General features: G+C 39.5%; 109 protein-coding genes, 17 tRNA genes, 1 rRNA gene, 1 other RNA gene, 5 pseudogenes and 1 riboswitch (2 of these 134 cut by a window edge). Of the genes and pseudogenes, 90 read left to right on the forward strand and 43 right to left on the reverse strand.

The window, feature by feature from the left end; translation table 11 throughout:
* From hflX to V1500_RS10595, 9 genes are all read left to right on the forward strand, one after another.
* A protein-coding gene (gene hflX / locus V1500_RS10555) for a GTPase HflX (RefSeq protein ID WP_409305516.1) crosses the window boundary here: on the forward strand, positions 1-971 show its 3' portion. Its footprint begins 286 nt before the window's first position; the window shows 971 of its 1,257 coding nt (coding positions 287-1,257); its start codon lies off the left edge, out of view; its stop codon occupies positions 969-971.
* Between the two features lie 50 nt (positions 972-1,021).
* A complete protein-coding gene (locus tag V1500_RS10560; RefSeq protein ID WP_409305967.1) occupies positions 1,022-2,254 on the forward strand; it encodes an aminotransferase class I/II-fold pyridoxal phosphate-dependent enzyme in 1,233 nt (410 codons plus the stop codon).
* 274 nt (positions 2,255-2,528) lie between these two features.
* Positions 2,529-2,933, forward strand: a complete 405-nt coding sequence (locus tag V1500_RS10565) for a MerR family transcriptional regulator (protein WP_409305517.1) — start codon at positions 2,529-2,531, stop codon at positions 2,931-2,933.
* A 42-nt stretch (positions 2,934-2,975) separates the two neighbouring features.
* Positions 2,976-4,310: a type I glutamate--ammonia ligase gene (gene glnA / locus V1500_RS10570; protein WP_409305518.1), complete on the forward strand. Its 1,335-nt coding sequence runs from the start codon at positions 2,976-2,978 to the stop codon at positions 4,308-4,310.
* A 533-nt stretch (positions 4,311-4,843) separates the two neighbouring features.
* The gene (locus tag V1500_RS10575) at positions 4,844-5,884 is read left to right on the forward strand and encodes a hypothetical protein (protein ID WP_409305519.1); all 1,041 of its coding nucleotides are present in this window, start codon (positions 4,844-4,846) and stop codon (positions 5,882-5,884) included.
* Positions 5,885-5,979: 95 nt separating this feature from the next.
* Positions 5,980-6,176, forward strand: a non-coding RNA gene (gene ssrS, locus V1500_RS10580) — 6S RNA.
* 443 nt (positions 6,177-6,619) lie between these two features.
* On the forward strand, positions 6,620-6,772 hold the full coding sequence (locus V1500_RS10585) for a hypothetical protein (RefSeq protein WP_409305520.1): 153 nt from the start codon (positions 6,620-6,622) through the stop codon (positions 6,770-6,772).
* Positions 6,765-7,592, forward strand: coding sequence for a prohibitin family protein (locus V1500_RS10590; protein ID WP_409305521.1), 828 nt, complete (start codon positions 6,765-6,767; stop codon positions 7,590-7,592). The genes V1500_RS10585 and V1500_RS10590 overlap by 8 nt, the downstream gene beginning before the upstream one ends.
* A gap of 295 nt (positions 7,593-7,887) precedes the next feature.
* Positions 7,888-8,025 carry a hypothetical protein gene (locus V1500_RS10595; protein WP_409305522.1) on the forward strand — a complete coding sequence of 46 codons (138 nt, stop codon included), beginning with the start codon at positions 7,888-7,890 and terminating at the stop codon, positions 8,023-8,025.
* Positions 8,026-8,172: 147 nt separating this feature from the next.
* On the opposite strand, the gene V1500_RS10600 is transcribed toward V1500_RS10595, so the two are convergent.
* From V1500_RS10600 to V1500_RS10615, 4 genes are all read right to left on the reverse strand, one after another.
* Positions 8,173-8,700, reverse strand: a complete 528-nt coding sequence (locus tag V1500_RS10600) for a YndM family protein (protein ID WP_409305523.1) — start codon at positions 8,698-8,700, stop codon at positions 8,173-8,175.
* A 188-nt stretch (positions 8,701-8,888) separates the two neighbouring features.
* Positions 8,889-9,272 carry a hypothetical protein gene (locus V1500_RS10605; RefSeq protein ID WP_409305524.1) on the reverse strand — a complete coding sequence of 128 codons (384 nt, stop codon included), beginning with the start codon at positions 9,270-9,272 and terminating at the stop codon, positions 8,889-8,891.
* A gap of 62 nt (positions 9,273-9,334) precedes the next feature.
* On the reverse strand, positions 9,335-9,715 hold the full coding sequence (locus V1500_RS10610; RefSeq protein WP_409305525.1) for a hypothetical protein: 381 nt from the start codon (positions 9,713-9,715) through the stop codon (positions 9,335-9,337).
* 668 nt (positions 9,716-10,383) lie between these two features.
* A complete protein-coding gene (locus tag V1500_RS10615) occupies positions 10,384-10,527 on the reverse strand; it encodes a YjcZ family sporulation protein (RefSeq protein WP_409305526.1) in 144 nt (47 codons plus the stop codon).
* Positions 10,528-10,798: 271 nt separating this feature from the next.
* Between V1500_RS10615 and V1500_RS10620 the strand changes: the two genes are divergently transcribed.
* Positions 10,799-12,412, forward strand: a complete 1,614-nt coding sequence (locus V1500_RS10620) for a triple tyrosine motif-containing protein (protein WP_409305527.1) — start codon at positions 10,799-10,801, stop codon at positions 12,410-12,412.
* Positions 12,413-12,522: 110 nt separating this feature from the next.
* On the opposite strand, the gene V1500_RS10625 is transcribed toward V1500_RS10620, so the two are convergent.
* On the reverse strand, positions 12,523-13,338 hold the full coding sequence (locus V1500_RS10625) for an exonuclease domain-containing protein (protein ID WP_409305528.1): 816 nt from the start codon (positions 13,336-13,338) through the stop codon (positions 12,523-12,525).
* 288 nt (positions 13,339-13,626) lie between these two features.
* On the opposite strand from V1500_RS10625, the gene V1500_RS10630 reads away from it, so the two are divergent.
* Positions 13,627-14,343: a hypothetical protein gene (locus V1500_RS10630; protein ID WP_409305529.1), complete on the forward strand. Its 717-nt coding sequence runs from the start codon at positions 13,627-13,629 to the stop codon at positions 14,341-14,343.
* Positions 14,344-14,397: 54 nt separating this feature from the next.
* Here the strand turns inward: V1500_RS10630 and V1500_RS10635 are convergent, their stop codons facing one another.
* On the reverse strand, positions 14,398-14,748 hold the full coding sequence (locus V1500_RS10635) for a hypothetical protein (protein WP_409305530.1): 351 nt from the start codon (positions 14,746-14,748) through the stop codon (positions 14,398-14,400).
* Between the two features lie 171 nt (positions 14,749-14,919).
* On the reverse strand, positions 14,920-15,309 hold the full coding sequence (locus tag V1500_RS10640) for a DUF2512 family protein (protein WP_409305531.1): 390 nt from the start codon (positions 15,307-15,309) through the stop codon (positions 14,920-14,922).
* Between the two features lie 180 nt (positions 15,310-15,489).
* Between V1500_RS10640 and V1500_RS10645 the strand changes: the two genes are divergently transcribed.
* The 8 genes from V1500_RS10645 (at position 15,490) to V1500_RS10680 (ending at position 22,477) form a co-directional block, all read left to right on the forward strand.
* Positions 15,490-15,702 (forward strand): hypothetical protein, encoded by a 213-nt coding sequence (locus tag V1500_RS10645; protein ID WP_409305532.1) that lies wholly within the window; start codon positions 15,490-15,492, stop codon positions 15,700-15,702.
* A gap of 511 nt (positions 15,703-16,213) precedes the next feature.
* A complete protein-coding gene (locus V1500_RS10650; protein ID WP_409305533.1) occupies positions 16,214-17,074 on the forward strand; it encodes an MBL fold metallo-hydrolase in 861 nt (286 codons plus the stop codon).
* Between the two features lie 157 nt (positions 17,075-17,231).
* Entirely contained in the window at positions 17,232-18,755 is a 1,524-nt protein-coding gene (locus V1500_RS10655; RefSeq protein ID WP_409305534.1) for a class I adenylate-forming enzyme family protein, read from the forward strand.
* 125 nt (positions 18,756-18,880) lie between these two features.
* Positions 18,881-20,059: an acyl-CoA dehydrogenase family protein gene (locus V1500_RS10660; RefSeq protein ID WP_409305535.1), complete on the forward strand. Its 1,179-nt coding sequence runs from the start codon at positions 18,881-18,883 to the stop codon at positions 20,057-20,059.
* A gap of 42 nt (positions 20,060-20,101) precedes the next feature.
* Positions 20,102-20,866, forward strand: coding sequence for a 3-oxoacyl-ACP reductase FabG (fabG, locus tag V1500_RS10665; protein WP_409305536.1), 765 nt, complete (start codon positions 20,102-20,104; stop codon positions 20,864-20,866).
* Positions 20,867-20,886: 20 nt separating this feature from the next.
* The gene (locus V1500_RS10670) at positions 20,887-21,339 is read left to right on the forward strand and encodes a MaoC family dehydratase N-terminal domain-containing protein (RefSeq protein WP_409305537.1); all 453 of its coding nucleotides are present in this window, start codon (positions 20,887-20,889) and stop codon (positions 21,337-21,339) included.
* Complete coding sequence (locus V1500_RS10675; RefSeq protein ID WP_409305538.1) at positions 21,336-21,740, forward strand: MaoC/PaaZ C-terminal domain-containing protein; 405 nt, start codon at positions 21,336-21,338, stop codon at positions 21,738-21,740. Before V1500_RS10670 ends, V1500_RS10675 begins: the two co-directional genes overlap by 4 nt.
* Positions 21,741-22,333: 593 nt before the next feature.
* Positions 22,334-22,477 (forward strand): hypothetical protein, encoded by a 144-nt coding sequence (locus tag V1500_RS10680; RefSeq protein WP_409305539.1) that lies wholly within the window; start codon positions 22,334-22,336, stop codon positions 22,475-22,477.
* Positions 22,478-22,734: 257 nt separating this feature from the next.
* Here the strand turns inward: V1500_RS10680 and V1500_RS10685 are convergent.
* Positions 22,735-22,808: transfer RNA gene (locus V1500_RS10685), tRNA-Arg, on the reverse strand.
* Positions 22,809-23,587: 779 nt separating this feature from the next.
* Positions 23,588-24,211, reverse strand: a complete 624-nt coding sequence (lexA, locus tag V1500_RS10690) for a transcriptional repressor LexA (protein WP_409305540.1) — start codon at positions 24,209-24,211, stop codon at positions 23,588-23,590.
* Positions 24,212-24,373: 162 nt separating this feature from the next.
* Between lexA and V1500_RS10695 the strand changes: the two genes are divergently transcribed.
* The 10 genes and pseudogenes from V1500_RS10695 (at position 24,374) to V1500_RS10740 (ending at position 32,949) form a co-directional block, all read left to right on the forward strand.
* The gene (locus tag V1500_RS10695) at positions 24,374-24,685 is read left to right on the forward strand and encodes a LysM peptidoglycan-binding domain-containing protein (protein WP_409305541.1); all 312 of its coding nucleotides are present in this window, start codon (positions 24,374-24,376) and stop codon (positions 24,683-24,685) included.
* 13 nt (positions 24,686-24,698) lie between these two features.
* The gene (locus V1500_RS10700) at positions 24,699-25,355 is read left to right on the forward strand and encodes a recombinase family protein (protein ID WP_409305542.1); all 657 of its coding nucleotides are present in this window, start codon (positions 24,699-24,701) and stop codon (positions 25,353-25,355) included.
* 65 nt (positions 25,356-25,420) lie between these two features.
* A complete protein-coding gene (locus tag V1500_RS10705) occupies positions 25,421-25,657 on the forward strand; it encodes a DUF896 domain-containing protein (protein WP_409305543.1) in 237 nt (78 codons plus the stop codon).
* Between the two features lie 195 nt (positions 25,658-25,852).
* A complete protein-coding gene (gene tkt, locus V1500_RS10710; protein WP_409305544.1) occupies positions 25,853-27,859 on the forward strand; it encodes a transketolase in 2,007 nt (668 codons plus the stop codon).
* Positions 27,860-28,062: 203 nt separating this feature from the next.
* Entirely contained in the window at positions 28,063-28,503 is a 441-nt protein-coding gene (gene sirA / locus V1500_RS10715) for a sporulation inhibitor of replication protein SirA (RefSeq protein WP_409305545.1), read from the forward strand.
* A gap of 83 nt (positions 28,504-28,586) precedes the next feature.
* Positions 28,587-28,802, forward strand: a complete 216-nt coding sequence (locus V1500_RS10720; RefSeq protein ID WP_409305546.1) for a YneF family protein — start codon at positions 28,587-28,589, stop codon at positions 28,800-28,802.
* A 1,102-nt stretch (positions 28,803-29,904) separates the two neighbouring features.
* The gene (locus V1500_RS10725; protein WP_409305547.1) at positions 29,905-31,062 is read left to right on the forward strand and encodes an acyltransferase family protein; all 1,158 of its coding nucleotides are present in this window, start codon (positions 29,905-29,907) and stop codon (positions 31,060-31,062) included.
* A gap of 201 nt (positions 31,063-31,263) precedes the next feature.
* On the forward strand, positions 31,264-31,482 hold the full coding sequence (locus V1500_RS10730) for a hypothetical protein (protein ID WP_409305548.1): 219 nt from the start codon (positions 31,264-31,266) through the stop codon (positions 31,480-31,482).
* A gap of 432 nt (positions 31,483-31,914) precedes the next feature.
* Positions 31,915-32,249, forward strand: a pseudogene (locus tag V1500_RS10735) (IS1595 family transposase); the annotation flags it as partial.
* Between the two features lie 226 nt (positions 32,250-32,475).
* A complete protein-coding gene (locus V1500_RS10740) occupies positions 32,476-32,949 on the forward strand; it encodes a DinB family protein (protein WP_409305549.1) in 474 nt (157 codons plus the stop codon).
* 672 nt (positions 32,950-33,621) lie between these two features.
* Here V1500_RS10740 and V1500_RS10745 read toward each other — a convergent pair.
* On the reverse strand, positions 33,622-33,795 hold the full coding sequence (locus tag V1500_RS10745; RefSeq protein ID WP_409305550.1) for a Spo0E family sporulation regulatory protein-aspartic acid phosphatase: 174 nt from the start codon (positions 33,793-33,795) through the stop codon (positions 33,622-33,624).
* A 281-nt stretch (positions 33,796-34,076) separates the two neighbouring features.
* Between V1500_RS10745 and V1500_RS10750 the strand changes: the two genes are divergently transcribed.
* The 6 genes from V1500_RS10750 to V1500_RS10775 all read left to right on the forward strand — a co-directional run bounded on the left by V1500_RS10750 (position 34,077) and on the right by V1500_RS10775 (position 38,248).
* The gene (locus V1500_RS10750; protein ID WP_409305551.1) at positions 34,077-34,784 is read left to right on the forward strand and encodes a cytochrome c biogenesis CcdA family protein; all 708 of its coding nucleotides are present in this window, start codon (positions 34,077-34,079) and stop codon (positions 34,782-34,784) included.
* A gap of 153 nt (positions 34,785-34,937) precedes the next feature.
* Positions 34,938-35,297, forward strand: a complete 360-nt coding sequence (locus tag V1500_RS10755) for a response regulator (protein WP_409305552.1) — start codon at positions 34,938-34,940, stop codon at positions 35,295-35,297.
* A 107-nt stretch (positions 35,298-35,404) separates the two neighbouring features.
* The gene (locus tag V1500_RS10760; protein ID WP_409305553.1) at positions 35,405-35,872 is read left to right on the forward strand and encodes a CcdC family protein; all 468 of its coding nucleotides are present in this window, start codon (positions 35,405-35,407) and stop codon (positions 35,870-35,872) included.
* A gap of 208 nt (positions 35,873-36,080) precedes the next feature.
* Complete coding sequence (locus V1500_RS10765; RefSeq protein WP_409305554.1) at positions 36,081-36,707, forward strand: hypothetical protein; 627 nt, start codon at positions 36,081-36,083, stop codon at positions 36,705-36,707.
* A 256-nt stretch (positions 36,708-36,963) separates the two neighbouring features.
* A complete protein-coding gene (locus V1500_RS10770; protein WP_409305555.1) occupies positions 36,964-37,398 on the forward strand; it encodes a peptidylprolyl isomerase in 435 nt (144 codons plus the stop codon).
* A 346-nt stretch (positions 37,399-37,744) separates the two neighbouring features.
* Positions 37,745-38,248 carry a hypothetical protein gene (locus V1500_RS10775; protein WP_409305556.1) on the forward strand — a complete coding sequence of 168 codons (504 nt, stop codon included), beginning with the start codon at positions 37,745-37,747 and terminating at the stop codon, positions 38,246-38,248.
* A 66-nt stretch (positions 38,249-38,314) separates the two neighbouring features.
* Here the strand turns inward: V1500_RS10775 and V1500_RS10780 are convergent, their stop codons facing one another.
* The 17 genes from V1500_RS10780 to V1500_RS10860 form a co-directional block, all read right to left on the reverse strand.
* On the reverse strand, positions 38,315-38,470 hold the full coding sequence (locus tag V1500_RS10780) for a hypothetical protein (RefSeq protein ID WP_409305557.1): 156 nt from the start codon (positions 38,468-38,470) through the stop codon (positions 38,315-38,317).
* Between the two features lie 330 nt (positions 38,471-38,800).
* A tRNA-Glu gene (locus V1500_RS10785) sits at positions 38,801-38,872 on the reverse strand.
* A 2-nt stretch (positions 38,873-38,874) separates the two neighbouring features.
* Positions 38,875-38,949, reverse strand: a tRNA-Asn gene (locus V1500_RS10790).
* Positions 38,950-38,969: 20 nt separating this feature from the next.
* Positions 38,970-39,046, reverse strand: a tRNA-Ile gene (locus V1500_RS10795).
* Positions 39,047-39,049: 3 nt separating this feature from the next.
* A tRNA-Gly gene (locus V1500_RS10800) sits at positions 39,050-39,123 on the reverse strand.
* A 1-nt stretch (position 39,124) separates the two neighbouring features.
* A tRNA-His gene (locus V1500_RS10805) sits at positions 39,125-39,200 on the reverse strand.
* A gap of 17 nt (positions 39,201-39,217) precedes the next feature.
* Positions 39,218-39,302 (reverse strand) — tRNA-Tyr (locus V1500_RS10810).
* A gap of 17 nt (positions 39,303-39,319) precedes the next feature.
* A tRNA-Asp gene (locus tag V1500_RS10815) sits at positions 39,320-39,395 on the reverse strand.
* A 3-nt stretch (positions 39,396-39,398) separates the two neighbouring features.
* Positions 39,399-39,472 (reverse strand) — tRNA-Met (locus tag V1500_RS10820).
* A 314-nt stretch (positions 39,473-39,786) separates the two neighbouring features.
* Positions 39,787-39,879, reverse strand: a tRNA-Ser gene (locus tag V1500_RS10825).
* 7 nt (positions 39,880-39,886) lie between these two features.
* A tRNA-Ile gene (locus V1500_RS10830) sits at positions 39,887-39,963 on the reverse strand.
* Positions 39,964-40,116: 153 nt separating this feature from the next.
* Positions 40,117-40,193 (reverse strand) — tRNA-Met (locus tag V1500_RS10835).
* 23 nt (positions 40,194-40,216) lie between these two features.
* Positions 40,217-40,292 (reverse strand) — tRNA-Ala (locus V1500_RS10840).
* Between the two features lie 50 nt (positions 40,293-40,342).
* A tRNA-Pro gene (locus V1500_RS10845) sits at positions 40,343-40,419 on the reverse strand.
* A gap of 6 nt (positions 40,420-40,425) precedes the next feature.
* Positions 40,426-40,502: transfer RNA gene (locus tag V1500_RS10850), tRNA-Arg, on the reverse strand.
* A gap of 264 nt (positions 40,503-40,766) precedes the next feature.
* Positions 40,767-40,842, reverse strand: a tRNA-Val gene (locus tag V1500_RS10855).
* Between the two features lie 298 nt (positions 40,843-41,140).
* Positions 41,141-41,956, reverse strand: coding sequence for an STAS domain-containing protein (locus V1500_RS10860; protein WP_409305558.1), 816 nt, complete (start codon positions 41,954-41,956; stop codon positions 41,141-41,143).
* 322 nt (positions 41,957-42,278) lie between these two features.
* Between V1500_RS10860 and V1500_RS10865 the strand changes: the two genes are divergently transcribed.
* A complete protein-coding gene (locus tag V1500_RS10865; protein ID WP_409305559.1) occupies positions 42,279-43,133 on the forward strand; it encodes an STAS domain-containing protein in 855 nt (284 codons plus the stop codon).
* A gap of 57 nt (positions 43,134-43,190) precedes the next feature.
* On the opposite strand, the gene V1500_RS10870 is transcribed toward V1500_RS10865, so the two are convergent.
* Entirely contained in the window at positions 43,191-43,949 is a 759-nt protein-coding gene (locus V1500_RS10870) for an RsbR, positive regulator of sigma-B (protein WP_409305560.1), read from the reverse strand.
* Positions 43,950-44,315: 366 nt separating this feature from the next.
* Here V1500_RS10870 and V1500_RS10875 point away from each other — a divergent pair, with 366 nt between their 5' ends.
* The 6 genes from V1500_RS10875 (at position 44,316) to V1500_RS10900 (ending at position 49,587) form a co-directional block, all read left to right on the forward strand.
* Positions 44,316-45,548 (forward strand): MFS transporter, encoded by a 1,233-nt coding sequence (locus V1500_RS10875; protein WP_409305561.1) that lies wholly within the window; start codon positions 44,316-44,318, stop codon positions 45,546-45,548.
* A 276-nt stretch (positions 45,549-45,824) separates the two neighbouring features.
* On the forward strand, positions 45,825-46,847 hold the full coding sequence (locus V1500_RS10880) for an amidohydrolase family protein (protein ID WP_409305562.1): 1,023 nt from the start codon (positions 45,825-45,827) through the stop codon (positions 46,845-46,847).
* A 56-nt stretch (positions 46,848-46,903) separates the two neighbouring features.
* Positions 46,904-47,617: an iron-sulfur cluster assembly protein gene (locus V1500_RS10885; RefSeq protein WP_409305563.1), complete on the forward strand. Its 714-nt coding sequence runs from the start codon at positions 46,904-46,906 to the stop codon at positions 47,615-47,617.
* Between the two features lie 63 nt (positions 47,618-47,680).
* Positions 47,681-48,256 carry a DJ-1/PfpI family protein gene (locus V1500_RS10890; protein ID WP_409305564.1) on the forward strand — a complete coding sequence of 192 codons (576 nt, stop codon included), beginning with the start codon at positions 47,681-47,683 and terminating at the stop codon, positions 48,254-48,256.
* Between the two features lie 305 nt (positions 48,257-48,561).
* The gene (locus V1500_RS10895; protein WP_409305565.1) at positions 48,562-49,209 is read left to right on the forward strand and encodes a DsbA family protein; all 648 of its coding nucleotides are present in this window, start codon (positions 48,562-48,564) and stop codon (positions 49,207-49,209) included.
* Positions 49,210-49,401: 192 nt separating this feature from the next.
* Positions 49,402-49,587, forward strand: coding sequence for a thioredoxin family protein (locus V1500_RS10900; protein ID WP_409305566.1), 186 nt, complete (start codon positions 49,402-49,404; stop codon positions 49,585-49,587).
* A 407-nt stretch (positions 49,588-49,994) separates the two neighbouring features.
* Here the strand turns inward: V1500_RS10900 and V1500_RS10905 are convergent, their stop codons facing one another.
* Positions 49,995-50,558, reverse strand: coding sequence for an FAD-dependent oxidoreductase (locus V1500_RS10905; RefSeq protein WP_409305567.1), 564 nt, complete (start codon positions 50,556-50,558; stop codon positions 49,995-49,997).
* Positions 50,559-50,764: 206 nt separating this feature from the next.
* On the opposite strand from V1500_RS10905, the gene V1500_RS10910 reads away from it, so the two are divergent.
* Both V1500_RS10910 and V1500_RS10915 read left to right on the forward strand, forming a co-directional pair.
* On the forward strand, positions 50,765-51,454 hold the full coding sequence (locus V1500_RS10910) for a uracil-DNA glycosylase family protein (RefSeq protein ID WP_409305568.1): 690 nt from the start codon (positions 50,765-50,767) through the stop codon (positions 51,452-51,454).
* Positions 51,455-51,891: 437 nt separating this feature from the next.
* Positions 51,892-52,893, forward strand: coding sequence for an LLM class flavin-dependent oxidoreductase (locus V1500_RS10915; protein WP_409305569.1), 1,002 nt, complete (start codon positions 51,892-51,894; stop codon positions 52,891-52,893).
* Between the two features lie 366 nt (positions 52,894-53,259).
* On the opposite strand, the gene V1500_RS10920 is transcribed toward V1500_RS10915, so the two are convergent.
* The gene (locus tag V1500_RS10920) at positions 53,260-53,694 is read right to left on the reverse strand and encodes an Rrf2 family transcriptional regulator (protein WP_409305570.1); all 435 of its coding nucleotides are present in this window, start codon (positions 53,692-53,694) and stop codon (positions 53,260-53,262) included.
* 205 nt (positions 53,695-53,899) lie between these two features.
* Between V1500_RS10920 and V1500_RS10925 the strand changes: the two genes are divergently transcribed.
* Positions 53,900-54,769, forward strand: coding sequence for an SDR family oxidoreductase (locus V1500_RS10925; protein WP_409305571.1), 870 nt, complete (start codon positions 53,900-53,902; stop codon positions 54,767-54,769).
* Positions 54,770-55,141: 372 nt separating this feature from the next.
* Positions 55,142-56,068 carry a ketopantoate reductase family protein gene (locus V1500_RS10930; RefSeq protein WP_409305572.1) on the forward strand — a complete coding sequence of 309 codons (927 nt, stop codon included), beginning with the start codon at positions 55,142-55,144 and terminating at the stop codon, positions 56,066-56,068.
* A 297-nt stretch (positions 56,069-56,365) separates the two neighbouring features.
* On the opposite strand, the gene V1500_RS10935 is transcribed toward V1500_RS10930, so the two are convergent.
* Positions 56,366-56,515 carry a hypothetical protein gene (locus V1500_RS10935; RefSeq protein WP_409305573.1) on the reverse strand — a complete coding sequence of 50 codons (150 nt, stop codon included), beginning with the start codon at positions 56,513-56,515 and terminating at the stop codon, positions 56,366-56,368.
* Positions 56,516-57,010: 495 nt separating this feature from the next.
* On the opposite strand from V1500_RS10935, the gene V1500_RS10940 reads away from it, so the two are divergent.
* The 4 genes from V1500_RS10940 to V1500_RS10955 all read left to right on the forward strand — a co-directional run bounded on the left by V1500_RS10940 (position 57,011) and on the right by V1500_RS10955 (position 59,739).
* A complete protein-coding gene (locus tag V1500_RS10940; RefSeq protein ID WP_409305574.1) occupies positions 57,011-57,202 on the forward strand; it encodes an NUDIX hydrolase in 192 nt (63 codons plus the stop codon).
* 59 nt (positions 57,203-57,261) lie between these two features.
* Complete coding sequence (locus tag V1500_RS10945) at positions 57,262-57,471, forward strand: hypothetical protein (RefSeq protein ID WP_409305575.1); 210 nt, start codon at positions 57,262-57,264, stop codon at positions 57,469-57,471.
* 303 nt (positions 57,472-57,774) lie between these two features.
* Positions 57,775-58,533 (forward strand): SDR family oxidoreductase, encoded by a 759-nt coding sequence (locus V1500_RS10950; RefSeq protein WP_409305576.1) that lies wholly within the window; start codon positions 57,775-57,777, stop codon positions 58,531-58,533.
* 831 nt (positions 58,534-59,364) lie between these two features.
* Complete coding sequence (locus V1500_RS10955) at positions 59,365-59,739, forward strand: DUF4440 domain-containing protein (RefSeq protein WP_409305577.1); 375 nt, start codon at positions 59,365-59,367, stop codon at positions 59,737-59,739.
* A 143-nt stretch (positions 59,740-59,882) separates the two neighbouring features.
* On the opposite strand, the gene V1500_RS10960 is transcribed toward V1500_RS10955, so the two are convergent.
* Positions 59,883-60,611, reverse strand: coding sequence for a hypothetical protein (locus V1500_RS10960; protein WP_409305578.1), 729 nt, complete (start codon positions 60,609-60,611; stop codon positions 59,883-59,885).
* Between the two features lie 1,039 nt (positions 60,612-61,650).
* On the opposite strand from V1500_RS10960, the gene V1500_RS10965 reads away from it, so the two are divergent.
* A complete protein-coding gene (locus tag V1500_RS10965; protein ID WP_409305579.1) occupies positions 61,651-62,208 on the forward strand; it encodes a cysteine hydrolase family protein in 558 nt (185 codons plus the stop codon).
* Between the two features lie 296 nt (positions 62,209-62,504).
* Here V1500_RS10965 and V1500_RS10970 read toward each other — a convergent pair whose 3' ends face one another.
* Positions 62,505-63,278: an SDR family NAD(P)-dependent oxidoreductase gene (locus tag V1500_RS10970; protein WP_409305580.1), complete on the reverse strand. Its 774-nt coding sequence runs from the start codon at positions 63,276-63,278 to the stop codon at positions 62,505-62,507.
* An 837-nt stretch (positions 63,279-64,115) separates the two neighbouring features.
* Here V1500_RS10970 and V1500_RS10975 point away from each other — a divergent pair.
* The 11 genes and pseudogenes from V1500_RS10975 (at position 64,116) to V1500_RS11025 (ending at position 70,037) form a co-directional block, all read left to right on the forward strand.
* A pseudogene (locus V1500_RS10975) lies at positions 64,116-64,504 on the forward strand (DUF302 domain-containing protein).
* Between the two features lie 399 nt (positions 64,505-64,903).
* On the forward strand, positions 64,904-65,110 hold the full coding sequence (locus V1500_RS10980) for a hypothetical protein (RefSeq protein WP_409305581.1): 207 nt from the start codon (positions 64,904-64,906) through the stop codon (positions 65,108-65,110).
* Between the two features lie 24 nt (positions 65,111-65,134).
* Entirely contained in the window at positions 65,135-65,395 is a 261-nt protein-coding gene (locus tag V1500_RS10985; protein ID WP_409305582.1) for a metal-sensitive transcriptional regulator, read from the forward strand.
* 128 nt (positions 65,396-65,523) lie between these two features.
* Positions 65,524-65,751, forward strand: coding sequence for a sulfurtransferase TusA family protein (locus tag V1500_RS10990; RefSeq protein WP_409305583.1), 228 nt, complete (start codon positions 65,524-65,526; stop codon positions 65,749-65,751).
* A gap of 48 nt (positions 65,752-65,799) precedes the next feature.
* Positions 65,800-66,285, forward strand: coding sequence for a DsrE/DsrF/DrsH-like family protein (locus V1500_RS10995; RefSeq protein ID WP_409305584.1), 486 nt, complete (start codon positions 65,800-65,802; stop codon positions 66,283-66,285).
* A 44-nt stretch (positions 66,286-66,329) separates the two neighbouring features.
* A complete protein-coding gene (locus tag V1500_RS11000; RefSeq protein WP_409305585.1) occupies positions 66,330-66,689 on the forward strand; it encodes a rhodanese-like domain-containing protein in 360 nt (119 codons plus the stop codon).
* 23 nt (positions 66,690-66,712) lie between these two features.
* Entirely contained in the window at positions 66,713-67,009 is a 297-nt protein-coding gene (locus V1500_RS11005) for a rhodanese-like domain-containing protein (protein WP_409305586.1), read from the forward strand.
* 53 nt (positions 67,010-67,062) lie between these two features.
* Positions 67,063-67,638 (forward strand): sulfurtransferase TusA family protein, encoded by a 576-nt coding sequence (locus tag V1500_RS11010; RefSeq protein ID WP_409305587.1) that lies wholly within the window; start codon positions 67,063-67,065, stop codon positions 67,636-67,638.
* Positions 67,639-67,813: 175 nt separating this feature from the next.
* Positions 67,814-68,941 carry an MBL fold metallo-hydrolase gene (locus V1500_RS11015; RefSeq protein WP_409305588.1) on the forward strand — a complete coding sequence of 376 codons (1,128 nt, stop codon included), beginning with the start codon at positions 67,814-67,816 and terminating at the stop codon, positions 68,939-68,941.
* Between the two features lie 45 nt (positions 68,942-68,986).
* Positions 68,987-69,214: a sulfurtransferase TusA family protein gene (locus V1500_RS11020; RefSeq protein ID WP_409305589.1), complete on the forward strand. Its 228-nt coding sequence runs from the start codon at positions 68,987-68,989 to the stop codon at positions 69,212-69,214.
* A 52-nt stretch (positions 69,215-69,266) separates the two neighbouring features.
* Entirely contained in the window at positions 69,267-70,037 is a 771-nt protein-coding gene (locus V1500_RS11025) for a sulfite exporter TauE/SafE family protein (protein ID WP_409305590.1), read from the forward strand.
* A 96-nt stretch (positions 70,038-70,133) separates the two neighbouring features.
* On the opposite strand, the pseudogene V1500_RS11030 reads toward V1500_RS11025, so the two are convergent.
* Both V1500_RS11030 and V1500_RS11035 read right to left on the reverse strand, forming a co-directional pair.
* Positions 70,134-70,423, reverse strand: a pseudogene (locus V1500_RS11030) (transposase); the annotation flags it as partial.
* A gap of 45 nt (positions 70,424-70,468) precedes the next feature.
* Positions 70,469-70,615 (reverse strand): annotated as a pseudogene (locus V1500_RS11035) (SMI1/KNR4 family protein); the annotation flags it as partial.
* Between the two features lie 791 nt (positions 70,616-71,406).
* Between V1500_RS11035 and V1500_RS11040 the strand changes: the two are divergent.
* The 3 genes from V1500_RS11040 (at position 71,407) to V1500_RS11050 (ending at position 75,208) form a co-directional block, all read left to right on the forward strand.
* Positions 71,407-72,495, forward strand: coding sequence for a GGDEF domain-containing protein (locus V1500_RS11040; protein ID WP_409305591.1), 1,089 nt, complete (start codon positions 71,407-71,409; stop codon positions 72,493-72,495).
* Between the two features lie 903 nt (positions 72,496-73,398).
* Positions 73,399-73,477, forward strand: a riboswitch (glycine riboswitch).
* A gap of 87 nt (positions 73,478-73,564) precedes the next feature.
* On the forward strand, positions 73,565-73,837 hold the full coding sequence (locus tag V1500_RS11045) for an ACT domain-containing protein (protein ID WP_409305592.1): 273 nt from the start codon (positions 73,565-73,567) through the stop codon (positions 73,835-73,837).
* A gap of 9 nt (positions 73,838-73,846) precedes the next feature.
* A complete protein-coding gene (locus V1500_RS11050; RefSeq protein WP_409305593.1) occupies positions 73,847-75,208 on the forward strand; it encodes a PFL family protein in 1,362 nt (453 codons plus the stop codon).
* Between the two features lie 244 nt (positions 75,209-75,452).
* On the opposite strand, the gene V1500_RS11055 is transcribed toward V1500_RS11050, so the two are convergent.
* Positions 75,453-76,169 carry a DUF5131 family protein gene (locus tag V1500_RS11055; protein WP_409305594.1) on the reverse strand — a complete coding sequence of 239 codons (717 nt, stop codon included), beginning with the start codon at positions 76,167-76,169 and terminating at the stop codon, positions 75,453-75,455.
* 1,777 nt (positions 76,170-77,946) lie between these two features.
* Here V1500_RS11055 and V1500_RS11060 point away from each other — a divergent pair.
* The 20 genes from V1500_RS11060 to V1500_RS11155 all read left to right on the forward strand — a co-directional run bounded on the left by V1500_RS11060 (position 77,947) and on the right by V1500_RS11155 (position 101,576).
* Positions 77,947-78,648 (forward strand): hypothetical protein, encoded by a 702-nt coding sequence (locus V1500_RS11060; protein WP_409305595.1) that lies wholly within the window; start codon positions 77,947-77,949, stop codon positions 78,646-78,648.
* Between the two features lie 689 nt (positions 78,649-79,337).
* Complete coding sequence (locus V1500_RS11065; RefSeq protein WP_409305596.1) at positions 79,338-79,790, forward strand: chemotaxis protein CheX; 453 nt, start codon at positions 79,338-79,340, stop codon at positions 79,788-79,790.
* A 327-nt stretch (positions 79,791-80,117) separates the two neighbouring features.
* The gene (locus tag V1500_RS11070; RefSeq protein WP_409305597.1) at positions 80,118-80,309 is read left to right on the forward strand and encodes a hypothetical protein; all 192 of its coding nucleotides are present in this window, start codon (positions 80,118-80,120) and stop codon (positions 80,307-80,309) included.
* A 725-nt stretch (positions 80,310-81,034) separates the two neighbouring features.
* A complete protein-coding gene (locus V1500_RS11075; RefSeq protein WP_409305598.1) occupies positions 81,035-81,805 on the forward strand; it encodes a helix-turn-helix domain-containing protein in 771 nt (256 codons plus the stop codon).
* Positions 81,806-81,823: 18 nt separating this feature from the next.
* A complete protein-coding gene (locus tag V1500_RS11080) occupies positions 81,824-83,011 on the forward strand; it encodes an XdhC family protein (protein ID WP_409305599.1) in 1,188 nt (395 codons plus the stop codon).
* A gap of 3 nt (positions 83,012-83,014) precedes the next feature.
* Positions 83,015-85,429: a xanthine dehydrogenase family protein molybdopterin-binding subunit gene (locus V1500_RS11085; protein WP_409305600.1), complete on the forward strand. Its 2,415-nt coding sequence runs from the start codon at positions 83,015-83,017 to the stop codon at positions 85,427-85,429.
* A 16-nt stretch (positions 85,430-85,445) separates the two neighbouring features.
* On the forward strand, positions 85,446-85,901 hold the full coding sequence (locus V1500_RS11090) for an SRPBCC family protein (RefSeq protein WP_409305601.1): 456 nt from the start codon (positions 85,446-85,448) through the stop codon (positions 85,899-85,901).
* 20 nt (positions 85,902-85,921) lie between these two features.
* The gene (locus V1500_RS11095; RefSeq protein ID WP_409305602.1) at positions 85,922-86,791 is read left to right on the forward strand and encodes an FAD binding domain-containing protein; all 870 of its coding nucleotides are present in this window, start codon (positions 85,922-85,924) and stop codon (positions 86,789-86,791) included.
* 5 nt (positions 86,792-86,796) lie between these two features.
* Positions 86,797-87,279, forward strand: a complete 483-nt coding sequence (locus V1500_RS11100) for a (2Fe-2S)-binding protein (RefSeq protein WP_409305603.1) — start codon at positions 86,797-86,799, stop codon at positions 87,277-87,279.
* Positions 87,280-87,294: 15 nt separating this feature from the next.
* The gene (locus V1500_RS11105) at positions 87,295-88,854 is read left to right on the forward strand and encodes an AMP-binding protein (protein ID WP_409305604.1); all 1,560 of its coding nucleotides are present in this window, start codon (positions 87,295-87,297) and stop codon (positions 88,852-88,854) included.
* 19 nt (positions 88,855-88,873) lie between these two features.
* Positions 88,874-89,662 carry an enoyl-CoA hydratase/isomerase family protein gene (locus V1500_RS11110; protein WP_409305605.1) on the forward strand — a complete coding sequence of 263 codons (789 nt, stop codon included), beginning with the start codon at positions 88,874-88,876 and terminating at the stop codon, positions 89,660-89,662.
* A gap of 136 nt (positions 89,663-89,798) precedes the next feature.
* Positions 89,799-91,142 (forward strand): MFS transporter, encoded by a 1,344-nt coding sequence (locus tag V1500_RS11115; protein WP_409305606.1) that lies wholly within the window; start codon positions 89,799-89,801, stop codon positions 91,140-91,142.
* 68 nt (positions 91,143-91,210) lie between these two features.
* A complete protein-coding gene (locus V1500_RS11120; RefSeq protein ID WP_409305607.1) occupies positions 91,211-92,677 on the forward strand; it encodes an aldehyde dehydrogenase family protein in 1,467 nt (488 codons plus the stop codon).
* A gap of 16 nt (positions 92,678-92,693) precedes the next feature.
* Positions 92,694-93,872, forward strand: coding sequence for an iron-containing alcohol dehydrogenase family protein (locus V1500_RS11125; protein WP_409305608.1), 1,179 nt, complete (start codon positions 92,694-92,696; stop codon positions 93,870-93,872).
* A gap of 19 nt (positions 93,873-93,891) precedes the next feature.
* Positions 93,892-94,722 (forward strand): R2-like ligand-binding oxidase, encoded by an 831-nt coding sequence (locus tag V1500_RS11130; protein WP_409305609.1) that lies wholly within the window; start codon positions 93,892-93,894, stop codon positions 94,720-94,722.
* An 11-nt stretch (positions 94,723-94,733) separates the two neighbouring features.
* A complete protein-coding gene (locus V1500_RS11135) occupies positions 94,734-96,125 on the forward strand; it encodes a UbiD family decarboxylase (protein ID WP_409305610.1) in 1,392 nt (463 codons plus the stop codon).
* Between the two features lie 24 nt (positions 96,126-96,149).
* Positions 96,150-96,710 (forward strand): UbiX family flavin prenyltransferase, encoded by a 561-nt coding sequence (locus tag V1500_RS11140; protein WP_409305611.1) that lies wholly within the window; start codon positions 96,150-96,152, stop codon positions 96,708-96,710.
* Positions 96,711-96,872: 162 nt separating this feature from the next.
* Positions 96,873-97,967 (forward strand): NAD(P)-dependent alcohol dehydrogenase, encoded by a 1,095-nt coding sequence (locus tag V1500_RS11145; protein WP_409305968.1) that lies wholly within the window; start codon positions 96,873-96,875, stop codon positions 97,965-97,967.
* Positions 97,968-97,985: 18 nt separating this feature from the next.
* Positions 97,986-99,458 carry an aldehyde dehydrogenase family protein gene (locus tag V1500_RS11150; RefSeq protein WP_409305612.1) on the forward strand — a complete coding sequence of 491 codons (1,473 nt, stop codon included), beginning with the start codon at positions 97,986-97,988 and terminating at the stop codon, positions 99,456-99,458.
* A 615-nt stretch (positions 99,459-100,073) separates the two neighbouring features.
* Positions 100,074-101,576, forward strand: coding sequence for a malate:quinone oxidoreductase (locus V1500_RS11155; protein ID WP_409305613.1), 1,503 nt, complete (start codon positions 100,074-100,076; stop codon positions 101,574-101,576).
* Positions 101,577-101,849: 273 nt separating this feature from the next.
* Here V1500_RS11155 and V1500_RS11160 read toward each other — a convergent pair whose 3' ends face one another.
* Complete coding sequence (locus V1500_RS11160) at positions 101,850-101,954, reverse strand: YjcZ family sporulation protein (RefSeq protein ID WP_409305614.1); 105 nt, start codon at positions 101,952-101,954, stop codon at positions 101,850-101,852.
* A gap of 679 nt (positions 101,955-102,633) precedes the next feature.
* On the opposite strand from V1500_RS11160, the gene V1500_RS11165 reads away from it, so the two are divergent.
* A complete protein-coding gene (locus V1500_RS11165; protein ID WP_409305615.1) occupies positions 102,634-102,735 on the forward strand; it encodes a YjcZ family sporulation protein in 102 nt (33 codons plus the stop codon).
* A 61-nt stretch (positions 102,736-102,796) separates the two neighbouring features.
* On the opposite strand, the gene V1500_RS11170 is transcribed toward V1500_RS11165, so the two are convergent.
* On the reverse strand, positions 102,797-102,934 hold the full coding sequence (locus V1500_RS11170; protein WP_409305616.1) for a YjcZ family sporulation protein: 138 nt from the start codon (positions 102,932-102,934) through the stop codon (positions 102,797-102,799).
* A 210-nt stretch (positions 102,935-103,144) separates the two neighbouring features.
* A complete protein-coding gene (locus V1500_RS11175) occupies positions 103,145-103,249 on the reverse strand; it encodes a YjcZ family sporulation protein (RefSeq protein ID WP_409305617.1) in 105 nt (34 codons plus the stop codon).
* A 685-nt stretch (positions 103,250-103,934) separates the two neighbouring features.
* On the opposite strand from V1500_RS11175, the gene V1500_RS11180 reads away from it, so the two are divergent.
* The gene (locus tag V1500_RS11180; protein ID WP_409305618.1) at positions 103,935-104,981 is read left to right on the forward strand and encodes an aldose epimerase family protein; all 1,047 of its coding nucleotides are present in this window, start codon (positions 103,935-103,937) and stop codon (positions 104,979-104,981) included.
* 553 nt (positions 104,982-105,534) lie between these two features.
* Here the strand turns inward: V1500_RS11180 and V1500_RS11185 are convergent.
* Positions 105,535-105,618: transfer RNA gene (locus V1500_RS11185), tRNA-Leu, on the reverse strand.
* 599 nt (positions 105,619-106,217) lie between these two features.
* Between V1500_RS11185 and V1500_RS11190 the strand changes: the two genes are divergently transcribed.
* Positions 106,218-107,384, forward strand: coding sequence for an iron-containing alcohol dehydrogenase (locus V1500_RS11190; RefSeq protein ID WP_409305619.1), 1,167 nt, complete (start codon positions 106,218-106,220; stop codon positions 107,382-107,384).
* Between the two features lie 577 nt (positions 107,385-107,961).
* Here V1500_RS11190 and V1500_RS11195 read toward each other — a convergent pair.
* The 3 genes and pseudogenes from V1500_RS11195 to V1500_RS11205 form a co-directional block, all read right to left on the reverse strand.
* Positions 107,962-108,129: a hypothetical protein gene (locus V1500_RS11195; protein WP_409305620.1), complete on the reverse strand. Its 168-nt coding sequence runs from the start codon at positions 108,127-108,129 to the stop codon at positions 107,962-107,964.
* Positions 108,130-108,273: 144 nt separating this feature from the next.
* Positions 108,274-108,600: pseudogene (locus tag V1500_RS11200) on the reverse strand (L,D-transpeptidase).
* 656 nt (positions 108,601-109,256) lie between these two features.
* Positions 109,257-109,865 carry a trimeric intracellular cation channel family protein gene (locus tag V1500_RS11205; protein WP_409305621.1) on the reverse strand — a complete coding sequence of 203 codons (609 nt, stop codon included), beginning with the start codon at positions 109,863-109,865 and terminating at the stop codon, positions 109,257-109,259.
* Positions 109,866-110,242: 377 nt separating this feature from the next.
* On the opposite strand from V1500_RS11205, the gene V1500_RS11210 reads away from it, so the two are divergent.
* On the forward strand, positions 110,243-110,503 hold the full coding sequence (locus V1500_RS11210; RefSeq protein ID WP_409305622.1) for a hypothetical protein: 261 nt from the start codon (positions 110,243-110,245) through the stop codon (positions 110,501-110,503).
* Between the two features lie 2,370 nt (positions 110,504-112,873).
* Positions 112,874-113,800: ribosomal RNA gene (locus V1500_RS11215) — 16S ribosomal RNA — on the forward strand (it continues 623 nt past the right edge of the window).

Genomic DNA, 113,800 nt, shown 5'->3' on the forward strand with positions numbered 1-113,800 from the left:
ATTTAAAAGCCCGGGTCATTGACAGAACACAGCTGATATTGGACATTTTCGCACAGCGTGCACGCTCTAAGGAAGGAAAGCTGCAAGTAGAGCTTGCACAGCTTCAATATATGCTGCCAAGGCTCATTGGACAGGGTACGGCCCTTTCACGCCTTGGAGGAGGAATTGGTACCAGAGGTCCTGGTGAGACGAAGCTAGAAAGCGACCGTCGCCACATTCGCAGGCGGATTGACGATATAAAGGAACAGCTGGACGTAGTTGTTAAGCACAGGGAAAGATACAGGGAAAGAAGGAAACGGAATAAGGCATACCAGGTTGCGCTTGTTGGTTATACAAATGCAGGGAAATCTTCCCTTTTCAACCGGCTGACTGAAGCTTCTTCATTCGAAGAAAACTTGCTGTTTGCTACTCTCGACCCTTTGACGAGGAAAATGGTACTCCCAAGTGGATTTACAGTTTTGCTGACTGATACAGTAGGCTTTATCCAAGACCTGCCTACAACTCTTGTAGCAGCTTTCCGTTCGACCCTGGAAGAGGTGCAGGAAGCGGATCTTTTGCTTCATGTCGTAGATTCGTCAAACGAAGATTATTTTAACCATGAAAAAACGGTGCATGATTTGCTGGCCGATTTAGAGGTTAGCCAAATTCCAGAGCTGACTCTTTATAATAAGAAAGATATCCGGCATCCAGACTTCGTTCCGTCCTCAAAAGAAAAGTCTCTTATCATTTCCGCTTATGATGAACAAGACCTCAAATCGGTTCTTGCGCTGATTGAAGAAAAAGTAATATTAGAAATGGAGCATTACCATGTGTTCGTGCCTTCCAGTGAAGGGAAGCTGCTCTCACAGCTTAAAAACGAGACGATCCTTCGTTCGCTTCAATTTGACGAAGAAAAAGAGCAATATGAATGTGCTGGATATATCTTGAAAGATATTCCGCTTACAGGGCAACTCGAGAAATTTGCAAAATAAAGGAGAACAAGATGTACGAGCAGTTGAAACACGGGGCCAGATTACAGAATATGGCCAATCAGGTAGAGGAAATCATTTCTCCTCTTCATAAGAAGGTAAATGAAAGAATGGAAGCAAACCAGTATCGTGTGTTAAAAAGCTTCCAAAAATATCGAGTCAGCGATTCACACTTCATACCGTCGACAGGTTATGGATATGATGATGCAGGGCGGGACACACTTGAATTGATTTATGCTGATGTATTCGGAGGGGAAGCGGGTCTTGTCAGGCCGCAGATTATTTCAGGAACTCACGCCATTTCCATTTCTTTGTTTGGTATTTTGCGCCCAGGAGATGAACTATTATATATTACGGGCAAACCCTATGACACCCTGGAAGAGATAGTGGGCATCAGAGGATCAGGTGTCGGATCACTGAAAGAATTTGATATCGGCTATGATGCTGTCCCGCTTTCAAAGGACGGGCAAGTAGACTATGAGGCAATAAGGCGCGCAATGAACCCGAAGACAAAGATGATTGGAATACAGCGTTCGAAGGGCTATGCTACAAGACCATCATTTACAATCTCAGAAATTGAACAAATGATCTCTTTCGTAAAAGGAATCAACCCGGAAGTGATCGTATTCGTTGACAACTGTTACGGTGAGTTCGTGGAAGACAAAGAACCTTGCCATGTCGGAGCGGATTTAATAGCAGGATCCCTTATCAAGAATCCCGGAGGGGGCCTCGCTAAAACAGGCGGATACATAGTGGGGAAAAAACAATATGTGGAAGCCTGTTCCTATCGGTTGACGTCTCCTGGAATAGGTGCTGAGGCAGGTGCGTCCCTATACAGCCTGCAGGAAATGTATCAGGGCTTCTTTCTTGCTCCCCATGTCGTAGGACAGGCATTGAAGGGTGCGATATTTACCTCTGCCTTTCTGGAAAAGCTGGGTATGAACACATATCCAAGGTGGGATGCAAAACGTACAGACCTGATTCAGTCCGTGCAATTCGACGACCGGGATAAGATGGTTGCCTTCTGCCAGGCCATTCAATTTGCCTCACCGGTCAATTCCCATGTAACGCCTTATCCCAGTTATATGCCTGGGTACGAGGATGATGTCATTATGGCAGCAGGAACCTTCATCCAGGGAGCAAGTATCGAACTAACAGCGGATGGTCCTGCGCGTCCTCCTTTTGTAGCTTATGTACAGGGCGGTTTAACATACTCCCATGTCAAAATCGCTGTGCTGGGCGCGGTAGATTCTTTGGTAGATAAAAATCTAATTAATTTAGATTGAATGATGGCGGCTGCGGGAGCAGCTGCCTCTTTTCCGTTATCAAAGTATAAAATCTTCGTATTTTAAGCATAACAACAACTGTCAAGCTTATAATGAACTCGTCTATAGCCGGTGTTTCATTCAAAAGGGAACTGAGAAATCTTATATTCCTCCGCTTTTGGATGTGAAATAATAAATTTTTATTTTTATGTAAGAAAACTTAACATATGTTTGACAAGAAACATAACATGTTATATATTTAACTCAAGAAATTAATCAAAGGAGGAAGCTGCCAATGAGCAGCAATAATATTAGACGGTCGATGCCTCTTTTTTCTATAGGGATAGTGATGCAGCTGACTGAACTGTCTGCACGCCAAATCAGATACTATGAAGAGCATCAGCTTATAATTCCTCAACGAACAGAAGGAAACCGGCGTCTATTTTCGTTAAACGATATAGACAGGCTGCTGGAAATCAAGGAACTAATTGAACAGGGCGTAAATCTTGCCGGAATAAAAAAGATCTTTTCAGTCAAGCAAGAGGCTGAGCCTCAAAGGGAATCTGCAAATCAGGCGGAACAAGAGAAAAAGCGTGAGTTAACTGACGAACAATTGAGAAAGCTGCTTAGGAATGAATTGATCCATGGCGGCAGAAACAGAACATTTCGTCAGGGTGATATGTCACGATTTTTCCATTAAAAAATATAAAAGTATTGATGTATACGGGAGGAATTATTCATTATGGCTAAGTACACTCGCGAAGACATTACGCGCATGGCTAAGGAGGAAAATGTTAAATATATCCGCCTTCAGTTCACTGACATTCTTGGAACAATCAAGAACGTAGAAATCCCTGTAAGCCAGTTAGGAAAGGCTCTGGATAACAAAATGATGTTTGATGGTTCTTCTATCGAAGGTTTTGTCCGTATCGAAGAATCCGATATGTACTTGTATCCAGACTTAAATACATGGGTAATCTTCCCTTGGACATCCGAGAAAGGTAAAGTGGCACGACTAATCTGTGATATTTACAATACAGATGGAACTCCATTTGAGGGAGACCCACGAGCAAATCTTAAGCGGATTTTGGAAGAAGCGAAAGAATTAGGCTTCACGAATTTCAATCTTGGGCCTGAACCGGAATTTTTCTTATTCAAGCTGGATGAGAAGGGTGAACCTACTCTCGAGCTTAATGACAGGGGAGGTTACTTCGACCTCGCACCAACCGACCTTGGCGAGAACTGCCGTCGCGATATCGTACTAGAGCTGGAAGAGATGGGATTTGAAATCGAAGCCTCCCACCACGAAGTCGCACCTGGACAACATGAAATTGATTTCAAATATGCAGATGCTATAACAGCTTGCGATAATATCCAGACATTCAAACTGGTTGTAAAAACAATTGCGCGCAAGCACGGATTGCATGCTACCTTTATGCCAAAGCCATTGTTTGGCGTAAACGGATCTGGAATGCACTGTAACGTATCTCTATTCAGAGGCAGTGAAAATGCATTTTACGATACGGAAGGCAAGCAGGAGCTAAGTGAAACAGCTGAACAATTCATTGCTGGAATCCTTAAGCATGCCCCAAGCTTCACTGCTATTACAAATCCGACAGTTAACTCTTACAAGCGTCTTGTACCTGGCTATGAAGCACCTTGCTATGTTGCATGGTCAGCTAAGAACCGAAGCCCATTGATCCGTATCCCAGCTTCACGCGGAGTAAGCACACGTGTAGAAGTTAGAAGCGTTGACCCTGCAGCTAACCCTTATTTGGCACTTGCAGTACTTTTGAAGGCTGGTTTGGACGGAATCAAGAACAAGTTGACACCACCGGCTCCAGTAGACCGAAATATCTATGTAATGAGCAAAGAAGAGCGTGAAGAAGTAGGTATCATTGATCTGCCGCCAACGCTTGCTGCTGCGCTTGATAAATTGCAATCTGACGAAGTGATTAAGTCAGCACTTGGGCCACACTTGTTAGAACATTTTATAGAAGCAAAGGAAATCGAGTGGGATATGTTCCGCACACAAGTTCACCCTTGGGAACGCGAGCAGTATATGACCATGTATTAATTAATAAGACCCTTGGCGCTCTAGCGTCAAGGGTTTTTTCTTGTGACTTTCATATAAATAATGTTGAATCCTATAAAGACTCCCCGTAAATACGCCGATTTAATTATTTGGTTGTGGTAATAGAATGCCATTGGGATTCTTCAGCGTGAAAATGACACAACGGGCACAAAACATGTCTCTTAGAAACGTTGATTATCAAAGTGCCATCTCCAACTTGCGATATATTTGTCAAAAATTAAAGACCTGTAGAGAATCCAAATCCTCGTTCATTCTTGTTTTCGTTGAAAAATCAGGAATAAAAGGAAATCAATGTTAGCGCTAAGTAATTATTCCAGGACCCTTGGCCGTTTCGGATATTTAAAAACAGTTAATGTAATACAACCATTTTCCATCTACTTTAATTGATGGTTTTGGACGCTTAGTTTCAAAGTCTTTGTTTGAAATAAGTGGCAGTATGGTATAATTATTTCAAAATTGTTAGATTTTGCATAATTTTACAAACTCCAATTTATAACCAGACAAAGGGGAATTCTATGTTTAAAAAACTCTTTCTAGTACTTATTGCATCTATTTTGCTTATGACCGCATGCGACTCAATTAAAGGTGTTAATCTGAATCAAATGATCTTGAATAACTCGAAAATAAAGTCGGCTCAAAGCTACACAGTATTTTCACTCGATCTTTCTTATAAGAAATCAAAGATAAAAGATAACGACTATTTAAAAGTACTGAATCTATTGGATAATATGAAATTTCACGTGCAAACAAAAATGCAAAATCCTGATACATTCTCCATGGGTGGATTTGTCCAGCTTAAACAGGGTAAAATTCCATTCCAGCTGTATGCAGATAAAAAGCAAATGGTTCTATTGGTAGACCAAGCATCTAAAGCCATCCGCTTACCCGTCCAGAGTGAGGGAGCAGGTAATGATTTCGTTCAAAATATTCAATCTACATTGGTTCCGGCTATCGTCGCTGATCTGCCAAATCCAAAACATATTAACGCTCAAACGAACGTTACATACAAAGTACATGGCGATACTGTAAAGGGTCATAAAATTCATGCCGAAGTATATGCCAATGAAGTACCTGGCTTATTTTTAAAATTCCTTGATAATGTGTCTAAAGACGAAAAATCCATCAAACAACTTGCTGTTATTTTGACAGAAATAAATAAAATGAGCGGAGACGATACAGTGGTCTCCATGAATGAACTTAAGCAAATTATAAAGCAATTTAGGAACGAGTTTAATCAGTCGCTGCCAGAGATGAAAAAATCAGGAATGTTTGATAAACGAAATTTCCTAAAAACAGATATTTTGGTGGATAAGAACTTTAACCAAAGAAAATCTTACACTGAGATTAAATTACAGAAACTTCCTGATGATGCTGCTGGATTAGATGGAATTACCATTAGAGTTACGCAAGAAGTTTGGAATATTAATAAAAAGGTAGCAGCCCTAAAGATCAATAGAACGAAATTTTTAAGTCCAGATGCTTCTGAGGATGAATTCCTGTCAACTTTGGACAAAAAACACAGTGTCCTTTATCGTGTGCTTAAATCTTTTGAGTGAGCATCAAACAGTTTTCCATAATATAACAATTTTCATTGTGTTGTTACGGAATGAATTACCATTGAAAGTGAGATCAGTTTAACGTAATATAATGTCATAAGCTGCATTGTTCGTAGTGATAATAAAGTTTTAACCTTTAAGCTGTAATAGGGAGTTTTATATTGAAACCGGAATGACGAGCCCCTGTCCAGATGACAAGGAGGACATGCAGGAAGGTTTTTGCGAACACCCACTTTGAGGAGTGGTGGTTTAAAACTTTCTTATACCGAACTACGGCAAAAGCGGCCGTTACATAACACGATACCAAACCAGTTCCCAAGAGGGGGCTGGTTTTTTAATGTAAACACACACTGCACAATGCATTGAAGAGCAGCAAATTTTTAGGTTTCTCTTTTTTTACTTTTGAGAATGGTTTCGAATACATTCCGTCAGTATTTGCCCGCTAATCATACTTTTGACTTGGGCGATTAGCAGATTGACGGAGCTTTAAGGAACATCCAACTTCAATCCGTATATAGCAAAACAAAATTAATCCGACTAATTAAAGAACTGTCACCATAAGAATATATAAAGTCCCTGACAGTTTACGCTTGAAGATTAGTTTCCTACCTTCAAATCGAATTAGGTTGCGATAGGCAACAGGACGCTGTTCATTTACATAATTTCCTATTGACAGTAATGGACAGACTCTTGAATAATAATTCAGGTGTCATTTTTATAGAAAGGAATATATTAATGAAAATTTTTATCGGTTCTGCAATTATTTTGATTTTATTGGCAATTGGTGTTTGGTTTATGCTGTCTCCCCTGTTTTCCAAGATAGGAAGCCTGACAGAGAAGAAGTCCAAGCTATTCAAAGAAAAATGGGAGGAAACAAAAGATGAATAGATTTAAAATTGGCGGCTTAGTCATAGGCTGCGTATTAATCCTCACAGGCGTCCTGACACCGTTATTTATAGAAAAAATAGCACCAGGCCATGTTGGAGTGGTCTATTCACCCAATGGCGGAGTTGAGGCTAAAACCCTTGGGCCAGGCTGGCATGTTGTAGGTTTCTTTAAGAAAGTAACTGAATACCCGGTCCGAAAGCAAACTGCCAACGCTAATAATTTGGGATTAGCGACCTCCGACGGCAAAAACGTTACGATCGACTTTACTTATAATTATCATGTAGAACCAAATAAAGTAGTTGGATTATTTAATGAATTCGGTCCGATACCAGTTGAAGAACTAGAAAAAAATTATATGAAGAGCCGCTTGAAGGATGCAGCCCGAAAGGTGTTGTCACATTATTCTGTTTTAGAGCTATATGGTTCAAAATCAGGGGATGTATCCATTCAGGTACAAGAAACGTTTGCAGATGACGTAGCTAAGGACGGATTTATCGTCGAAGCACTGACATTGGGAACCCCCCATCCGGACAAAGCCACACAAACCGCGATTGACGCAACTGTGAAGGCGAAGCAAGAATTGGAACGCAAAAAGACAGAAATAGAACTGGCAAAGGCTGAAGCAGAAAGAAAGAAAATTGAAGCGCAAGGAAACGCCGATGCAGCCATCGCAAAAGCAGAAGGGGATGCGAAAGCAAACAAATTACTTGCTGATTCTATTACGCCTGAATTAATCAAGTTAAAAGAAGCCGAAGCCCGGCTGAAGCACGGATGGGTAACAGTGACTGGTGCCAAATCCGTTATAACAGACAATAAATAATAGTGCCATTGAAACAAGAGCCCGGGTCAATGACCGGGCTCTTTTGAATACCTTTTAGTGGGAGGTTTGAAACGATTACTTGCTCAATCAATCTCATTGTAGAATTTTTGAGCGAACATGTGAAATAGCGGCGCTGTTTATGCTCTATTTTCCGATAAATATATTATGTGAACTGTGATGGTGGTTGAGATCTTTTCTGTCCACTAACGTCCTGAAGGTACAGGTAATGCTGAATAACTTTCCTTAAAACCACTTATAATAAACTTGTTTTCATATGACTAAGGAGGTAAATGGAATGAAAAAGGATGTTTATCAGCCAAAGGATGCCGGCAAATTAACGGATTACCATTTTGGAACAGATAAGGAGAGAGAGCAGACAGCTAGGACGACCAATGAGACTGACAATCTTCAATCGGTTGATGATAGCTTGTAATCGATCCAAAAATTTATAACGTAGGAGAGACAGTTGCTTAACAGGGAAACCATTAGAAGCTGTCTTTCTTATTGAATAAAGCCCGATACAGAATTATACACGAAAAGTATGGCCCCCAAAAGGAGGGCCATACATATGTATTTACTTTTATTTTTTGTGGAGCTTCGAACCTTTTCTTTTTTTGCTTCTAGCCGGATTTATCGATGGAAACAATTCTTCTGAAGCCTCGGTCTGTAACCGTTCATGGCCTGGCCTCTGGTTGAATTTCACCAGAGCTCGAGGCAAAGTGCGTGCGCTTTGTATATTTTGATCCGTTTCATCTGTTTTATTAAGTGTCCTTCTGTTAACTGGAACGATACTATGATATACATATTCAATGATCGCTACAGCTGCTGCACATATTAGGGAAGCAGTAAACAAATCATTAGAATCTGCTGCTGCCCTGCTCATAAACCAGACTATAATAAACGCTAAACCAAAGTCAGCTAGAGTTGCAGCTAAATTACTTGTCCGGGGCAATAAATAAAGGTCTCCCAAAACATATCCAACGGCTGTCAAGACTGCGGCAATCCCCAGAACATCTGCAAAGCTCAAATCAAAAATCAACCCAAGGAATACATACAAAACGATTAGTAAAGAAATGAATTTAACCAAGATAGCTAATACATGTCTCATTAACTTGTTATCCAACTCCTTTTTGTAATATTTTGCTTTAATTACTGAGATTTATGCTTTTGTCGGGTCTTTAAATTATTAAGTATTTCTTAAGACATAAAAAGGAGAAATACCATGCAATAGACGAAAACTGCTTGTTAAAAGCCCTTCAACAAGAGGGGCTTTAATGAGCTGGCATATTAACCATATTATTGGCTCTTTTTTTTGGGCGGGCCGAAGATGCGGAGTCCAGGCACTGTATTTTGCTGGATGATTTCCGGTCTTTCATCGCTTTTTTTCTTTTCTTTTATCTTGTCATTTTCATCCGTCAATTCTTCCCATTTTCTCAGAGCTGAATTAAATTCATCATGTGAGATTGCATTGGTAGCCAGCAAAGAACAAAGCATTGCGTAGGCAACAGGTTTTGTATCGATTTCTATGTTTACATGGACATCTACGTTGGAATTCCCGCTATGGCCTACATTTGCTTGGTTTGCATCCGAATCAAAATTGCCTACTATAGTGCGTTCCACGTTTTCTACTGTTTTTCGAGTCGGAAAAAACCGCAGTCCTCCTCGTCGAGAATTGTCCATATCACTACTCTCCCTTAACTTACAATTAAGACGGGGGTAAAATGATCCCCCGCCTGAACGTCTTAGTCATCAACGTCAGTATCTTGCTCCTGGTCTTGGTTTTGGTTTTGATCCTGGTCATTATCCTGTTCCTGATCAGCGTCTGAATCAGAGTTGGAACGAGCACGAACCCGAGCGTTAGAGTCAGAATCTACACGGATGTCCAAATCTACCTTAGAGTTACCAGAATTACAGATTTTAGCAATATTCGTGTTATGGTCCTCGTTTTTCACATCATTATCGCTATCTACCTCTGTATCATTCTGGATATCCAATTCATTATCCAGATCGTTATCTATATCATTATCAACATGTGAATTTGTGCGGGCATCTGCGTCTGAATTGCTGCGGCTGCGTCCTCCACGTCCTCTATTCCTTTTTCCTGGAAACCAAACATCACTCATTTATATTTCCTCCTTTTCATTTTCTAAGAACAATATATTCAAAGACTCTAATCCGGAATGGACGAACTTCCTAGTATGAACGTGGATTTTTGCAGCTCCAATGTTTGGGATAAATGTTGAGCGGATTATTCTTAAATATAGGAAGGACCCGGTAGGCAGGGGAGGACGAAAGCTTAAAAATATCAAGACAAATGCCTTTTGGATTGAGGCACATGCATGGTTATTTCTTTATAAATCATAAAAAAAATTAAGATCACTTAAAAAATATGAATTGTTAATACAACCTATTTTCCACCAGTAGAAGGCTGGCTAATAACTGGACTATACTCTTGGATTTTCAGGAGGAATCAAGCCAAAGCTTGCTACAGTAAGTCTTAAGAATTTATTCAGGTAAAATGAATAAAAAAATCCTTATTGAAGTTCAACTATATCTCTAACCGATTTTTATATGATTTAAAGCAATGCGAAGGCTGACCGCCAATATTCAAGGGGAATCCTTGCAAATATTTGGTTATAGGTCATGACTCGAAATCGTATCGGTTTTGAACAAATACGAAACCAATGTCAACTTGTTTCAAAAGTATGGATTGAGACATTTATAGCAGACAAACGCCTGTGCCATAACAATAAGGAAGGACAGCCATTGACTGTCCTTGATGTGTGGACTTTTACCAGCCGCCCCAACAAGCTGCACCAATAATGATTAATAAGATAAACAAAACAATAATCAGTGCAAAGCCTCTTCCATATCCAACAGGTGCAGCATATGCGGGTGCAGGATAACCTAAGCCACAATAACCATAACCATACATACTGTATGCTCCTTTCGCTAATTATTGTATTTGTTACTAATGCTATGTTATGTACGAAACAGTTAAGAGGAAATAGACGAATGTCCAATTCACCAGAAATAATATAGGCCAAAGTGTAAAGAAATAATGTAATCGTTGCAGGCGTGTAAGTCTTTTGAGAACCGTTCAGTAGAATTAAGTCGAAAAATCTTGGGGGATATCTCCAAATTTTTACATAATAACCAATATTTTTTTGGTATGCTTGGTTATGTATTAAAAAAAGGAGATACATATGATGAAAAAAACCGTTACAGTATTTTTTCTTATTTTTAGTTTATTAGCGTTCACTCTTCCTGTTCATGCGGAGAACGCCTCACAATTGATTATAGTCAACAAGGCGACAAATAAACTGGCTTATATGAACGGAGGGAAATTGGTCAAAACGTTCAAGGTTGCTACAGGAAGACAAAGATCATATACACCTGAAGGAAAATTTATGATTGTAAGGAAAATCATAAATCGGCCATATTATCATGGCAATATCCCGGGTGGCGACCCCCGAAATCCGTTAGGAAACAGATGGCTGGGATTGAACGCAAGGGGTACATATGGTACAACCTATGCAATACATGGAAACAATAACCCTTCTTCAATTGGGACATACGCAAGCTCAGGATGCATAAGAATGTATGATAATGAAGTAGAGTGGCTATACAGCCAGGTGCGGCTTTACACGCCAGTCATCATCACTTACTCCAGTAAGAGTTTTGAAAGTCTGGCAGCGTCAAATAATTATGTGGTAGAAAGCAAGATTTCTACATTTACAGCCAGCAAAAACAGTCCGCAAGAAGAGAATACAGTGATTAATGTAAAGGCTGAAATTTCCAGCGGATACTTGCCTTTGTATAAATTTTCGGTCTACAGCGGAGATAAATGGACAACTATAAAGAACTATTCAACTAGTAATAATGTAAACTGGAAACCTGCAAAATACGGCAATTATAAGGTTAAGGTACAGGTGAAAAGCAGGAATTCAAGAAAAGGTTTTGATGATGAAAAAACAGTCAGCTATCAAGTGTTTAAACCAGCGATTGTAACATCGATCACAACCGATAAAGCGAGCCCTCAGCCTTCAAACACGAGCATTACGATCGAGGCTGGCTCAAACAAGAATGTCGATAACCATTTTAAATATTTAATCTATGACGGCAATAAATGGGTCACACTTAAGAATTACAGTACCTCTACCTCGGTAAAATGGACGCCTAAAAAAATAGGCGACTATAAAATAAAGGTACAGGCGAGGCATAAATGGTCAAAGAAGCCATATGACCATGAAAAAACAATTTCGTATAAAGTATATGAGAAGGCAGCAATAAAAGGGGTAACTGCCTCCGGGACTATCCTACATGTAGACAAAGGGATCATGGCGGTAGCTAAATCAAATAAAGATTCCGATAATCTTTTCCAATATTCCCTGGTGACCGGAACAAAAGAAACTGTCATACAGAAATATTCTTCCAATCCAAATCTAAACTGGAAGACATCCAATACTGGTGCATACAAAATAAGGGTCAAAGTTAAGAACAAGCTGTCTAAAGCACAATGGGAGGATTTTAAAGACATCGACGTAAGATTTTACAAACTAGAAGTGGTTGCACCTGCAGAGGAAATGCTCGGTTTGAATACAGAAGTCGAAATGAGAGCAAAAGTCACAGGGCTCGATCATCCGGTATATCAGTTCGAAGTTTATAAAGATTCAACTAGCAAGCAAAAACAAGCTTTCTCTGCGGCCGATATTTTGACTTGGATACCAACCGAGGCCGGCCGATATAAGGTAAAAGTCACAGTTAAGGAAAAAAATAAAGTGATTGATTCGATCGAGAAGAATTATATTGCGGAATAAACACGGAGAGGGACAGCACTTGCTGTCTCTTTTTTTTGAAAATCAATTATAGCCGATTAATTCTCCAACCGTAAACCTCGCTGGAATAATACTATGTAGGGTTAAGTCCCCTAAACAGACTTAACCTTGTGTTTCTGCATTGTACTATGAACGGCAATCCCTTTGTATTTATCGAAATATTTTTCATAATATTTTTCCAAAAGGTTGTCAATCTGGAAATCTTCCTTGTATTCCAGCCACTTCGCATGCGTTTTGAAATCCTTCCATGTGACATGGGAGTTTCCGGTCTTCTTTATGACCATTTTTATGATCTTTGTATATTTTTTCTTTCCAGAACTATTCAATTCGCCATTTACAAAGTATAATTTTTTCGCGTATCTCAATGGTTTTTTGACTGAATGGACATCAAATAACCCGGTTAAGTTTACGAAAATTTTGGCTGTATTCTCAGCGTCGCTGAAAGCTCTGTGGGACACACCGCTTTCTTCTATTCCGAGAAATTCAACAGCAGAAGCAAGACTGGGTGTGCTGAATGTCTTTAATACCCCATACATATAGACTTCCTGTATATCGAGAAACATGTTTGGTGAGAATAGTGGCAGTCCTTGGCGTGTACAATCTGCCTGGAAGAAACGGTAATCTTCTTTGCCCCAAGAAACAAACACATATTGCTCTCCCATGAAATCGATAAAATCCTGGTAGACTTTTTCAAAAGAAGGAGCTGATGATACCATATCTTCAGTAATATGAGTAAGTTTTTTGGTGAATGCGGAAAGTGGGCAGGAAGGTTTAACCAAAGCTGAAAAAATATCGATGACGTTGCCATTTTGATTTAATTTAACAGCTCCAATTTCGATGATCTCACTGGGCTTGTCCGTCTCATAGTTAAAACTGTTTCTCTCAACATCTACGACAATATAGTTCATTATGATCACCTTTTCTATATAAAAACCTATTATAACAGAAAAAACCTCATAAAAGTTCACTAAAAAAATGGATATTTAATTTTTTTATTTCAATAAACACCTCGTTAGAATAAAAAGATTTTTTGATAGAAAAAATAATAGGTTTATAGGCTTGTTTGGATTATATCCCACGATAGTCCCAGGGAGGAAAGCTTCATGTGTATACACTTTGATGATGCCTGCCCTGTCTTTGTCAAGCCTGTAATCATACACTATATCGGAATGCTCCTGTGAACGGGGATGGTGAGTTTGCGAAAACGAAAAGAGAGGCCAGCTTTTCAGAAAGTTAATCGTAAAAAACAGGGAAAAAATGACCAGGGGAGGCCTTATTATGAATTAAGCATCACTTATTTAGATGGTGCAAATATTTTTGGACCCGGCGGTAAGGATAGAGCATATGAGGATATACAAAGGGCAGCGGAATTGTGGGAAGTAGATTTTGTGATAAAAGAGATTATCGATGGCTCGGGAAGGAATAATAGTTTCAGATTAAAACCAGGGTTTTCAAAAAAGGATTTAGTTTGCGGTGCTTCATTTGGCAGGAATCAAGCGCTGCTTTCCCTTTTAAAAACGTTGACGCACAAGGGGAGAAGTCCGAACCATATCATCCATATAATATATACTGGCTTTGCCAGTTTTGCCGACGGGGAAACTGCTGGATGCGCGTTTCCTCTGCAGATGTCAAGATGGGGAAACTCATACCACTTTATACTGCTTACCAACAGTGCTGGTACAGCTTCCAATAGGAGTCTTTGTGCTCATGAATTGGGACATACATTTTACAGGACAGCGCGATTCCAAAGAAATATCGATCCCACCACTCTGATTTATCCATTCAGGAGGCCCGATGTGCATAGTCATTTAGAGGATAATGTTATGTATCCTGTTCCCGGGTCAAATAGCTCGCTTTTAAAGTCACAGAAAGAAAAAGCCTGGCAGAGCAGCCTCTTAATAAAAGAGAGCTGAACAAACATTAGGGTACAAACATGATAAAAGCCTCTGGCAAGAGGCTTTCTTGGATCATACAGAAAATTTGATTGGAGAATTCAGTGGATAGGTGTCTCTATATGAACGATAAGAAACAATGCTTTGCTGGTTCGATTTAACTTCTAAACCCAGAATGTGAGGCCCTTTTTGTTCTAGGTAATATGAAAGGTCTTCTGTCTCCAGGGAATAAAAAGAAAAAGTCAGACCAAGCAGATTCCGCGTAATTACTTTTGTTTCCGGATGCCCTTTAATGAAATCAGCAAGTTCCTGTACGGATGTGGAGGGTGTTCCGGTCAAATCGAATAATTTCCCCTTCAGATTTACGGTTGCCCGGTCTAATGTAGTTTTGGCTTTACTCGCCATATTATTCAGCAATCCAGACATGCAAATAACCTCCTATGTTAACAATAATATATATAATGCTATTCCCCATACTGACCGTCATAAACACTTCTGCAGGTTTTGATGTTACAAATAAACATATTGGAAAGCGACCGAATGAAAAAATGGAAAATGACAGTAAAAGGGACTCCATTTCAGAGTCCATGGTTCATTTTATGCGTGAGGAGATTTTTCCGGGAATACATGGTTATCAAGATATTTATGGTAGAACCACTCACCAGCGCCAATCAAAAGCGAAGAAATCAATGAAGCAATTACAATGTTATCTGTATTCTCTAAGATGATTTCCCCTGTTATCCATAGAGTGAAAAATGAAAGGCCGATATCGGCAATTGTAGCTATTAGATTTCTTCTTGTGTATTCAGAATCCCTGTCTGAATTCCGGAATACAATATTATCCCCGATTGCATAAGCCAGCAAGGTAACTACGGCACTCAGCAACAAACTCTCACTTAGCTCGGCATCAAAGATTCCACTAAAAACGAGACTGACAATGAGTGCAATCATGACAAACTTAATCACAATGGCTTTGATATGGTTCATAGAGGCTCCTCCTTAAAATAGTAATTATTGATTTTTTACCCAGGGACAATCCTTATAATCATTTTTTTCATTTAGTTTTAATTACTAACGTTATGCGGAGGATTGAAAAACTCTTGTATTTCTTTTTTTACTGAGATATGTACGTGGGTATTGGTTACATTATTAATGGAGGTGAAGGTATTGAAAGAAAATAACTTAAATTCAGCGTGCGAAATAAATTCAATGAAGAATAGTGATTTTGCGCCAGAAATGGACGCAATTGCCACATGTGATAATCAGGCCGAAGCAGCGAAAAACCAGGCGGGATCTTCTGGGCAATTGGGTACAGAATTCCCAACAGTAGATAATGAAACAACCAGAAAGCTGGGACACCGGCCAGACACCCATAAATAGGGTGTCTTTTTGCAGTATCAAACAAAGGGCAGGAAGACTAAAAGTATCCATTAGATTATGAAGTACCTCGGGCGTTTAAATCCTGGAAAGAAAAAAAGGATTCTACTGACGTTTTAAACTTCTTTAATAGTTAAATTAAGCTCCCAAGTATATCATCTGATGAAACAGTGCTACAGTCTTTCCATAATAGTCATTAAAATACCCAATATGATTGCTGTTGTTAATGTCCAAATAAAGAATTTCTTGATCATATAATCTCCCCCGAAAGTTATATATAATGGTATGTATGCGGCTTGTAAAAGCGGGTACGTGCTTTATATACAACTTTTTTTAGTATTTTATAATTTTTGGAAGGGTTTTTTTTATTTAAGTAGAACTTTACATATATTTACGTTTTTACTCCCACTAGGAGAGGTGAGCGCCTATAGTCAATATTATACCACTAAAGGTTGAAACTCCATTTGCAGAAGGATTCGTCAATATATTTGCTGTAGTTGGCAAAACAGCTACATTGATTGACACGGGCAATCCTGGAATGTCATCCTTTAATGAACTAAAATCAAAACTGTCCGATAATGGGCTTCACCTTCAAGACTTTGACTCTATTATTTTATCCCATATGCATACTGACCATTCAGGAGGTGTCTCAGAAATACAAAAAGAAGCGGCCCTACCTGTATATGTCCATGAAAAAGCAAAATATGCTATTACGGGCGGTAAAACTGAATTTAATAGAACAAATGAATTCTTTTATTCATTTATGCAGCAATGCGGTGTAAGGCCGGAGGGCCATCAGCCTGCCAGGAAATACAAAGAGGAAATATGGCATGATGTCATTTATGTGAAAGATGGCGATGTTATTCCTATAGCAGGAATAAATTTTGAGGTTCTTTATGTCCCTGGGCATAGCCAAACGGATATTTTGTTATGGAATCCAGAAACCGGCGATACAATTGCAGGTGATCATTTGATAGCCGATTTCTCTGTCAATGCGTTCATTGAACCGCCCCCATACAGGGAGGAAGAACGCCCTAAATCTCTTCTGCAGTATAGAGCATCTCTTGATAGGGTAAAAACACTGCCGTTTGGCACCATTTACCCAGGACATGGAGAGCCATTTACCAATCATGCAGGACTGATCGAGAAGAGATTTTTGGAGCAGGAGAATCGTTGTGTGCAAATTCAAAATGCTCTGGAAACTGGAGAAAAAACAGTTTATGAACTGTGTAAGTTGATATATCCACGTTTACAGGGAAATACGGTGTTTCTTGGCTTGTCTCAAATACAGGGCCATCTGGATTTAATGGAATCCCGCTATCAAGTGGCAGCTTCGTACCAGGGACCAATATGTTATTACAAGCTAATCAAGTAAAATATGAACTTAGAAAGGAGGCAAACAGCCCTTTAGCTTGTTAAATGAATGAATATCCATTCATAATTTCCTGCAATGCTCCTTACAACTGGCAAATCTAACTTGTTTACTGTCAGAATTCTTTTTTAAAAATAAAGGGATAAGGAGAGGAATGTTAGTGAAGTTAAAAGATTTATTGCAAACAAATATAAACAAATTTAAGGAATATCCGTTTTTATATCATAATGAAAGAGCATTCACGAACCTGGAAACATTGAAGTATTCTGACCAATTGGCCAGTGGTCTGCAACGTCTTGGTATCGAAAAAGGAGATCGGGTTATAGTTTGTATGCCAAACTGTCCTGAGGTCATTTTTAGTTATCAGGGAATTACCAGGTCTGGCGCAATCATTGTTCCAGTTATGTTCACACTCCATACAAAAGAGATTCAATATATCATTCAGGATTCCGGGGCAAAAGCCGTAATCACTTCTACGCAGATTGCTCCAAACATTGAAAAGGCACTAGACGAACTAACGCATAAACCAAAGGTCATTATTGTTGGTGAACAAGTCGATGAAAGGGCTTACAACTTTTATGGAATACTGAAAAATAATGAAGATCAGCCGAGTGAAACATCTAGTGATCCCGATGACACAGCCGTTATTTTATATACATCGGGTACAACCGGCCGTCCCAAAGGGGTATTGCTGACTCATAGGAACTTATATTCAAATGCGCTTAATTCAGTGAAACATCATGGAACCGAAAGGGGCACTACCATAGGAGTCCTCCCTCTGGCGCATGTTTTCGGGTTAACAGTTTCCAATATCTGTCTTCTAACCGGAAGTTCCATCATCATATTTTCTAAATTCGATTCCAGGGAAGTACTAGAGGCTATAGAAAAGTATAAAGTGAAGAGTTTTTCCGCTGTGCCTGCAATGATACATGCATTACAAGCTTTTCCGGAATCGGATAAGTATGATACTTCCAGCCTTGAATGGGTAGGTTCAGGATCAGCACCTCTCCCGATAGCTTTATTACATGCTTTCCAAAGTAAATTCAACGTGGAAGTCCTTGAAGGCTATGGCCTTTCGGAAGCAGCTCCTATTGTTACATCCCATCCGAGAAATATTCCTGTTAAACCTGGCTCTGTAGGAATACCTATTCCTGGCGTAAAAATAAAAATAGTGGATGATTGTGGGGAGGATGTCCCTGCTGGTGATATAGGAGAACTGATCGTGTCCGGTGAGAATGTCACTCCTGGATATTATCAGAATGAGGTGGAAACAAACAAGGTATTGAAGAATGGATGGCTGTATACCGGAGACCTGGCAATGATGGATACAGATGGCTATTTATATATTGTAGACCGTAAGAAGGATTTAATTATTCGTGGAGGTTTTAACATTTATCCTCGTGATGTGGAAGAAATCCTTAACCGTCATGATAAGGTGGTCGAAGCTGCTGTTGTCGGTATTCCCGATGAAAGAATGGGTGAAGAAATGGTGGCCTGTGTCGTGGCAAAACCTGGTGCCGATTTAGAAGAAGAGGAACTGATTCAATATTGCCAGCAATTTCTGGCGAAAAACAAAACGCCCCGTAAGGTTATATTTCTTGAAACATTGCCGCGAAACGGGGTAGGGAAAATACTGAAAACCCGACTTCGCCAGCAAGCTGCTGATACTATTACTTTGTCCTGAAAACAGGTTGTAAGCGCGGAGTGATGACCAATAGGGTTTCGGTTATCGGAACCCTATTATATCTGCAATTACATACTGACTGGTTGGTACTGATATTCCAAAAATAAAACAATGGAGTGAAAATCATGTATTTACGACTGACAGAAGAACAGAAAATGGTACAAAAAACAATTAGAAGATTTGTAGAAAAAGAGTTAATGCCGCTTGAAAACGAAGTACTCAGAAATGAAAGGGAAGGAAGGCCCAGCCTTCCCGCAGGAAAGCTGAAAGAACTTCAGCTAAAGGCAAAGGAAGCAGGCTTCTGGGGCATCAACACACCCGAAGAATATGGTGGTGCCAATTTAGGCCAGATGATGATGGCGATCGTGTGGATGGAGGTTTCAAAAACCTTTGTTCCGTTTGCATTTGGTGGGTCAGCAGATAACATTCTTTACTATGCGAACGAGGCACAAAGGGAGAAATACTTAATTCCAACTATTCAAGGAGAGAAGAAATCATGTTTTGCGATGACTGAGCCAGGTGCTGGGTCAGACACAAGGAATATTAAAATGACGGCTGTGAAAGACGGTAATGAATGGGTGTTGAATGGTGAAAAAACCTTCATTACCGGGGGGAATGAAGCTGACTTTGTCATGGTTGTTGCCATTACCGATAAAGAAAAACACCAGGCAACAGGCGGAAGGGATGGCGTGACATGCTTCATTGTTGACCGTGATATGGGCTGGAAATCAGAATATATACACACAATGGGTGAATGGGGACCTGCGGGGCTAGTCTTTGATAATGTGCGTGTTCCAGAAGAAAATATCCTTGGGGAAGTAAATGGCGGGTATAAGCTAGGTCTTGAGTGGATTGGTTTTGCAAGATGGATTGTAGGGGCAAGGGCGGTTGGTGCAGCGGAAAGACTGCTGCAAATGGCTATTGATTATTCCAAGGAGAGGGTCACCTTCGGAAAGCCGATTGCAGAACGCCAGGCGATTCAGTGGCAAATAGCGGATTCAGCAGTAGAAATTGAGGCAGCGAGATGGCTTGTACTTAACGCAGCATTTACGTTAGATCAGGGAGAGGACAATAGGCATCTGGCATCCATAGCTAAATTATACGGCTCCAATATGGGCAATCGAGTGGTGGACCGGGTCCTCCAGATCCATGGGGGTATGGGCTATACCCGTGAGCTTCCAATCGAACGCTGGTACCGGGAAGCAAGGCTGTGGAGAATCTATGATGGAACGGATGAAATACAGCGTATGATTATCGCACGCGACCTGTTGAAAGGCCATGTCAAGGTCGGTCAATTTATATAAATCATAACAAATTAATCTCAACGAACTTAGGAGGATCAAACAATGGCTGGAAGATTTGAAGGCAAGGTGGCATTTGTAACAGGGGGTAGCAGAGGAATTGGAAAAGCAATCGTCCAAATGTTTGCAGAAGAAGGAGCAAAAGTAGCGTTTATAGACTTAAATGAAGAAGCATTGAGCGGGACAACCAATGAATTGAGAGACATAGGATATGAAATATATTCCAAGGTTGCGAATGTTTCAGATACAGAGCAGGTTGAAACTGCAGTTAAGGAAGTTTATGAAACTTTTGGGTCAGTGGACATCCTTGTAAATAATGCAGGAGTAATACGTGACAATCTCTTGTTTAAAATGACTGACAACGATTGGCAGACAGTAATGGATGTTCATCTAAAGGGCTCATTCAATGCAGCGAGAGCTGTACAAAAATATATGGTAGAAAACAACTATGGCAGAATTATCAGCATTTCCTCCACTTCGGCTTTAGGCAACAGAGGACAGGCCAATTATGCAACAGCAAAGGCGGGACTTCAAGGGTTTACAAAGACACTTGCAATAGAACTTGGAAAATATGGAATCACTGCAAATTCAGTTGCACCGGGATTTATTGAAACAGAAATGACAAAGGAAACGGCAAGTCGGATTGGAATATCCTTTGACGATCTCATTCATGCGAGCGTTAGTCAAATCCCGGTAGGACGAAGCGGGAAACCAGAGGATATTGCCAATGCAGTAGCATTCTTTGCCGATGAAAAGTCTTCATTTGTCAATGGACAGGTTATATACGTAGCAGGAGGCCCAAAAAACTAAAAGTAAGCGGGGTGTTTCATTTGTTCAGAGAACACATTGGAAAAAAATCCAAAAAAGTTAAGAATACAGTGGAAAGAGGAGCGGTAAAAAAATTTGCGGAATCCATTGGAGATCTCCATCCTATCTATTTTGATGAAGAGACAGGCAGGAACTCTAGATACAAGCAAAATATTGCTCCTACAACCTTTTCAAGAGTTTTCGATTACGGGACTATAGAAGGTTTATCGCTTCCAAACAAGGGACTAATTCATGGTGAACAAACGTATCACTTTGAAAGGCCGCTTTTGGTAGGTGAAGAAATTTACTGTTATACACAAGTAACAGATTACTTTGAAAAGAGCGGTACACAAGGTGATATGGGATTCCTTATTTTAGAGAGCTTTGGTGAAGACCTTTCAGGAAAAGTGATTTTTTCCACCAAATCAACAGTTATTATTACAGAAGCTGTGAGAAAGGTGCTGATTGGCATATGACACTTGCCGAAATACAAATTGGGGATGCTCTTGATGAAATTGAACTAGCCCCTGTTTCAAGGATTGATTTAATCAAATATGCTGGAGCTTCAGGAGATTATAATCCGATTCACACGATAGACGAGGAAGCAAGGAGGGCTGGATTGCCAGGTATCATTGCCCATGGTATGTGGACAATGGGAAATCTAGCCAAGCTTTTTACACCCTTTTATGAAGAAGGGTATATCCAGGAATATCGGATCAGATTTAAAGGAATGGTATTTTTAAATGATGTCATTACAATAAAGGCCGTGTTAAGAAATAAGGATAATGACAAATTACATTTTACAGCAGCCGCTTGTAACCAAGACGGTAAGGAAGTCATCAAGGGTGAGGTAATTTTCACTTCATATTCAAATTAAGACCGTTGACACCCTGTACATATGTACAGGGTATTCAAAATTTATGCTGGAATTGTAAGATGCAAAAACTAGCTATATTGATTTTTTGTACACTCATACGGATGTACCATAACAAAAGTAAGAAGTTTTGATTAATATTACCCATCGACAAAAATCGACAAAATAAGTTAAGCTTTTTCATAGAAAGCAATCTTATTGCTTTGGTTGCTTTCTTTTTACTCATTTGGTGACCGGTTGCCCCTGGAAAAGGCACCGGTCTTTTTTTTGGATTCGATTGTAAGTTAGGTATGACTAAGCGCAGATCACCCATGAAATTGATATCTATTTAAATCGAAGGAGCCATCATTTCTAACAGGATGATTAGAGTATAAAAGAATCGGAATATAAGTTCAGACTTAAAATTATAAAGGTGAGTGCAGGAGAAAGAGAAGTATGGGAACAAATTACGTATAAGTTGAATTCTGCTGCTGCCAATGAACAGTTAAGATTGAAAATAGTTCCACCTTTTGTAATTTCCTTAAATAACAATACCTTAGATTAAAAATGAAATGTCAGCAGATAATATGATAACAGTTAACGACAAGGAGGTTATTATGTCAAAACAACAGGAAAAGCCGCATGAGAGACAAACCGAGAAAAATCAAAGAAAATCAGCGGTTCCAGGAGTCGAAAACATGCCGACATCAGAAACTAACCGTGGTGAAGAATGGAAAGGCAGTGCTTCAGAACGGATTTAACAATAGGCAGGACTTCCGATTGCACCGCTCACATGCATGTGAACATCAGCTGCATATTTTATAGGATCGATGTGTAATCAGAAGAACACTTCTTTGTCTGTAAAATGAATTAGTAAATAATAAGCATTTTGTTTATATGGGTTGACGAATGGCTAGCACCTTTGCAAGTGCCAACTTGCTGTTATATGCATTTTAATTCTATGTAAAAGAGCACAGCCTGCCACATTAAATGTGGCAGGCTGTGCTCTTTGTTATAACGTCCCAGAAAGGATTCGAACCTCCGACCTACAGTTTAGGAAACTGTTGCTCTATCCTGCTGAGCTACTGGGACATGTATGACTCGATAAAATAAATCATCAAACTGAAGACAATAGTAATTGTATAATTTTAATTTGTCCAAGTCAACCCTTTTAATAATTTTTTTCGAATAATATTTAATCCTTTTTATAGAAGATAACAGGCATGGGAGAAAAATAAATGGCGGATCCTTGAAGGGAAGGAGAACGCAGATGTCCCATAGAAATCGATATCCGAGTAAATAGGCAGCTGCGTAACATAGTAAAAACAACTCTTTATGCCAGTTACGTAATTGCATACAGTCTGTTGTTGGCACTTAACCCATTACATTTCGAATTCTTCATCTAAGATTCTTATTCCAGCAGCATTTATTCTCCTTCATATTCTTTAAAACGTGGATTGTAAAATATAGTATCCCAAGATTTGTTAAATGTCCTTCAGCTATGACCGGTTCAAAAAGTATTTCCTGATTTCAATAATATAAGTACGAGCATCATTATAGGCAAACAGATATTGTATAGCCAGAAATTCATTTTGACGAGAACATGATCAGCAGCGGCAAGAAGGAATAAGAAATAAACCCAATAAGGGCAAAGTGAAGCCCAACCCAATAAGTTAATGTGTGCATAGGCGGCAGCATACTGAAATTTATGGAAGTTTGACATATACATGCCCAATGCATTTCCAATCACGAGTAGATAACAGCGATTTTTATCAGATTGATGCCGACCTTTACAGCTTTTCTAGTGGATTATATGAATCTATTATCTTCTGTAAAACAAGATCAAACAAAAAAAGCGCTTGTTTGCGCTTTTAATGAATTTGTCTATATAATCCTATAACTTTACCTAGAATCGTTACATTTCGCAATATAATGGGATCCATTGTTGAATTTTCTGGCTGCAGCCGAATATAATCCTTGTCCTTGAAGAAACGTTTAACAGTTGCTTCATCATCTTCCGTCATAGCAACGACAATATCCCCGTTATTTGCGGTGCTTTGCTGTTTCACAATTACATAGTCTCCGTCCAATATACCAGCCTCAATCATACTTTCTCCCATAATTTCAAGCATAAATACCTGTTCATCGTGAGCAGCCATGTTTTCAGGCAGCGGAAAGTATTCTTCAACGTTCTCGATAGCGGTAATTGGCAATCCGGCTGTTACCTTACCTAACAATGGTACGTTGATAACATTATTTTGCGGGATAGGAGGGGTGTCGTTCATATCCAATACTTCTATTGCTCTCGGCTTTGTGGCATCTCGCCTGATTAATCCCATAGTTTCCAGTCGTGAAAGATGCCCATGTACAGTGGAACTAGATGCCAGGCCAACTGCTTCTCCTATTTCCCTGACAGATGGGGGATAGCCTTTTTTGCGTACTTCCTCTTTTATATATCCCAATATATCCTGCTGACGCTTTGACAGTTTCGTCATGTTTTCAAGCACCTCTTTTAAATTCCTTTTTTTTCATTATATCATCCAAGCATATAATATACAAACATAAGTTCGAATATTGTGTTGACACGAAACAAACGTTCGGATTATACTGTGTATATGAATCGAACAAACATTCTGGGGTAAAAGGGGATGCGAGAAATGAAAAATTTCTATAAAAAAAATACGTATACTATAATGTTATTATCCGTCGTCTTTTTATTGACTTTGCTTTTTTCGTTAGACACAAATAAAAAAGAAAGTGATCAATACATAACCGTTAAAGTTACATCAGGTGATACACTTTGGAATTTAGCAGAACAATACCAGCAGCAAGATGCATCAAAGAAAGGATTCATTGATTGGGTAGCGAGGCATAATGATCTGGATCCTGAAGACCTGCAGCCAGGCACAGAAATCGTTATTCCGGTAAAAAAGAATCAGGATGTCACCAATCTTGCAAGTGAACAGTAAAGGATTGACGACAATGAAGGCTATTATATATTGCCGGGTCAGTACTGATAAGGAGGCCCAGGAAACCTCACTTTCCAGGCAAGCAGAAGAATTAAGGGGCCTGGCAGACAGATTGGGTTTTGAAATAGTACAGCTTATCAAGGAGCAGGCCAGCGGATATGAGCTAAACCGCGATGGTATTTTTGAGATGCTTGATCTTCTAAAAGAGAAGAAGGCAAACTGCGTCCTGATACAAGACGAGACGAGATTGGGACGGGGTAACGCAAAGATTGCACTCTTCCATGTCATCCTTAAAGAAGGCGCCAAAATATACACGATGGCTCATGATGGAGAAATAGAGCTATCTGATTCCGATACGATGGTCATAAAAATAGTAGGAATCGTCGAGGAATACCAAAGGCGTCTCCACAACCTTAAAATAAAAAGAGGCATGCTAAAAGCGGTACAGGAAGGCTTCCGCCCGGAAAAGAATTTGCATAATCGGGGTAATGTTGGAGGAAGGGACAGGAAGGATATCCCTGTGGAAGAAATAGTGAGGCTCAGAAGGAATGGACTTACCTTTCAGGAAATCTCCGCTACCTTAAGAGGGTTTGGATACCAGGTATCAAAGGCAACCGTACATCGGAGATTTTTGGAGCATACAAACAATTCAGGTCAAGAAAAATCATAGAACTTGTTTTTTAACAACTTTTTTAATACTATTGGCAGTATGAGAATACATGAAGGAGCGATAGAATGTTATCGAAAGAGAAAATCGCCCGTATAAACCAGCTGTCAAAAATATCTAAAGAAACTGGATTAACTGCGGAAGAAGCTAAAGAACAAAGTAAACTTCGAAGTGAGTATTTACAAGCATTTAGAAAGTCGATGTCTAATACTCTTGAGAGCGTTACTGTAATAGATCCGGAGGGCAACGACGTAACACCTCAAAAAATAAAAGATATAAAAAACAATAAGAAACGTCTACACTGAGATATTCAACCAGAGAATGCATTGTATGCATTCTCTTTTTTTGGAGAATTATAAATACAGCTTGTATGTACAGTGTGATTCCATGTAAATAAGAAATGATGAAATTGTACAATGAAAGTAAGCTATTATTGTTGTCTTTATATGTACGTACCTTTAATATATAATAGTGAATTATCACAGGAAGGGATGTTTAGAATGACTCAAAAAATTGATGAGCTTGCCATCAGTACAATTCGAACGTTGTCTATTGATGCAATCGAAAAGGCCAAATCGGGCCACCCGGGAATGCCTATGGGAGCAGCACCAATGGGTTATACTTTATGGACACAGTTTATGAACCATAACCCAAAAAACCCTACTTGGTTTAATAGAGACAGATTCGTGCTATCTGCCGGGCATGGATCTATGCTTTTATATAGTTTACTTCATTTGTCCGGCTATGATTTGCCAATGGATGAAATCAAGAATTTTCGGCAATGGGACAGCAAAACCCCTGGTCACCCAGAGTATGGACATACTCCTGGTGTAGATGCTACAACGGGCCCGCTGGGACAAGGGATTGCAATGGCGGTAGGTATGGCAATGGCTGAACGCCATTTGGCAGCAACCTATAATCGCAATGAATACAATGTAGTTGATCATTTTACATACAGTATTTGCGGTGACGGAGATTTAATGGAGGGCGTATCTGCTGAAGCTGCTTCATTAGCTGGACATCTTAAACTTGGACGTCTTGTGGTATTATACGATTCTAATGATATTTCCCTAGATGGGGATTTGGATAAATCTTTCTCAGAGAGTGTCGAGAACCGTTTTAAAGCATATGGATGGCAATATATCCGAGTCGAAGACGGGAATGATACAGGAGCTATTGCAAAAGCTCTGGAAGAAGCGAAAGCGGATGAAACTCGCCCAACACTAATTGAAGTTAAAACAATCATCGGGTACGGGTCACCTAATCGGTCAGGTAAATCAGCGGTTCATGGTGCGCCACTTGGCGAGGATGAATTGAAACTTACAAAAGAATATTATAAATGGACATTTGAAGAGGATTTTTACGTACCGGAAGAAGTTTATTCTTACTTTGAAGAGTCTTGTGTCCAGCGGGGAGCCGAAAAAGAAGGGGAATGGAATGAATTATTCCAGAAGTACCTTCAGGAATATCCCGAACTGGGAAAACAATTACAAACTGCTATAAATGACGAATTACCTGAAGGATGGGATAAGGATATTCCAGTTTATGAAGAAGGCAAGAGCCTTGCATCCCGTGCCTCAAGCGGAGAGGTCCTTAACGGTATCGCTAAAAACCTTCCTAACTTTATTGGAGGTTCAGCTGACTTGGCGGGCTCTAATAATACGATGATTAAGGGTCAACAAGATTATAACCCTGGAGAGTATGACGGTAAGAATATTTGGTTTGGAGTCCGTGAGTTTGCAATGGGCGCTGCTATGAACGGAATTGCCCTGCATGGAGGTATAAAGATTTTTGGAGGAACATTCTTTGTATTCTCTGATTACCTTCGTCCTGCAATCCGGCTTGCGGCATTAATGGGTCTCCCAGTAACCTATGTATTTACTCATGACAGTATTGCAGTAGGAGAAGACGGACCTACGCATGAACCTGTAGAACAACTTGCGGCTTTACGTTCCATGCCTAATTTAGGTTTGATTCGTCCTGCTGATGGAAACGAGGTTGCAGCAGCGTGGAAAGTTGCCATTGAATCAACTGATAAACCAACGGCACTTGTTTTGACACGTCAGAATTTGCCTACATTAAAGAATACAGCTTCGTTAGCATCTGAAGGTGTTGCACGTGGTGCCTATGTCGTATCTCCTTCCAATAAAGATCAGGCAGATGCATTACTTCTTGCAGCCGGTTCAGAAGTTAACTTGGCAGTATCTGCTCAACAGGCACTTTCCCAAGAAGGTATTGACGTTGCTGTGGTCAGTATGCCATCTTGGGATCGTTTTGAGGCTCAATCCACGGAATACAAGCAAAGCGTAATAAACCCTTCGGTCAAGAAACGTGTGGCTATCGAGATGGGAACTTCATTTGGATGGCATCGTTACACTGGAGACGAGGGAGATGTATTGTCAATTGACCGTTTCGGTGCCTCTGCGCCTGGAAACAGAGTAATTCAGGAGTATGGCTTTACTGTTGAGAATGTAGTGTCACGTGTTAAGGCACTGCTCCAAAAATAAAGATTGAACATACGGGGGAGACTGTGTAGACAGTCTCCCTTTTTATATTTCAAAATTTACATTTTCCGTAAAGTACCCTATAGTTTAATTATCGGAATATATTGAATTCGACAAAAACAGAAGTTTTTTTTGACATCAATCAACATACCTGGCGTTGTTCTGTATTTATAATTATAAATAGGAGAATTTAGGAGGCTGTTGAATTGAGAAGTTATCATATATATTTAATAGAAGAGGAATTCGCTCAGCATTATTTCGGCAGGGAAAAAATATTCCTGAATCTCTTTATGGAATACACTAGATCTTCTGGTGGTCAGAGAAGGATCTTGCAGAAGCAAATCGATTATATTACCAGGCCGATTCCTGTGCTGAAAATTCAGCAGTCGATAAATGATTATTTATTTTATAAAGAGGATGTTTCTTACAAGGATGGGGTATATTATATACAGAAAAATTCGGGCAACAGCAGAGCTGCCCTTCAAATTAATAAGGAACATCTTATCCTTCAGGCGGAGGGCGAGTACGACGCAGAAACTGCATTTTTTGAATCTATTCGTAAATGTGAAACAAGCTTCCTTGCATTTGACATTAAAAACCAACGTTGTGGTTGGTTAAAACCGATAAAAGAAAGAAAGTTTGTCTAAATACAGGACAAGTTGGACGAGGATATTGTATAATAGCCTTTGGTCTAGTACATTGATAGACAACAAGAAGGAGGAAGTTGTATATGGGATGGTATATTCTGGTAGGAGTTCTGGCGCTGCTAGCCGGTATTGCTCTGGGATTCTTCATTGCTCGTCGTTATATGATGACATATTTAAAGAAAAATCCGCCTATTAATGAACAAATGTTAAAAATGATGATGATGCAGATGGGTATGAAACCTTCACAAAAGAAGATTAACCAAATGATGAGCGCAATGAATAAACAACAGCTCAAGTAAAATCTGCTCAAAATATTTGTAAAAATGTTTATAAAGTGATAAAGTGGTTCATTTGCTACAACATATTGAAATAAACCTGAGAGCGAGATTCTGGGTGAATTTTTTTGATATTATCGGCTAAATTTGCTTTATCCTTGTTCAAAACGAAAATCAAAACCATTTTTTCTGTTGAGGTGTTACTGACAGAAGAATGGTTTTTTATTTTGGAATTGTAAGATGTTTTATACAGGAATGATATTATGATTGCTAATCCAAGGATTAAATAACAAGAGATGATTAGGGCAGGGAAGAATTTAGATTACAACAAACATTTTTTATGTACGTTAAGACTAGCCTGTGTAATTTATAGAATATGCCACTTAGAAAATCAATTCTAGTTAAGGGCGTTATAAAAGGATCCTTTACAAAATACTTACAAATTGTGTGTTTCTTCGCACCTTTATAGGGAATACAGTAACATTTATATTCCAGGATGGGAGGATTCTTAGCATGGAATCTATAGTTAGAGCGATCCAAAGGGCAAAAAGACATGATGATGTCTTTGCTATTCTTGAAGGAAGGACAAATTATCAGAAATAATTGAAGAACTAGGAATAGAATGTAATGCAAGAAATAAAGATGGTTTGAAAGTAGCGAAATTAAAAGGAACTGTCGAATAAAAAATAAATACACACTTCGATTGCTTGAAAACACAATGTTTTAAAAGCTCCAAATAATCATCATTGTTAAATATAAACGCATTTACAATTTCTCAAACTGGTTTTTAAACTTTTGGTAATATGCCTCACCCCGGGTGGAGAGGCTGCTTTGAATATTTCTGTTATTGGGATGACGTATTCACCAACTGGCACGTAAAACTCTCTCTTTTTTATTACTGGATATGCAGCTAACACGCTAAAGCTGAGGGGAATCTGGTGATCTCTAGCGATATACAAACTTAATAAGAATATTTCTTTTAGCAGTTAATGAAATGCAGTAATATTTGTACGCCACTTAGCTAGTCGTTTTATGTCAGGAAATGTTGTCCATACTTATATTCCCTTTTTTGTCTACATGTACTAAAATTTGTAAAAGAAACTAAAAAATTAGGGGATGATAGGAATTGGACCAGAGATTTAGACAATTAGACTCATTAAGGGGATTAGCTGCGATTACTGTGATGATGAGTCATTTTTTTGAAATTTTCCCCATATTTATCGCTAATACCTACGCCGAGAATACCTCTATAAATATTCTAAAGTATAGCCCTGTTCATATCATTTATGCAGGACATGAGGCTGTCATATTTTTCTTTATCCTAAGCGGGTTTGTTCTATCATTGCCATTCTATTCCCAGAGACAACCGGATTATCCTGTATACGTCACAAAAAGAATTTTTAGAATTTATGTCCCCTATGTTGTTTCAGTAATCATAGCAGTTATTTTAAATTTATCTATTTCCGGAAATGGCATTAATGGTTTAAGTGACTGGATTAATAGTGTTTGGTCTTTGCCGGTGGATTGGGTAACATTTTTTGGACATATCTTATTTATTGGGAGTTTTGACAATGCTGAGTTTAATCCGGTATATTGGTCACTTGTGCATGAAATGAGAATATCCCTTGTCTTCCCATTGTTGATGTTATGCTTGATGAGATATAAAGAAGTGCGCAATTTGGCAGTGTGGATCCCTTTAAGTTTTTTTGGATTTGTGGCAACCGTTTTGCTGGCTAAAATAGGGATCGAAATAGATTATTTTGCAACTTTTTCCTATATTATAATGTTTTTGCTCGGAGCCATTTTAGCTAAGAATAAAGATATATTAATAAAAAAATATTCAAGCCTTAGTTTAATCTCAAAGGTATTATTATCAATAATTTCACTGTTGGCGTATACCTCCTTTTGGACATTCCAAAATGTTAGGATCATAAATTACAGCATTATAAATGATTATTTTATTGCAGCAGGAGTTTTTATCATAGTTATCATGTCATTGGCACCTGGTAACCTTTCACGATTTTTATTACTACGGCCTGTACAGTTTTTAGGCAAGGTTTCATACAGCCTATACCTATATCACAGTTTAGTGTTATTTTCTTTGGTTTACTTGCTGCATAATAAGTTTAATTGGATTTCGATATTAAGTTTTTCTTTTGTGGGAACGATCATTGTATCATCCTTCGCTTATTACTTGGTGGAAAAGCCAGCAATAAAATTTGGGAAGAGAGTCTCCATCCTCATTGAAAATAGAAAGCACAGCCAGCTAAAACGTGTCGTTTAAGTTACTAAATAGCATCCTGTAAATATAGAACGGTTATACTTAAAAAGCAGCTTGATCTTCTTTTAAATGTGCTATTACAAGTTGATCACCCTGTATCCTTTATCCACCGTATTTTTGTTTTTCTTTGTGATATTTTGATAAGGTAATATAAAGGAAAGGGAACCTTTTGTATCGAATAAATTGGGTATAGGGGGTGAATCTATGAGGATAAAAGTCATTATGGACAGTGGTAAAGATTATATCATCCACTCCGAATTTAACGTTCAAGATTTCGTCAATAGTTTTTATGATAAAGAACTAAGTTCAAATGGCAGTGGAGAAGTACATAACGTAAAAAATAGTTTTGTATATTTAGATTCTGACCACAAAATTTTATTTAATCCGACTCATGTCTCCTCTATTGAAGTTATGGATGAGTAATAAAGAATATATAGGAAGTTTCCCGATGTGGAGCTTTCTTTTTTTTATTTACATCCAGACATTTATTAAAAGGAAATTGACAATGAATATATGCGGATAGATCCATCGAATATAATGTTAGCGAAGGTCTTCATACTAACTGGACCTGAAAATGATGCAGATTTTATCGGGGGCAGGAATAAAAAGTAAACCTCCAAACGTTGACTGATCATTTTGTGATGTTTACATGCTTTTTTGAAGGTTTCAAAGAATGCCCATAGTAGAACTTTTTATCGTTTTATAACTTCCCACTTTCTCATATGCAGGACGGGTATGGGATATTTTATTTATTACCTATGTTAAACATTAATATTGATATTGGTTAAAAACAAACGTTTGTTCTATAATTATTTATAAGGACATATATAGGGCGGGGTTCGGATTGGCACTTAAGGACATTCTTTGCGGAAGGCATCAGAGCTAATCGGTGTTTATCACGTCACCCTGTTCTACTGGCGGCACAAAGTTTTATCCGCCTTGAAACTGATGGACATCGACCATTTTTTTGGTATCGTCGAAATGGACGAGACCTATTTCCTGTACTTTGAAAAAGGGATTGAGCATTTACCGTTTAAATCTGACGTAAGGAACGGGTTAAAATGCTTTCCCATATCCTAAATGTCAATAACTATCACAGCCGCTTGAAAGGCTGGATGAACCAATTCAATGACGTGGCGACAAAGTACCTCGACCATTATTTGAGCTGGTTTTTGTTTTTGGATACGATCCGCTTCCTTATTTCTGACTGTGGCGACTTACGGTAAATTGAAGTTATCTACATTCAAAGTTTCATAAGCCTTGTTCAACTATCGGGGCAGGATTGTTGATTAACAACATAAGGTTTATATGAAAAATCTATCAGGATAAGTCAGATTAAACACCTTGTGTAAGAACAGAAGGATAAATGTACTTTGTTGTTGAATACATTGTCATATTACAAAAGGGGAATTCGATATGAATGTTTACTGTATAGGCGTTTTTAAAGAGATGGATTTGGCAATTAACTCTATTATCAAGTTGATGGACACACTGAACGAAGGAGACTTGAATATTAGACCGACTGAAGGAAAATGGTCGATTGGTGAGTTACTGTCACACATATCGGTTCTATGTAAAGCCGACTTTCTAATTGGTGCTGGAGCTTCGGAGGAGGAGATGGACCATTTCTATGAAGAAGCTGAGCCAGAAGCGAATCGGAAGGCAATTGCAGATGCCTTGATTGACAATTACTCTTATCTAAAAGAAGGCATAGGAAGATTAAAGGAAGAGGAGCTGTTGCAGGAAACGACTTCATTTTTTGGAGTGGTTCATTCACGTTACGAATGGCTGTTGGATACTCAGGCTCACCTGTTTCATTACCGTGGGCAGTTGCACTCAATGATTGTTCACATACTTAGGCTAGAGCCGAACGTCCAGTTGTTCGAGTAAATTCACACTATGTTTTTATTTGTATTATTTCATTCTTTAATCCTAACGGGTGATTGTGTTTTATAAACGGCTGTTGGGGCAGCTCTGTTTTATTCCAATAACGGGGCAGCTTCCTTTAATAAATTTAAGATTGTGAAGTAATGCACATAAATAGAAGGGTGCTAATGTTCAGTAAGGCTTTAAAACAAGGATCCTAAATCGGGTCCTTGTTTTATGATTATTATCAACAATATTATTTAACAAAGCTTATTTATTAAAAAAACCAGCGAGAATACTCGCTGGGTTAGCAGGGGGCGGATCATTATGAGAATAATCATGTTGTATTATAACTTTTCCCACTTGAAATAATTTTAAACCAAAAAGTGTCAAAATATGGGTCATTTTGTAATATTATAATGAATTCTGATTCACAGTGTGGAAATACAGGTTAGTACCAACCAATTACTAAGTGAATTTCTATTAATCCCTGTATTTTTAGCGACATATATGTTTTAAGTAAAAAGTATTATTATAAGGATATGGTTTAATTTACGTGGTGTTTGTTTATATTTTTGTTCTGATCCTTGTTGTTCACGATATAAGGAAAATTATCGCTGACAGGTCATTTTTCAGTGATTATATAAGGTGCATGGCTGGAGTAAATAATTCAGGTAACTAGGCATAAACAATTTGTTAAAATCGGGACACCTGAACCTTATAATAAATAGAATTATACTGATTGAGCAAGCGGTCAAGTTCCTGGCTAAACTCCAATGTTATGCGTGAATCTAAACCGTTTTTTGAGACTATTTGTATTAATTCTGTTCTCTTCTTTTCTATTAATGCAAGGTATTCGGTCTTAGTCACACGTAACGGTCCTTTCTAGAAATCATTTTTAAAATAGTATATTAGTAGAAGTTTATGATCAATAATTACAATTATAAGGTGTTATGGAAATAAATACAAATACATATTACTGGTAAGTATTGTTTTTCTGAAAAACTTTTTCTTGGCGTTTTTCATTTTCTGGAATATGATAAACGATATAGCATAATATTCAATGATTGTTCACAATTGGCATTTATCATTTTGAATTTTGATTTGTTAGAATTGTACTTATAGACCATCGTGTATAGGAGTTGCTGATTTTGAGTGATATAAATGTTTTTCTAGCCTTTGGAGCAGGTTTTTTAAGTTTTATCTCTCCATGCTGTCTTCCCTTGTATCCTGCGTTCTTGTCGTATATAACGGGTATGAGCGTTGGAGAAATGAAGTCTGAAAATATCCTGCTTCAAAAAAGAAGTTTAATGCATACTTTATTTTTTCTTCTTGGCTTTTCATTGATCTTTATTGCAATCGGCTTTAGCGCATCTTTGTTCGGAAGGTTTTTTGAAGAATACCAGGAATTGATCAGGCAAGTTGGGGCCATTGTTATTATATTTTTTGGTCTGGTCATAGTAGGTATTTTGCAGCCTAAATTACTAATGAAAGACACAAGATTCGAGTTTAAAAATCGACCAGGCGGATATGCGGGATCCATTTTAATTGGCTTGGCATTCGCTGCTGGCTGGACCCCATGTACAGGTCCTATCCTCGCCGGAGTATTCTACATGGCTGGTACCAATCCAAATTCTGCAATGCTCTATATGATTGCATATATATTAGGGTTTGCCATTCCTTTTTTCATCCTTTCATTCTTCATTGGACGCATGAATTGGATCAAGAAACGAAGCCATAGCATTGTCAAGGCTGGTGGGTATATCATGATTATGATGGGTATATTATTATTCTTCGACTGGATGAATAAGATCATCATAGCACTGACCAGTGTATTCGGCGGTTTTCAAGGGCTTTAAATAGATATAGCAAACAAGTAAAATAGTAATTGAAAAATATTCCTCTTTCAGATATGCTTATTGTTGTGTTATATGTAGGGTCAAACCTTTAATAATGTAATATTAAATAGTTTTGAGGGATGACCAGCGTGTTATGCAGGGAGGAACCTTATTATGGCCAGGATTCTTATTGTCGATGATGCAAAATTTATGCGTTTGACGCTTTCTGAAATTCTTGAAAAGGCACAGCATAAAGTAGTAGGAGAAGCAGAAAACGGACAAGAGGCAATTGATATGTATCGAAAAATCCAGCCGGATTTAGTGACTATGGATATCACTATGCCAGTCTTGAGTGGTTTGGACGCCGTTAAACAAATCAAGTCTGAATTCCCTGACGCTAAGGTAATAATGTGCTCTGCAATGGGCCAACAAAAAATGGTCGTAGAGGCAATTGAAGCAGGTGCAAAGGATTTCATTGTAAAACCTTTCGATGAAAACCGGGTCTCTGAAGCGATTAATAGGGTTCTGTATTAAACCGTCGGGATTGATTCTGGACGGTTTTTCTTTTGTTTTAAGAACTTTTAAATCGTAAATCATAGGTATATAATAGTATGGATGGAATATAAAAAGGATGATGATGGATGATATATGTATCAACTGCTGTAGCCATTTTAATGGCATTAATGGCATTTACTATAAGGATGAAAGCAGCGAAAAGACCGGTTACGACAAAAAAAATCATCTTGCCGCCTTTATTTATGAGCACAGGTGCATTAATGTTTTTATTTCCCGTTTTTCAGGTTTCTTCCAATGAATTACTCGAGGCTGTTTTCGTAGGAGCCCTTTTTTCCTTATTGCTGATTAAGACATCAAATTTTGAAATTAAGGACGATCATATTTATCTAAAAAGATCTAAGGCATTTATTTATATTTTGATTGGATTATTAATCATACGAATAATAGCTAAATTAATTTTCAGCACTTATATTGATGTAGGCGAACTAAGCGGAATGTTCTTCTTACTGGCGTTCTCCATGATTGTACCATGGAGGATTGCAATGCTGATTAAATACTGGAAGCTGAAACATCAATTAACCCCAGAATCATAATAGTCATTCACAAAGCTCTCGATTACAGAGCTTTTTTATTTTGATTTGCCTTTACTAAAACGAACCTGAATTTCTGTTAATTCCATCGTGAGTTTTTGGACAGACAATATTATTCATGCAATATCATAACTTAATAATATAGTACAAAAGCCTATTGTATTGACTGCGGCATAATATATATAACATAAGGCAAGATGGAGGGAGCATAGTGGCTAAAGATTTTGAAGGTTTAATCCAGGAGCTTACCCATGAAAAGGATCAGCTTATTTTGGAAATGGATGGGATTAAAAATAAATTCCTTGAGGAAGTAGCATCTTTCTGCAGTGTTTGGTTCGATAAGGAAGCAATAGCTCTTATTGCCAGAAAATCGGATTTAGCAAAAAACTTAGGGATTGAAAAATTAAAACTCCTCAAAGCTGAAGTAAGGTCACTAATAAAAAATGCCAAAAATGTAGTAGCCGAGCATATGGATAAAGAAGAATTTTGGTGGCATCAACAAGATAAGGGTGATTTTAGTTCTTATTCGTACGAGCACAGGCCGGTTGAACGTATTCATGAAGCGATGAGGTATATTTGCGGTAAACTGGGTGTAATCTTTTCCCATGATGGACTTGTAAAATTAAAGCAAACGGGTTTTATAAAAGATTATGATGTGTGGACCAAAAGCGGAAGACCATACTACCCTTATGGTTCGCCGCTGCCCGATGATATAGTGGACATTTATCGGGAGTATAACAGTCTTACAATGAAAGTACAGGAAATCGACAGAAGAATGGTGCAAGTAAAGAAGGAAAAAGAAGAGATAAGCGTAGTCGATTTATGGGAGTCTTTATAACGCTCCCAAAATACATTAAAAGGGAGCATGTAAGGCTCTTTTTTTGTTTGAGCATGTGAGATTTCGTCGTTCGATTTATAGATGAACAAAAAGCGAATGAGATCATCTGTCAGCCAGGATCAAATAGTGCCTATTTATCTAGTAAGCAGCCAAATAAAATTGACTGTGCTGGGAATAAAAAATGGAGCCCTTTGACTCTGCTTTTTTGTCCGGGTATGGTAAAATACAAAGGATAATAGAAAGGGAGTTGTTAAATATGGCAAAAACAGGATACATAGAACTAACAGATGGAAATAAGATTAACTTTGAACTATATCCAGAAGAAGCTCCAGGAACAGTTGCCAACTTTGAAAAATTAGCTAATGAGGGTTTTTATGATGGATTGAATTTTCATAGGGTTATTCCTGGTTTCGTAAGTCAAGGCGGCTGCCCAAATGGAAACGGTACTGGTGGTCCGGGATATACAATTAAATGTGAGACAGAAGGAAATCCGCATAAACACGAAGCTGGTTCTTTATCGATGGCACATGCAGGCAGAGATACTGGAGGAAGCCAATTCTTTATCGTTCATGAACCACAGCCTCATCTCAATGGGGTGCACACCGTTTTTGGAAAAGTAACAGATGGCTTAGAGCATGCTCTAAACATGAGACAGGGTGCTGGAATTAACTCAATCAAAGTTTCTCAATAACAAGCAGAGGGAGCAGAAATGCTCCCTTTTTTATTTAGTGAATGGTATTTAGAATTGCGTGCTAATATTGTAGGTTTGCTACTAGATGAAGAAACATTCTTGTGCTGATCTTATCTTTTAAATTTTCTTTCTGTCTCTATCTTTAAAATAAATAAGCAAAAGCAATAACGCAGAGGTTCGCATCTTGGGAAATTTTTTATTGATACAGGTTGGAAGCCAATTTATAATTCATTAATATAATCGGATTTTTACGAACAGGTATTTTCGAAAAAAAGGAAGGGTTCGGAAAAAATGGAAAGATGTAAAAAAGCCTCCTCATATAATAAGAGAAGGAGAATGTTGTTTCATGGTAATGGTGAAGTCTGTAAAAATTGATGGTGCTGATATCCACGTTTTTAATAGTGCAATCTATATTTATGAATCAAGCACTGGGGTCACCTTAGAATTGGACCTAATCGTAAGTGAGATCGTTAAGGCAAAATATGGAGAAGAAGAAAACTTGTTTTTGGAAATTGAATTAGAAGACGGAAGAATTATTGACAATATCATGCATGTTAAACGTTTTTCAGGCGGATTGCCACAACTGAATTTATATTGTCCGCTGGATGACATCGCAGATTTTCACAATTTACCCAAGTTTAATGAGAATGAACATTTCGCTCTAAATTTAGAGGAAGGAATTACGATAGGGGATATAAGAAAAGTTGAGATGCCAAATCAAAAAATCAATTTAAAATTAAATTTGCCTATAGACCAATGTGAGTGGCTCAATGAACAATCAAAAAAAGATTTGAATAAAATCTTCCAGGAAATAATATATAAATACTGGGACAGTAAGAATGAGGTTTAGTTCAAAAATCGCGGAAGGCATGATAAAACACCTCAGGCTCTGCCTCCATTTTTCAAGTTGATGTTATTACAACCTTCCGCAGCCACTGTTATTGTTATTTTTGTTGTACCGTTCATTTTGTTCTTCAGAATAGGAACGGTTGTGACCAGATGAATTATCAGATTCTTCTTTTTTTCTCCCAATTCTTTGCATTTCCAAGGGGGAATTGCTCTTATTTGGCATACTGTATCCCTCCTTTTTTTCAGTATGTGTACAGTGGCTTTAAAATAAACATGAATAGACTATAATTAGTGCTGCAAAGTGAAGTGCCCCAAAGCAGCTTGGGCATGAGTAGGGCATTGAACCGGACTCATGCCTTTTATTTTTGCCTTAATATCGGTTTGTTGTCCAATATTAAAGCTTCTATGTACACTGATCTCTCCTGCAGGTTTAACGGCGTTTATCAAAGCTCTTTAATGAAAATTTAGCCAAAAGAAAGCACCCTGAACCTTTAGACTGTGTCTAAAGGTTCAGGGTGCATTTCACAGCAGTTCTTTTTTCTATATATAAGGATGACCCGTACGGGATTCGAACCCGTGTTACCGCCGTGAAAGGGCGGTGTCTTAACCGCTTGACCAACGGGCCCATGGCTCCGCAGGTAGGACTCGAACCTACGACCGTTCGGTTAACAGCCGAATGCTCTACCACTGAGCTACTGCGGAACAAAAGAATTTACCATCTATGGTGGGCCTAAATGGACTCGAACCATCGACCTCACGCTTATCAGGCGTGCGCTCTAACCAGCTGAGCTATAGGCCCATTTGGAGCGGGTGATGAGAATCGAACTCACGACATCAGCTTGGAAGGCTGAGGTTTTACCATTAAACTACACCCGCGTGGGGCGGCTGATGGGAATCGAACCCACGAATGTCGGAACCACAATCCGATGCGTTAACCACTTCGCCACAGCCGCCAATATTCTTAATTGGCTGGTGGAGGGGGACGGATTCGAACCGCCGAACCCTGAAGGAGCGGATTTACAGTCCGCCGCGTTTAGCCACTTCGCTACCCCTCCATAAAATAAAAAAATAATGGCGGTCCCGACGGGAATCGAACCCGCGATCTCCTGCGTGACAGGCAGGCATGTTAACCGCTACACCACGGGACCAAATTGCGGGGACAGGATTTGAACCTGCGACCTTCGGGTTATGAGCCCGACGAGCTACCAGACTGCTCCACCCCGCGATAATATGAATGATGTAATTTTAATATATGCACTAAGTGCACTCTAGACTGTCCGGATTTCAGTAAGCTATACCAAGCAGCGGGCTCAATACGTACAACTCGCAGTTAATCAATGAAGGAAGCTCGTTGCTCCACCCCGCGATAGTAGAAATGATACAATTTTTATTATGCACTAAGTGCACTTTAGACTGTCCGGATTTCAGTAAGCGAAACCAAGCAGCGGCTCAATCCGTACAACTCGCAGTTATTCAATGAAGGAACGCTCGTTGCTCCACCCCGCGATAGTAGAAATGATACAAATTTTAATTTGTAAATGGAGGAGGTAGAGGGATTCGAACCCCCGCGGGCTTTTACACCCCTGTCGGTTTTCAAGACCGATCCCTTCAGCCGGACTTGGGTATACCTCCAAATGAATGGTGGACCTTGTAGGACTCGAACCTACGACCGGACGGTTATGAGCCGTCTGCTCTAACCAGCTGAGCTAAAGGTCCACGTTCAAGTTAAAAAATAATAGAACTGTCTGTCCCCATCTCAAAATACAGAATCTAGCAGCAACTCAATGGGTACTACTTGAATCAAGTTCGTTGGAGCTTTGCTCGTTGCTCTAACCAGCTGAGCTAAAGATCCACAAAATTTTTAGAAGATGGTAGCGGCAGAGGGGATCGAACCCCCGACCTCACGGGTATGAACCGTACGCTCTAGCCAGCTGAGCTACGCCGCCATCATATTATATTTTTACAAAAATGGTGGAGCCTAGCGGGATCGAACCGCTGACCTCCTGCGTGCAAGGCAGGCGCTCTCCCAGCTGAGCTAAGGCCCCAAATCGCCATAACAGATGAACTAACCAAAAAACAGTTTAATTAGAATTAATGGTCGGGAAGACAGGATTCGAACCTGCGACCCCTTGGTCCCAAACCAAGTGCTCTACCAAGCTGAGCTACTTCCCGTAATAATGGCGCGCCCGAAAGGAGTCGAACCCATAACCTTCTGATCCGTAGTCAGACGCTCTATCCAATTGAGCTACGGGCGCTTATGAAGTAAATGGTGCCGAGGACCGTAATCGAATCGGTACGGTAGTCACCTGCTGCAGAATTGTAAGTCCTGTGTGTCTGCCAGTTCCGCCACAGCCGCATAAAATGGTGAGCCATGAAGGACTCGAACATTAGACCCCTCTGATTAAAAGTCAGATGCTCTACCGACTGAGTTAAAAATGGTGCCGGCAAGAGGACTTGAACCCTCAACCCACTGATTACTAGTGAGTAGCTCTACCAATAGAGCTACACCGTGAAAAATATGGTGGAGGATGACGGGATCGAACCGCCGACCCCCTGCTTGTAAGGCAGGTGCTCTCCCAGCTGAGCTAATCCTCCATAGAAGGTGTTTTTCGTACAAAAATTATAATAACATAACGAATCACGGTTGTCAACTTCCACGAAGTTTTTCTTTTTTCTTCTTTTTTGAATTCATATTTGTTTGATGCACTGCGCAACAATAACGTTAATTATATTACTCGGTATTTATGGGTTCGTCAATAGCTGTTTCTTACATGTTATTTAGCTAAACATTTCTTAAAACATAAGCGGTAGTTAAGTGTCGTAAATTCGGAAGAGGGATATAGTAAAATAAGCCCAGACGGTATTCTGGACTTGTTTTACATATGGTAATGAATTATTTCATTTGCTCGATGGCTTGTCTTACATTTGTATACATATTATAAGTTGAAAAATCTATGCCTCCGCCGACTACCTTTGCGGCTAATTCGGCCCGAATACCGGTAAACATAACCGAAATGCCCAACAATCGGAGTACATCATGAATTCTGAAAATATGATTGGCTACATCAGCATTTATTGTAACAATACCAGAAAAATCTATTATAAGGCTTTCTAGGTCATAACCAGGAAGCTTTGGCACTACATTGTTAAGTAGATGCTCTGCTCTATCAGAGTCTATTGAACCTATCAAAGGCAGCACGGCAAGTCCTTTTTGAATAGGAACAACAGGAGAAGCCAGTTTATTTATTTCACTTTGTGCTTCTTTTATAATTTTGTCGGTGCTTCTCTCAAATGCATAAACCGTTTCGTTGATGCTTATGTCCAGCATCTGATTGATCCGTTTCGTAAAAGCTGCATATTCATTTACTGTTAAATGGTGGTCAAGACAAATTTTTAAAAAATAATCTGCAAACACGATACGTGTGTCAGGGTATCTTATAAATATATCGGAAATCCTGGCGTTCTGGGAAGCAGCGCGTTCTCCATTCATTCTGCTCCATTCCACCAGCTCGTCTGGCACACTTCCTTCATCACATTCAATGGATTGAGATAGGAAATCTAGAAATTCTTCATACATATTCTTTGCACTGGCAATTTCCTCTTCGGAAATATTAATGCCTAATTTTTCAACAATATCGTTGACAAGATGATCTGCCAGGTCTTTTTTATTCTCGATTATATAATCGATCACTTTCGCCAAAGATGACATGTTGTCCACATCCTCATTACAAAATAAAAAATGTTAAATGTTAAATCGCTTAAAAATAATTATAAAATTGCAAGTTTATCCTTTTTATAATAACTAAAAAAGTAAATATTAATCAAATTAAATAATAGAGGAGGAGCCGACAAATTCGAAGGTGAAAAATAATATGTCCTTATTTTCGCAGTAATGTATCTAAATATAAGAAAACCATACTTATTTCAGATGTACAACGTAAAATATGACTAAAATTTGAAGAAAAGTCACCATCGAAGTAAAATAGAAGAGTAGAATAATGTCTAAAAAGATAATAAATTCGGAGGAATACATGGAAAATGAATTATACTTTCTAGGTCAAAAAATTCTGGATAAAAAGTATGAAATAGCATCAAAAGTACATGAAATCAGATTATCCGAGGCAAGTGAAGAGCAGAGACTTCTAATTTCTAAATTAAGACCGAAAGAAGAAGAAATTATAGAAATACGAGCAAATTTCGTAGCATTATTTGGAGATGTCCTGGTTCATGGAGTGGATAAGCAAAAGGCTTATAAACAAATAGAAGAATGGGGAAAAGAAACAGGTGAATTCTCTCATAGTATAGGCGTGCCTCTGGATGAAGCCTTAAAGGATACTTCTTATTATCGGTCATTGATCAGTGAAGTAATTGAGGAGAATGTAATCCAACATGAAATGTCGGTAAAAACAGTTTTTGCTGCCGCTCGAATCATTGATCCCTTAATCGATCACGCTGTATACTGTTTTAGTTTGACATATGTCCATTTCTACAAAAAGAATTTGGAAGCAGCTAAAACTGCATTCCTCGAATTATCCGTTCCAGTAGTCCCTCTATCAAAGGGAATAGCCGTACTGCCTTTGATTGGAAATGTGGATACTGAAAGAGCCAGGTTGTTGATGGAGGAGACACTTAGAGAGTCAGTTAAACTTAATTTACAAGTTTTAGTTTTGGATTTGTCTGGTGTGGTTATGGTGGACACGATGGTTGCAGATCAAATTTTTAAAGTCATTGGGGCTCTGGAATTGATTGGAGTGAAGACAATACTATCAGGGATTCGTCCTGAAATTGCCCAAACAGTAGTAAGTCTTGGTCTGGATTTTACAAATGTGCCCATTAAGGCGAATCTGGAGCAAGCGTTGTCAGACCTTCAATTACTGAGTAAGTAGCACGTCACAAATAATATAAATAGTTATGTAAAAGAAGAGCCGACAGCTTTGTCGGCTCTATTGTTGTTGCTGGCTTATTATGTATTGAAGTCCCGCATAGGCTGTTCCAAACGTTGGAATTTTAATACTTAGGCTCTGTATAGACATAGCTAACTCAGCTGTAATTCCAACGATAATGCAATTAGTGCCGATAAGCAACAGTGTATTATATAATGACTGGATATGATTACCTACTATGTCGTCATATGTAGCAATACCGCTTACATCCACTAAGGCATATTCAATATGAGCAGAGGCACACTCTGTAACGATAGAAGTTAGAGATTTATTTGCTCGTTCGATATCAAACTCCCCGATAAGAGGAACCGCAATAGTTTTCTTCCAAATGTTTAAAATTGGTACAGATAATGTGCTTATTAGCCGGTCTTTTTTCTTTTCCTCTTCCGCCTTGCTCGTGACATCCATAAGCATAACTACATATCCAACCACTTTTTCATTTGTATCTTTTATAGGGGTAATAACAATATCGGCTAAAAAACGGTCCTTAATATTAATCCGGGCCCGATGGTATCTGGAGAGTTTACCCATTATATTTTCTTGATAGGATGGGTTTTTATGAAATTTGCCCATATTCAATCCGATTAGTTCATGCACTTTTGAATATCCATATAGGGGTGCGATTTTTTGAAAAAGGGAAGCGGCGCTGGAATTCATCCAGGCTACATTATAGCTTTCATCAGCTATGATCACGTTTTCGCCGATACTATCCAAAGCAGCAAGAAGTGAAATGTGTTCTGGCAGTGCTCCTACGTACATTAAATATTCACCTGATTCTGTTAAGTTATTTATAAAGTATAGCATAAGACTAAAAAATATTTTTGTTAACAGAATTACTTGCAGCAAAATTAGTTATTTAGAACGAGATTGTAACAAAAGGGGCTTTGTGCATAATAGCGTTAGAAAAACCATGCAATATTATTCTATTCTTAATATGTCTGCCTAAATGACTTTTGTTCTTAATTGAGAAGGTATGCCAAAAGGAGTGTTTTTTATAAGGACTCTTGTCATAGGAGAAGCGCCATTATACAATGCAATTCGGCTCGTGGAATTTCTGGGCCATGGTTTGCTCAAGTCAAAGAAAATTAATGACAAAATATTATTAATAAAGGAGAAAGACATTAATTGGGTTTTACAAAAAATGAAAAGTTAAGCATCTATAACGGTGTTGCCTCTACTGTTTCGGTTAATATGGTCAATGGATATATTCCTTTGTTTGCAATGACTGTCCTTGGAGCTTCCAATAATCAAATGGGTCTGATTACTTCATTGCCTTCCATCATCGGCATGCTGGCGTTGATTCCAGGTGCCATATGGTTAAATAAATCCAAAAGCAAAAAGAATTTTGCTGTTGCCTCTACCTTTGCCACTAGATTTTTATTCATGTTAATACTATTTATCCCAATGTTCTTTCAAACTGGATATGCTGCCTGGATTCTTGTTTTCTTAATAGCCATTTTAAATTTTCCGGGCGCATTATCCAACCTATCCTGGCAGTCCATGATAGGGGATTTGGTGCCTGAGGAAAGACGCGGGAAATTTTTCAGTTCCAGAAATAAATACAATACCATCGCTGCATTAGCAGTAACTTTTTCTACAGGTGTATTCCTAAGTCTTTTCAACAAAGCAAACCCGTTTCCTTATCAAATTCTTTTTGCTGCAGGTTTCCTTTTTGCCGTAATGGAAGTTGTGTATCTTAGGAGGCATGAAGAACCCGTTATCCACAAATCCTGGACAGAGCCAGCTGAAAAGAAAAACGTCTCCATTGCTGTATTTCAGCATAGACCTTATGTAGCTTTCTTGATTTGTGCTCTAGTATATAATGTTTCAGCCCAAATGGGGTGGTCCATATTCAGTATATATCATATTAAAGAGGCTCATGCTACCGCAATCTGGTTCAGTTTGTTTTCTGTTTCAAATCAATTGGCCCAGATTGTCAGCATCAAGTGGTGGGCAAAATTCGCCGATCGCTGGGGGAATAGCATGCTGTTGTTCGTGGCTGCTGCAGGTATGGCAACTGCTCCAGTTCTAACCATCCTCTCTACAAATTTAGTCTATATAACACTAATAAATATCTGGATCGGCATATTTGTAGCTGGCACAAATTTATTGTTATTCAACCAACTGTTAAGTGCAACTCCTGACGAAACTCGAACAAATTATATTGCGAATTACAACTTCATCCTGGCTATCGTCGGGTTTATTGCTCCTCAAATCGGAGTCGTTCTACTAAATGGGATGGGTATTAATTCAGCGATGGTCATAGTCTCTGTCGCAAGGTTCGCTGCTGCTTTTTCATTTCTTATTGTTGCACTAAAGTTAGACAAAAAACAAAGGACAGTTTTGGAGGCTTTTTAATAAACGAAAAAATAAAGTATTTACCAGCTGGACAGGATATAGAACCTATCCAGCTTTTATTTATAAAAGCCGTAACATATCGTTTACCTATCGAAGATTTTGTCAGATTTTTTAGATAAATATTCATATCAAACTGGGAATATCTTTACTATAATCAATGTAGAAATTCCACCTCAGCATTGCACCCCCCTAATTAATTTTTCAACAAGAGAGATAATTCATAATAATTTCTTTTGCTAGAAAGATTGAAAAAACATTGGGAAAAGAGGGGATGTTATGTACAAAACCGCACAAGGCGAAGAAATCTTCGTAATTGATGCACATATTGCACTATGGGATGGAAGCAAGGCAAATCAATTAAATATTCATGGAGACCAGTTCATCAGCTGTTTCTATGACTACCACAAAAATTTAAGCCCCCGGGAAAACGTATGGCCAAAGGAAAAGTTTTTAAAGTATTCTCCGGAAACTCTGGTCAATGATGTTCTTGTAAAGGGATATGCGGATATGGCCATTTTCCAGCCAGTTTACCTGAAAGAGTTCTATAAAAATGGTTTCGGAGATTTTGACGCCAATGAGGCACTTGCCCAGCAATACCCTAATCGTTTTATATGCAATGGGACATTTGATCCGCGGCATGGAAAAGAGGGACTTGAGAAACTGGAAGAAAATAAAGAGAAGTATAAGTGGCAAGGTGTCAAACTTTATACTGCAGATTGGTATAAAGAATCGAAAGGGTATAAGCTCTCTGATGAATGGTCAAAACGCTATCTGGAAAAATGCCTAGAACTGGGAATAAAAAATATTCATGTACATAAAGGGCCAACCATAACCCCGCTTAATAGAGATGCGTTTGACGTAGCTGATATAGATGATGCTGCAAGCTGTTTTCCAGATTTGAATTTCATAGTGGAGCACGTAGGATTACCTAGACTGGAGGATTTCTGCTGGATTGCAACACAAGAGAAAAATGTATACGGAGGACTCGCTGTAGCTATTCCGTTAATCCATACTCGACCGCGCTATTTTGCAGAAATTATCAGTGAGCTATTGTATTGGTTAGATGAGGATCGGATTCTATTTGGAAGCGATTACGCAATTTGGGAGCCAAAGTGGCTTATCGAAAAATTTGTCAATTTTGAGCTTCCTGAGGATATCCAGCAGGAAACAGGAGCTAACTTGGATATTAATGTAAAGCGCAAGATTTTGGGTGAAAATGCTGCGAGGTTATATAACATTAATATAGAAGAACAAAAAGCAAGATTGCAGGATTCCAAGCTGGCGGTACTAGAAGTTTAATTCAATTACAATAGCAGGCTTGTATATACCGGAAAAGGGAGGCTGCGCGGCTGAATATGAATAAGGAAGAACAGGTTTTTATGATGCTGGATAAAGTGTATGACCCTGAACTTGATCAACCATTGACAGAATTGGGCTTTATAGACCATATAAATATCAAGGATGAAGAAGTGGAAGTGTTCTTTAGATTGCCCACTTATTGGTGCTCACCCAATTTTGCCTACATTATGGCTGAGGATATCAGGACCTTCGTTTCAAAGATTGATTGGGTAAAAAAGGTGAAGGTGAATCTGAAAGACCACTGTGCTTCTGAGGAAATAAACAAGGGAACTTCCGAAGGCAAGCGTTTCAGCGAATCATTCAACGGTCTTTCTGACGGAGACCTTGAAGAATTACGCAGAACGTTCCTGATTAAAGGGTTTTTTGCCAGACAAGAAGAATTAATTAAGCATCTGATTCGAAACGGTTTAAGTGAATCGGAAATCATGAAATTGCCTCTTACAGAATTAAAGGAACTCGAACTTTCTCTGGAGGGAGATTTGCTTCGGGAAAAGTATCTTTACAAAAGAGATTCTTTACATCACTCCACTCCATTAGCATTTACTACTCCGGAAGAAAAACCGCTTACCATTGAGGGTTTCAAAGTGTACCTGCAAGGTGCAAAATTCACCAGGATGAATATGGAATATAATACTCATTATTGCAGAGGCCTGCTAGAGGTCCGTTATGATTTGCCGTCGAATAATACGGCAGTTCCACTAAAGCAATAAGGTTTTCGAAAATGCATCATGCATTTTTGATATACAAATTCTTAAAAAGGAATGGTGATATTCATGAGTAAAAACGTATTGATTGTTACAGGTGATGCAGTCGAAGCTTTGGAAGTATTTTATCCGTATTATCGCTGTATTGAAGAGGAGATTAATTGTACAATTGCCTCTCCTGTTAAAAAGAAGCTTCAAACAGTAGTTCATGATTTTCTTCCTGAAATGGAAACCTTTACTGAAAAATGGGCATATAAAATAGAATCCCATGCATCCGTCGATGAAATCGACCCTGCTGACTTTGATGGGTTAATTATTCCGGGAGGTCGCGCACCTGAATATATACGGATGAATCCAAAAGTTCAGGAAATTGCAGCCCACTTCCTGCAAGAAGAAAAACCGCTTGGAGTAATATGTCATGGCCAGTTGGTCTTGACAACTGTTAGAGAATATATAAAAGGAAGAGAAATGACTGCATACACTGCTTGCAGGCCAGAAGTTGAAGCAGCTGGTGCTACATATGTAGAAGAGATGCTTCATGTTGACGCAAATATCGTATCTGGACATGCATGGCCTGATCTTCCGGGATTTATGAGGGAGTTCTTTAAACTGCTAAATGTAAAGAAAGAGGTTTCTGTGAAGTAGAAGAGAGGGGACTGATCATTTGTATGAGTCCTTTTTTAGTAAAGTATAATAATTGATACGAAAAAACACTAGCCGTTAAAGATTCACATTATTCCTAAATGTAAAATCTATACTCCAGCATTAACTGAAATAATTATTATGGCCTCTGCTAATCGGACTAAACTTCTTTTAAAAAATAAGGGACCGCTTCCCACAAAAATACAGGGCTGCCCAAATTTATTAAGAGTTTCAAGCAAACCTGTTTTATGCGGCCTGCTATTCGGCATATAATAAGGAAACATCCAACACCACAGGAGGAGCAGGAAATGAGTTTGAAAATAAAAGTATATTCCGATTATGTTTGACCTTATTGTTTCATAGCGGAGGCTCCGCTTCAAAAAGCAATTGAAGGAAAAGATGTGGAAGTAGAATGGATGCCATTTGAATTGCGTCCATTTCCAAATCCGACACTAAGGCCCGAGGGCGATTATCTTCAAAATAGCTGGAAAAGTAATGTGTATCCAACCGCAGAACGTTTTGGAGTGAAAATTGTGCTGCCAAGAGTCTCACCACAGCCATACACCCATCTTGCATTTGAAGGATTTCAATTTGCAAAAGAAAATGGCAAAGCAAACGAATACAACATTCGCATACTGCAGGCTTTTTTCCAGGAAGAAAAGGATATAGGGGATATCAGCATCCTTACAGAGCTGGCTGCTGAAGTAGGTTTAGATGGACAAGCTTATAGAAATGCTTTGGAAACTCGTAAATACAGGGAATTCCATCAGAAGGCACTGCAGCATGCATATGAAGAAGCTAACATTACCGCTGTGCCAACTTTTATAATCGGGGACAGTGTACTGCCTGGATTGTATACTCAGGAAACGTTGGAACAAGTGATTGAAGAGGAGATTCTGCAGCAGAAACTTGAAATAACAAAAGGGATGGCGTGTGATATGGATGGATGTGACTAACTTTTGTAAGGATTGTAGTTGATCAACCAAGGGTATAATGCGGCCAATCGTAAAGGAGGTAATATCATGTTAAGAGAAATGAAGGAAATGGAATTCGATAGAATCATTACCGAATCTGCAAAGCCGGTTATTTTAAAGTTTACGGCTGATTGGTGACCGGGATGTAAACAACTGGGTCCAGTTGTAAGCAGTGTGGCTGAACAATTATCAGGGGATCTAGAATTTTATAGTGTAGACGTGGATCAATCACCGAATTTGGCACGTCAGTTTGGCATTATGAGTATTCCGACAATGGTCCTGTTGAGAGATGGCCAGGAAGTTGATCGAATTACAGGTGCGATTCCTGAAGAGGCTGTAAAGGAATTCGTAACTCAGTGAAAGAAGCGAGGGAAAATAGTAATCCATTTCCCTCGCTTCTTTTTTGGCAAAATAATAAGTGTGCTGTATGCCAACACACCGAAACACATGAATACTATAGATTAAACCTCGAGTTAGAGACCTGCTAGGCTCGCTAATACAACCTTACGTTTAGGCTTAGCGATACAACCTGCGGTATAGATTTAACTCGATATATCATTACTTGATCGGTTTAAAAGTAGATTGGGTCTTGTTCTCTTTTCTGACTTAATAGTATCACAAAGAACGCTTGTTCGCAACTCCGAAATACTAGAATAATTTCGACAATTCCTGCATACCGACGAGAGACATGGCATTGGTCTTTAGGTTAAGCGTCAAGTGAATACGGAAAAAGACACACGAGGATAAATGCATCACAGACGAATGCTTTACGACCTAAGAAGGTCATGATCAACATACCGTTGTCCATTTAATTCGCTTATCACATTGATGGCTACTTTCGCTCCGTCGCCAGCAGTAATGATTGTATGTACACTTACCCCAGCGGCCGTTCCAGCTGCCCAAATACCTGGTACACTAGTTTTACCTTGTGCATCAACATCAAATACAGTCTTTATCCGAGGTTCAGTTCCATCTTTCGTTTTAAGATCTAGTTTTTCTGAAAGATTGGTAGATACTCCTGTTGCTAAAATGATTTGCTGAGCCTCAAATGATCCGTTTTCCGTTTCGATTGTGAAGTGATTTTCTTCATTTGTAATCTCAGTAACCATATTTGTAATCCACTCAGCACCAAATTTAGTTGCCTGTTTCCTGCCGATTTCCAGCAAATCAGGCCCCGATATTCCTTCAACCCCATAGTGATTATCCACCCAAGCTCGTTTAGTCATGCTTTTGTCACTGTCTACAACCAAGGTCTTCTTTCCAGCCTTTGCGGCAAAGAGTGCAGCACTTGAACCAGCAGGGCCAGCACCAATAATTGCTATATCGTACATGCTTATATCCCCTTTCTTGCCTTTATCAGGAATTTAGAAACTATTTCCAGTCCTCTGTTTGATATAGTAAATGAAAAAAATTTCTAATTCAATTGAAATGCACTTTCTATAATCGTTCATAGGAGATTGAATAAATAGAAATGCTTTGGAAGGATATCGGCTATGTGTGTAATGATCAATGATACTTTGATAAGGCAGGTGTCTATATGCATGCCATAATTGACCTTCATATGAATTTTTACAATTCCTTAGCGCGAGAAAATAGCTGGATAGTAGAAGAGCTGAAATTAGAGGGGGTCAGCCTTTTAACAGGCTTTGTGAAGAAAGTGAATCTAGTACATAAATTTTATTCAGCATATTATAAAGAGGAAAGGGAACGAATCGTATTGTGCGGTATCAATCCTGGCAGATTGGGTGCAGGAAAAACTGGTGTTCCATTCATAGATTTCGCTTCTTTATCATATTTATTACCTGGAATCGATACTGCTGATTCAGAGTTGAGTGCTACATTTATATTTTCCATTATTAATAAGTTGGGGTATGGGGTATTTTTTAATAAGGTATACCTTACTAATATATCTTGGTTCGGGTTTTCAAAAGAAGGGCGTAATTATAATTACTATAGGTTGCCAAACCATCTGCAAACACAATTTACAAATGGATTTATTAAAGAAATGGAAATAGTTAAACCAAAAACTATTATTCCATTGAGCAAACAGGTAGAAAAGACAATTAACCGCATGCAGGTACAGAATTTGATCAATCCACAGATTCTTATTGCACAAGCATTGGCACATCCTTATTATTATTCAAATTTTAGAACAAGATACAATAGAGGAATTAAAACATACATAGAAGCTATTGAGAAATACACAGGGTGTCCGACACTGTATTAATATTACGCATGCGGGTCTTGGGCAAATGGGAATGAATGGACTGTATATGGCATTCGCCATGGACAGCAAGAAACATATACACGACCATAGACATTGCTGCCTATTCTTTTGCAAACCTTATGTCTTTTTAACGGGTAAAAAGCTGCTTACTTTTTATCTCTGTCCTCATAATCCTCGATATGAAGGTGTTTATTAAATCATACCGTTAAAGCCGGACGGCTGGCGTTTATTAATATGTTATGTGCTATTACGGACAAAAGGGGAAAAGATACAGCACGTTTAAAAATTTCATATAGCTGGCCGGACAACTTTTTTAGTTACAGCAAAAAGCCAAAGGAAGCCAGACAACGATAAACTGCTTTATTAAGCGTATCAATTTGCTTCTCTCCCTGTAATTGATACTATTATGATATATGATTGTAGAAAGGAACAAAAAAATGACAAATATTAATATACCGGTTTCTGTCTTAAATCTTGCGCCTATTCGTCAAGGGCAGGAACCTAAAGATGCCATTGCTTCAATGGTTGATTTAGCCCAAGCTACGGAGGAAATGGGATTTAAGCGGTACTGGATAGCAGAACACCATAATACGCCGACACTTGTAAGCTCGGCTACATCTATTTTAATTAAGCATACATTGGAACATACGAAAACCATACGGGTTGGATCTGGTGGTGTTATGCTGCCCAATCATTCTCCATTAGTAGTGGCAGAACAATTCGGAACTATGGCTACCATTTATCCAAACCGATTGGACTTAGGGTTGGGCAGGGCACCTGGTACCGATATGATGACAGCAAGTGCGTTAAGACGGTCACAGAATGATTCAGTTTATACATTTCCTGATGATGTCAACTCCTTGCTTACATACTTTGGGCCAACAGATAAACAAGGTTATGTCAAAGCTTATCCGGGTGTTGGGACAAATATTCCTATTTATATCCTGGGATCATCCACAGATTCAGCCTATTTGGCGGCCAAATTAGGACTCCCTTATGTATTTGCGTCACATTTTGCGCCTAGGTATATGGAGGAAGCTATTTCAATTTATCGCTCAAGATTCCAGCCATCTCAATATCTGGATTCTCCTTATATGATGGTTTGTGTAAATGTCATAGCAGCTGAAACTGATGAGGAAGCGATAACAGAATCCACAACGATGCAGCAATTTTTCCTAAATGTTGTCCGGGGTTCACAATCACCCTTACAGCCTCCAGTGGAAAGCATGGATCACCTATGGAGCCAGCAGGAGAAAGCTATGGCTTCCTCAATGTCCAGTGTGACTCTTATGGGCAGTAAAGATACAGTAAAAGCACAACTAACAAATTTTCAGGAGAAATACAATGTAGATGAACTCATGGCTGTTTCCTACATCTTCGATCCTGATAAGCAAAAGCGGTCTTATAGAATCTTAAAGGAAATTGTTGATGGAGACTAAAAAGGTTATTCAATAACGCAAGATGGTCAGCGGTATAAATATTTCGTATTCCGATAGGTATAAGATTAAAAGCGAATACTGATAAAACCTGCAAAATCAAGTTGAACTTTAGGTGGTAAAGACATAGTATTGAAAATTCAGGGAATAACTGAAATCTAAGAGAATTAATTGCAACAAAATTACAACCGACCTTATTTAATGATAAGGTCGGTTTTTTTAATATAAGCATAGGTAAGTTTACTGTTTTAATGAAGCTTTATCGCAAAAATATGAAAAGGACTTTTGGACCCAAGCCTTAAGATGTGGGACAGATTATTATCCAAATATAAAAAGACATTCTATATACAAGAATGCCTGTAAAATTATTTAGGTTACATTTTCTTTTTCCACGATATCTTTCACAATATCTTCTATTGTAACATTTCCAAGCACCTTTTCCATTGCTGATTGGGCAGTCGACAGTACCGGTATAATTGTATCCTGAATGTTTCTGCCTACTGGACATTTTGGATTTGGATTTTCGTGAACGCTAAACAATTCATTGTCCTGTACTACATTTACTGCTTTATATACGTCGAGCAATGTAATTTCTGATAATTTCCTGGCAAGCTTCGTCCCGGCAATGCCTGGGCGTACTTCTACCAGCCCAGCCTTTTTTAACATTCCTATAATTCTTCGGATAAGGACAGGATTTGTATTTACACTTTCTGCTAAAAATTCAGAAGAACTGGCTTTGTCTTTATTGAACTCGATAAGAGTTAATATATGAATTCCTACAGCAAATCGGCTGCTTATGGACATTAATGATCACCTTCCTTGCGTGCTTACCTAAATCTTCCCAACTGTAATTAAAATAGTTACAAACCTTATTATACTCCAAAGTTTGGCTATACTATATCATAGAAATTTATACATTGACAAAATTAGTTGTAACTAATATTATTACAAGTAATCAATATAGTTACAAGTTGATGGCCGTCAAAAATTTTTATCGGGGGAATAGCATATGAAAATACTAGTTACGGGAGCGACAGGAAAATTAGGTGCAAAAATTGTAGAAACTTTATTGAATACTTTACCGGCAAATCAAATTGCTGTAAGTGTGCGTAAGCCGGAAAAAGCAGAAGGATTACGGGCACGCGGTGTAGAAATCCGCCAGGGGAATTTTGACGATCCGGAATCGCTGAATACCGCGTTCGCAGGTATCGATCGCTTATTAATCATTTCTGCAGATGGCGATAACGACACAAGAATAAGGCAGCATAACAATGCGGTGGCTGCGGCTGAACGTGCTGGAGTTAAATTTATTGCATATACAAGTATAGCGAACGCAAAGAAAAGTAAAAACTTTCTTGCTCCGGTTCATAAGGCGACAGAAGAAGCCATATTGAAAACAGGCATACCTTACTCTTTCTTACGTAATAACTGGTACTTGGAAAATGAAATCCCAAGTATTCAAGGTGTCCTGGCAGGAGCTCCATGGATAACGTCAGCAGGTAATGGCAAAGTTGGCTGGGCACTTCAGCAAGATTATGCGGAGGCAGCGGCAGCGGTGCTGGCTGGCAATGGACATGATAACACAATCTACGAGCTTTCCGGTAAGTTATTAAGTCAGGAAGCACTTGTTTCTGCGCTCAGCACTGTATTGAATAAAGAAGTACCCGTACAGCAGGTAGATGATGCTGTTTACGCCGAAATTATGAAAGGTGCCGGCTTACCAGATTTCCTTATTCCAATGCTGGTGGATATCCAGAAAGACATTCGGGAAGGGACACTTGAGATTGAGAGCAATGACTTTGAAAAACTTCTGGGGCGCCCAGTTACACCTATTAACGCGGCATTGACTCAAATTATAAACGGACTCCCTCAAAATTAATAAAATGATCAGATAAAGCCGTCCTTTATAAAGGACGGCTTTTTATTGAAGACACTGCAGCTCACACTCTAAGTGTTTCCCAGCGAAACTGGCATCTTTAAAGACGAAGCTAAATATGGAGCAGCATGATGTAAATTTTAATTAAGTATTATATAAAGAAAATTCATATCCAATACAAAATCTGTTTAATTTAGCCGGGAAAAAGGATAACCAAATTTTTATCGTTTGGATTATAATGGTAAGAGATTTCGTATTCTTACAGTCACTGACAAAATGTTTAACTTTGAATCAGCTATAAGAAGCCATAATAGCAAGGAAACATGATGAACAAGCAGCAAATTAAAATATCAAGAAAAGAGAGAAGGAATTACGATGAGGATTTTAGTCGTTGGAGCAGGCGCAATAGGCGGTTATTTCGGTGGTCGATTAGTAGAGAAAAATAAAAATGTAACTTTCCTTGTTAGGGAAAACAGGGAGAAACAGTTAAAGAACGATGGATTATCTATTAAAAGTGTGCATGGTGAGTTTAAAACTGAAGTAAAAACCTTAAAGTCAGGAGAATTTGCACAACCCTTTGACGTTATTATATTAAGCGTTAAATCTTATCATCTGCAAACAACGCTTTCAGATATAAAACGATATGTACACCGTGATACTATGATATTGCCATTGCTAAATGGAATTGAGCACATACAAACATTGAAGGAGGAGTTTTCTGAAAATCAAATATTGGGAGGACTGTGCTTTATAGAAACTACGTTAGATGAAAATGGAAGTATTATACAAAGCAGTCCTATTCATGAAATGGTCTTTGGGGAATTGTATAAAGAAGATTCTGAAAGAATTACACATCTTGAAGATCTTTTGTCCGGAACCAACGCGACGATAAGAAAAAGTAATAACATCATTCAGGAAATGTGGAACAAGTATATGTTCATCTCAGTGTTTTCAGGTGTAACTACAATGTTCCGCTCTTCCATAGGCCCCATTCGTGAGGAGCAGTCCGGTGACGCTTTCATAAAGGATTTAGTTGACGAAATTGGTACAATAATGCGTGCCGCGGGAGCCCCAATCCAGATAGGAGTAGAAGAAGAGCAAATCAAAAAGATCCAGTCCATGGGATATAAGATGAAATCATCCATGTTACGGGATATGGAAAAAGGGCTCTCGACTGAAGCAGAACACATCCACGGGTATCTTCTAACATTAGCAAATAAGCACGAAATCCTTGCACCGAAACTATTATCCATTTATACGAACCTACAAATATATGAAAGAAATAATCTACTATCTTTGTAATGCAAATAAATTATTTACCATCGTAACTTGGATGTCATTCTATTTACATACTCTAATTTTGATGCTACAACTTTGGACGCATAAGAATGGAGCTGCAGAGATCGATTTGCTTTTTGGAAGTGAAATTGAGAATTACTTCTAGATGTAAATGAATAAGAGGGAAAATATAGTGAGAACTTCTCTGCTCTGAACTTTAAAACTAGCAGGCATGACCAATGATATGATAAGTATGATAGACTTACATTTACAGCTGCTGTATTCACTATCTATGTATTACTTGTAACGTTCTCATATTATTTAATAATTTATTCCCCTCTTATCCATTTCTTGTTCCAGCATCTTTATAAATGCGTAAAAAACTGCATCATTTTTATTGGCTAACTGTAAAGATTTTCGATAGGCTTCCATAAGGTCTTTATCTATTAAACAATCGAATCTACTACTCATTATGAACCTCCTATTAAAAAAGTCATTCCGAGTATATTGACTGACAGCGGGGCAGAATACTTACAGTTTGAATTCCCTGTGACACCCCAGATAAACTGGGCAAAATGTCATAAATTATCGAATGTATAACTTCTCTGTCGCAAAAAAAATGTCACTGTATAGTGACAAATTTAGGGGAAAACTTATAAAATTATTAATCTTTACCCCATATAACTTATTCATAAACGCATTTAAAACACAAAATGGTTGATTTGTGCTTTAATTATAGCATTTGGCCTGCGCAGCGTTAAATTGGTGGAGATTCTTGATATTTATTTGAAAAATTCCTAAAATAATAAGTGACTGAATATTTCGTGTTTTTAGCCTCGAACAGTCACCCACATTCTTTAAAAGTGTAAATCAAAAAAGTGGGAAAGGATCGAATTTATTTAGAAAACGCAATCTATCTGAATTGGAGCGGTCACAACCTAAAGCTAATTTGGATGTTTAAGTTAGTTGCATGATTATAAAAATGCGACTAGTGTTCATGGTGATTGTTTCAACAAAGGGAATATTCTCCTGGTTGATCCAAAAAGGCGGGGATATAACATTCCGGGAGGACATGTAGAAATAGGGGAAATTCCTGAGCAAGCACTTCATAGAGAAGCATATGAAGAGGGAATGAAAAATGGAAAATACGTTATTTAGGTGCCGCTGAAGTCAGCCATGAAGATAAACCCGTTATTATACCAGATGGAAAGTATCCAATGAGAGGAATTCAATTGTTCTTCAGAATGGACATTGGTGTGTGCGATCCGTTCGCCCGTGAAAATGAATCCACGAGCCAAATATGGGTAGAGCCCGAAGAAACTTCATACGTAATGGAAGACCACGAGCTTTCTTTACTCATCCTAAAAGAGGCGATGGATTTATATTCTTCACTGCAGTATACGGAACTCTTAAAACTGAGATTATAATTCTTTTTAGCGTAAGGTAATTTTAAATTAATATTTAATGTATCAATACTCATTGAAAAGTCGGGATTAATATTTTGGATTTCTTAAACCGCCGTTTTTTCTTATGTCTTTGAAAAAGAGTTTTTTAAAAAAAGTCATTTCCTTCTACTAACGATTTCAGCAGTCGCTAGATTAGGTGAATCGCCTGCCATAACAGCTTTCAGAATATGACAAATTGATAATCCTGAGTTCATTGATGTACGGCATGCCATTTGCATGTTTTACATATCGCACAAATCAAAAATCAGTTTGGAGGAAAAAGAAATGAGACTTGAAAATAAGGTAGCCGTTGTAACTGGTGCCGCTTCAGGGATGGGAAAATCAATTGCTGTTTTATATGGAAAAGAAGGAGCAAAGGTAGTAGTCTCCGACATCAATGAGGAAGGAGCCAATCAAACCGTCGATGAAATCAAGGCTAATGGCGGTGACGCAATCGCGATAATGGCTAATGTAGCTAAAGAGGAAGATATTCAGAATCTTATTGATACTGCAGTTAATACGTACGGCACCTTGGACATTTTAGTTAATAACGCTGGTATCATGGATAATTTCGAACCGGCTGGCGATATAGAAGATGATAAATGGGAAAGGGTCTTTGCGATCAATACCACAAGCGTCATGCGTGCAACAAGAAAAGCAATTCCTATCTTCCTTGAGAAAGAAAAAGGGGTGATTATTAATGTTGCTTCGGCTGGAGGTTTGCAAGGAGCACGTGCAGGCGCAGCATATACAGCTTCCAAACATGCGGTAGTCGGCTTTACAAAAAATACAGGATTTATGTACGCCCAAAAGGGCATACGATGCAATGCAATCGCACCAGGAGGGGTTGAGACGAACATTAGCAGTTCCATGACAGGGGTCAATCAATTTGGCATAGGACGCATCCAGCCTGGTCTGGGATTTAACCCTCGAATAGGAAAACCAGAGGAAATAGCAAACGTCGCTCTATTCCTTGCAAGTGACGAGTCTAGTTTCGTCAATGGAGCTGTCATTACAGCTGATGCAGGGTGGACATCATATTAATAAAAGTCATTACATTTAACAAAGAGCCGTTAAGAGTATTCTTAGCGGCTTTTTTGATAGCTTAAAATAGATTAACTAGTCTTCCTTTTCTTGTTCTTGGACTAGGAATTGTATCCAAGATTTTTCTTCCTGTTTTCCACTCCTAATTAGTATCCGGGAAATTTAATTACCGTGATAGTCAATAAGTCAGGAAAAAGTGAAAAAGGAGAATTGCATAAAAGTATCTTATATATTGAAAAGAATAATATCGAAGTTGCCCTAAAGTAAAACACAAAGATGATAGGGAACATGAAAGTAAGCAACAAAATATCGAGAAATGATCGAGCAAAGATTAAGATTGCTTAACATGCCAAATGGATTTATTTTCATTTATCTCATAAATGGCTGAAGTGCTATACATGGAAAAAACACCTTATAGTAGCGACCACAAGTATAAATAGTGGATTTTCCAGAGTAATACAGCTGAAATCGCTTTCCTATTAAAGGTGACTTTTCTGCAGTTCCCTTTTTTATTTTGCAAAAGGAATTTTGCTTATCTAGGCAAACCTGTAGGAGGAGAATTGTGTAATTCGGATGAAACTGTAGAAAGTAAATGGATTAAAGGCCAATAGTGCTTGACCTCATTTCAGCACCAGCTATCCGTATCCGCTATCAAACTTATTTATACAATGATGGACAATTATATTAATGGAATATATTACAAAGCCTGAGTTTGGAGTAAAATGAAACAGAACTAAATAGAAACAATCGGACAACCTGAAAATAAACCAATCAAATATACAAATGAACCAATCAATTAAAAAATTTAATAGAAACTGAGGGATGAAAGTGTTGAAAGAAGATTTAAAGAAACATCTATATGAGTTAGAGGAAGACCATACAAATTTACAAACTCGCAAAAGTCGTGACGCACTGGATAGAATACTTGCCGATGACTTTTTTGAAATAGGCAGTTCAGGCTATATGTTTGATAAAAAAGAATGCCTTGAAAGTGGAGTCATATTGACTGAAATGTCACTTCATAATTATGAAATATATCCTTTGGCTCCTGATGTTGTTTTATCTACTTATTTTATTGCTGATAAAACCAGGAATCGGAATACACTTCGCAGTTCAATTTGGAAACACATAGACGGGAGATGGCAACTATATTTCCACCAAGGAACGATTACAAATCAACAACTAAACGAAATTTTAAAAACGTAAATTGTTGTACAAGCTGACTGATAAGAAAAAAATAAAATATCAAAAATGCTGGTGAGCGTATATGCGTTTACATACATGCATGAAATATGTAGATAAATAAGAAAGTAGATCTTCGATTAAACTCTGTATTTCATAATCAAAGTTCAATCCAGGCCATTATTCAACGCCTGAAGAATCCTTTTCACTCTCGTCAGCTCAAGCGTGGCATAAGTATTCAAGCAATATGATCTAATCTTGGAAAATGACGAAGGTTCTACAGTGGTATTGTGTAAATACTTTTCACATCTGTCCCATGCATCTTTTTCTTCTTGAAGAAGGAACTGCTTATACGTTTCGGCATCTTGAATGGTAATCCTTAATGGGTTAAATCCAGAAATGAATTGTTTCATTCTTTTTAAAATTGGTTTTTCCTGATCCTGCAAAACATGACCAAGCTCGTGCAAAATAAGGATTGTTATAAAATGAGAGAGATTTAATACATTTTTAAAATACATACTCCAGCGTGTGAATATCTGTGAAGGGTTTAAATAAATAGCCTTTTTTGAGTAGTTGTAACAAGCTCCCTTGCAAAAAGAAAAGTAACCTATTTCAAAATGCACACGATGCTCCAATCTTTTTAATCTTGAGACACAGAGCTCAGTAAGTGAGAAAATCAGATCGTAACGATCGATGAGCTGAACGATTGAACCGATGGCCAAATCAGCGTGACCTCGCAGATCTTTATCTAACTCTGTTTCTGATATCCTTAAAATTCCGGATGGGTGAACAATATGGAGGACATCCTCACTACCGATAAAACTCAAACTGTACTGCCCCAAACCAAGAAGGTGTAATCTTTCATTTACTTTTGTAATGATTAAGTCATTAGTCATTATTATGGAACCCTCATCCTGTGACATGTTATAAAAGACCAATAAAGTGAAAATATAATCAACTATTAATACCTGGTCATATAAATTATGCCATAAGGAGCCCTCATTTGGAAACAGAAAACCAACGATAGGTTAGTTGTGCAAGGATTTTTACTATATGTAAACGAATTTAGAGTGGATAGGTTATAAATGAGGTCCTGTTAATGAAAAAATCCCTTCATTTATTAGGGCAGACCAGTATTTCATCAAAGTATTAGTACAGATATAGCAATAGCAATTGAGGACTTAAATGGTAGATATATAATAAAAGCCAATATAGAAGGTAAACACGAAGCAAGAAGCGCTTTTTATGGATATTTTAGATGGCCAACAAGGGATTATTAAAATTTTTTTTTAAATGATTGGTATTATAGCTGTTATTGATATTTTTAGATTTAAAAAGAATAATCGCTGACAAAGGCACAGTGTTATTCAATTAAAAAGAATTTTGTTTCACCATCAAATATCTTGGATTCGAGGCATATTTAACGCACGGTTTTGGTATTTACCGAAACGAATGACGTTAGTGGATTGACAACGAGTGCAGGTGTAGCCGTCTTTATGTTCTGTTCTGATACATCTTTGAATACAGTCTCTGTTTATGATGCACTCCCTAATGAGTTTGTAAAGAACTCCATCGCTGCTGGTCTCTTCGGCTAAGATTTCTGATTTGGTTAATTATGTCCGCTAACACCATTAAAACTCACTCGCTCTCGGTAATTTTAGTTCATTCATTATAGAACAAATGTTCGAGAAAATCGAATAACAACATTATTCTTTAACAAAGCCTTTTGGTTTTGTGTAACAGCACCTTAACGGCAGCTGCTGATAAATATGCGTGGCTATACATTATATTTTTTGCCAAACTAAGGTCACTCATTGGCAAAACAGGGTGGGTTTATGGTAAAATAAGGAAGTGACGTAGAACCTTTGGATCCTGCCATCCTGCGATGACCTATAGCTTCACCGGTAATATCTAGCTATAAAAGGAGGAGATTTATTGAAACAAGCTCTGTTAGTTATCGATGCACAGCAGGCATTAATCGAAGGGAACGAACAGGAACCAGGTGTATTAGAGAAAGAAAGGCTAGTGGATACTATAAATGCTGTAGTAGACAAGGCATTACAAAATAACGTCGATATTGTGTTTATAAGAGATAGGGATGTATCCAATGGAGACGGTCCCGGATTTCAGATACACAAAAATATTACAGTGCCTTCTGATGCTGCCATTTTTGACAAAGCTGCCACGAATTCCTTTTATGGGACAAAATTAAATGTTTATTTAAAAGAGAAAGGGATAGAACATCTTGTCATTATGGGCTGTAAAACAGAATTCTGTATCGATTCCGCAGTCAGAACGGCAACCATGAATAATTTTGATGTAACCTTGGTTGGAGACGGACATTCTACTTCAGACTCCAAAATCTTACCCGCAAGGCAAATTATTATGCATCATAATTCAATTTTACACGGCCACGATAATGTTGACAATTTTTCACTTGTTCGAAATTCGAATGAAGAATTATTTCAACCCACACATAATAACTATCGTTAACTTTTATATCCCAAAGCAGAAAATAAAATATTCGATTTGCCTACACTGCCACTCAATATATGAAAAGCTGTATTGTTTGGATGTAAACTGCATTAATATGTCACTGACCACGTCTATATGCATAGGTATGTATAGAATGGAGTGGCTGAAAATGGATATAAAAACAGAAACGCAAAAGAGTGGGAATGACGATACCAATAACGGGTCTGCCTGTTGTGGAATGGGCCCGTCACAGAGGAAAAAAACTACCACGGTGGTGGTAGTTCAGGCCTGAACTATCTATTACATTATGATCCTTATTGCGGGAACATTGCCCCATCCACCGTATAAGCCGAAGATGAAACATAGGAGGCCTCGTCTGATAACAGGAAATTCACGACATTTGCCACTTCTTCCGCTTCGCCGTACCTGCCAAACGGAATCGCTGATGCATACTGTTTCTGGGCATCTTCTGACGATCCTGGGGCCGCTCCCTCCTCTATGCTTCTCATCATACGTGTGTTAATCGGTCCAGGACACACTGCATTCACACGGATTCCCTGGCCAGCGACTTCCAAAGCGACCGTCTTCGTCAATCCGAGCACCCCATGTTTGGAAGCGACATACGGACTCAGTCCCGGAGAGCCGATCAAGCCGGCCACGGATGCCGTGTTCACGATGCTTCCTTTTCCCTGTTTTTTCATCACAGGCAGCACATGCTTCATGCCCAGGTATACCCCTTTCAGGTTCACACCGATGACCTTGTCGAACTGCTCTTCCTCCTGATCCTCCAGATTTCCGAACGCACCTTCAATGCCTGCATTATTGAAAAACCCATCAATTTGCCCGAACTTCTTCATAGTATCCTCTACGTAAGCCTTCACTTCCGATTCGTTCCTTACATCCGCTCGGAGACATAGCACATTTTCTTCTGGAAGTCTAAGTTCTGAAACTAGATTGTTCACAGAATCGAGGTTCACATCGACCAGGGTTAGTTTTGCACCCTGGTTTGCCAATTTTTTAGCTACTGCTCTCCCTATACCGCCAGCTGCTCCAGTAATCAGTACTACTTGTCCATCAAAATTTGTCATTTAATCACACCCCTTTCTGCTCCTATTATATTTTGTTCTTTATAACGAATACAAATAAAAAGGCTTTAATGATATGAATTATTTATATGAACCAATTTCAATACGGGAAGTCGCATGGAGTGAGGCTGGGCCTCGTGATTATTAGATATAAAATTGGCGGTACATGTCTTGAATTCAGGCCCTTCTCGTTGGATTAAAATGAGGGAGAAGATGCTGAAAAGATACCTTTTAGTCAGCCGCCGGGGTGCTTGGGATCGGAATGACAGCCTTCCAAATGTCGTAAAGAATTTACTATATACTTGGACCGTGTGTATTATCGGGACGGAAAGCTCTGGGCCGTTGCAAAAAACGAACGTTTTATACCGCTGGATCAGCGTAATCTCTTCTTTTCCCTGTAGTCCCAAAATTACAATTTCGTGACCTTATTTGGGGCAGAATAAGGTTCCAAGCAACGAATCCTCTCGGTGTCCCTTTCCGCACCGAACCTTGGAATTCATTTTACGGAAGCTCCGTCATGAAAGGAAAGTGCTGGTGGGGCAGTGGCAAGATAAAGATGAAGATGCTGGTTACACGAGGAGTTGTTACGGCAACCTTTTTTCTTTTTCCACTAAAGGGGCAGGGTGGTTAATGAAGAAAAACAGTTCAGAAATTCATAAGTCGTGGGAGTTTCTTTTTAATCTCAGATTTTTCGTTTTGCTGTCTGCGAACACTCAGTAAACATTACATAGTTTATTTAAAACATAAGTATAAATACTGTTTGAAATGTTTTTGTGAACTAGCAACCAGGTATATACCCCATCGAGTATAGAGGAATCTGAAAGACAAAATTATGAGAGGATGATAATTGTGGATTTTCATTATACAATAAGTACTGGCAAAACGGTTTCAGACGCAATTGGAGCGCTGGAAAGCAGCCTGCAGGAAGAAAAGTTCGCTGTGCTATGGAAGTTCGATATAAAGGGCAAACTGGAGGAAAAAGGCTTCCAACCGGAGCATTTGTAGTGCTGGACTGTGCAATCCAAAAGAGGCGCAGCGTGTGCTTAAGGAAAACAAACTCGTTGGCTATTTTTTGCCATGCAAAATTGTAGTCTACAAGGATGCCCAAGAGACGAAGATTGGCCTGCCTAAGCCTTGCACTCATCAGTATGCTGGATGAGCCTGCACTGCAAGAAATCGCAGTGGATATTGAACGGCGATTGCTCTTGTGCATAGACAAGAGTATATAAACACGAGTGTTTAGCAAAAAGTAAGACTACCTTACATATTAAAAATCACACAAGCACTGGATGATCAAAGAGAGATGGAGATGGTCCCAATCGTTGTGCAGTAAGATAGTAATTGTGGGGCGTCTAGTTCCGTAAGAAAGGACTTTTAGAGTCCTTTTTTCAGCTTGGGTGTAATACGAGAATCTGGTTGTTGACATTATACCCCGACGGGTATATAGTTGGTACATAACATCTTGTCCTTAATTATATATGATTAGGGAGTTGAGATCGCATGTACTATCCGCTTGTATTGATTCTCATTGTTTTATTGGTTTTGGTATATAGAAGGTATGTCCCAGTTCCAGGAGTTCCATCGAGAGTTCCGGAATATCCAGACTCCGGCCAAAAGGTAGCGTTCTTGTGGATGTAAGGGATTATCCTGTTTCTGCTAAAAATCCTGTAGAAGGGGCCATGCCCTTGCCTGTAGCCTACCTAAAACGGGAAATTGGGGTTGTCACCAGCAAGAATGTCCATCTGATTGTTTCTGATAGACTGGAAAGAAACCTTGGAATCAGGATGATGCAGGACAATGGTTTTAAGGTGACGGGATATACGTGTGTTAAATAAAGTGCTTAAAGGGAGGATTATCAGATGTATTATGATGATCAAATCAAGAATAGAGTCAAACGTATTGAGGGGCAACTGAGAGGGATTCTAAAAATGATGGAAGAAAACAAGGACTGCAAGGATGTAGTCACTCAACTTTCGGCTGCGAGAACGGCTATCGATCGCACTTTAGGACTTGTTGTCAGCTCCAATTTGGTTGAATGTGTACGTGAAGCTACTGAAAAAGGACAAGATGCGGATGAATTTGTAAAAGAAGCGGTCAATTTACTCGTGAAGAGCAGGTAAACAATTTAGGGATTGACATCCCGGATTGTATTCTATAACATACCCTTAGGGGTATTATTGAAGCGTTATTTTTTTCAGTAATCTAATACCCATACGGGTATGTCTATATTAAAAGGAGGAAAAACAGAATGAATACAACGAAAATCTTAGACGCAAAAGGGCTGGCTTGTCCTATGCCGATCGTGAAAACAAAAAAAGCGATAAATGAACTGGAATCAGGTCAGGTATTAGAAGTTCATGCAACCGATAAAGGGGCGAGAGCGGATATGACCGCCTGGGCCAAATCCACAGGCCATGAGCTTGTAAGACACGAAGAAGAAAATGATGTCCTGAAGTTCTGGATCAAGAAAGGATAATTTTTTTGCTTTTAAATATACCCCACAGGGTACTAATGTTGAGGAGGAATGAGAATTTCTGACAAAAAGAAAACGACCATTGTGTTGTTCAGCGGGGATTACGATAAAGCGATGGCTGCCTACATCATTGCGAATGGTGCTGCAGCCTATGACCATGAGGTAACTATTTTTCATACATTCTGGGGATTGAATGCGTTACGCAAGGACGAACCTATTACATTAAAAAAAGGCTTCCTGGAAAAAATGTTTGCGAAAATGATGCCGCGTGGAGCGGACAAGATGGGACTATCCAAGATGAATTTCGCTGGCATGGGACCACAGATGATCAAACACATTATTAAAAAACATAACGCCATGACCTTGCCGCAGCTGATCGAGATGGCTCAGGAACAAGAAGTCAAGCTGGTCGCCTGCACCATGACCATGGACTTATTGGGCCTTCAAGAAAAGGAATTGCTGGATAACATTGAATATGCCGGTGTTGCTGCATACCTAGCGGATGCTGAAGAGGGAAATGTGAACTTGTTTATCTAAAAAATGAAGGGCCTCACAAGGTCCTTGGCTATAGGAGGCTTGGGATGGAGTACCTGAATTATGTATTGATCGGACTCGCCATTTTCTTTTTATTACCGCGTTTGCTTCCTGTTAGAGGAGTAAAACAAATCACGGTAACCGAATTGAAAAGTAAGCTTTCCGAGCGGAACAAACAATTCATCGACGTACGTACACCTGGGGAATATAAAACGAATCATATCAAGGGGTTCAAAAACATTCCCCTACATGTACTGTCCGGGAACACGAACATGTTGTCAAAAGAGAAGGAAGTCATATTGATTTGCCAAAGCGGCATGAGAAGCAATAAAGCAAGCAAGTTATTGACACAAAAGGGCTTCCATCGAGTCAGTAATGTAAAGGGCGGCATGAACGCCTGGAGATGATAAGGAGAAAGGATGAAAGAATAATGGAAACCATTACAGTGAAAGAAGTTCAAGAATTGGTAGAGCAAGGTAATCCCCTCAACATCATAGATGTGCGAGAGGTTAAAGAAGTAGCTGAAGGAAAGATTCCGGGTGCGGTTAATATTCCATTAGGTTTGCTTGAATTTAAGATCAACGAGCTGGACAAGTCCAAGGAATATATTATGGTCTGCCGTTCGGGCGGAAGAAGTGGAAAAGCATCTCAATTCTTAGAAAATCATGGTTTTACGGTGATAAACATGACAGGCGGAATGCTCGCATGGGAAGGAGAAACCGTATAAAAATTTTGTTATTTGTAATACCCATAGCGGTATAAATTGAAGGAGGAATTCTCATGGATAATATTAAATCAGATGTCACATTGGATGCAAAAGGACTTGCTTGTCCCATGCCAATCGTGAAAACCAAAAAGGCAATGACTCAATTAGAGGGAGGCCAAGTTTTGGAGGTGCAAGCTACTGATAGAGGTTCCAAGGCGGACATAAAAGCATGGGCTGAGAGTACAGGGCATCAATATTTGGGTACGATTGAAGAGGGAGAAGTCCTGAAGCACTACCTGAGAAAAACATCGGATCAAGAAGCAGCGGAAAAGAAGCATCCTCACGTTATCAACAATGATGACCTTCAAGCAAAATTATCATCCAATGGGAATATCGTGGTTCTGGATGTAAGGGAAGAGGCAGAATATGCGTTTAACCATATACCCAATTCAATCTCTATTCCGCTAGGTGAATTAGACAGCCGTCTAAACGAACTCAACAAAGAGGATGAAATATTTGTTATATGCCGCACAGGCAGCCGCAGTGACTTTGCGTCACAAAAGTTAACAGCCAATGGATTTACTAAAGTGGTCAATGTCATGCCCGGCATGAGTGAGTGGTCAGGGGATACTGTTAGCCTGAACCTGTAAAAGCTATCAATCTATTCATAGAGTATTGGGTCGTTCTTTGATTCAATCCCCTTATTTCCAATATTATGTACTTCATCATAGACACCTTGGTATAGTCATGTTTCATGAATTTAACAAGACTGACGTTTAATCAGATAATTTTTTTCCTAATAAATATACCTTAGGGGGTATTAACATGCCAGTAAACATTATGACGGCTAAAGACATTACACAGCGAGTGTTTAATAAACAGGAACTGTTCATTTTGGATGTACGAAATCAGAATGCGTTTCAAGATTGGAAGATCGAAGGTCAACAGTTTGAACATCTAAACATTCCATATTTTGACCTTCTGGACGGGGTAGAAGAAGTCCTAGATCAGATTCCTAGCAATAAAGAAGTATTGGTGGTCTGTGCGAAAGAAGGGTCATCCATCATGGTGGCTGAAATGCTCTCAGATGCAGGGCGTGAAGTTTTCTATCTGCAGGGTGGAATGAAAGCGTGGAGTGAATATTTAGAACCTGCCCAAGTTGGAGAACTAAAAGATGGCGGTGCGATTTACCAATTTGTCCGCATAGGGAAAGGCTGTCTGTCGTACATGGTCGTTTCTAATGGAGAGGCAGCAATCATTGATTCCACCCGTATGACGGAAGTATACACAACATTCGCCGACAGCCTCGGGGCAAGAATTACAAATGTATTTGATACACACCTGCATGCTGACCACATTTCTGGCGGCAGAATGATTGCGGAGAAGACAAATGCCACGTACTGGCTTCCGCCTAAAGATGCCAAAGAGGTAACATTCGAATACCGGCCGTTAGAGGATGGCAACAGTGTAACCATTGGGAATACAAAGATTCACATTGATGCCCTATACTCACCAGGTCATACGATCGGTTCCACTTCCTTTGTAGTAGATGAAAAATACCTGCTTTCCGGAGATATCCTGTTCATCGATTCCATAGGAAGACCGGATTTGGCAGGTCTCGCTGAAGACTGGGTGGGGGACCTAAGAGAAACGCTATATACGCGTTACAGAGAACTTTCAGAAGAACTGATTGTGCTCCCGGCTCATTTCATGATCTTGGAGGAATTGAACGATGACGGCAGTGTAGCGAAGAAATTAGGAACACTTTTCGCGGAAAATCATGGTTTGAACATTGCTGATGAAGAAGAGTTCAGAAATATGGTAACGGGCAATCTGCCACCTCAGCCGAACGCATATCAAGAAATCCGTGAAACCAATATGGGAAAGATCACACCGGATGGAGAGCAGCAACGCGAGATGGAAATCGGACCTAACCGCTGTGCGGTGAGATAATAAAAGGTTACAGGGACACATTACACATTTTAGGAGAGAAGAAAAATGAATGCAGATAAAGTGTTGGATGCAAAGTGCCTGGCTTGCCCGATGCCAATTGTCGAGACGAAAAAGGCCATGAACGAGCTGCAATCGGGCCAAGTATTAGAGATTCATGCAACGGATAAAGGAGCCAAGGCAGATTTGGCTGCCTGGTCAGCATCCGGCGGACATGAGTTCTTAGATACTCTGGACGAGGGTGGCATTCTGAATTTCTGGTTTAAGAAGGGCTAATAAAAAGGGGGAGATCCAAAGTGATCTCCTTTTTTAGGAAAGGAGTGCAGAAATGAATACAACCTTTATGATTACCTTTCTTCTACTTGGGTTTATAGGCTCCTTTTTTTCAGGGTTATTAGGAATTGGCGGTGCTATCGTAAACTATCCGATCATTCTTTACATTCCACCCCTGTTAGGGTTCGATGGGTTTACGGCACACGAGGTGTCTGGAATAGTGGCCGTCCAGGTGTTTTTTTCGACCTTAGGCGGTGTATGGGCTTATCGTAAAGGATTTATCAACAAGCCATTATTCCTTGTCATGGGAACTAGCATATTGGTTGGTAGCCTAGTAGGAGGGTATTTTTCTTATATTCTGTCAGAAACCATTGTGAATGTCATTTATGGGGTTTTAGCACTTACCGCAGCTATTATTATGTTCATGCCTAAAAAGGAAGCGAATGAAGAGGTAGTAGAAGGGTTTAATAAAAGACTGGCAGCTGTACTGGCATTGGTCGTAGGGCTTGCATCCGGGATAGTGGGGGCCGGTGGATCTTTCATTTTGATCCCCATCATGCTCATTGTTTTAAAGATACCTATACGAATCACTATTGCTACTTCCATGGCCATCACCTTTGTATCTTCGATTGGGGTAGTCATTGGCAAAGTAACCACAGGTCAGGTTCCTTATTTGCCCGCTATTCTAGTCGTGATTGTCAGTTTAATTGCTGCCCCGTTAGGTGTCAGGGTTAGCAGGCAACTAAACCGTAAAGTCCTTCAATGGTCTTTAGCTGTTTTAATTTTAATTACTTCTATAAAGTTATGGTCAGACATCCTTTTTTAGGGTTAAAAATACAGAAAGGTATTTGGAGATCTATTTTCGAAAGTGTCTTTATCGATATTAAGAGAATATCCAACTTCGGAGAAGATTCTAGAGACTGATTCCAGCGTAGGCAACTAATTTTTCAGGGTGATTACACGTCAATTTCACCGATTTCGGAAATGGCAGCGATTTTTTCACCAATTCCAGGGATTGATTGGATAATCTTATATTCTTCTATTTCATTTGCCAGGGAGACCACCATTTGGCTCTCTAAATCAGAAAGGTGTCCTTGGTAGTGAAATAGGATGTCTATATACATATTAATATTGATAAGATGACCTTGATACATCACTTTTTGAAAAGGATCGAGAAGCTGAATGTATCAATTTCCTTGCTTTCTCTCTTGCCCGCTGAATATATGGATATGTAAGCTGGCCGCCATTTTGTTCTTTCATTAACTGCTTAAAAGTTTCCGGAAATGTAATACCGAACTTAGCTTCTGCCTTTTGAATGATTTCATCATTGAGTGGATATAGATGACGCCAAGTATTTTGTTTATCCCAAAAGTTTTTGCCTTTATAATATTCCTTCATCTGCATATCCTCCTATGGTTTCTTTTTATTTTATTCCGTGCTTTTATCAACAACATTGTTTCTTAACAGAGCTTAAACTAAAAGAGTTAAATAAAAAAGCGTAGCAAAGTGGATACACGTGTTTGCTTCGCTTTGTTGGTTGTTATACTTGTTTTAATGTGTATGTTTGTTTATCGCTCGCAAGCGATTAAACTAGGGCAAAACGACACATTGGAAACTTCGAAGATCGGTTACGGCATGAATTACAGGGATTATTCATGTGAGCATTAAAGTACCTACGGCCTTGCCCTTATTTCATTCGAGAACGGTAAATTCGAAAAGATGCTCCAGTGATGTTTCCAGTAAAAAGCGGAAAAAAAGGCTCTTACTGCCTAAACTTCTGGTTTCGACAGGCATTATATAAAAGCCATAACATGGGCAGAGAGATTCAATCGCTCTGTCATTTTTTTTGCGGAAAATGTGTAGTGCTTATCGTTACATGAAGGGAATCTTTGTGGTCGGCATGTGCCTGGCCAAGGGGCTAAGAGCTCTTGTTCATGGCTTGATTCCATCAACCGTTTCAGGAAAAAAAGTTTTGAAATTTTGTCCGAAGAGATGAAATCTTTGTTTGAAAGGCGTTCCTTTCAGCCCGAATCCTTAATACGGCTGTCTGAGGCCAAATGGACATTTTTCTGCCATCGCTTATACTAAACACACTGGCATAGTGGCATAATCACATACCAGAGTTGTGAAACTTGATGGGAATCAAAAATGCACTATGCACACACATTTGAGAAGGAAGGTAAGAATTTCATTCCATGTTGGTTTTAGAAGACTTTTTTATAAATTTCTGCATTTTATGCACAGGCATTTTCCTGATCCATCATTATTTCCTGAAAACAACATTCCCTTCGAAGAATTCGCTTCGTTGCCGTATCAGGAAAGGGCTCTTTCACGGGACATTCGGGATTGTCCTTATGCATTTTGGCATTCAGTTGCAGGATGGAGTGCTGATTGACCTTAGAATCGTCCCCATCATGATCGCTGCAACTGTAGGCGGCAGGGCAGCTGGTTTTACGGCGACCGCGGTCATCCTCGCATTCAGGCTATCATTCTACCCCCTCTCGCTTGCATCCCTTAACAACATTTATGTGCTGGGATTATCTGCGTTGCTGTTTACCTTCATCAGCACGACTGACGTGAGCATGAAGCGGAAATGGAGGCGGATGCTGATTACGTTTATCCTCATTTTAGGTTCTACCTTTTTCGTGGTAATCCCGGAAATCAACACCGCGGTGATACTCTTTTTGCAGTATGCGATCGCAGTGGCTGTTGCTTCCTATGTGGCATTTAACCTTAAATTCTATCTATCGCGGAACGACGAGGACTATGCAAAATTCAAATGGGAATCGGAGAAAGACCCTTTGACAGGTTTAAACAACGTGCGTTCGTTCGAGCGAAAGATCCAGGAGCTGTATGGCCATTCAAAAGAACATCGGGGAAACTTGTCGCTGATGATGATCGATATCGACCATTTTAAGAAAATCAATGACACCTATGGGCATCCGGCCGGGGACAAGGTCATCCAAAAAGTGTCGAATATCCTGCTGCTTTCCGCTGGGTCGGATGCATTTGTTTCCCGTAATGGCGGGGAAGAATTCAGCATCCTGGTACCGGATTGCGATCGGCATAACATGTGGCTGATGGCAGAAACAATACGGAAGGCAGTGGCGGAGAGCCGGTTTAGAATCGGAAATGGGCATGACCTGCGTGTTACCGTCTCGATCGGCTTTGCATCCAAAAACGACAATGGCCCTGAAGCGGTGTCTGAACTCATAAACAGGGCAGACCGGGGTCTGTATAACTCCAAAAAATCGGGAAGAAACAAGGTCATGATGGCTTTATAAGGATTTGATAACTTACCTACCTGTCAGTTTTATACATGACAGGCTACCTTGTGATAAGCAATGTCATCAGTTTATGAAAATAGATACCGATTCCGTGCACCCCTGCAATGGCCTTTGTTTTTTCTGAAGAAAGTAATCGCTCTCCAGTTTTAGAGCAGAAAAATAAATTTGAAGAAATAGTTTCCTATTTCAAGAGTTTAATAATTAATGGGTGAACTAAACCCCAGTTAATTGACTTTAGGGGAAGTAGCCCCTGTACTTAAACTTATGGGTGGCAAGAGCTGATGATTCCGAGCTGCATTTTTTCTGCAGCTTTTTCTTATTGTGCTAACGGGGCAGTCTAGATTAATAACAGTTCTTCTGCTATTGGACAAAAATGGTAAAATCAAGGTGATTAGGGAGGAAAAGATAGGAGGGAATTATTAGGGATCTTTTTAAGTTTATTGGTTGTCTCAGCAAATTTTAACGGGGAAAGTGAGAACTGGATAGCTATATTAGATTTAGAAACTGAGAATGGTGAAAGTGAAATTAAAAATTTCGAATAAAAGTTTAAAGGAAAAGATATTAAGGATATAAAAAATCATGAATTTAAAATTAAAGCACCAAATTATTCTTGCGGTTGAAAAAAATTAGATGATGGAATGTCATCTAAGGGTTTAAGCGTGGTGATTATATACCAACCTAATAATATGCTTTTAATAAATATGTCCGCTTAGATGGCTGAAACATGCTGCAAATGCGACATTTCCCATGTTGTGTTGTTTTAAGTAGAAGAGTCATAATATTTACCCATCTGGTTCGGAAAAGTCATTGACCACTGTTTTGTGTACTGTTATAATTTCATTATTATTTTTATTTTTACCAATATAGCAGGCGATGATCGTTGTGGATAAAACTATAACGGGAGCAGCTTCTGGAGAGACCGCAGTTTTTGCGGCGCCGAAGGATTCACAATCTCAGGCAAAAGGACAGAAGAGTAACTTACTTTTATAGGTTATTCTGCTGCTTGTCCGAGATTGGAGACTACTCCAATCTCTTTTTTTTATACTAATTGTACGAGGTGAAGGACATGACGAAACGTGCGGTAGTAAGTGTGGTAGGAAAAGATCAGGTGGGCATTATTGCAAGAGTGACGACTGTATTGTCAGACAACGGAATCAATATTCTGGATATAAGCCAAACGATTTTGCAAGATTTTTTTACTATGATGATGATTGTTGATGTATCTGGATTCGAAAATTTGGAACTTTTGCAATTATTGCTTAATGATGCCGGAGATGAACTCTCTCTGAAAATTAATATACAGCTTGAAGAAATTTTTCAAGCCATGCATCGGGTATAGGAGGACAATATGCAAATAGGCATCGATGAAATGATGGAGACGGTTCGGATGATCCAGATGGAAAATCTGGACATTCGGACTGTGACAATGGGTATAAGCCTAAATGATTGTTCGGATAGCGACTTTGAGAAAATGAACAAAAAAGTGAATGACAAAATTATAAGCTATGCCGGCCGACTTAAAGAAGTAGCTGAGGACGTGGCAAGGGAGTATGGGATTCCAATCATTAATAAACGTATTTCCATCACACCGATCGCTGAAATACTAGGCAATGCTACAAAGGAGCAAGCGATCGAACTTGCTAAAACTCTTGATCAAGCTGCCGTAACGCTAGGTGTTGATTTTATCGGAGGATTTTCCGCTCTTGTACATAAAGGAATCACAAAAGGAGACCAAACCTTGCTTGATGCGTTGCCGGAGGCTTTAAGCGTAACCGAACGGGTATGTTCGTCGGTTTCAGTGGCAACTACAAGAACCGGCATTAATATGGACGCTGTGCGCCAAATGGGAGTGATTATCAAGGATGCTGCTGAAAGAACAAAGGACAAGGATGGAATGGCATGTGCCAAACTTGTCGTGTTCTGTAATCCAGTTGAGGATAATCCGTTTATGGCCGGAGCTTTCCATGGAGCAGGCGAAGGTGAGGTTGTCATCAATGTCGGCGTAAGTGGACCTGGAGTGGTATTAAGCGCATTGAAACGCCATCCTGACGCTGATCTGGGAGAAGTATCAGATGTTATTAAAAAAACCGCGTTTAAAATTACCCGAGCTGGTGAGCTAATTGGGCGGGTAGTGGCAGAACGGCTTGGTGTACCATTCGGGATCATGGATTTATCGCTTGCGCCAACCAATGCCATGAACGATAGTGTTGCTGAAATACTTGAAGAAATAGGATTAGAGCGGGTAGGGACCCATGGAACCATTGCCGCTCTTGCTCTTATGAACGATGCTGTGAAAAAGGGCGGCGCCATGGCAAGTTCCTATGTAGGCGGGCTTAGCGGCGCATTCATCCCGGTAAGTGAAGATAATGGCATGATTCGCGGTATCATCGATAAGGCCCTTACTCTTCCGAAATTGGAAGCCATGACATGTGTATGCTCAGTTGGTCTTGATATGATTGCAATATCCGGTGAAGTTACACCATCAACCATATCAGCACTCATTGCTGATGAGGCTGCAATCGGCATGATAAACAAAAAAACAACTGCTGTACGCGTCATTCCTGTTCCAGGTAAAAACGAAGGCGAGATGGTTGAATTTGGCGGTCTTCTTGGCCGTGCACCGGTAATGGGCGTAAATCCATATAGCTCTGAAAAATTAATAAGACGTGGAGGCCGTATTCCAGCACCGCTGCAAGCTCTCATTAATTGATGCTCTTTATATATTGTGGACTTGCCATATCGGCGAGTCCATTTTTATGTTAAATCTAAGTTGCTTTATCTATTGTTGTGTTAACGGGTATTGGATTCCGGTGGAATTGCTCCCGGTCATTTGTAAATGTAATTTTTATCCTTATAAAGGAGAAGATTCATTTAAGATTTTCAAGGAAGTTTAAGTCGTAAACACATCCCACCAATGATTGCCGTTCCACAAAAAAGAGCCTGCTGTGGCTCTATCAAACCGTTATTATTGGGTATTCATCATAAGTTCTGTCGTCGAGTATCCTACCGAAGCGATGTTTTTGGACGCCGCCCCACTGTTTAAAAAAGAAGGCTACATCTTCTTTTTCACACTTATCTCTTATATACCGTACCCAGTCAGCTTCTATGGGTCTTGCACCGGGTCCGGATTCTCCCCCGACAATAACCCAGTGAATTCCTTCTAAATCCAAATTAGTGAGGGGTCCAATCAGTGGCTCACAGGATAAAAACCGAATAAAAGCGGGAGTCTTTCGTAAATGATTAACCCTAAAGGTCACATCATCGTTTTCTACACTAGTGCCAGCCCAAATATTCGGTGCCCACGGTAAATTTGGAGATAACTTTAATAACCGTTCTGATCTTTTTGTTAAGAATTGATATGTATGCTGAGGGGTTCCTATCATGGTATTAAAAACCTTTTGAATAAATTCAAGGGGAACTTGTTTATGGAATAAATCTGACATCGAATTTACGAATACTTTTCTCGGTTTTCTCCATTTGTACGGGAGGTCAATTAAATCATAATGAAGAGTAACATTAAAACCATTTTTATAGCGTGGATTTCCCATAGCAACCAGTCTCTTTGCCATTCGTTCGGCGTAACAGTTTTTACAACCCTGTGATAACTTGTTACAACCTGTAACTGGATTCCAGGTTGCATCAGTCCACTCAATGCTGGAGTTACCTGCCATAATAATCCCTCCTTTCAATCATTATAACAGAAGACCACGGGACATTCTGTACCAGAAAAGATACTTTAATTCATTTTATAGAATATCTAGAAACCGCAAAAACCCCTCGCGAATTTTGTAAGAACACAATATGCTGCTGGGAGGTTCTTTTTCGAGATTTTGTGGATAGGTTAAAAACTGGAAAAACTTGAAAAGTATGTCTCTAAGGTAGATAAATACCCATGTCGGATAAGTAGATCATAAACATCTGCATAACTCCTCTCGATACTAGGAAACGAACGTAGTTAAAGAATTACATTTTCACTCTTACCAAACGAATCAGCTGAACTACTAACACAAAAAGTACTCAGCATTACTAAATGCATCATCACACTCTTCTATAGTAAAGACATTATCATACTAAGTCGTTAGTACTTGTTACGACGGAAGTGGTGGAAATAGTGAGGTTCGTAAAGATTGTCAGTGTTGAAGGAGTCTCGAGGCGTTAGCGACGAAATTCTTTTCCACGGACGTGTCCTCCATAGAAGTCTCTATCATAATCACGACCAAATTCGTTAAGTATAATTTCATCTCCTGAAAAATTTATAAATTCTGTTTATCTTCTGTTGATTGGACAAGTATATAGTTTAGAAATCCTTTTTTTTATTGAATCATTTTGGTTTTAATACTCCTGTAAGGTGGTTTCAAAGATTGTATTTCATATTTACTATTACTGTATTATGGAAGGACCAAATGCTCTCTAATAAAATGAATATATTATTGTATACGTTAGCAATGAAAATTTTTGTTCTGCGTTTCAGAGTTATAAAAGTGGTATTTTTATATATAGAATAGCATTGCGTCAAATAAAGATTTCGTACTATAATCCAAGTAAAGGACCTATTTGTTGTGTTTCTTATTTCCATTACTGGTCAATACTATATAACCACTATTTAAACAGCAGTATTCAAACCAGAAAGACAATCCCGCAACCATAAAGTGTTATAGCCTTCCACCCAGTATTAATAATATCTATTTTTAAGTAGTGAGAAGGATAAGGATCGAAAAGAACTTTTTGGTTACTACCTCCTATGATAAGCGGCTTCCTCGAATAGTTCGGCAGAGACTATCTTTTCTTCTTCTGAAATTATATCCAAATTCATTCATTGATATAAACTTCATTGAGTATGACGGTCTCTATCATATTAAAAATATGACCAGGAACTCCCTGGATATTACTCAGTATAAAGGTACGGTGAGCAGGAAAAATCTGTTTAGATAAACGCAGCTCGTTACCTTTGGGATTTACATTTGATTACATATCCAAAGGATAGGGGTTTCTAAAAACTTAATGCTTCCATCCTCTTATATTGTTATTTTTATTAGAAAATTGCTTCGTTTGTACATTCTTACCGAAGAGTTTCGTGTTTTAAGACTTCCTGTGCGCTATTCTTCTTTGCTGAAACTACTACAAACACACTGTTATTAAAATGATGTAAAACAGTAAATCTACTTACATTTTGGGTTCAAACGCTTGCCGTATTATATTGCATAGTAACTAACTGGTTTTTATTCTACTCATAAAATATACATACAAGGCTTATGAATATACCTGCATAACTAGGTATCTTTTATGTAGAATGAAAGTGATTTATATATGCTGAATTTTGTTTCCTTGAATAAGTTCACATCTTAGGAACATAGATTATGAGACAGTAGTTAAGATAATTTGAACAGTGTCTTTATGCAATAACCGTAAAAAGTCGTTCAAAATTACTTAATATTAGGAGAGAAAGTAATGACTGAATTCTTTGATGAAAGAAAAGCGATAGAGTTGGCGATAGCGGATTTGAAAGAACAAAATAGAAGAGATTATGAGCTGTATCTTGAGAGCAGGAATGTCCGTAACAAGGAAATTGCGGTTTATTTAGACCGTCTTCGTGAATTGGATGAACGAGATAAGGAATTGATCCTCCTTGCAAGGGGTATCCAGCATAAAAAGGCAGGTGATAGCTCTGCTCCACACTCCATAGAAGAATGGCTGATGCGTAAGGAATCAATGTTACAAGAGGCAGAGAAAAGGGAACAGGAAGCCGAAAAAAAGGTGCAGCAGGCTGAACAGCGTGAGAAGGAAACAGAAGAAAAGATCCGAAATTTGGAGGAATTTCATCAGCAATTGAAATTACAGGAAAAGCAGGATAGTGTCCAGGAAAATATAAGACAGGAAAACATAAGAAAACCGAAACGTATCAAAATAGTCCCGACAGAGCGTGTTGAGCCAATAGTGGTGGATTTCTTACAAGAAAGGGACAGGCAGTTAAAAGATATTCAAACGCATGTACAGGAAAAGACCGGGGGCTCTTGGGTAAATTTTGGTGAAGTAATGAAAAAGATCATGGGGCGCAATCCCAAAGTGAGGCGCAGTCACACAAGAGGACTCTATAGTCTGGACAAAAATGCTAATAATATTGATGACAATGAAGAAACATCAGAGGGATAGGTTTCTTTTTGAAAACGATAACCATAGTTGGCCACTTTTAGAAAAAATGAATGAACAGCAAGTACAGCATATAAATAACAAAAAACCGCGCTTTCTATTTTATGATCTGATCCCATTACCTTCCTTAGGTCGAGTATCCGGATCAGATTTACCACACTGTTCCTTAAATTTTTTCTCCGTATCTAATATCTCCACAGGAAATGAAATAGAATTACACCGGAATCACTCCCGGTTATCTATTGTGCAGCCATTCTTTATTCCTAATAATAGTATCTAATTCTGGGTAATTGAGGCGAATTCACTAAGTCAATTTGTGGTGTTGCCGTTTCCTGGCTAATATTTGCGTAGATGAATTTTTTGTTCGAATAATTAGCTTTCATGGCTGAATCACCATAAAACCTATGTGAATGTCTATTTTATGTGATTAAACGCGTTTTGACTTTTCCTACCATACTATGTTTATATGAATCTGTATATCGGAGGGGTAATCTTGACTTACGAACTGTATTAAAATGTAATTTTAATGAGTCTCTTTACACTGAATGTGTTGGCGGACTACTTTCGGATTAATAATTTGTATGGGTTTTTTGTGAAATATTTAACCAAACATTACTGATTTAATACATATCTATTCTTCAGATATTTCCAGCCTTTTACAATCAAAAAGACGCTAAAGAGGAGGAAGACAAATGTTAGCAACCGAAACACTTCACTTTACAGTACTGGCTGAGGCCATGCTTCAGTCCATAAGCAACGTTGTGCCTATCTCATTCGAAAAGAAGAGTGCTGGTGCCATAGAAGATCATTTGCATTTAGAGTTTGCTGTACTCATAGGCCTCACTGGAGAACTTAAAGGGAAATTTATATTCAAAGGGGAACCGGCTGTTTTTAGTGCCATTGGTGAATCCATGTTTGGTATGCCTCTTGAAGGGGAGATGTTAGTCTCGTTTGCGGGAGAGCTGGGAAATATGATTTGCGGTGGATTATGCACTAACGTTTCCCAAAATGGAATCATAATAGATATTACTTCTCCAACCATAGTGGAAGGTTTATCTAAGATATCCGGGATTAAAAAAGGGATGGAAATTGTAGTGGATTTTACAGGAAAAGGTCAATTGTCCTTAAATCTTTTATTGGATTAAAACTCTATCAGAATCCTTAGCATTAAACGTCCAAAGTAAAGGAAGTTATGATAATATTAATGTAAACCCTAGTAAAAAAATAAAGGTTAGAATGCCATCAACAATTGAGGTAAGAAATGAAGATTTATCGGTTAAAAAAGGATTATCGGGACCTATATAAAAGGGGAACTAAGTTCTTTCTTATATCGCATTCCGAATTCATTGGAGTTAAGGAGTTTGTATTACAATCGCAAGACTTGTTGGGCAAGATACATGTAAGTGATGAAGAACTAATAAGTTATTTCCTACCTTTGAACTAAAAACATTTCTTATACAGGAGAGTACATAATGAGAGAATTAATTTACAATTGTTTCATCGATGCCTTAGGAATGCCGCCGAATGACGAACAAATCGACTCTGTGATTGACAATATGCCAGCAGAACTGCGTACACTGGCAGAACAACTGGGCGAAAACGACGATGAAGTTAGAGAGAAAATTTATACCTGGGTGAATGAAAATATAAACGATTACTTATAAAACCGGAGTTATAATACACTGCAGGAGGGTGGTTCCTTGCAGTTAATGTTACATAAGAAATTTGAAATGTGAATATCTAGATTTATTAGTCCTCGATATACATAATCGGGGACTATTTTTTTTGACAAGAATTAAATGAAATTTTAAGTATTTGTTATCGTAATAACGCCTTTGCAGAAAAGGGTATTTTTTATATTTAACGAAATTTATATGAGACAAAATTCTATGAATGGGATTGGAGTGTTTTATGTTCTTCCCGAGTTCTGGATTTGTAACAATTAATGGATTGAAAGCCCGACTATGATCCCAATATTGCGTTGCAATTTTAGCATACCTAGGATTTAAACCTTTGGGTCCATTGGGAAGTCATTTAAGCGTAAATATTACTCATTTAGATGGGAATTAACAGACGTGCTCCCGCTGGATCTAAAGCAAAACAATGATAACGATCCCAATAAGGGTCATGCTCCAGCGCCTAGTACGGAAGTACAAATCTCTATTATTGAGGATTTCAAAAGTGACAGGAAAATACAGGAGTGCAAACATTAAAAAGAACTAATATTTAAAAGTTAAAAAGCAAAAATTTAAAACTGGATGGGAAAAACATAAAATAGTATAAGAATAATCGGAATACTTTTAAAAAATAAAAAATCAAACATTACAAAACAAGAAATTGTAAATGTCACTAAAAATTTTATTATAAGATGCAGATAGGAGGAGAATCATTGGCTGAGTTGCTTATCGTGGATAACGATTTAATGGCTAGGAAAGAGATATGTTCCATTGTTCAGGAAAGTAAATATCATTTTCTATCCATTTACGAATCAAGTACAGTGAAAAGAGGGTTATTGCTTCTAAAGCAAAGCCAGCCAAGCGCCCTCATCATTGATTTGTCCTTGCCGGATATGGATGGTATTCAATTTGGGAGAACAGCGCTGCAATTGTACCCCACTTTACCAATCATTGTAATTACTCAGTTAAAAATGTTTGAACTGATTCAACAGGCAATGAACGCTGGTTTTGCTTCCTTTCTATTGAAACCGCTTTCTAAAACGGAACTTATTGATACATTTGATAGAGTTCTTGCCCCAGAAATCAGTTCTCAGGTACATTATGGAATCAACAATATGTCAGGACAGTTTATAACGGACTTAAAAAATCCAATCGAGAGTGCCATCCAATATATTCAATTAAACTATGGAGATCCCTTAACGTTAAAGGAGATATCCAACAAGGTTTATCTTAGCCCCTCCTATTTCAGCAGACTATTTAAGGAAGACACTGGAATGACATTTGTAGAATACGTAACTTTTGTAAGAGTTCAAAAAGCAAAAGGTATGCTTCGCTTATCGTCATTGCCAATTGAAGTAATTGCGAATAATACAGGATTTGCTAACTCGAGCTATTTTGCAACCGCTTTCAAAAAGTTGGTAGGAAAAACACCTACCGAATACCGAGAGCAGTTTCTTTGGGAGCCCGGTATAGCCGTAAACTAGCCAGATGGAGGTGATACTATGATCGCCATTAATCAAGAATTGCAGAGATGTAAATGTAAAGGCTATAGAGGCGTCATCGGAACAATCATTTCAACGGAAGGTTCAACATATCAAAAAGCAGGTGCCAAATGCTTTATAAGTGAGGATGGGCATTTAACAGGTTTAGTTAGCGGCGGCTGTGTAGAAGGCGATTTGAAAGAGTACGTGCATGAAATCATTGCAACAGGCCTTCCAAGGATTGTACATTATGATTTTAAAGATGATGGAGATATTGTATGGGGATTGGGTCTAGGATGCAATGGTAAAATGAATATTTTCCTGGAGCCTTATCGGCCAGGACAAAATCCCGAAAATACAGCCATGATTGATGCCTTTTTTTCTTCGATGCTTACAAAACCCTTGCATAGAATCACTATAGTCGATAGTAATGACACTTCCATATTGGGAAAGACGTGGCTCGTCGACCCTGCTTCAAAAGAATACCCTAAGATTCCCAACAATGAAATCCTGCAAGATTATATGGTTAACCGGCATACAAAAAAGAATGGTCTGTCCTATATTGGGGGGAATTTAAATCTATCAATCTTTTACGAGTTTACTACCCCTCCTCCTAATCTGATTATCTTTGGTGCCGGCCCAGATGCCATTCCATTAGTACGTATGGCGAAAACGTTAAATTGGCCTATAACCGTACTGGATTATAGAACAGCCTTGGCTTCAAAGCAAAATTTCCCTGATGCTGATGAAATCATAGTCTATCCTGCTGGCAACGTACCTGAAATCACCATCAACCAAAATTCATATGTCATTTTAATGACACATAATTTTATGCAAGATCAAATTATTTTAGAGTACTTGCTGAGAACGGATCCGGCATATTTGGGGGTTTTGGGCCCAAGAAAAAGGACAGAAGAATTAATCAATAGTAGTGATATTGATAGTGATCATCCAAAACTTTCTACTATTCATAGTCCTGTTGGCTTGGATCTGGGTTCCAAAACACCTGAAGAAATCGCGTTAAGTATTCTCGCAGAAATCATGGTTACTTATCGAGGAGGAACCGGATCCAGGCTTAGCGAGGTAAAAGGGGAATTAATATTCCCGCATCACAAGGCGAGTCCAGAATCCTATATGGAAAAGGATATGACTCCTAATATTGATAGAAAATCAGATTTTCAACAATTGCTTCGGGAGGAGGTCTACTAAAGGATGAAAAATACTATTGGTAGCTCGGTAACTCGTGTAGAAGATGCAAGGTTGCTCACCGGACAAGGACAGTATATTGACGATGTTGGAACTCCGCGAAATACCGCACATGCTGCCATTGTTCGCAGCACATATCCGCATGCCATTATAAAGTCTATTAATGTTTCGGAAGCTTTATTGGTCCCGGGTGTAAAAGGAGTTATAACCGGCAAAGATATACAGCCCTTTCTAAATCCTTTCAGTGTTGGTGTCAGTGCTCCGGTCAAGTATTATCCGATTGCTATTGATAAAGTCCGATATGTTGGAGAACCCGTTGCTGTAGTGATTGCAAAGGATCGGTATATTGCTGAAGATGCGGCGGAGCTTGTCAAGGTCAAGTACGAAATGTTATCGCCAATCGTGGATATAGAAAAGGCGATGCAAGAGGATGCACCTATTCTCCATGAAAATGTAGGTTCAAATATCGCCAACCATCGTTCCTTTCATTATGGAGAGGTAACAAAGGCGTTCGCTGAGGCGGACCAAATCATTAAGCATAAGTTTCATTTTCCGAAATACTCAGCTACACCTGTCGAAACCTATGGAATCATTGCGCAATACGAGAATAGTACGGATAAATATACTATTCATGCAAACTTTCATGGTCCATTTATCATTCAATCAGTTATGGCGGGAGCTTTAAAAATTCCGAGCAACAAACTCAGGATCATTGTTCCGAAGGATATTGGAGGCAGCTATGGAATAAAGGCAGGTACTTTTCCATATATGGTTCTGCTGGCCGTAGCAAGCCGGATACTTGGCTGCCCTGTGAAATGGATAGAGGACAGGCAGGAGCATCTGGCTGCAAGCTCCAGTGGTACAGACAGGGTCACTTACATTGAAGCTGCTGTAAGGCAGGACGGAAAAGTTCTCGGGCTTAAAATGAAAATGATAGATAATGTTGGTGCATATATCCGTGCCCCTGAACCTGCCTGCCTTTACAGGACACATGCAAATACGACAGGAGCCTATGATGTTCCGAACCTGCAGATTGACGGATACGTTGTGATGACAAATAAATTACCTACGGGCCTGATTAGAGGATACGGTGGACAGGAGCTGTACTTTCCATTGGAACGCATCATGCAGATGGTGGCATTCAAACTGGGTTTAGATCCGGCAGAGGTCATTGAAAAGAATCTGATAAAATCCGATCAATTCCCATATAAAACTGCATCCGGGGGAATTTACGACAGCGGGAATTACGAGAAGGCCTTCCAACTTGCACTTGATACAGGACAGTATAAGGAATTCAGGTTAAAGCAGGCCGAAGCCAGAAGCAAGGGCAAGATTTTTGGAGTCGGACTGGCATGTATCGTTGAACCTTCTGGATCGAATATGGGCTATATCACTATTGCTCTAACCCCTGAGGAAAGGGCGGGGTCGTTACCGAAATCCGGTTGCACAGAAGCAGCAACCGTTTCGATGGATCCCATGGGTTGCGTCAATGTGAGAATCAGTACTGCGCCTACAGGGCAGGGTCATGAAACAGTTGCAGCCCAGATAGTAGCGGATGTACTTCAGATTCCGGCTGATCAAATCAATGTAGTGGCTGAACTTGATACTTCGACCAGTCCATGGTCCATTGCATCCGGCAGTTATTCCAGCAGGTTTGCGTCATTGGGGTCGAGCGCCGTTTATCTAGCAGCCCAAAAGGTTAGGAAGAAAATATTGCAAATTGGGGCACACCACCTCAAAGTACCCGAAGAAGACCTCATACTAGAGAATGGGTCCATTATATCAAAAAAGTATCCTTCTAAGAAATGGACACTGAAGAGGGCTGCAGGTTCAGCCCATTGGAATCCATTATCCCTTCCTGAAGGAATGCAGCCTGGGATATATGAAACATATTATTATACCGCTAAAATAGCTGAGCCACCAGATGAAAATGAATTGATCAATTCCTCCATCACATATGGTTTCGTCGCAGATTTAGTGACTGTTGAAATCGATCCGGACACCGGTGAAGTGACGATTCTTGACTATGTGACCATCCATGATGCAGGTAAATTATTGAACCCAATGATTGTAGATGGACAAATATTCGGCGGACTAGTGCATGGACTTGGAGGAGCATTATACGAAGAACTGGCCTATGATGAAAAAGGCCAATTTTTGACAGGTTCCTTTATGGATTATCTTTGTCCTACGGCACCGGAAATTCCGAATATCACCATTAAACATATTGAAACCCCGTCACCGGTTACACCACTTGGAGCGAAGGGACTCGGTGAAGGAAATACCATGAGTGCTCCCGCAGCCATTGCCAATGCAGTAAGTGACGCGTTAAAACCTTATGGGGTTACGATTGATACCTTGCCTTTAAGCCCTGATAAGATTTGGAAATTACTTTCCGAACAAAAAGTGACCAATACTTAAAAGAGGTGACAGGAAAATGAATGGACAGGGAACGTTAAAATTGGAAGCGGGTATCGAAGAGGCCTGGGAAGTGTTGCTCGACCCGAGTGTACTGGAAAGATGTATCATGGGCTGCAAAAAGCTGGAACTACAATCTGAGAATAAGTATGATGCCGAGCTTTCGATTGGAATTGCAGCTGTCAAGGGAAAATATGAATCTACCATCGAGATTGCCGATATCGAAAAACCGAAACATTACAAACTGATCGTCAAAGGTGAAGGCGGCCCAGGAAATGTCGAAGCTACCGGGTTTATCGATCTTAGCCCGATAGACGAGAATACCACTGAATTAGCTTATACTTACGAGGCTGACGTAGGAGGAAAGGTAGCAATGATTGGCCAGCGGATGCTGGGTGGCGTGGCCAAATTGATCATACAGGATTTTTTCAAGAAACTGGCTAAAGAGTTAAAAAGAATTGAATCAAATGCGTAGAGCAGGAAGGGGGATAGAGCATGAAACCGGCAAAATTCGATTATCATTGTCCCAAAACAGTGGAATCCGCCCTTTCTTTGCTGGAAGAATCAGGGCTTGATGGGAAAATCATTGCGGGAGGACAAAGTCTGGTTCCCATCATGAATATGAGACTGTCTGCACCTGATTGTCTTATAGATATCAACCGTTTAACTGATCTGGATTTCATAGATTTTGATGATGATAAAGTGAAGATAGGAGCATTAACCCGACAAAGCAGTGTGGAATCCTCTGCTATTGTTAAAGGGAAAATTGGGCTGATAAGTGAAGCAGTCCCGTTAATTGGCCATGTCCAAACAAGAAATAGGGGCACTTTTGGAGGCAGCCTTGTACATGCCGATCCCACTGCAGAGATACCCCTTTCTTTAATTGCTACTGGAGGCTCATTACTGATTGCCTCTAAGGAAGAGACAAGAGAGGTTGCAGTAGAGGATTTTTTCGTAACCTACTTGACCACAGATATCATGCCCAATGAAATGCTCACGGAAGTCCATATACCAATTTGGGAGAGCAGGACCGGATATTCTTTTCAAGAAATATCACGCAGACACGGCGACTTCGCTTTGGTTGCCTCTGCCTGTCAGCTAGCGCTGGATGAATACGGTAGAATATCCAACGTAAGACTTGCTCTTGGCGGAGTGGAAGCAGTCCCTCTATTGGTGGAGGAAGCAAACCAAATCATGACCGGAGAAAAGCTGTCAGATTCGTTGCTGAATAAGGTAGTTGAAATTGTTGCAGCGACAGTTGACCCAGAGTCTGACCTGCATGCTTCAGCAGATTACCGGCGACATCTGGCCACGGTATTGACAAAACGAACCTTACAATCAGCTTACACAAGGGCAAGGGGGTGAACAGATTGGGACTGCATCAGGTAAGGGTTACGATAAATGGTACACCGTTCGTGGAAGAAGTGGAATCAAGAATGCTATTGAGTGATTTCATCCGTGAAAAATGTGGTCTTACAGGAACGCATATAGGCTGCGAGCATGGTGTATGCGGTTCATGTACCGTCATTGTCAATGGAACGGCTGTCCGCAGCTGTCTAATGTTTGCTGTGCAAGCAGAAGGACTTGAAATCCAGACCGTTGAAGGCCTTAGTGATAACGGGGAACTGAATCTGCTTCAGCAAAACTTCAAGGAATGCCACGGATTACAATGTGGTTTTTGTACTCCGGGAATTTTAATGTCAACCACTGACTACTTGACCAAAAATCCAGATCCATCCACCAAAGAATTGAAAGAAATGCTATCTGGCCACCTGTGCAGGTGTACAGGTTATGACGGTATTTTAAAAGCTATTGCAAAAACCATTGAAGATAATAAACAGAAGATCGGTTAGAGGGGAGTTGAATATATGAACCTATCAACCATGTTTGAGTTTGCTGTGGAACGATATCCACACCGCTTAGCGATAGTGGAAGGCACAAAAAGATATACGTATAACCAATTGAATAAAGAAATCAATAAGGTTGCGGCATCCCTTCAGCAAATGGGCATCAATCAGCACGACAGAGTAATCATTGTCCTGAAGAACCGCCTGGAAAACATTATTCTCTACTGGGCGATCCAAAAGCTTGGGGCAGTTTATACTCCTATCAATCATAGGCTATCTGCTAAAGAAGTAGAGTATTGTGTTAACGATGCAGAATCGAAAGCGGTTGTTTATGAATGCTCCAGCCAGGATGCTGTCCTGAATGCAGCTTTTGAAGAATACCCAATTCTAATCGGCTTAGGAGATGTCGATGGTGCGGATATTCACTACGAAGAACTTGTGAATAGAAGTCCGGGCAGCTTTAATAAACCTGTGATTCATGAAGATGATATCGCATTGATGCTTTATACATCCGGAACCACCGGGATGCCAAAGGGCGTACCAAGAAGTCATAAAAATGAATATTCGGCAGCCATTGCCCACATCATCCAAAATCAATATACAGACGGCGAAAGTACGTTAGGTACCATGCCCTTATATCATACGATGGGTATGCGTTCTTTACTTTCTATATCTTTCTTGAATGGAAAATATGTAGTTTTACCGGACTTTGATGCCAAAGATGCACTGGATTTATTGAGTACTGAAGAAATCACATCTCTATATTTAGTACCCACACTTTTTCATGATATTTTAACCCACAAAGATTTTCCAAGCTATCGGTTAGATAAACTTGAAAAAATCGGATATGCAGGCGCCTCGATGACTACCGCGCTTACTGAGAAATGTGTGGCCTTGTTAAACCCGAAAGTATTTGTAAATCATTATGGCAGCACTGAAATTTACACATTCACAATATGTCCATATGTGCAGAAAAAACCAGGATGCGCCGGCAAACCAGGCTTAAACCAAAACGTCCGCCTTGTGAAAGCCGATGCCGACGGGAATTCTCTGCCGCAGGATATAATCGGAAAGGGGGAGGTAGGGGAAATAATCATAAATCTCGAATCGAACGAAGCATTTAAGGGTTACTGGAATAAGCCAGAGGCAACCAAGAAAGCTATCCGAGAAGGCTGGTACTTTACCGGGGACTTAGGAATTCTGGATGAAGAGGGAGATCTATATGTCGTCGGAAGAGTGGATGACATGATTATTTCAGGAGGAGAAAATATTCATCCCCTTGAAGTCGAGGATGTTCTTTCCAAGCATCCTAAAGTCTCAGAGGTCGCTGTTGTAGGTGAGGATGATGACCGTTGGGGACAAATTGTCTCTGCATTTATCGTACCTGCTGACCCCAGCATCACTGTCCAAGAACTTGATGAATATTGTAAAAGCGATCCAAAGTTGTCCAATTTTAAACGTCCGCGAAATTATGTATTTTTAAAACGGATTCCAAAAAGTCCGGTTGGAAAAATCCTTCGCCGAAAAATAAGAGAACGAGAATTTGAGTTATATTTTAATGAAAATAAAATCGTAGGATAATTGAAAGGGGAATTTACTAATGGAAACAGCAACAAAATACGATCATATCAGAGTGGAAAAAGACAGTGAAAAACAAATTGCGACCATTGTATTTGACCGTCCGGAAAAAATGAATTATATCAGCATGACGGCCCGCAGCCAGTTCTCGGAGATTTTTGATGGATTAAATAAGGATGAAAATGTAAGGGTTATCATTATTAAAGGAGAAGGAGATAAAGCGTTTAGCGCCGGTGGCAGCATCCCGCAATTTATGGAAACACATCCAGAGGAGCTTTCCCGTTTAAGAATCAATGTTGCAGCTCCAGAAAGGTCACCAAAGCCTGTCATTGCACAGCTTCAGGGTTATACTTTCGGAGTGGGGTTTGAAATCGCAATGGCATGTGATTTCAGGATTGCTGCAGATGATACGCTGTTGGGCCTTCCGGAAATGAATTTGGGCATGATTCCTGGAAGCGGAGGTACTCAGCGTGTAGCCAGAGCGGTGGGGCTGACTAGGGCCAAAGATATGATCATGAGGGCCAGGAGGATTCCTGCGGATGAAGGATATCAATGGGGATTGCTGACCAAGGTTGTGCCGAAGGAAGAATTGGAGTCGGAGGTTCTGAGTTTGGCGCAAGAATTGACCAGGTTTTCACCCTTAGCCCAGCGAGTTTGTAAGGAAGTATTAAATGCAGCGGAAGAAAGCCCATTAAGTGCCGGTTTGGAACTAGAAGGAAGGGCATATGGAATGCTTAGGGGCACCCATGATTTTAAAGAGGGTGTGGATGCATTCGCAGAAAAGCGCAAACCTAATTTTATTGGGAAATAACAACTAATATGACGATAATCCTCACAGAATAACTGTGGGGATTATATCGAACGGATAAACCTCCTGTAACTTTAAAAGACTGAATATTCTGAAAATAAAAGGTTTTCCATATTTATTAAATTAGGAGGAAAGACGTATGGCAAATTCGGCACAACCTGAAATTATTCCAAATCTTCCTGAACAGAAAGGAAATAACCGGCAATTGGCATCGGCCACTATGGCGTCATTATTGGGATGGTCGTTTGATCTATATGATCTTTTTATTCTCTTGTATGTTACACCTACGATTGGAGCATTATTTTTTCCTAGCAGCAATCCCACACTCTCCCTGGCTGCCGTATATGCTTCATTCGCTGTAACGCTGCTTATGAGGCCCCTCGGTTCAGCGATCTTTGGTTCCTACGCTGATAAAAACGGGAGAAAGAAAGCTATGACCGTTGCCATAGTTGGAGTAGGTATAAGTACCGCTGCATTTGGAGTATTGCCGACGGTTCCGCAAATAGGAATCTTTGCAACGATGATCTTTTTACTCCTGCGTCTTGTTCAAGGGGTATTTGTAGGAGGTGTTGTAGCCTCTACACACACAATCGGAACTGAGTCCGCACCACCTAGGATGAGAGGGCTTATGTCAGGGCTTATAGGTGGTGGAGGTGCAGGACTAGGAGCCTTGTTTGCCTCTATTTCATTCACAATCATTTCGGCTTTATTTCCAGGTGAGGCATTTAGTGAATGGGGATGGAGAGTGATGTTCTTCACTGGCATAATTGGCTCGATCGCAGGTCTATTTGTCTTCCGGACCCTGGATGAATCTCCTTTATGGAAGGAACTTCAAAAAGCGAAGAAAGAAAAAGCGCATCTTGAAACAATTGAGCAAAAACCCATTAAAACCTTATTCACTATATATTTACGTGTCCTATTGGTAAATCTGATGATCGTTATAGGTGGAGGATCTGGTTATTATCTCACTGCTGGATTTATTCCCACATTTTTAGATGTCATAAATGGCGTATCCCCGGCAACTAAATCTGGTATCCTGATCGCTTCCAGCATAATAACGATTATTTCCGCGCTGATAGTTGGACATTTAAGTGAAATGTTCGGGCGAAAAAAGACTTTTCTTGGAATCGGCCTATTAAATATCATAGGACTTCCATTCTTTTATCTTTTACTGGCCGATGCAACAACTACGTCATCGATTTATTTTTACACGCTCTGCGTAGTATTCCTGGGGAATGCTGCTTATGCTCCTGTGTTGATATTCTTGAATGAACGCTTTCCAACTTCCATTCGTTCCACTGGAACTGGACTTTCATGGAACATAGGATTTGCCGTTGGCGGTATGATGCCTACCTTTGTCACATTAGCCAGCGGTACCGTACAAAATATTCCACATACCCTCATGATATTCTTTATCGGAATTTATTTGGTTTATATTATTGGAAGCTTAATCATTCCGGAAACCAAAGGGAATCTGAAATAAATTTCATATATTGGAACAGCAAAATTTCAGTTTTTCCATCTGTATAATTAGCGATTAGGAGGAGAGATATGACAACGGCGATAGATAAAAAAACACCCGTTTATTACAACTATGTTGGTGGAGAATGGGTTGAATCTGTATCAAAAGAAAGAATGGAATCTTTTAATCCTGCAACGGGGGAACTGGTTAGTTATTCCCAGAAATCAGATTTGAACGATGTAAAGGAAACCATCCATTCTGTGCATCACAGTTATCAGCGGAGTGATTGGGCTGTAAATCCAAAGCGCCGTTATGAAGCGCTTCTTGGGTTGGCAAGAAAAATGACAGAAAAAATGGAACACTTGGCCCGAATCCTGACAATGGAACAAGGAAAAACCATTCGTGAATCACGAATCGAGATTTCAGGCTGTATAGATACCCTTAAATATTTTGCAGGTGCTGCCCGTACAGTTTGTGGGCGTTCCATTCAACTAGAGCCAAATAATTTCGGTGTCATTGTAAAAGAACCGATTGGCGTGGTAGGAATTATTTCCCCTTGGAACTGGCCGGCATTGCTAATGATACGAGAACTTGCTCCGGCTCTTGCGGCTGGTAATGGTGTAATTGTAAAACCTGCCAGTTTGACCCCATCAATCTCAGTAGAGATTTTTAAACTGATTGATGAGGTTACAGATTTTCCTAAAGGAATTGTAAGTATCATCACAGGACCAGGAAGCTTGATTGGAGCTGCAATGGCGAAGAGCGACAAAATCGATATGATCAGTTTCACTGGAGATACCTCTACTGGTAAAGCCATTATGGAAATGGGAGCAAGCAATATCAAAAAGCTCGCTTTAGAGCTGGGTGGCAAATCTCCAAATGTTGTGTTTCCTGATGCCAACTTGGATAAAGCTATCCCGGTCATAGGCAAATCTATTTTTATTTCAGCAGGACAAATTTGCATGGCAGGTTCAAGAGTACTGATCCATGAGTCAATAAAAGATGAGGTAGTAGCCCGTTTAAAACAATTTGCCGAAGGGCTGCGTGTTGAAAATGGTTTATTGGAAAGTGCCGATATGGGACCTCTTGTATCAAAGAGCCAGGTCGAAATCGTTCAGAACTTCTGTGAAATCGGCAGACAGGAAGGCAGGATCATTACAGGGGGCCGCCAGATAACAGGCGGACAATATGATAATGGGCATTACTTCAGTCCAACTATTATCGATGAGCTTCCAGCAAGCTGCAGGGTTGTAAAAGAAGAGATATTCGGACCAGTTCTTGCAGTCCAGACTTTTTCAAATGAACAAGAAGCACTTGAAATTGCAAATGACAGCGACTTTGGTTTATCTGCAGGTATCTGGACCAATAACTTAAACCGGGCTATGAAAATGACAAGAGGCATAAAAGCGGGTACCGTCTGGATCAATACGTATAACAAGAATTTTCCTGAAGCCGAATTTGGGGGCTACAAGCAAAGCGGTTTAGGAAGAACGAGAGGAATAGACGGATTGATGGAGTATTGCGAAACAAAACACGTTCACATAGAAACGGATTAACAAAGGAGGCCACTCAATGAGCATTAGCCGAATTTATAAGGCAGTCGAATCTGATTTTTCATTTCATTTGCCCACTCTAATTGAATTTGGATTGGGCAAGGCAGGGTTACTTGGGGCGAAGCTTCTGAATTTAGGCGTTAAGAATGTTTTTTTGGTTAGTGATAAAGGAGTAGAAGCTGCAGGACTTTTGCGTAAATTACAACAATCGCTAGACACCGCAAATATTCAATATACAACCTATTTAGAGGTGGTACCGGATCCAGGGCTTGAAATAATTGATAAGGGAGCAGCAGTTTTTACATCCGGTGCCTATGATTGCATTGTGGCAGTTGGAGGAGGGAGCGCGATTGATACGGCGAAAGGAATCCGCGTAATATCGAGCAATGGCGGGAGTATCGGGGACTTTGCAGGTGTCGATAAAGTTACAACAGCTCCCTTGGTACCACTGGTTGCTGTACCTACAACTTCAGGTACAGGCAGTGAAGTAACCATTTTTGGCGTTTATTCTGACTGGGTCAAAAATGTCAAGGTCACAGTCACTAGCCAGCATATGGCTCCAACCATGGCACTTGTTGACCCCGAGCTTACGATTAACTTGCCAAAAACCATGACAGCAGCCTCCGGCATAGATGCGCTCGCGCACGGTATAGAATCTTTCTTCTCTATCAAGTCCTGCCCTGCTTCTGCAGCACTGGCTCTGGAGGCGATAAAACTGGTTGGCGTCCATCTGCGCAGGTCGGTAGATCATGGCCAGGATATAGAAGCAAGGACTGGGATGTCGCAAGGAAGCCTGCTAGCAGGAATGGCTTTTAATAATAGATTCCTTGGCCTAGCCCATGCTATCGGAAGTGCCCTTTCAGGTCATTGCCACGTTCCGCATGGAGTTGCCATTGGATTATTGCTACCCCGCGTGGTGGAATTCAACTCCTCGTCACGGCCGGATAAAGCAGCAAAAATCGCACAACTGCTTGGAGTTAAGGAAAGCAATGAAGATCAGCTGGCAGCAGAGGCAGCAAATGCGGTGGGGAATCTGGTTAAAGATATTGGGCTCCCAACCCGGCTAAGGGATGCAAATGTAACAGAGGACAAGCTATGTCAAATTGCAAGGGATTCCTTCAAAAGTGGGATGATGAAATTTAATCCGAGACAACCGACTGAAATAGAAGTGTTAGAACTACTACAACGAATTTATTAATTAAGGGGGAGGCACGGCTATGAGTGAAGAATTGATTCCTGGTCTTGATAAAAGTACAAGTGAGGTAGCATGGAATTTATACCGTAAGGCAATCAAATTTGGAACTTGGGATCCTGCAGCTATTGACTTAACACAGGATAAAATGGATTTTGAGTCGCTTGATCAGGACTTGAAAGACTATCTGATTCATTTTTGCACAGGATTTTTGGATGCCGAGGAAAATGTCGCATTAAAATTCTGTCCCTGGATTATGCTGGGCTCCACCACTGAAGAACAGGCATTCCTTAGCACTCAATTACTGGAGGAATTTAAGCATACGGAGTTTTTTATGCGCTATTTTAGCGAGGTGTTGGGCCGTGAACGAATATCAGGTGTAAAAAACCTGGTGCAGCAAAAGCTGGACGATCGAGCGAGACAGATGCTTGATGCTTTGGAGGCTGGGCTAGAAGAGCGGGAGGCAGCCCTTGTCGAAGGATTGACCCATTATCAGGGGATCATTGAAGGTGTCCAGGCTATGTCCGGATATGAAGTCTTTGAAGCCGTTTACGGCAGCAAAGGTTTGTTCCCAGGGCTTGCAGAGGGATTTGCTAGGATTAAAGAGGATGAGGGAAGGCATGTTGGATTCGGCCTTCGCATGCTAAAGCTTTTGTCAAGAAATCCACAGCATGCGGAAAGGATCCGTGCCATTTTTGACGAATATCTGCCGTTTATCCTTATCCGTTATGACCAGCAAGTGATCGTTGATGGCCGAGAGGTTCCAACACCACTGGAAGTGCGCGGCCGTGAGCGCTTAACGAAATTATTCGATAGACGGTTAAAAGATATCTTCGGCAGGCTGGTCAAAAATTAGGAGGTCACATAATGAGAGCGAAGTCCCTTCGAACATGGCTTGAGTACCTTCAAAAAACCGATAGATTGGCAGTAATTGATAAAGAAGTCAGTCTGCAGTTTGAAGTTGCTGCATTAACGAAGAAACTGGATGGTATAAAGGCAACTTATTTTACAAAGGTTGAAGATTATGACATTTCTGTGGTATCTGGTATTTGTTCAACCCGTGAACAATTTGCTGAAGCACTTGAAACCGACCAGTACGAATTACTTTCACAATTTTCCGCGGCTGTCTCTTCCCCTGCGGAATGCCGTCTAGTGAAAAAAGAGGAGGCTCCCGTTAAGGAAAATATTATCCTGGATGATATTGATTTAAATTCGTTTCCCATTCCGGTACACCATGAAAAGGATTCAGGCAAGTACATTACAGCAGGACTTTTTATCGTCCGTGATCCACTAACGAGGAAACAAAATGTGTCGATACACCGCCTGCAGGTATCCGGAAAAGACAGACTCGGTGTACTGCTGTTGCCGCGACATACTTATCATTTATTCAAGCAAGCTGAAGAAGCAGGGAGACCGCTGGAATGTGCCATTGCAATCGGGGTCGATCCAGTAACACTTCTTGCATCTCAAGCCAGTACTCCATTTGGTGTTGATGAGCTTGAGATTGCGAGTGCACTCCTAAAAGAACCGCTTGAAGTGGTCAGATGTGAAACAGTAGATATCGATGTCCCAGCCTATGCAGAGATTGTGCTGGAAGGAAAAATTCTCCCTGAAATTCGAGAACCTGAAGGGCCCTTTGGAGAATTCCCAAAATATTATGGTCCGCGGGATGACAAGGAAGCCGTTCAGATAACCGGCATTACACACAGGAATCATCCCATTTTTTACACAATTGTTCCTGCTGGATATGAACACTTACTTTTAGGCGGTATCCCAAGGGAGGCAAGCCTTATCCAAACCGTGCGTCAAACAGTTCCTTCAATTAAGGCAGTGCATATGAGCCTGGGAGGAACGTGCAGGTATCATGCCATCATTTCGATCAAGAAGCGGAATGAAGGGGAGGGTAAAAATGCGATAATTGCTGCTTTGGCAAACAGCTTTGATATAAAGCATGTGGTCGTAGTCGATGAAGAAGTAGATATCTTTAATATGGAAGAAGTCGAATGGGCGATAGCCACACGCTTCCAGGCAGAAACAGATTTAGTAGTGATTAACGGTACACAGGGATCAAAATTGGACCCCTCCACTGACAATGGATTTGGTTCAAAAATGGGATTTGATTGTACGGTTCCAATAAAAAGTGAACCAATGAGGTATAAACGAATTCATATACCTGGCTATGAAGAATTGAACATTCATGACTTTATAAATAAGAATTCTTCAGGATTACTGGACCAGCACATGGAAAATAAACGGTAGTTCACTGCTAGAAGGGGGAAATGTATGAAAAAAATTGTAGTAGGAATTTCCGGGGCAAGCGGTGCAATCTACGGGATACGGATACTAGAAGCATTAAAGGCTGCAGGTGCAGAAAGCCATCTTATCCTAAGTGACACAGCAAGAACTACCATTGAATATGAAACAGACTATGACATAAACGATGTAGTCAAGCTTGCTTCAAAAGTCTATGATAATAAAAATCTTGGATCTGCTGTATCCAGCGGTTCGTTTAAAGTGGATGGCATGGTTATTGCGCCATGTTCAATCAAGACGCTTTCGGGTATCGCAAATAGCTATAATGTTGATTTACTTACAAGAGCGGCAGATGTGTGTCTAAAAGAACGTAGAAAATTAGTATTAATGGTCAGGGAGACTCCTCTTCATCTGGGCCATCTCAATCATATGACAAGTGTTACACAATTTGGCGGGATCATCCTCCCGCCTGTCCCATCTTTTTATCATCTTCCCAAAACGGTTAATGAAATCATTGATCAAAGCGTTCAAAAAGCTTTGGATCAGTTTGATATTGAAGCAAATTTGTTTAATAGATGGGTAGGTATTTAACTTAAAAACCAACAACTTTGTGCCATCATTATTACCAAAACTGAATAATAAAAATTTAAAAATCAGATTGTAAGATTTTAAAATTTTTGTTGAAAGAAAATAGATAAAATATAGTTGTAAACGCTTTCAAAATAAAGAAGGTAGGTGACTTAATTAATTATGATAAAAACGTCAGCAGCAATCACACATGGTAAAGGAGAACCCTTTAAAATCGAGGAAATAACAATTGAAGATCCAAAAGCGGGCGAAGTTCTTGTAAGGATTACAGCATCAGGAATATGCCATACTGATTTGATTGTTAGGGACCAATACTATCCAGTGCCCCTTCCTGCGGTGTTAGGCCACGAAGGGTCTGGAATTGTTGAAAAGGTGGGACAAGGAGTCCATTCAGTACAGCCAGGTGACCATGTGGTCTTATCCTATAGTTCATGCGGAGAATGCAACAATTGCCGAAGTGGTAATCCTTATGGTTGCACTCAGTTTTTCACTCTTAATTTCACAGGAAAGATGGAGGACGGAACTAGTAGATTATATAAAGATGGAGAGGAATTGTCCAATTTCTTTGGTCAGTCTAGTTTTGCGTGTTATTCCGTAGTTTCTGAAAGAAATGTGGTAAAGGTTGATAAGGATGTACCTCTAGAATTATTAGGACCCCTTGGGTGTGGGATTCAAACAGGCAGTGGGGCAGTTTTAAATAAGCTGCAACCTAAGGCTGGCTCTAGCATCGTCATTTTTGGCTGTGGTTCCGTAGGCTTAAGTGCTCTAATGGCTGCCAAAGTAGCAAGTTGTACAACAATCATTGCTGTAGACCTCCAAAATAACCGCTTAGAACTTGCCAAGGGACTTGGCGCTACTCATACAATAAACCCAAAAGAAACCAATACTCTTGATGAAATTCAAAGAATTACCGGTGAAGGTGTTGAATATTCCATTGAAACAACTAGCCGACCAGAAGTACTTCGCCAAGCCGTAGATTGCCTTGCTACTCTTGGAAAAGCTGTAGTGATCGGTGCCCCTCCTTTGGGCACTGAAGTAAATTTGGATGTAAATACAATCTTATTTGAAAGGTCTGTCACTGGTGTATTAATGGGTTCTGGCGTACCACAGTTGTATATTCCTAAATTAATAAAACTCTATCAACAAGGGCAATTTCCATTTGATAAATTAATAAAATTCTATACGTTGGAAGAAATAAATCAGGCCAGTGAAGACTCAGAAGCAGGGATTACAATTAAACCAGTAATCAAGATTGGCTAATTTAAAGGAGGTATAGAAATGACTGTAAAAACTAATAAGTATACAGAATGGAACAAATTAATGCTAGGCGGAAAATGGAGAGAGGGCTCCAGTGTAAATTATTGCACGGTTACTAACCCGTTTAATGATGAGGTTTTAACAGAATTGAAGTATGCGAATAAAGAAGATATTCACGAAGCCTACCAGGCGGCAGAAGAAGCTCAAAAAAGCTGGTCTAATTCAAATCCATATGAAAGGATTGCCATCCTAGAAAAAGCGGCTCAGATTGTACAAGACAGAAAAGACGAGTTGATCCAGCTTCTTGTTGAAGAAACTGGAAGCTCTCAATTAAAAGCGTCTGTTGAAGTGGATTGTGTCGTTGGCGACTTAAAGTTAGCCTCGACATTTCCAATGATGATGGGTGCAGATATTCGTCCGTCAGGGATACCGGGAAAAGAGAACAGGATTTATCGGGAGCCTGTGGGAGTTGTCGGGGCTATCACCCCATGGAATTGGCCTTTTCATTTGACGATGCGTGTTGTGGCGCCAGCCATTGCAACTGGTAATGCCATTGTTATAAAGCCTGATTTCCAAACACCTATTTCAGGTGGATTAATCATTGCTAAAATCTTTGAAGAAGCGGGGCTTCCTAATGGATTAATTCATGTTACAGTTGCCGATCTGGAGGAAATTGGCGATTATTTCGTGGAACATCCTGTTCCAAGCGTGATTTCTTTTACTGGTTCAACGGCTGCTGGGCGACATGTTGGCTCTTTGGCAGTAAAACATGTAAAAAAACCTGCACTGGAACTTGGAGGAAACAATGCATTTATCGTTTTGGATGACGCCGATTTAGATCAGGCAGTTTCAGCCGCAACCTTTGGAAAATATATGCATTCGGGCCAAATTTGTATAGCAATCAACCGGATAATCATCGATCGGAATTTATACGAGCCTTTCGTTCAAAAATTCCTGGAGAAGACGGCTCAGGTTAAAGTAGGTGACCCACAGAATAGCGAAACAATTATAGGACCTATGATTAATAGAAAACAGGTAGAACGCGCGTTAAGCATTATTGAGAAAAGTAAGGCAGAGGGAGCAAGGGTTGTAAAGGAAGGGAATGTGACAGGAAATCTTATGGAGCCATTCGTTTTGGTGGATGTCAAGAATGATATGACCATTGCCCAAAATGAAATCTTCGCACCCGTTGCCTGTATAATTCCAGTTGATAGTGAGGAAGAAGCTATAAGGGTAGCAAATGATTCTCCTTTTGGGTTAAGCGGCGCAGTTTTTGCCGGTACGATTGAGCGAGGAATTAAAGTCGCCAAACAGATTAAGACTGGAATGATCCATGTAAACGATCAAACAGTTAACGTGGAAACGAATATCCCTTTTGGCGGTGAAAAAGCGTCAGGGCTGGGCCGTTACTGTGGTGAATGGGCATTTGAGGAATTTACAACTGTTAAATGGATATCTGTACAGAAAGATCCTAGACAATATCCTTTTTCATAAATTTTATTGGAGGGAGCATCTAAGATGCTCCCTTTATTTATGTGTGCCCGGTGTGGTTATCAACTGATGATGAGACAGTCTTTTCCATGCCGGCATCTTGAATGATATCCTCTTATGAAAATCATTTTATTAAACTAGCTTTATATTAAGTTTTAGGGGGAATAATAAAGAAAAACACAAATATTCCGGTTACATATGCAAAAATGTAGCTTGGAGGAATTTTTATTACGGAGCAGCGAAAGAAGGTATCACCAAACAGAATTGTAGTGTAAGTACGACAACGCATTGAGACGGGAACAGCGACTATTATAATGTGATGGTGCATACCAATAAGCATAAGAGGTTCGATTCATTGGAAACTCCTAACCAAACTATCATCGCATCGAGAACCATTGGTAATGTGAATCATTTATTCCTTTTTTAAAGCTTTAAATAGTTTATAAAAATCAGATAATAATAGTAGATATTTTAATCGATTAATTATTATAATAGAATTTGATATGGGTATTATTCACACAAAAAAGGTGTGCTACTAGGCCACACATTGCTATCGGTAACATCTAAAGCAGCAGCGCCTACTCTTTTTTGCGAATATAGGGGATAAGGAAGGGTAAAATGAGCAACTTACAGAACAAAACAGACGTTATCTTAATTGGTGCCGGAGTCATGAGTGCGACTTTGGGATCCTTACTGAAGGAATTAGCACCTGAATGGGAAATCAAAGTGTTTGAAAAACTCGCAAAGGCAGGAGAAGAAAGCTCTAACGAATGGAATAATGCCGGAACGGGCCATGCCGCCCTGTGCGAGCTTAACTATACCTCCGAAAAACCTGACGGATCTATAGATATAAGTAAAGCTATAGCAATTAATGAACAGTTTCAGCTTTCAAGGCAGTTTTGGTCTTATCTTGTAAACAGTGATCTAATTCGTAATCCACATGACTTTATCATGCCGATACCACATATGAGTTTAGTACAAGGGGAAAATAATGTAACTTTTTTAAAAAAACGATTTGAAGCGCTGTCAAACAATCCATTGTTTCAAGGGATGGAATATTCAGATGATCCTGAAAAACTCAAAGAATGGGTCCCGCTTATAATGGAAGGCCGTACATCAAATGAACCGATGGCGGCAACAAAAATCGACACAGGAACAGATGTCAACTTCGGGGCCTTGACAAGGATGTTGTTTGAGCACTTAAAGAGTAATAACGTTGAGATAAACTACAAGCATAGCGTTCAGGATATCAAACGTACCAGCGATGGTTCATGGGAACTGAAGGTGCATGATATTGACAACGGCAAAATCGAATACCATACCGCCAAATTCGTCTTCATCGGTGGCGGGGGCGGAAGCCTGACTTTACTTCAAAAAACCGGCATTCCTGAATCAAAACATATCGGAGGATTTCCGGTAAGCGGACTATTTATGGTATGCAACAATCCGGAAGTTATAGAGCAGCATCATGCAAAAGTTTACGGTAAAGCAAAGGTTGGGGCTCCTCCAATGTCTGTGCCGCATCTTGATACCAGATATATCGATAACAAAAAATCATTGCTTTTTGGACCGTTTGCAGGCTTTTCACCAAAGTTCTTAAAAACGGGTTCGTATTTTGATTTGATAGGTTCCGTCAAACCGAATAATGTCTTAACCATGCTGGCGGCAGGAGTAAAAGAGATGGCATTGACAAAATACCTGATCCAGCAAGTTATGCTTTCGAATGAAAAGCGTATGGAAGAGTTACGCGAATTCATTCCGAGCGCCAAAAGCGAGGATTGGGATATAGTTGTAGCAGGACAGCGTGTGCAAGTTATCAAGGATACTGATGCCGGAGGTAAAGGAACACTTCAATTTGGTACGGAAGTGGTAAGCAGCTCGGACGGTTCGGTAGCTGCATTGCTCGGAGCTTCTCCCGGTGCTTCCACTGCCGTTCACGTTATGCTCGAGGTATTAGGGAAATGCTTCCCACAACGTATGCATGAATGGGAACCCAAAATAAAAGAGATGATTCCTTCTTACGGAATGTCATTAACAGAGAACCCAGAGCTCTTCCAAAAAGTACATGCTTCAACAGAAAAATCTCTCGGCCTGGCGGCAAATGAACCGGTGTATAGTTAAATATTTGGTTTTAGAACAAAGGTATCTCATTGTGAAGAAATATTGTTGAAAAATTTTTATTGCAGAGATTGTAAAAGAAAATGTCTACAATCCAGAGAAAAAATAAATATCGTTTAATGAGTTTGCTAATTCATAAATTTCATTATATATCATAAAAAGAACCTTCAAATCCATCTTGATTTGAAGGTTCTTTTTTTAATATTCATTGTCTTTTAATTGGCAATAAGCCTATTGAGGGTTAAAACCTCTATAGGCTTTTGCTTTTTCTACTAATTAGTAGCCGCCATAGAAACAAGAGCAGCCGATGATAATTAACAAAATGAACAATACTACGATTAAAGCAAAACCACCGCCATATCCACCATATCCATCTGCCATTTTATCCACCCCTTTGACTTAATCTCAATTTATCTTATGTAAACACCACTGCAGAGGACAGGGCTTTTACACACTCCTTGAGAAAAAACCGATTGATGGAAATTCTGCAGTGGGTTTGTGGTCCCAATGATTTGAACAAAAAAACGAAGCGTACTGCTTCGCTTATTTCAGAAGAAATGCCTGGAGCGGCTACGCTTGTTTCATTTCTTACTTTAATTTATCTGTTACATACCAAAAGGAGTACAGGCCAGATAACTACTTTGCGTTAGAATCTCTAAAGTATTATCAGATCAACAATGGTTTTTGGTCCTATAGCTTTAAGTAGTACTGTTTATTAGTAGCCATATAAGCCAGAACAGCCGAAGAAGATCAACATAAAACAACACCACGGTTAGCCTAAAGCCGCCGCCATATCCAGCATATCCGCCTGCCAAAGAATCCAGCCCATTGTATATTCTTGGTTTATTTAATGTACAAACAACGAAAGCGACAGGGCTTTTTATTCTTTTTTAAAAAAGATATTAAAGATAATATAGGTGGACATTGATTCTGGTGATTTCAGCAGCAGACCTAGTTATATTCATTTATGGAGTGTCTTTTTTTGCTCCGTTTCATAGTATGTATTACTCTTATCCCATAAGTAAACCTCCCTAGAACCGAATAAGAGGAGAGGATTTAAATGGCTGATGGCGTTGCTTACGGTTTTGGCGGTGGATTCGCCCTGCTAGTTGTATTGTTTATTCTTTTAATTGTAATCGGTGCAAGCTATTGCGGAGGATGATATTAATTCATTTGTCAAAAAGGCGGTCCAAGGACCGCCTTTTTTAACTATTAGCCTAGTATTAATAACCGCCCCAGCAAGCGCATCCTATGATGATCAGCAAGATAAATAATACAACGATTAATGCGAAGCCGCCGCCATAACCAACTGGTGCCGCAGCAACAGGCGCTGTATATCCACATCCCCAAAAGCAACCCATAAGATTCCCTCCTTATCAAAACAGGATTATGTTTTAACCCTACTTTAAATATATGTGTCTTGATGAATTTAAATTGGACATACGTCTCTACTTACAAGAAATTTGGATAGTTCTTAAAGTAATGGTAGGGATCGACATAATGATGACCGTATATAAAAAAGCCTATGAAGGCTGTGTTCGGGCCTTCATAAGCTTTAGTACTTCAATTCATTAGTACCCTCCATAGAAGCAAGAGCAGCCAATGATGATCAACAAAATGAACAACACGACGATTAAAGCAAAGCCACCGCCATATCCAGCATATCCATCTGCCATCTTATACGCCCCCTTTGTCGATATCTCAATTTATCTTATGTACAAGCAAGCATAGATGTTTGGGCTTTTTGCTAATTTACAAAAGAGGGATGAAGAATTTACGGGGCTTTTTATCTTTCTATGGGTAACACTGAAACGAAATAAAAAAGCAAAGCGTATTACTAAACTCATTACAGGATAAGTGCGGGGTATTGCTTGTTACATTACTTACATGTAGCTTATGTACTTTTTTGCCGTAACCCAATGCTGAAAAGTCGGAAAACGCAACTGCCGAGGTTATGTAAACGAGGGAGGGCCGAATAGAAGCCGGTCTAAAAAACATCACGTAACATCTCGTCTAGCTTCTTACTGATATTGCTGGCGCTGAGAATCCAAAGTAGATAATAGTTTTTGTTTGTATATTCCAAACTTGATAGATATTCCTATAATGTGGTAACCTCAGGAAAATAGTAGAAGTACTTCAATAACTATCAAAGACGATGGATTCTGGAATGACCGTCTAAAAAAGCTACTGATGACAAGCTTCCTTTGACGGGATAATTGGAACATTTATATACGCCTTCTATGGCCAGGTACGGTCCGCTTTTCAGCTGCTCCTCACATGGTGCTTGCTCAATCCTTTTTGGAAGTTCAAATTGGTAATATTTATATTTAAATTTGTTTGTAGATGGAGGCGCGGAGTTATATGAACGTGATTCAGGAGAGTTTTGGTGAAATAGGGGGCCACCCTGTGACTTCTTTTTCAATGGTAAATGATAACGGGGTAGAAGTGACTGCCATTAATTATGGATGTATCATCACTAAAATTGTTGCGCCAGATAAGCATGGAAATTATGAAAACATTGTGCTTGGACATGACACCCTGAAAGACTACGTTAAGGACCCTTATTATTTAGGAGCAGTCGTAGGGCGGGTAGCGGGACGAATCAAGGGCGGTTCTTTTGAACTGGATGGAAAAATATATAACCTTGCAAAAAATGATCCCCCCAACCATTTACATGGTGGTGATCAAGGATTTAATAGAGTTATTTGGAATGCAGAAATAATAGATGGAGGGGTCAGCTTTTCTTACTTTAGTCCAGATCGAGAGGAAGGCTATCCTGGCAACGTAAACATGCAGGTTACTTATTTGCTTGATAACAACAATCAATTGCATGTTTATTATGAGGGACATACTGATCAGAAAACACTGTTAACTGTTACAAACCATTCTTATTTTAATTTAAGCGGCAATATTAAGAAAGATATTCTGGATCACGCTTTACAAATTAAGAGTGATAGATTTCTAGAGCTTGATCATGAATTTATTCCTACGGGCAACTTTATCGAAGTTGGAAATTCTCCGTTCGATTTTAGATCTGGAAGAGAAATAAATATAGGATCTGGTTCTGAACATCCGCAAAATGTACTGGTTGGAGAAGGCTATGATCATCCCTTTTTGCTGAATATAAATCATGATAACGAAATTGTACTTAAGGACTTTGAAAGTGGACGAATACTTACAATTGAAACCGATGAGCCTGCGGTTGTCGTTTATACAGGAAACTCCCTGAAACCGGAAGGATGCTTCAGGAGAATACCATCAAGGAAATACCTGGGTATCTGTTTGGAAACGCAGGGATTGCCTGATGCGATTCATCACCCTCATTTCCCTGGAACCATTATAGACTCAGGGGAAACATATTCTTCTAAAACAGTATACAAGTTCGGGATTGAAACTAACGAAGAATAAATGATAAATAAGGAAATATCGCAATTTGAGCGATACGGAGGTTTGCGAAGTTTCTTTTGCACGTTGGGCAATAGGGGGATCTGGAAAGACAAAAGAAGCTCTGAAGTCGTGGAATACGTAATCGAACAGGTGCTGATTTTTTATACGGTAGATGTATATGGAGACGGACACAGAGAAGAGCTGTTGACTAAAGCTATAAACGGGCGCGAGAGTCATATGTATCTAGCAACCTGCCCTCTTTTTTATGGGTATCAAACTTTTGGAAAGCACATTACAATATGCCTTGATGCCTGCTGATGTGCTGCTCGAAGAAAATAGCAGTCATGGTATGCTTCTTTTCGTTACCTTTAATTAGAGAAATTGGAGTTTGAACGGGCTTCTGGCTTTTGCATTTTTGTTGTAATAAATCAAACTTCTTATAAAATAATCAATTTTAACATAAACGCGTGAACAAAAAGAGACACATCTGACTCAATAATCATCGAAGAACAAAGTAAAGGCCGTTGACAAAAAACATATCAACGGCCTTAGTGGTATGCTTCAGATAAAACGATGCGGATGAAGGGACTTGAACCCCCACGGTATTGCTACCACTAGAACCTGAATCTAGCGCGTCTGCCGATTCCGCCACATCCGCTAAAAATACTACAGTTAAAATATATCAGACATTTTATTATGAAACAACCCATTTAATCTATTTGGCTTAGTTTAAAGTATTAGTCAGACTTCATGAAACCCTGTTCGAAGGCCATCCAATACATCATGATAGATCTCTGCGTATGTTTCCTTCATTAAGTTTATATAGATGGGCCGTATAGAACGAATGGCCATACTTTTTTGGATCGGTGCCATATCTGTGGTAGTCGGTTGCAGCTTTCAAATGGCCAACCAATTTTTGTTTGGTTTTGATTTTAATCTTAAGATGAAATCCGACAGCCGGCTATTTCCAACAAAAGAACCATTTATGGTCTACCAGGAAAAGAGGTTTCATACGTGCAGGATTTTGATGCAAAATGGCGAACACATACTAATAATTTTTTTTAGATATAATGAGGATTCTCGTGTCAATCACACAGATCACACTATCTGAATCTCGAACAAAGGAAACCAAGATTCAAGGAAGAAGGATTCAATATCATTGCAACGACTCACAGGCACTATTTGTAAAAGGAGTTTTTTTCAGCATAGGGCCTAAATTTGGCTTTACTTTAAAACTTTAAGTAAGGAGACATAGTTATGGAGAGCTATAGTTATTACTGTAATACAAGAATTGAGATGGGTTTAGGAAAAGTCGAGTTATTACCAGACCTTATAAAGTCCCTTAATATCGGATCATCCATTTTACTGGTCAGTGACCCAGGTGTGGTTAAGGCAGGTGTAATCCAACCAATCCAATCCCTTCTAGAGGATTTAGGATTTCGTGTTATTCTGTTCGACTCCGTTTCTCAGAACCCGAGAGATACAGAATGCTTAGAAGGTGCGAAGGTATTTAATCAAGAGAGGATGGAATTAATTGTCGCTATTGGCGGCGGCAGTGCGATGGATACGGGAAAGGCGATTGCACTCTTAGGACCGAATGGCGGGACACCTGCTGATTATGTGGCAGGAAAGAAGGAATACGCTAATATTGCTCCGATTATTTGTGTCCCGACTACTGCAGGCACTGGATCCGAAGTTACCCGTTCTTCCGTTATTTCCGATTCCGCTACCCATCAGAAGCTTACACTTAAGCATTCTTCATTACGTCCAATGATGGCAGTTTTGGATCCGAAATTAACATTAACTGTTCCTAAATCTGTTACTGCAGCAACCGGTGTGGATGCTTTGGTACATGCGATAGAAGGTTATACATGTAAAGTGACAAACCCAATCTCCCAGGCATTTGGGGCAAGAGCAATGGGAAAAATCGTATCCTCTTTACCGATCGCTTTTATGTATGGAGAAAATGAGCAGGCCCGCTTCAATATGCTAGAGGGAAGTCTTCTTGCAGGATTATGTTTCGGTTCTACTGACGTTGCAGCTGTACACTGTTTAGCAGAGGCGATTGGAGGTCTTTACGATACACCACATGGAGTGGCAAACGCAGTATTTTTGCCTTATGTCTTGAAATTTAACGCGGAAGAAGAGAAAGGCATCCATGCGGATTTAGCACGGTACATGAAATTTGCTTCTGAATCAGATTCTGATGAGGGTGCCGTTGAAAAACTTATTGCTGGGATTCGGGAATTTACCAATACCCTGGAGATTCCTAAATTAAGAGATTTGCCAGGGGTAAAAGAGGAAGATTTTGACCGAATCGTAGAGCTGGCAGTTCAAAACAATTCAACACCGAGTAACATAAGAAAGATTGGAACAGACGACTATCGGCAAATCCTTGAGCAGGCTTACCGGGATATATTTTAATGTGGTATTGATTTAGTACACTGCTTTAAATGTACTTCTTGGTGCCTGGATTTTAAAACTGGAAATAACACTGAAACCAGGAGAATCAAGGTTAAACATAGGAAATTCTGACTTGCACTTTGCGGTTCATTGTACTTACTGCACTAAAGAGGCATAGTTGAACAAGAATGGTGAAAGGCCTGTCGGTGCGAAGCCTAGGGAACGTTCTCTGGAAGGCCACTAATGAACAAAGCATCTTCTAATAGTTTGATATCGCTAACAATTTGAGGAAGAGACATGGAATATGGTGAATAAGTGGGTTAAAAGTGGCATGAAGGACTAATAGTATCGCAGTATCGGTAAGCTGGAGGTTTATTTATCGGCACAGACAATCATGACAACCCCTAGGTAAATGAACTGTTTAACAATAGGGAGGAGATATCCTCCCTTTATTATTTCACCTTTAAAGAGGTGAGTTCGTATTTGGCAACCTTTTTCAGTAGGTCAACTATCTATGATTGTATATAAATTTATAATGATCATTCTCAATCATAATAAATAACATTTCATAATACATTACAGGTTATTCTATGTAACATTAATTCTCATCTTTGGTTTCAACAGAAACATATACTTCAACCTGGGATTTATGGACCAGTTCTGCATTATATGAATGTCCTTCCTCTCTCACTTCCCAATAGTCCGAGTCATATTTATGAATGACAGTATAAATCTTCCCCTTAAAAATTACTTTTTCGTTATCCATTGATTACCCATCTTTCCAATATAGATAAATATAATATACAACAATTCCTATTAAATTACTATGTTTTATTATAGGTGATTTTTAGAATGTATGGAATAACTGAACACGAATCTTTAAGGAAGTTTGGATGGATGATTGAACGAGTCATGTATGAATATAGACCTCTGTACCAAGTGGAACTCTGGAAGATAATTCAAGAACATCATCATTAAACATTCTAATACACCCATGTAAGACATTCTTACCTATTGATGCTGGGTTATTTGTCCCGTGTATACCGTTATGAGGTCTTGATAATCCCATCCAAAGTACACCAAATGGTACGCCAGGATTACGCTACTTATTTATGATCCTGTATGTACCGGAAGGTGTGGGGGACAATATTTTTCCAACTGCAATAGGATAAACCCGATTTCCGTCAAAAAGGCGTAATTGATGTTTTGATGTTGATACATCAATCCATCTTACTATGAAAATCAACTCCCATTTTTTTGATACTGTATGAAGCCATTCATTCGTTAATGACAGCTATTAGTTTTCAGAAAGAAAAGATTCCTATGGACCTGCTTCAAGGGGAGCTTTTTTGATTAGTCCCCACTAAGGGCGAAATGCAATTGTTACATAGAATGATATAGAATGTTTGAAAAATGGGTGATTATTATTATTAGGGTTTTGCTCCAATAGAGCGCAGAATATTTTTTTATTTTTAAGAAAACCGGAACAGAATTTTAACTAGAGTCCATATTATTGAATATTTATGGCCAGCTTGAAGATTGAGACCCTAATGTTTAAATGTGCATATTAAAAAATTTGAGCTAAAATACAAGATCTAATGATTTTCTACCGCTGATTCTTATTGTGCTAAATGGGCAAGTTAGCGAGCATATGGAAGCAAATCGAATCATATTGAGGGAGTTCAATAAGGATAAAATCGAATATGGTACAATTTGAATACTTAATTTTCATTTTTAAATACTTAGTTATAAGCAAAATCGTTTTGACTTACAGTTTAAGAAAACAACAGTGCACAGTAGAAAGGACAGATTCCAGTTTTTTAGGAAAGTACATAAAAAAAGCTGCTGAGACGGAACTTTCTCAACAGCATTAAAAAATTGCAGCCTACGATGTCAACGACTTACATTCAGTTTTTTATTAGGGAGCTTCCAATTATACGTATACGAAAGGACGCGAAAAGCCGTTATGATGGCAAAAAGAATATACAACTGCCAAGTCTCTGAAACGAGATTGCTGCCTAAAGCAAAACCAACTAAAATAGCCCATACTGCATAAACTTCTTCTCTGAACACCAAGGGTCTGCGGCCAGCCAGAAGATCACGGATAATTCCTCCACCACATCCGGTTAAAACTGCGGCCACAACTACGGCGCTAAGAGGAAGAGCCATCTTCACTGCATAAAGGGCACCCTGTATCGCAAAGGCGGACAAACCGATGGCATCAGTAAAGTTGCCCCATTTGCCCCAATGCTTTAATAAATTGGATGGAAACAGAAAAACAATCGTAATAACCAATATGGCTATAGAAATATAGATACTTTGTTCCCACAAAGCAGAGACGGGAACCCCGATTAATAAATTTCGAATCGCCCCTCCGCCAAACGCAGTGACGATACCTAGTATATATACTCCTAAAAGGTCGTATTCCTCTTCCATGGCAATGATGGCCCCGCTTGTAGCAAAAGCAATGGTTCCTATGATGCTAAGAAATTCCCATGTCATATCTTTTCTCCGTGTTTTTAAATTTATAAAGCCAGATTGATTCTAGCATTTTCTTCCCATTTATTAAATGGTAGTTTAAAAATATTAAAGTACCTATGGGAATATTGTTTAACTCAAGAACTGGCAGTCCGTTTGCTCTCTTTCTTACGGGCTAAAGGGCAGGTGTGCGGCCGAGCCTTTCATATAACGGGTGGGATTCAAGGAAAAGGGGGAGTATTATTATCGACTAATCAAGCGAATGTGTCACCAACGGAAATTCGATGCCACTGGCAGTTGTGAAATTTGAAGAATTAAACTCGAAGCTCCAAGAACAAATGCGACACCGACGCACAGTGACGCGCTTCAAATACCCGTTAGAAGATGTGGAAGTGGAGGCTTTGAACGAATCTCAGCCGGATGAATTGCTTCCTGTTCAGGTAGTGTCCCTGCGCACTGTACCGGAAGGAATCGTTAATAAAGCTTTACAAGAGTTATACGCTGGATTGGAGTTCGCCGACCCGGACAAACGCTTAAGGCCACCGTTGAAATCCTACGATATGCGAAGCTACCACATTTATTCTTCTCGCAAGAAACTATCCAACGGGGATAGCTTCTTTTTGCGCAAAATTTATCGCATTCTAACGCTATTTCGAAGATAGGAAATATTCGTAAATATGTATCTCACTGGTGTAATCTGCTGTTTATACTAGACATATATCGAAGGAGGCGGAAAGAGTGCGTAAAATAATAATACCGTTGTTTGCTACATGAGTCCAGGCGGTTACTCGTCCGACCCTGAGCCAGAAGTAGCGCCGAACAAACGAAAGAGCAGACGAAAAACAAAGCGATGGAAGTGGCCACTGCAGCTACGGAGGAGAACGAAAAGGAAGAAGCAAAAGCTGAGGACGAACCGCCAGCTCAAACGGACATCACTTTTGCTGAGTTTGAAATTTATACGGGATCCGAAAGAAAAGGCATATATTAACGTCCTGTTTGAATTTAGAGAAGGAACCAGGGCGATGCTGATTATATTCAATATATCACAGGTGATTTTTTGATTATGCCTCTGTTATTTTTTATAACAGAAAACTAGTCGGATGGCGGATTTGGAGTATTTGGTGTAGAGCTATTCATTTCTAAAGATAAAGTATATTTCAGTGAGGTATCCCCGTTGCAGGTTATAGCTTTGGGGTAGCTGGCCAACGTTGGGCAAATGCCGTTTCGCCATTAATAATTGAAATGGTGATTGGTCCGGGATTGCCGTTTTAGCACATTTTCTTTTATAATCTCCTCTTGATTATTATATTCATATCCGTTTTCATCAGCACGGATACGGAAGGGGAAATCCTTCCTTAATTCTAGAGATTGGCGACATGTATATAGTCATGAAACCTCAGGATGCGTTGATAGTAAAAAATTCTACCTATTAGATGGGCTGGCAGACAAACACAAATGGTTGCTTTCGTTTAGAATCAACCATGTTTGGATTTTCAACGCGACATTATGACAAGTAAGGGAGCAGAAAAAAACGGCTCCATTGTCATCAAATTTAACCGAGATGTACTCCTGACAAGAGTAGTTTATATAAAAGAAAAAAAGATTATACGTTCATATTATTATGCACCTCCCTGTTGTAGAAATTTTATGTCTCTAACAGGGAATCCCAATTTATGAAAGACATATAAATCAGTGAAATCCAGGTTGCTGTTATATAGAGGGATCAGAGGCCAGCAAATGTGTAAACAATATAGTTCCTGTGCTAATAGAAATTTCTCATTATTGCTTGCTTTTGTCGCCGATATAACCAATGTTATAATCACAGTGTCTGTTATTGTTGCCAGAAGCTTGTGAATCCAAACAAGATGATCATAAACGGGGAAACCTTTTGAAGGAGGACATCGATAATCACTTCGTAATATTTGATGAGCCTTATTGGTTCATCTCACTTTAGTGCTCTTATTGTATCATTTATTGTGTTTTTTGTAATATGAGCAAAAAGAGAACTAATCCGCATGTACGTCACGACATCTATAAAAGAATGGGATGATGGTTCAGTTTGTAGCCTTATCTTAAGTAGAATGCGTCACTCGTTACTGGTCGTATTTAGCAAGTCCCTATATCACGAGTTGAAAAACTAGATGAGATTAAGATGATATAAGGATTAGGCTGTATATTACGTGTATGTAATATTTGGCATATTACAACTTCATTAGCCATCCAAGCAACAGATTGGGACATATGTAAGTTAGGTTTTTTTTTCTGGATAGGTTTTAATCCTAGTGCTAATATGGCAAAAAGGAAAGCTGGATACTATTTAACATAGCCAACTGCATATAATATTTGTAAAAAGGCTTTGTAAAATCGTGGTGTTATTTACTAAGATTTGCTGGAATAAAGGTAGCTGTATAGTACCGGTCGTAAGCATCATATTCTTTGCTCTATGTCTTCTATTGTAAAGAAAATGGGTAGTTACGGTTCGGACATCGCATTTATATATACAACGCTATTTTAGGTAGACATGAGTTAGGAGTTTTATTGTAGCTATAAAGCAGCCAATCAACAACGATCTAAACAAGCACTTATATATTGAATAAAGTACAACAAAACTCGATTTCTTCTGATACCACATCGTTTGCATAAAGTTTTGAAAAAAAACACATAAGTGCACTTCTGGCTGTTGACTTCAGGTGAAATACATTGTAAGATAACTAAGTCGCTTTTCTCAGACAAGGCAAAAGTGTTAGTTTGAAATATTGAATAAGTAAACTTAATTTATTTCGTAGAAGTTGACAACTGATTAATATCGTGTTATATTAATAAAGTCGCTTCTGAGAGAAACGACAGATGAGATTGCTCTTTGAAAACTGAACAAAACAAGCGCCAGATTCTTGTTTCTTCTATATAGGAAATAAGACGTCTAAATGATAGTGAGTACACACTTTAAAAGTACAAGAGTTAAGGGTCATCGGCTAAGATCGTCACGTCCTGTGACAACGCCGATGTTAGCACATCCATGTGCGTCACAAATTCTATCGGAGAGTTTGATCCTGGCTCAGGACGAACGCTGGCGGCGTGCCTAATACATGCAAGTCGAGCGGACAGAAGGGAGCTTGCTCCCGGAAGTCAGCGGCGGACGGGTGAGTAACACGTGGGCAACCTGCCTGTAAGACTGGGATAACTTCGGGAAACCGGAGCTAATACCGGATAGGTTCTTCCCCCGCATGGGGGAGGATGGAAAGACGGTTTCGGCTGTCACTTACAGATGGGCCCGCGGCGCATTAGCTAGTTGGTGGGGTAATGGCCCACCAAGGCGACGATGCGTAGCCGACCTGAGAGGGTGATCGGCCACACTGGGACTGAGACACGGCCCAGACTCCTACGGGAGGCAGCAGTAGGGAATCTTCCGCAATGGACGAAAGTCTGACGGAGCAACGCCGCGTGAGCGAAGAAGGCCTTCGGGTCGTAAAGCTCTGTTGTCAGGGAAGAACAAGTGCCAGAGTAACTGCTGGCACCTTGACGGTACCTGACCAGAAAGCCACGGCTAACTACGTGCCAGCAGCCGCGGTAATACGTAGGTGGCAAGCGTTGTCCGGAATTATTGGGCGTAAAGCGCGCGCAGGCGGTCCTTTAAGTCTGATGTGAAAGCCCACGGCTCAACCGTGGAGGGTCATTGGAAACTGGGGGACTTGAGTGCAGAAGAGGAGAGTGGAATTCCACGTGTAGCGGTGAAATGCGTAGAGATGTGGAGGAACACCAGTGGCGAAGGCGACTCTCTGGTCTGTAACTGACGCTGAGGCGCGAAAGCGTGGGGAGCGAACAGGATTAGATACCCTGGTAGTCCACGCCGTAAACGATGAGTGCTAAGTGTTAGAGGGTTTCCGCCCTTTAGTGCTGCAGCAAACGCATTAAGCACTCCGCCTGGGGAGTACGGCCGCAAGGCTGAAACTCAAAGGAAT

The sequence above is a fragment of the Peribacillus sedimenti genome (assembly GCF_046237635.1).
GTDB classification, from domain to species: domain Bacteria; phylum Bacillota; class Bacilli; order Bacillales; family DSM-1321; genus Peribacillus; species Peribacillus sedimenti.

What these genes read in the sequence shown, in the direction of transcription:
- V1500_RS11040 (WP_409305591.1), top strand. Translation starts at nt 71,407, where the DNA reads ATGTTGGTTTTAGAAGACTTTTTTATAAATTTCTGCATTTTATGCACA.
- V1500_RS10640 (WP_409305531.1), bottom strand. Translation starts at nt 15,309, where the DNA reads ATGAACCATATCAAAGCCATTGTGATTAAGTTTGTCATGATTGCACTC.
- V1500_RS11010 (WP_409305587.1), top strand. Translation starts at nt 67,063, where the DNA reads ATGGATAATATTAAATCAGATGTCACATTGGATGCAAAAGGACTTGCT.
- V1500_RS11055 (WP_409305594.1), bottom strand. Translation starts at nt 76,169, where the DNA reads ATGGCAGGTAACTCCAGCATTGAGTGGACTGATGCAACCTGGAATCCA.
- V1500_RS11135 (WP_409305610.1), top strand. Translation starts at nt 94,734, where the DNA reads ATGAGAGCGAAGTCCCTTCGAACATGGCTTGAGTACCTTCAAAAAACC.
- V1500_RS11110 (WP_409305605.1), top strand. Translation starts at nt 88,874, where the DNA reads ATGGAAACAGCAACAAAATACGATCATATCAGAGTGGAAAAAGACAGT.
- V1500_RS11080 (WP_409305599.1), top strand. Translation starts at nt 81,824, where the DNA reads ATGATCGCCATTAATCAAGAATTGCAGAGATGTAAATGTAAAGGCTAT.
- V1500_RS10585 (WP_409305520.1), top strand. Translation starts at nt 6,620, where the DNA reads ATGAAAATTTTTATCGGTTCTGCAATTATTTTGATTTTATTGGCAATT.
- lexA (WP_409305540.1), bottom strand. Translation starts at nt 24,211, where the DNA reads ATGACGAAACTGTCAAAGCGTCAGCAGGATATATTGGGATATATAAAA.
- V1500_RS11050 (WP_409305593.1), top strand. Translation starts at nt 73,847, where the DNA reads ATGCAAATAGGCATCGATGAAATGATGGAGACGGTTCGGATGATCCAG.
- V1500_RS10920 (WP_409305570.1), bottom strand. Translation starts at nt 53,694, where the DNA reads ATGTCCATAAGCAGCCGATTTGCTGTAGGAATTCATATATTAACTCTT.
- V1500_RS11170 (WP_409305616.1), bottom strand. Translation starts at nt 102,934, where the DNA reads ATGGGTTGCTTTTGGGGATGTGGATATACAGCGCCTGTTGCTGCGGCA.
- V1500_RS10960 (WP_409305578.1), bottom strand. Translation starts at nt 60,611, where the DNA reads ATGACTAATGACTTAATCATTACAAAAGTAAATGAAAGATTACACCTT.
- V1500_RS11155 (WP_409305613.1), top strand. Translation starts at nt 100,074, where the DNA reads ATGAGCAACTTACAGAACAAAACAGACGTTATCTTAATTGGTGCCGGA.
- V1500_RS11015 (WP_409305588.1), top strand. Translation starts at nt 67,814, where the DNA reads ATGCCAGTAAACATTATGACGGCTAAAGACATTACACAGCGAGTGTTT.
- V1500_RS11130 (WP_409305609.1), top strand. Translation starts at nt 93,892, where the DNA reads ATGAGTGAAGAATTGATTCCTGGTCTTGATAAAAGTACAAGTGAGGTA.
- V1500_RS10730 (WP_409305548.1), top strand. Translation starts at nt 31,264, where the DNA reads ATGAGGATAAAAGTCATTATGGACAGTGGTAAAGATTATATCATCCAC.
- V1500_RS11115 (WP_409305606.1), top strand. Translation starts at nt 89,799, where the DNA reads ATGGCAAATTCGGCACAACCTGAAATTATTCCAAATCTTCCTGAACAG.
- V1500_RS11140 (WP_409305611.1), top strand. Translation starts at nt 96,150, where the DNA reads ATGAAAAAAATTGTAGTAGGAATTTCCGGGGCAAGCGGTGCAATCTAC.
- V1500_RS10695 (WP_409305541.1), top strand. Translation starts at nt 24,374, where the DNA reads ATGAAAAATTTCTATAAAAAAAATACGTATACTATAATGTTATTATCC.
- V1500_RS10600 (WP_409305523.1), bottom strand. Translation starts at nt 8,700, where the DNA reads ATGAGACATGTATTAGCTATCTTGGTTAAATTCATTTCTTTACTAATC.
- V1500_RS10760 (WP_409305553.1), top strand. Translation starts at nt 35,405, where the DNA reads ATGATATATGTATCAACTGCTGTAGCCATTTTAATGGCATTAATGGCA.
- V1500_RS11090 (WP_409305601.1), top strand. Translation starts at nt 85,446, where the DNA reads ATGAATGGACAGGGAACGTTAAAATTGGAAGCGGGTATCGAAGAGGCC.
- V1500_RS10775 (WP_409305556.1), top strand. Translation starts at nt 37,745, where the DNA reads ATGGTAATGGTGAAGTCTGTAAAAATTGATGGTGCTGATATCCACGTT.
- V1500_RS10590 (WP_409305521.1), top strand. Translation starts at nt 6,765, where the DNA reads ATGAATAGATTTAAAATTGGCGGCTTAGTCATAGGCTGCGTATTAATC.
- V1500_RS10915 (WP_409305569.1), top strand. Translation starts at nt 51,892, where the DNA reads ATGACAAATATTAATATACCGGTTTCTGTCTTAAATCTTGCGCCTATT.
- V1500_RS11160 (WP_409305614.1), bottom strand. Translation starts at nt 101,954, where the DNA reads ATGGCAGATGGATATGGTGGATATGGCGGTGGTTTTGCTTTAATCGTA.
- V1500_RS10610 (WP_409305525.1), bottom strand. Translation starts at nt 9,715, where the DNA reads ATGAGTGATGTTTGGTTTCCAGGAAAAAGGAATAGAGGACGTGGAGGA.
- V1500_RS11180 (WP_409305618.1), top strand. Translation starts at nt 103,935, where the DNA reads ATGAACGTGATTCAGGAGAGTTTTGGTGAAATAGGGGGCCACCCTGTG.
- glnA (WP_409305518.1), top strand. Translation starts at nt 2,976, where the DNA reads ATGGCTAAGTACACTCGCGAAGACATTACGCGCATGGCTAAGGAGGAA.
- V1500_RS11205 (WP_409305621.1), bottom strand. Translation starts at nt 109,865, where the DNA reads ATGACATGGGAATTTCTTAGCATCATAGGAACCATTGCTTTTGCTACA.
- V1500_RS11150 (WP_409305612.1), top strand. Translation starts at nt 97,986, where the DNA reads ATGACTGTAAAAACTAATAAGTATACAGAATGGAACAAATTAATGCTA.
- V1500_RS10770 (WP_409305555.1), top strand. Translation starts at nt 36,964, where the DNA reads ATGGCAAAAACAGGATACATAGAACTAACAGATGGAAATAAGATTAAC.
- V1500_RS11095 (WP_409305602.1), top strand. Translation starts at nt 85,922, where the DNA reads ATGAAACCGGCAAAATTCGATTATCATTGTCCCAAAACAGTGGAATCC.
- V1500_RS10985 (WP_409305582.1), top strand. Translation starts at nt 65,135, where the DNA reads ATGTATTATGATGATCAAATCAAGAATAGAGTCAAACGTATTGAGGGG.
- V1500_RS11020 (WP_409305589.1), top strand. Translation starts at nt 68,987, where the DNA reads ATGAATGCAGATAAAGTGTTGGATGCAAAGTGCCTGGCTTGCCCGATG.
- V1500_RS10780 (WP_409305557.1), bottom strand. Translation starts at nt 38,470, where the DNA reads ATGCCAAATAAGAGCAATTCCCCCTTGGAAATGCAAAGAATTGGGAGA.
- V1500_RS10680 (WP_409305539.1), top strand. Translation starts at nt 22,334, where the DNA reads ATGTCAAAACAACAGGAAAAGCCGCATGAGAGACAAACCGAGAAAAAT.
- V1500_RS10870 (WP_409305560.1), bottom strand. Translation starts at nt 43,949, where the DNA reads ATGTACGTAGGAGCACTGCCAGAACACATTTCACTTCTTGCTGCTTTG.
- V1500_RS11175 (WP_409305617.1), bottom strand. Translation starts at nt 103,249, where the DNA reads ATGGCAGATGGATATGCTGGATATGGCGGTGGCTTTGCTTTAATCGTC.
- V1500_RS10700 (WP_409305542.1), top strand. Translation starts at nt 24,699, where the DNA reads ATGAAGGCTATTATATATTGCCGGGTCAGTACTGATAAGGAGGCCCAG.
- V1500_RS11105 (WP_409305604.1), top strand. Translation starts at nt 87,295, where the DNA reads ATGAACCTATCAACCATGTTTGAGTTTGCTGTGGAACGATATCCACAC.
- V1500_RS10595 (WP_409305522.1), top strand. Translation starts at nt 7,888, where the DNA reads ATGAAAAAGGATGTTTATCAGCCAAAGGATGCCGGCAAATTAACGGAT.
- V1500_RS10950 (WP_409305576.1), top strand. Translation starts at nt 57,775, where the DNA reads ATGAGACTTGAAAATAAGGTAGCCGTTGTAACTGGTGCCGCTTCAGGG.
- V1500_RS10755 (WP_409305552.1), top strand. Translation starts at nt 34,938, where the DNA reads ATGGCCAGGATTCTTATTGTCGATGATGCAAAATTTATGCGTTTGACG.
- V1500_RS10880 (WP_409305562.1), top strand. Translation starts at nt 45,825, where the DNA reads ATGTACAAAACCGCACAAGGCGAAGAAATCTTCGTAATTGATGCACAT.
- V1500_RS10565 (WP_409305517.1), top strand. Translation starts at nt 2,529, where the DNA reads ATGAGCAGCAATAATATTAGACGGTCGATGCCTCTTTTTTCTATAGGG.
- V1500_RS10560 (WP_409305967.1), top strand. Translation starts at nt 1,022, where the DNA reads ATGGCCAATCAGGTAGAGGAAATCATTTCTCCTCTTCATAAGAAGGTA.
- V1500_RS10890 (WP_409305564.1), top strand. Translation starts at nt 47,681, where the DNA reads ATGAGTAAAAACGTATTGATTGTTACAGGTGATGCAGTCGAAGCTTTG.
- V1500_RS10885 (WP_409305563.1), top strand. Translation starts at nt 46,904, where the DNA reads ATGAATAAGGAAGAACAGGTTTTTATGATGCTGGATAAAGTGTATGAC.
- V1500_RS10660 (WP_409305535.1), top strand. Translation starts at nt 18,881, where the DNA reads ATGTATTTACGACTGACAGAAGAACAGAAAATGGTACAAAAAACAATT.
- V1500_RS10615 (WP_409305526.1), bottom strand. Translation starts at nt 10,527, where the DNA reads ATGTATGGTTATGGTTATTGTGGCTTAGGTTATCCTGCACCCGCATAT.
- V1500_RS10675 (WP_409305538.1), top strand. Translation starts at nt 21,336, where the DNA reads ATGACACTTGCCGAAATACAAATTGGGGATGCTCTTGATGAAATTGAA.
- fabG (WP_409305536.1), top strand. Translation starts at nt 20,102, where the DNA reads ATGGCTGGAAGATTTGAAGGCAAGGTGGCATTTGTAACAGGGGGTAGC.
- V1500_RS10740 (WP_409305549.1), top strand. Translation starts at nt 32,476, where the DNA reads ATGAATGTTTACTGTATAGGCGTTTTTAAAGAGATGGATTTGGCAATT.
- V1500_RS10705 (WP_409305543.1), top strand. Translation starts at nt 25,421, where the DNA reads ATGTTATCGAAAGAGAAAATCGCCCGTATAAACCAGCTGTCAAAAATA.
- V1500_RS11065 (WP_409305596.1), top strand. Translation starts at nt 79,338, where the DNA reads ATGTTAGCAACCGAAACACTTCACTTTACAGTACTGGCTGAGGCCATG.
- V1500_RS10910 (WP_409305568.1), top strand. Translation starts at nt 50,765, where the DNA reads ATGCATGCCATAATTGACCTTCATATGAATTTTTACAATTCCTTAGCG.
- V1500_RS10935 (WP_409305573.1), bottom strand. Translation starts at nt 56,515, where the DNA reads ATGAGTAGTAGATTCGATTGTTTAATAGATAAAGACCTTATGGAAGCC.
- V1500_RS10860 (WP_409305558.1), bottom strand. Translation starts at nt 41,956, where the DNA reads ATGTCATCTTTGGCGAAAGTGATCGATTATATAATCGAGAATAAAAAA.
- V1500_RS10990 (WP_409305583.1), top strand. Translation starts at nt 65,524, where the DNA reads ATGAATACAACGAAAATCTTAGACGCAAAAGGGCTGGCTTGTCCTATG.
- V1500_RS11165 (WP_409305615.1), top strand. Translation starts at nt 102,634, where the DNA reads ATGGCTGATGGCGTTGCTTACGGTTTTGGCGGTGGATTCGCCCTGCTA.
- V1500_RS11000 (WP_409305585.1), top strand. Translation starts at nt 66,330, where the DNA reads ATGGAGTACCTGAATTATGTATTGATCGGACTCGCCATTTTCTTTTTA.
- V1500_RS11085 (WP_409305600.1), top strand. Translation starts at nt 83,015, where the DNA reads ATGAAAAATACTATTGGTAGCTCGGTAACTCGTGTAGAAGATGCAAGG.
- V1500_RS10945 (WP_409305575.1), top strand. Translation starts at nt 57,262, where the DNA reads ATGAGAGGAATTCAATTGTTCTTCAGAATGGACATTGGTGTGTGCGAT.
- V1500_RS11025 (WP_409305590.1), top strand. Translation starts at nt 69,267, where the DNA reads ATGAATACAACCTTTATGATTACCTTTCTTCTACTTGGGTTTATAGGC.
- V1500_RS11045 (WP_409305592.1), top strand. Translation starts at nt 73,565, where the DNA reads ATGACGAAACGTGCGGTAGTAAGTGTGGTAGGAAAAGATCAGGTGGGC.
- V1500_RS10865 (WP_409305559.1), top strand. Translation starts at nt 42,279, where the DNA reads ATGGAAAATGAATTATACTTTCTAGGTCAAAAAATTCTGGATAAAAAG.
- V1500_RS11190 (WP_409305619.1), top strand. Translation starts at nt 106,218, where the DNA reads ATGGAGAGCTATAGTTATTACTGTAATACAAGAATTGAGATGGGTTTA.
- V1500_RS10925 (WP_409305571.1), top strand. Translation starts at nt 53,900, where the DNA reads ATGAAAATACTAGTTACGGGAGCGACAGGAAAATTAGGTGCAAAAATT.
- V1500_RS10970 (WP_409305580.1), bottom strand. Translation starts at nt 63,278, where the DNA reads ATGACAAATTTTGATGGACAAGTAGTACTGATTACTGGAGCAGCTGGC.
- V1500_RS10635 (WP_409305530.1), bottom strand. Translation starts at nt 14,748, where the DNA reads ATGTCTGGATTGCTGAATAATATGGCGAGTAAAGCCAAAACTACATTA.
- V1500_RS10625 (WP_409305528.1), bottom strand. Translation starts at nt 13,338, where the DNA reads ATGAACTATATTGTCGTAGATGTTGAGAGAAACAGTTTTAACTATGAG.
- V1500_RS10575 (WP_409305519.1), top strand. Translation starts at nt 4,844, where the DNA reads ATGTTTAAAAAACTCTTTCTAGTACTTATTGCATCTATTTTGCTTATG.
- V1500_RS10605 (WP_409305524.1), bottom strand. Translation starts at nt 9,272, where the DNA reads ATGGACAATTCTCGACGAGGAGGACTGCGGTTTTTTCCGACTCGAAAA.
- V1500_RS10905 (WP_409305567.1), bottom strand. Translation starts at nt 50,558, where the DNA reads ATGTACGATATAGCAATTATTGGTGCTGGCCCTGCTGGTTCAAGTGCT.
- V1500_RS11120 (WP_409305607.1), top strand. Translation starts at nt 91,211, where the DNA reads ATGACAACGGCGATAGATAAAAAAACACCCGTTTATTACAACTATGTT.
- V1500_RS10930 (WP_409305572.1), top strand. Translation starts at nt 55,142, where the DNA reads ATGAGGATTTTAGTCGTTGGAGCAGGCGCAATAGGCGGTTATTTCGGT.
- V1500_RS11060 (WP_409305595.1), top strand. Translation starts at nt 77,947, where the DNA reads ATGACTGAATTCTTTGATGAAAGAAAAGCGATAGAGTTGGCGATAGCG.
- V1500_RS10620 (WP_409305527.1), top strand. Translation starts at nt 10,799, where the DNA reads ATGATGAAAAAAACCGTTACAGTATTTTTTCTTATTTTTAGTTTATTA.
- tkt (WP_409305544.1), top strand. Translation starts at nt 25,853, where the DNA reads ATGACTCAAAAAATTGATGAGCTTGCCATCAGTACAATTCGAACGTTG.
- V1500_RS11195 (WP_409305620.1), bottom strand. Translation starts at nt 108,129, where the DNA reads ATGGATAACGAAAAAGTAATTTTTAAGGGGAAGATTTATACTGTCATT.
- V1500_RS11070 (WP_409305597.1), top strand. Translation starts at nt 80,118, where the DNA reads ATGAGAGAATTAATTTACAATTGTTTCATCGATGCCTTAGGAATGCCG.
- V1500_RS10720 (WP_409305546.1), top strand. Translation starts at nt 28,587, where the DNA reads ATGGGATGGTATATTCTGGTAGGAGTTCTGGCGCTGCTAGCCGGTATT.
- V1500_RS11125 (WP_409305608.1), top strand. Translation starts at nt 92,694, where the DNA reads ATGAGCATTAGCCGAATTTATAAGGCAGTCGAATCTGATTTTTCATTT.
- V1500_RS10995 (WP_409305584.1), top strand. Translation starts at nt 65,800, where the DNA reads ATGAGAATTTCTGACAAAAAGAAAACGACCATTGTGTTGTTCAGCGGG.
- V1500_RS11005 (WP_409305586.1), top strand. Translation starts at nt 66,713, where the DNA reads ATGGAAACCATTACAGTGAAAGAAGTTCAAGAATTGGTAGAGCAAGGT.